This is a genomic window from Pseudomonas sp. PDM09 (assembly GCF_014852305.1).
Taxonomy (GTDB): Bacteria; Pseudomonadota; Gammaproteobacteria; order Pseudomonadales; family Pseudomonadaceae; genus Aquipseudomonas.
On sequence record NZ_JACVBI010000013.1, the window covers coordinates 115,343 to 202,186 of the forward strand.

The 86,844-nt window shown below is 58.5% G+C and carries 85 protein-coding genes and 1 pseudogene (1 of these 86 running past the window's edge); 48 read left to right on the top strand and 38 right to left on the bottom strand.

What is annotated here, in order from left to right; genetic code table 11:
- The 3 genes in view from cysT to IB250_RS26600 are tightly spaced (at most 12 nt apart) and all read left to right on the top strand, a layout consistent with a single transcriptional unit that may run on beyond the window.
- Positions 1–598, top strand: the 3' portion of a protein-coding gene (gene cysT, locus IB250_RS26590; RefSeq protein WP_033058556.1) for a sulfate ABC transporter permease subunit CysT. Its footprint begins 221 nt before the window's first position; 598 of the gene's 819 nt are visible here — the last part of the coding sequence; the start codon falls outside the window, past its left edge; the stop codon is at positions 596–598.
- A 12-nt stretch (positions 599–610) separates the two neighbouring features.
- A complete protein-coding gene (cysW, locus tag IB250_RS26595) occupies positions 611–1,480 on the top strand; it encodes a sulfate ABC transporter permease subunit CysW (protein ID WP_008068643.1) in 870 nt (289 codons plus the stop codon).
- 3 nt (positions 1,481–1,483) lie between these two features.
- Positions 1,484–2,473 (top strand): sulfate/molybdate ABC transporter ATP-binding protein, encoded by a 990-nt coding sequence (locus IB250_RS26600; RefSeq protein WP_123357244.1) that lies wholly within the window; start codon positions 1,484–1,486, stop codon positions 2,471–2,473.
- Between the two features lie 107 nt (positions 2,474–2,580).
- Here IB250_RS26600 and IB250_RS26605 read toward each other — a convergent pair whose 3' ends face one another.
- Entirely contained in the window at positions 2,581–3,099 is a 519-nt protein-coding gene (locus IB250_RS26605) for a DUF962 domain-containing protein (protein WP_192346502.1), read from the bottom strand.
- Positions 3,100–3,184: 85 nt separating this feature from the next.
- On the opposite strand from IB250_RS26605, the gene IB250_RS26610 reads away from it, so the two are divergent.
- The 4 genes from IB250_RS26610 to IB250_RS26625 all read left to right on the top strand — a co-directional run bounded on the left by IB250_RS26610 (position 3,185) and on the right by IB250_RS26625 (position 5,931).
- A complete protein-coding gene (locus tag IB250_RS26610) occupies positions 3,185–3,871 on the top strand; it encodes a Crp/Fnr family transcriptional regulator (protein WP_192346504.1) in 687 nt (228 codons plus the stop codon).
- Positions 3,872–3,981: 110 nt separating this feature from the next.
- Entirely contained in the window at positions 3,982–4,347 is a 366-nt protein-coding gene (locus IB250_RS26615) for a response regulator (protein WP_030131593.1), read from the top strand.
- Between the two features lie 110 nt (positions 4,348–4,457).
- Entirely contained in the window at positions 4,458–4,706 is a 249-nt protein-coding gene (locus IB250_RS26620; RefSeq protein ID WP_192346506.1) for a helix-turn-helix domain-containing protein, read from the top strand.
- Positions 4,699–5,931 carry a type II toxin-antitoxin system HipA family toxin gene (locus IB250_RS26625; RefSeq protein ID WP_192346507.1) on the top strand — a complete coding sequence of 411 codons (1,233 nt, stop codon included), beginning with the start codon at positions 4,699–4,701 and terminating at the stop codon, positions 5,929–5,931. The genes IB250_RS26620 and IB250_RS26625 overlap by 8 nt, the downstream gene beginning before the upstream one ends.
- Positions 5,932–6,050: 119 nt before the next feature.
- Here the strand turns inward: IB250_RS26625 and IB250_RS26630 are convergent, their stop codons facing one another.
- The gene (locus IB250_RS26630; protein WP_192346509.1) at positions 6,051–7,055 is read right to left on the bottom strand and encodes an AraC family transcriptional regulator; all 1,005 of its coding nucleotides are present in this window, start codon (positions 7,053–7,055) and stop codon (positions 6,051–6,053) included.
- A 100-nt stretch (positions 7,056–7,155) separates the two neighbouring features.
- On the opposite strand from IB250_RS26630, the gene IB250_RS26635 reads away from it, so the two are divergent.
- The 9 genes from IB250_RS26635 to IB250_RS26675 all read left to right on the top strand — a co-directional run bounded on the left by IB250_RS26635 (position 7,156) and on the right by IB250_RS26675 (position 15,696).
- Positions 7,156–8,229, top strand: a complete 1,074-nt coding sequence (locus IB250_RS26635) for a fatty acid desaturase (protein WP_192346511.1) — start codon at positions 7,156–7,158, stop codon at positions 8,227–8,229.
- Positions 8,230–8,476: 247 nt separating this feature from the next.
- Entirely contained in the window at positions 8,477–8,803 is a 327-nt protein-coding gene (locus tag IB250_RS26640) for a hypothetical protein (protein ID WP_038978461.1), read from the top strand.
- A 734-nt stretch (positions 8,804–9,537) separates the two neighbouring features.
- Positions 9,538–10,119, top strand: a complete 582-nt coding sequence (locus IB250_RS26645; protein ID WP_192346513.1) for an alpha/beta hydrolase — start codon at positions 9,538–9,540, stop codon at positions 10,117–10,119.
- Between the two features lie 61 nt (positions 10,120–10,180).
- Positions 10,181–11,113 (top strand): sigma 54-interacting transcriptional regulator, encoded by a 933-nt coding sequence (locus tag IB250_RS26650; protein WP_192346515.1) that lies wholly within the window; start codon positions 10,181–10,183, stop codon positions 11,111–11,113.
- A 276-nt stretch (positions 11,114–11,389) separates the two neighbouring features.
- Positions 11,390–12,172 carry a MetQ/NlpA family ABC transporter substrate-binding protein gene (locus tag IB250_RS26655; protein WP_008009603.1) on the top strand — a complete coding sequence of 261 codons (783 nt, stop codon included), beginning with the start codon at positions 11,390–11,392 and terminating at the stop codon, positions 12,170–12,172.
- 561 nt (positions 12,173–12,733) lie between these two features.
- On the top strand, positions 12,734–13,399 hold the full coding sequence (locus IB250_RS26660; RefSeq protein WP_192346516.1) for an amino acid ABC transporter permease: 666 nt from the start codon (positions 12,734–12,736) through the stop codon (positions 13,397–13,399).
- Entirely contained in the window at positions 13,380–14,039 is a 660-nt protein-coding gene (locus tag IB250_RS26665; protein ID WP_192346518.1) for an amino acid ABC transporter permease, read from the top strand. Before IB250_RS26660 ends, IB250_RS26665 begins: the two co-directional genes overlap by 20 nt.
- Positions 14,036–14,818, top strand: a complete 783-nt coding sequence (locus IB250_RS26670) for an amino acid ABC transporter ATP-binding protein (RefSeq protein WP_192346520.1) — start codon at positions 14,036–14,038, stop codon at positions 14,816–14,818. The genes IB250_RS26665 and IB250_RS26670 overlap by 4 nt, the downstream gene beginning before the upstream one ends.
- Positions 14,815–15,696: a transporter substrate-binding domain-containing protein gene (locus tag IB250_RS26675; protein WP_192346522.1), complete on the top strand. Its 882-nt coding sequence runs from the start codon at positions 14,815–14,817 to the stop codon at positions 15,694–15,696. The genes IB250_RS26670 and IB250_RS26675 overlap by 4 nt, the downstream gene beginning before the upstream one ends.
- A 129-nt stretch (positions 15,697–15,825) precedes the next feature.
- Here IB250_RS26675 and IB250_RS26680 read toward each other — a convergent pair whose 3' ends face one another.
- Complete coding sequence (locus tag IB250_RS26680) at positions 15,826–16,986, bottom strand: AAA family ATPase (RefSeq protein ID WP_192346524.1); 1,161 nt, start codon at positions 16,984–16,986, stop codon at positions 15,826–15,828.
- 213 nt (positions 16,987–17,199) lie between these two features.
- Here IB250_RS26680 and IB250_RS26685 point away from each other — a divergent pair, with 213 nt between their 5' ends.
- Genes IB250_RS26685 through IB250_RS26695 form a run of 3 tightly spaced genes read left to right on the top strand, consistent with a single transcriptional unit; the run spans position 17,200 to position 22,414 of the window.
- The gene (locus IB250_RS26685; protein WP_192346526.1) at positions 17,200–18,303 is read left to right on the top strand and encodes an efflux RND transporter periplasmic adaptor subunit; all 1,104 of its coding nucleotides are present in this window, start codon (positions 17,200–17,202) and stop codon (positions 18,301–18,303) included.
- Positions 18,300–19,367, top strand: coding sequence for an efflux RND transporter periplasmic adaptor subunit (locus tag IB250_RS26690; RefSeq protein WP_192346528.1), 1,068 nt, complete (start codon positions 18,300–18,302; stop codon positions 19,365–19,367). The genes IB250_RS26685 and IB250_RS26690 overlap by 4 nt, the downstream gene beginning before the upstream one ends.
- Positions 19,364–22,414 carry an efflux RND transporter permease subunit gene (locus IB250_RS26695; RefSeq protein WP_192346530.1) on the top strand — a complete coding sequence of 1,017 codons (3,051 nt, stop codon included), beginning with the start codon at positions 19,364–19,366 and terminating at the stop codon, positions 22,412–22,414. Before IB250_RS26690 ends, IB250_RS26695 begins: the two co-directional genes overlap by 4 nt.
- A gap of 135 nt (positions 22,415–22,549) precedes the next feature.
- On the opposite strand, the gene IB250_RS26700 is transcribed toward IB250_RS26695, so the two are convergent.
- The 13 genes from IB250_RS26700 to IB250_RS26760 all read right to left on the bottom strand — a co-directional run bounded on the left by IB250_RS26700 (position 22,550) and on the right by IB250_RS26760 (position 35,988).
- Entirely contained in the window at positions 22,550–23,176 is a 627-nt protein-coding gene (locus IB250_RS26700; RefSeq protein ID WP_192346531.1) for a class I SAM-dependent methyltransferase, read from the bottom strand.
- Between the two features lie 196 nt (positions 23,177–23,372).
- The gene (locus IB250_RS26705; protein ID WP_007903130.1) at positions 23,373–23,729 is read right to left on the bottom strand and encodes a DUF6124 family protein; all 357 of its coding nucleotides are present in this window, start codon (positions 23,727–23,729) and stop codon (positions 23,373–23,375) included.
- 559 nt (positions 23,730–24,288) lie between these two features.
- Positions 24,289–24,933, bottom strand: coding sequence for a methionine ABC transporter permease (locus IB250_RS26710; protein ID WP_019581723.1), 645 nt, complete (start codon positions 24,931–24,933; stop codon positions 24,289–24,291).
- Entirely contained in the window at positions 24,923–26,044 is a 1,122-nt protein-coding gene (locus IB250_RS26715; protein WP_192346533.1) for a methionine ABC transporter ATP-binding protein, read from the bottom strand. Before IB250_RS26715 ends, IB250_RS26710 begins: the two co-directional genes overlap by 11 nt.
- 2 nt (positions 26,045–26,046) lie before the next feature.
- On the bottom strand, positions 26,047–26,856 hold the full coding sequence (locus IB250_RS26720) for a MetQ/NlpA family ABC transporter substrate-binding protein (protein WP_192346535.1): 810 nt from the start codon (positions 26,854–26,856) through the stop codon (positions 26,047–26,049).
- A 146-nt stretch (positions 26,857–27,002) separates the two neighbouring features.
- Positions 27,003–28,361 carry an LLM class flavin-dependent oxidoreductase gene (locus IB250_RS26725; protein WP_192346537.1) on the bottom strand — a complete coding sequence of 453 codons (1,359 nt, stop codon included), beginning with the start codon at positions 28,359–28,361 and terminating at the stop codon, positions 27,003–27,005.
- A complete protein-coding gene (locus IB250_RS26730) occupies positions 28,361–29,554 on the bottom strand; it encodes an SfnB family sulfur acquisition oxidoreductase (RefSeq protein ID WP_192346539.1) in 1,194 nt (397 codons plus the stop codon). Before IB250_RS26730 ends, IB250_RS26725 begins: the two co-directional genes overlap by 1 nt.
- A 38-nt stretch (positions 29,555–29,592) precedes the next feature.
- The gene (locus tag IB250_RS26735; RefSeq protein ID WP_192346541.1) at positions 29,593–30,834 is read right to left on the bottom strand and encodes an SfnB family sulfur acquisition oxidoreductase; all 1,242 of its coding nucleotides are present in this window, start codon (positions 30,832–30,834) and stop codon (positions 29,593–29,595) included.
- Positions 30,835–31,213: 379 nt separating this feature from the next.
- Positions 31,214–31,975, bottom strand: a complete 762-nt coding sequence (locus IB250_RS26740) for a hypothetical protein (protein WP_192346543.1) — start codon at positions 31,973–31,975, stop codon at positions 31,214–31,216.
- Positions 31,976–32,479: 504 nt separating this feature from the next.
- Positions 32,480–33,229, bottom strand: a complete 750-nt coding sequence (gene tcyN, locus IB250_RS26745; RefSeq protein WP_008068688.1) for an L-cystine ABC transporter ATP-binding protein TcyN — start codon at positions 33,227–33,229, stop codon at positions 32,480–32,482.
- A 4-nt stretch (positions 33,230–33,233) separates the two neighbouring features.
- Positions 33,234–33,899, bottom strand: coding sequence for a cystine ABC transporter permease (gene tcyL / locus IB250_RS26750; RefSeq protein WP_007903115.1), 666 nt, complete (start codon positions 33,897–33,899; stop codon positions 33,234–33,236).
- On the bottom strand, positions 33,899–34,693 hold the full coding sequence (gene tcyJ / locus IB250_RS26755) for a cystine ABC transporter substrate-binding protein (RefSeq protein WP_008005157.1): 795 nt from the start codon (positions 34,691–34,693) through the stop codon (positions 33,899–33,901). Before tcyJ ends, tcyL begins: the two co-directional genes overlap by 1 nt.
- Before the next feature lie 302 nt (positions 34,694–34,995).
- On the bottom strand, positions 34,996–35,988 hold the full coding sequence (locus tag IB250_RS26760) for a D-cysteine desulfhydrase (RefSeq protein WP_192346545.1): 993 nt from the start codon (positions 35,986–35,988) through the stop codon (positions 34,996–34,998).
- Between the two features lie 190 nt (positions 35,989–36,178).
- Here IB250_RS26760 and epsC point away from each other — a divergent pair, with 190 nt between their 5' ends.
- Both epsC and betT read left to right on the top strand, forming a co-directional pair.
- Positions 36,179–37,105, top strand: a complete 927-nt coding sequence (gene epsC / locus IB250_RS26765; protein WP_192346547.1) for a serine O-acetyltransferase EpsC — start codon at positions 36,179–36,181, stop codon at positions 37,103–37,105.
- A gap of 385 nt (positions 37,106–37,490) precedes the next feature.
- The gene (gene betT / locus IB250_RS26770; protein ID WP_192346622.1) at positions 37,491–39,446 is read left to right on the top strand and encodes a choline transporter BetT; all 1,956 of its coding nucleotides are present in this window, start codon (positions 37,491–37,493) and stop codon (positions 39,444–39,446) included.
- A 26-nt stretch (positions 39,447–39,472) separates the two neighbouring features.
- On the opposite strand, the gene IB250_RS26775 is transcribed toward betT, so the two are convergent.
- Positions 39,473–39,733 (bottom strand): hypothetical protein, encoded by a 261-nt coding sequence (locus IB250_RS26775; RefSeq protein ID WP_192346549.1) that lies wholly within the window; start codon positions 39,731–39,733, stop codon positions 39,473–39,475.
- Between the two features lie 152 nt (positions 39,734–39,885).
- Positions 39,886–40,626 (bottom strand): SDR family oxidoreductase, encoded by a 741-nt coding sequence (locus tag IB250_RS26780; protein ID WP_192346551.1) that lies wholly within the window; start codon positions 40,624–40,626, stop codon positions 39,886–39,888.
- A 124-nt stretch (positions 40,627–40,750) separates the two neighbouring features.
- Here IB250_RS26780 and IB250_RS26785 point away from each other — a divergent pair, with 124 nt between their 5' ends.
- From IB250_RS26785 to mgrA, 4 genes are all read left to right on the top strand, one after another.
- On the top strand, positions 40,751–41,641 hold the full coding sequence (locus IB250_RS26785; protein WP_192346552.1) for a LysR family transcriptional regulator: 891 nt from the start codon (positions 40,751–40,753) through the stop codon (positions 41,639–41,641).
- A 127-nt stretch (positions 41,642–41,768) separates the two neighbouring features.
- Positions 41,769–41,951: a type II toxin-antitoxin system HicA family toxin gene (locus IB250_RS26790; RefSeq protein ID WP_008005171.1), complete on the top strand. Its 183-nt coding sequence runs from the start codon at positions 41,769–41,771 to the stop codon at positions 41,949–41,951.
- Positions 41,948–42,412 (top strand): type II toxin-antitoxin system HicB family antitoxin, encoded by a 465-nt coding sequence (locus tag IB250_RS26795; protein ID WP_192346554.1) that lies wholly within the window; start codon positions 41,948–41,950, stop codon positions 42,410–42,412. Before IB250_RS26790 ends, IB250_RS26795 begins: the two co-directional genes overlap by 4 nt.
- Before the next feature lie 165 nt (positions 42,413–42,577).
- Entirely contained in the window at positions 42,578–43,615 is a 1,038-nt protein-coding gene (gene mgrA / locus IB250_RS26800) for an L-glyceraldehyde 3-phosphate reductase (RefSeq protein ID WP_192346556.1), read from the top strand.
- 154 nt (positions 43,616–43,769) lie between these two features.
- Here the strand turns inward: mgrA and tauD are convergent, their stop codons facing one another.
- The 5 genes from tauD to IB250_RS26825 form a co-directional block, all read right to left on the bottom strand.
- The gene (gene tauD / locus IB250_RS26805; RefSeq protein ID WP_192346558.1) at positions 43,770–44,612 is read right to left on the bottom strand and encodes a taurine dioxygenase; all 843 of its coding nucleotides are present in this window, start codon (positions 44,610–44,612) and stop codon (positions 43,770–43,772) included.
- A gap of 73 nt (positions 44,613–44,685) precedes the next feature.
- The gene (locus IB250_RS26810; RefSeq protein WP_192346560.1) at positions 44,686–45,183 is read right to left on the bottom strand and encodes a GNAT family N-acetyltransferase; all 498 of its coding nucleotides are present in this window, start codon (positions 45,181–45,183) and stop codon (positions 44,686–44,688) included.
- A gap of 12 nt (positions 45,184–45,195) precedes the next feature.
- On the bottom strand, positions 45,196–47,292 hold the full coding sequence (locus IB250_RS26815; RefSeq protein WP_192346563.1) for a biotin/lipoyl-binding protein: 2,097 nt from the start codon (positions 47,290–47,292) through the stop codon (positions 45,196–45,198).
- Positions 47,293–48,612 carry an efflux RND transporter periplasmic adaptor subunit gene (locus IB250_RS26820; RefSeq protein WP_007906386.1) on the bottom strand — a complete coding sequence of 440 codons (1,320 nt, stop codon included), beginning with the start codon at positions 48,610–48,612 and terminating at the stop codon, positions 47,293–47,295.
- Positions 48,609–49,391 carry an efflux RND transporter periplasmic adaptor subunit gene (locus tag IB250_RS26825; RefSeq protein ID WP_192346565.1) on the bottom strand — a complete coding sequence of 261 codons (783 nt, stop codon included), beginning with the start codon at positions 49,389–49,391 and terminating at the stop codon, positions 48,609–48,611. The genes IB250_RS26820 and IB250_RS26825 overlap by 4 nt, the downstream gene beginning before the upstream one ends.
- Positions 49,392–49,886: 495 nt before the next feature.
- On the opposite strand from IB250_RS26825, the gene IB250_RS26830 reads away from it, so the two are divergent.
- Positions 49,887–50,576 (top strand): NYN domain-containing protein, encoded by a 690-nt coding sequence (locus IB250_RS26830; protein ID WP_192346567.1) that lies wholly within the window; start codon positions 49,887–49,889, stop codon positions 50,574–50,576.
- Here the strand turns inward: IB250_RS26830 and IB250_RS26835 are convergent.
- The 7 genes from IB250_RS26835 to IB250_RS26865 form a co-directional block, all read right to left on the bottom strand.
- Entirely contained in the window at positions 50,557–52,134 is a 1,578-nt protein-coding gene (locus tag IB250_RS26835) for an efflux transporter outer membrane subunit (protein ID WP_192346569.1), read from the bottom strand. The two genes, IB250_RS26830 and IB250_RS26835, sit on opposite strands and share 20 nt — an antisense overlap.
- A complete protein-coding gene (locus IB250_RS26840) occupies positions 52,131–53,195 on the bottom strand; it encodes an HlyD family secretion protein (protein ID WP_192346571.1) in 1,065 nt (354 codons plus the stop codon). The genes IB250_RS26835 and IB250_RS26840 overlap by 4 nt, the downstream gene beginning before the upstream one ends.
- A gap of 26 nt (positions 53,196–53,221) precedes the next feature.
- Positions 53,222–54,760, bottom strand: coding sequence for an MFS transporter (locus IB250_RS26845; RefSeq protein WP_192346573.1), 1,539 nt, complete (start codon positions 54,758–54,760; stop codon positions 53,222–53,224).
- 125 nt (positions 54,761–54,885) lie between these two features.
- Positions 54,886–55,806 (bottom strand): LysR family transcriptional regulator, encoded by a 921-nt coding sequence (locus tag IB250_RS26850; protein WP_192346575.1) that lies wholly within the window; start codon positions 55,804–55,806, stop codon positions 54,886–54,888.
- A 124-nt stretch (positions 55,807–55,930) separates the two neighbouring features.
- Positions 55,931–58,279 carry an FdhF/YdeP family oxidoreductase gene (locus tag IB250_RS26855; RefSeq protein WP_192346577.1) on the bottom strand — a complete coding sequence of 783 codons (2,349 nt, stop codon included), beginning with the start codon at positions 58,277–58,279 and terminating at the stop codon, positions 55,931–55,933.
- A complete protein-coding gene (gene fdhD, locus IB250_RS26860; protein ID WP_192346579.1) occupies positions 58,276–59,115 on the bottom strand; it encodes a formate dehydrogenase accessory sulfurtransferase FdhD in 840 nt (279 codons plus the stop codon). The genes IB250_RS26855 and fdhD overlap by 4 nt, the downstream gene beginning before the upstream one ends.
- Positions 59,116–59,209: 94 nt before the next feature.
- Entirely contained in the window at positions 59,210–60,097 is an 888-nt protein-coding gene (locus IB250_RS26865; protein WP_123498354.1) for a LysR family transcriptional regulator, read from the bottom strand.
- A 137-nt stretch (positions 60,098–60,234) separates the two neighbouring features.
- Here IB250_RS26865 and lysM point away from each other — a divergent pair, with 137 nt between their 5' ends.
- Positions 60,235–60,675 carry a peptidoglycan-binding protein LysM gene (gene lysM / locus IB250_RS26870; protein WP_192346581.1) on the top strand — a complete coding sequence of 147 codons (441 nt, stop codon included), beginning with the start codon at positions 60,235–60,237 and terminating at the stop codon, positions 60,673–60,675.
- A gap of 128 nt (positions 60,676–60,803) precedes the next feature.
- Here the strand turns inward: lysM and yrfG are convergent, their stop codons facing one another.
- On the bottom strand, positions 60,804–61,466 hold the full coding sequence (yrfG, locus tag IB250_RS26875; RefSeq protein ID WP_192346583.1) for a GMP/IMP nucleotidase: 663 nt from the start codon (positions 61,464–61,466) through the stop codon (positions 60,804–60,806).
- An 88-nt stretch (positions 61,467–61,554) separates the two neighbouring features.
- Between yrfG and nudE the strand changes: the two genes are divergently transcribed.
- A complete protein-coding gene (gene nudE / locus IB250_RS26880) occupies positions 61,555–62,121 on the top strand; it encodes an ADP compounds hydrolase NudE (protein WP_123498360.1) in 567 nt (188 codons plus the stop codon).
- Entirely contained in the window at positions 62,118–62,951 is an 834-nt protein-coding gene (gene cysQ / locus IB250_RS26885; protein ID WP_192346585.1) for a 3'(2'),5'-bisphosphate nucleotidase CysQ, read from the top strand. Before nudE ends, cysQ begins: the two co-directional genes overlap by 4 nt.
- 104 nt (positions 62,952–63,055) lie before the next feature.
- On the opposite strand, the gene IB250_RS26890 is transcribed toward cysQ, so the two are convergent.
- The 4 genes from IB250_RS26890 to rfbC all read right to left on the bottom strand — a co-directional run bounded on the left by IB250_RS26890 (position 63,056) and on the right by rfbC (position 67,406).
- A complete protein-coding gene (locus tag IB250_RS26890) occupies positions 63,056–63,514 on the bottom strand; it encodes a thioesterase domain-containing protein (protein ID WP_192346587.1) in 459 nt (152 codons plus the stop codon).
- 40 nt (positions 63,515–63,554) lie between these two features.
- Entirely contained in the window at positions 63,555–64,949 is a 1,395-nt protein-coding gene (locus IB250_RS26895) for a sigma-54-dependent transcriptional regulator (RefSeq protein WP_192346589.1), read from the bottom strand.
- Positions 64,946–66,754 carry a sensor histidine kinase gene (locus tag IB250_RS26900; protein ID WP_192346590.1) on the bottom strand — a complete coding sequence of 603 codons (1,809 nt, stop codon included), beginning with the start codon at positions 66,752–66,754 and terminating at the stop codon, positions 64,946–64,948. The genes IB250_RS26895 and IB250_RS26900 overlap by 4 nt, the downstream gene beginning before the upstream one ends.
- Before the next feature lie 106 nt (positions 66,755–66,860).
- A complete protein-coding gene (gene rfbC, locus IB250_RS26905; protein ID WP_192346592.1) occupies positions 66,861–67,406 on the bottom strand; it encodes a dTDP-4-dehydrorhamnose 3,5-epimerase in 546 nt (181 codons plus the stop codon).
- Positions 67,407–67,586: 180 nt separating this feature from the next.
- Here rfbC and IB250_RS26910 point away from each other — a divergent pair, with 180 nt between their 5' ends.
- The 11 genes from IB250_RS26910 to IB250_RS26960 all read left to right on the top strand — a co-directional run bounded on the left by IB250_RS26910 (position 67,587) and on the right by IB250_RS26960 (position 78,668).
- A complete protein-coding gene (locus tag IB250_RS26910) occupies positions 67,587–70,499 on the top strand; it encodes an aminotransferase (protein ID WP_192346594.1) in 2,913 nt (970 codons plus the stop codon).
- 312 nt (positions 70,500–70,811) lie between these two features.
- On the top strand, positions 70,812–71,690 hold the full coding sequence (gene aguB, locus IB250_RS26915) for an N-carbamoylputrescine amidase (RefSeq protein WP_008068730.1): 879 nt from the start codon (positions 70,812–70,814) through the stop codon (positions 71,688–71,690).
- Between the two features lie 3 nt (positions 71,691–71,693).
- Positions 71,694–72,800, top strand: coding sequence for an agmatine deiminase (aguA, locus tag IB250_RS26920; protein ID WP_192346596.1), 1,107 nt, complete (start codon positions 71,694–71,696; stop codon positions 72,798–72,800).
- Between the two features lie 245 nt (positions 72,801–73,045).
- Positions 73,046–73,258, top strand: a complete 213-nt coding sequence (locus IB250_RS26925; protein WP_192346598.1) for a hypothetical protein — start codon at positions 73,046–73,048, stop codon at positions 73,256–73,258.
- Positions 73,259–73,614: 356 nt separating this feature from the next.
- A complete protein-coding gene (locus tag IB250_RS26930) occupies positions 73,615–74,286 on the top strand; it encodes a DsbA family protein (RefSeq protein WP_192346600.1) in 672 nt (223 codons plus the stop codon).
- A gap of 17 nt (positions 74,287–74,303) precedes the next feature.
- Complete coding sequence (locus IB250_RS26935) at positions 74,304–74,699, top strand: nuclear transport factor 2 family protein (RefSeq protein WP_063341875.1); 396 nt, start codon at positions 74,304–74,306, stop codon at positions 74,697–74,699.
- Between the two features lie 236 nt (positions 74,700–74,935).
- Positions 74,936–76,222, top strand: coding sequence for an OprD family porin (locus tag IB250_RS26940; RefSeq protein ID WP_192346602.1), 1,287 nt, complete (start codon positions 74,936–74,938; stop codon positions 76,220–76,222).
- 230 nt (positions 76,223–76,452) lie between these two features.
- Positions 76,453–77,199 carry a 2OG-Fe dioxygenase family protein gene (locus IB250_RS26945; RefSeq protein WP_192346604.1) on the top strand — a complete coding sequence of 249 codons (747 nt, stop codon included), beginning with the start codon at positions 76,453–76,455 and terminating at the stop codon, positions 77,197–77,199.
- Between the two features lie 46 nt (positions 77,200–77,245).
- Entirely contained in the window at positions 77,246–77,659 is a 414-nt protein-coding gene (locus tag IB250_RS26950) for a GNAT family N-acetyltransferase (protein WP_192346624.1), read from the top strand.
- A complete protein-coding gene (locus IB250_RS26955) occupies positions 77,656–78,372 on the top strand; it encodes an AzlC family ABC transporter permease (RefSeq protein ID WP_123498386.1) in 717 nt (238 codons plus the stop codon). The genes IB250_RS26950 and IB250_RS26955 overlap by 4 nt, the downstream gene beginning before the upstream one ends.
- On the top strand, positions 78,351–78,668 hold the full coding sequence (locus IB250_RS26960; protein ID WP_008068739.1) for an AzlD domain-containing protein: 318 nt from the start codon (positions 78,351–78,353) through the stop codon (positions 78,666–78,668). The genes IB250_RS26955 and IB250_RS26960 overlap by 22 nt, the downstream gene beginning before the upstream one ends.
- Here the strand turns inward: IB250_RS26960 and IB250_RS26965 are convergent.
- Complete coding sequence (locus IB250_RS26965; RefSeq protein ID WP_192346606.1) at positions 78,585–79,511, bottom strand: LysR family transcriptional regulator; 927 nt, start codon at positions 79,509–79,511, stop codon at positions 78,585–78,587. The two genes, IB250_RS26960 and IB250_RS26965, sit on opposite strands and share 84 nt — an antisense overlap.
- 664 nt (positions 79,512–80,175) lie before the next feature.
- On the opposite strand from IB250_RS26965, the gene IB250_RS26970 reads away from it, so the two are divergent.
- From IB250_RS26970 to IB250_RS28765, 6 genes and pseudogenes are all read left to right on the top strand, one after another.
- Positions 80,176–80,397: a tautomerase family protein gene (locus IB250_RS26970; protein ID WP_007897514.1), complete on the top strand. Its 222-nt coding sequence runs from the start codon at positions 80,176–80,178 to the stop codon at positions 80,395–80,397.
- Positions 80,398–80,439: 42 nt separating this feature from the next.
- The gene (locus IB250_RS26975) at positions 80,440–81,150 is read left to right on the top strand and encodes an SDR family NAD(P)-dependent oxidoreductase (RefSeq protein ID WP_192346608.1); all 711 of its coding nucleotides are present in this window, start codon (positions 80,440–80,442) and stop codon (positions 81,148–81,150) included.
- A gap of 133 nt (positions 81,151–81,283) precedes the next feature.
- Positions 81,284–82,033 carry a hydroxypyruvate isomerase family protein gene (locus IB250_RS26980; protein WP_192346610.1) on the top strand — a complete coding sequence of 250 codons (750 nt, stop codon included), beginning with the start codon at positions 81,284–81,286 and terminating at the stop codon, positions 82,031–82,033.
- A gap of 249 nt (positions 82,034–82,282) precedes the next feature.
- The gene (locus tag IB250_RS26985) at positions 82,283–82,681 is read left to right on the top strand and encodes a carboxymuconolactone decarboxylase family protein (protein ID WP_007939479.1); all 399 of its coding nucleotides are present in this window, start codon (positions 82,283–82,285) and stop codon (positions 82,679–82,681) included.
- 43 nt (positions 82,682–82,724) lie between these two features.
- Positions 82,725–83,003 carry a hypothetical protein gene (locus tag IB250_RS26990; protein WP_225603860.1) on the top strand — a complete coding sequence of 93 codons (279 nt, stop codon included), beginning with the start codon at positions 82,725–82,727 and terminating at the stop codon, positions 83,001–83,003.
- A 546-nt stretch (positions 83,004–83,549) separates the two neighbouring features.
- A pseudogene (locus IB250_RS28765) lies at positions 83,550–83,804 on the top strand (Presumed portal vertex protein); the annotation flags it as partial.
- Between the two features lie 4 nt (positions 83,805–83,808).
- On the opposite strand, the gene IB250_RS26995 reads toward IB250_RS28765, so the two are convergent.
- Positions 83,809–84,360, bottom strand: a complete 552-nt coding sequence (locus IB250_RS26995; protein WP_192346612.1) for an ATP-binding protein — start codon at positions 84,358–84,360, stop codon at positions 83,809–83,811.
- A complete protein-coding gene (locus IB250_RS27000) occupies positions 84,361–84,774 on the bottom strand; it encodes an ASCH domain-containing protein (RefSeq protein WP_192346614.1) in 414 nt (137 codons plus the stop codon). It abuts the gene before it with no gap.
- 23 nt (positions 84,775–84,797) lie between these two features.
- Between IB250_RS27000 and IB250_RS27005 the strand changes: the two genes are divergently transcribed.
- Both IB250_RS27005 and IB250_RS27010 read left to right on the top strand, forming a co-directional pair.
- On the top strand, positions 84,798–85,889 hold the full coding sequence (locus tag IB250_RS27005; RefSeq protein WP_192346616.1) for a hypothetical protein: 1,092 nt from the start codon (positions 84,798–84,800) through the stop codon (positions 85,887–85,889).
- 78 nt (positions 85,890–85,967) lie between these two features.
- Positions 85,968–86,438, top strand: a complete 471-nt coding sequence (locus tag IB250_RS27010; protein ID WP_192346618.1) for a GNAT family N-acetyltransferase — start codon at positions 85,968–85,970, stop codon at positions 86,436–86,438.
- Positions 86,439–86,844: the final 406 nt, after the last annotated feature.

Sequence of the window (86,844 nt, forward strand, 5' to 3'; positions counted from 1 at the left end):
CATCATTGGCACGCTGCTGGCCTGGGTGCTGGTGCGCTACACGTTCCCGGGACGCAAAGTCATCGACGCGATGATCGACTTGCCCTTTGCTTTGCCCACCGCGGTGGCCGGTATCGCGCTGACCGCGCTGTACACCCCCACCGGCCTGGTGGGTCAGTTCGCGGCGGATCTGGGTTTCAAGATCGCGTATACCCCCCTCGGCATCACGCTGGCGCTGACTTTTGTAACACTTCCATTCGTAGTACGTACGGTACAGCCTGTACTGGCCGATATCCCTCGTGAAGTGGAGGAGGCGGCGGCTTGCCTGGGGGCGAAACCGTTACAGGTTTTCCGCCATATTCTGGTGCCCGCGCTGTTGCCAGCCTGGCTGACCGGTTTTGCTTTGGCCTTTGCCCGCGGGGTCGGCGAGTACGGTTCGGTGATTTTCATCGCCGGCAACATGCCGATGAAAACCGAAATTCTGCCGCTGCTGATCATGGTCAAACTCGACCAGTACGATTACACCGGCGCCACCTCCATTGGTGTACTGATGCTGGTGGTTTCCTTTGTCCTGTTGCTGCTGATCAACTTGCTGCAGCGGCGCATCGAAACCCCATAAGGAGGCGCGAACATGTCCCAATCGTCTATTGCAGCAGCCTCCTCGAACGCCGCCCGCCGTGGCAGTGCCACGTCGCGGCGAGTCTTGATCGGCCTCGGCTGGCTGATCTTTGCACTGTTTCTGTTGTTGCCATTGTTCATCGTGGTGTCCCAGGGCCTGAAACTGGGCCTGGGTGCATTCTTCACCGCGATCTTCGAGCCGGACGCCTTGTCGGCGTTGAAACTCACCGTGATTGCGGTGCTGATCTCGGTGCCGCTGAACCTGGTGTTCGGTGTCAGTGCGGCGTGGTGCGTGAGCAAATACTCGTTCCGTGGCAAGAGCATGCTGGTGACGCTGATCGACTTGCCGTTCTCGGTGTCGCCGGTGATCGCCGGTCTGGTCTATGTATTGATGTTCGGTGCTCAGGGCCTGTTCGGCCCGTGGTTGCAGGATCACGACATCCAGATCGTCTTCGCCTTGCCGGGCATTGTGTTAGCGACGATTTTCGTCACCGTGCCGTTCGTGGCCCGTGAGCTGATCCCGCTGATGCAGGAACAAGGCACTCAGGAGGAAGAGGCCGCGCGCCTGCTTGGCGCCAATGGCTGGCAGATGTTCTGGCACGTCACCGTTCCCAATATCAAATGGGGCCTGATCTATGGCGTGGTGCTCTGCACTGCGCGAGCGATGGGGGAGTTCGGTGCGGTGTCGGTGGTTTCCGGGCACATTCGCGGGGTGACCAACACCCTGCCGCTGCACGTCGAGATTCTCTACAACGAATACAACCACGTGGCCGCGTTCGCCGTGGCGAGCCTGTTGCTGATCCTGGCGCTCTTCATCCTGCTGCTCAAGCAGTGGAGCGAAAACCGTATTAACCGCCTGCGCGCCAGCGCCGCGGAGGAATAAGTCATGTCGATCGAAGTGCGTAACGTCAGCAAAAACTTCCACGCGTTCAAGGCGCTGGACAACATCAGCCTGGACATTCAAAGCGGCGAGCTGGTGGCGTTGCTGGGGCCGTCCGGCTGCGGCAAGACCACGCTGTTGCGAATCATCGCCGGCCTGGAAACACCGGACCAGGGCAACATCGTGTTCCATGGTGAAGACGTCTCCGGCCACGACGTGCGTGATCGCAACGTCGGTTTCGTGTTCCAGCACTACGCCTTGTTCCGCCACATGACGGTGTTCGACAACGTCGCGTTCGGCCTGCGCATGAAGCCGAAAAACCAACGCCCGAACGAAAGCCAGATCGCGGTGAAAGTCCACGAACTGCTGAACATGGTGCAACTGGACTGGTTGGCCGATCGCTACCCGGAACAACTCTCCGGCGGCCAGCGTCAACGCATCGCATTGGCCCGTGCCTTGGCGGTGGAGCCGAAAGTTTTGCTGCTCGACGAACCCTTCGGTGCGCTGGATGCCAAGGTCCGTAAAGAGCTGCGCCGCTGGCTCGCACGGCTGCACGAAGACATCAACCTGACCTCGGTGTTCGTGACCCACGACCAGGAAGAGGCGATGGAAGTCGCCGATCGTATCGTGGTGATGAACAAGGGTGTGATCGAGCAGATCGGTTCACCGGGCGACGTCTACGAAAACCCGGCCAGCGATTTCGTCTATCACTTCCTTGGCGACTCGAATCGGCTGCATTTGGGCGAAGACCGGCACGTGCTGTTCCGTCCCCACGAAGTGTCGCTGTCGCGGCATGAACTGGAAGATCACCACGCCGCTGAAGTGCGCGATATTCGTCCATTGGGCGCTACCACGCGGGTGACGCTGAAGGTCGAAGGCCAAAGCGAGCTGATCGAGGCTGAAGTGGTGAAAGACCACGACAGCCTGGTCGGATTGGCCAAGGGTGAGACGTTATTCTTCAAGCCCAAGGTCTGGCAGAAAGTCGCCAACCTTTAAAAGCAAAAGCTTCGCGAGCAAGCCCGCTCCCACAGTGAATCTGCGTTGAACACACATCTGTGGCCAACCCAAAACCCTGTGGGAGCGGGCTTGCTCGCGAAAGCGATCTACGCCGCAGCACCTTTCTGACGCAAACGCACACCACCCACTCGCGCCTCGATCTGCTCTTTAAGCTCACGCCGCATCCCGAGCAAAAACGCCAACTCAACCACCACGAACAGCGGCCCGACAATCAATCCCGTCACGTCATCGACAAACGCCGGTTTGCGCCCTTCGTAATGATGTCCGACAAACTGAATCGCCCACCCCACCACAAACATCCCGATGCCGCTTGCCAGCCAGACCAGCGTACTTTGCTGCGCGAGAACCTGACCCGCCCAAATGCACAGACCGAGCAACACGGTCATCAACACCCCAAGACGCACCTCCAGGCGCAGGTAAAACCACGCCGATGCCATCGCGACCAGCACCGCCGGCGAAATCCAGCCTGCGCCCCATTGCGGCCGCGACAGCAACACCGCAACCGCCACTACAATCAGCGGGATACCGATAAAGTGGCTGGCAATATTGCGCGGGTCACGGTGGTAGGCGGCGTATTGACTGAGATGATCAACGAGGCTTTTCATTGTTATTCCTCCTGTAGGGTGATGGATGATGCCCCAGGCTTCATCTCTCGCTCTGTCAGCCAGGCGACAATCTCCAGGAGTTTTCATGGACATGCAGGTTTGGCGTTCGCGCCTGGATACGGGGCAGTGGTTCAGTCATTTACCTGTTCCTTTACAGGATAGTCTGCTGGCTGCCGCCCGGGTTCGGCGCCTGCCGTCGGGGCAACTGCTATTCAAACGCGGTGATCCGCCGTGCGGGCTGTATGCGGTGCTTGAAGGGGCGGTGCGCATTGGCGCGGTGAGCGAACAGGGCAAGGAGGCGCTACTGAGCTTGGTGGAAGCACCGCACTGGTTCGGCGAAATCTGCCTGTTCGATGGCCAGCCGCGAACCCACGATGCCTACGCCGTCGGCCAGTGCACCCTGTTGCACATCCCGCACGCGACGCTGCTGAAGGTGCTCGACCAACAACCGGTTTACTGGCGGCAACTGGCGTTGCTGATGAGCCACAAACTGCGCCTGACCTTCATCAACCTCGAACAGCTGAGCCTGATGCCTGCCCCGGCACGCTTGGCTCATCGCTTGCTGATGATCGCCGAGGGTTACGGTGAAATCGACCCGCCGCGCCGTGTTCTACAACTGCCTCAGGAGCAACTGGCGTCGATGCTGTCGCTATCGCGCCAGACCACCAATCAGCTTCTCAAGGATTTGCAGGGGCAAGGAATATTGAATCTCAAGTATGGTGAGATCGAGATTCTGGATGCCGAGCGGCTGCGAGCGTTGGCGGTGATTTGACGTGCACCTGTAGGCGCTGCGAAGGCTGCGATCTTTTGAAATCACCACGGTATTGATGGGCTTTATCCGCGAACGCGCCTAGCCTGTGACGACGACAATCGAGGTGTGCCATGCGTGTGTTGCTAGTGGAAGACGAACCCGAGACCGCCAGCCTCCTGGCCAAAGGCTTGAGCGAAGCGAGTTACGCGGTGGATGTGGCGCTCAATGGCATGGACGGCCGGCGCTTTATCGAGTCCGGTGAGTACGAACTGATCATCCTCGACGTGATGCTGCCGGGACTCAATGGCTGGCAGTTGCTGCAACAGATCCGCAAGCTCGGCGACACGCCGGTGCTGCTCCTCACCACCAAGGACGGCATCGAAGATCGCCTGCGCGGGCTGGAATTGCATGAAGATGATTACCTGCTCAAGCCGTTTGCCGTCAGTGAACTGGTGAAGCGGGTGCGCAAGCTGTTGCGGCGGGATCGCGGGCGTTGAAGGCGAGACTGCCAGGAAATGAGCTAGACTTTGGCTTGGTGGTGCATTAAATACGATGCATATACGCACTGGTTGCCAATTTTGCACTGTATATGATGCGGGTGGTTCGAATGGAAAGCCTTGGAGAACTGATCAAAATACTGCGCAAAGAGCGAAAGATGTCTCAACAAGATCTGGCAAAGCAATATGGAATGAGCCGCGCCACGATTTCTGGTATCGAGAACAACACCGTCTCTGAAATCGGTATCCGCAAGATTGAAGCGATCTTGAACGGCTTCGGTTACGAACTCACGGCCGTACCCAGACAGTCGAAGCGTCCGACGCTGGATACCCTGAAAAAGGTTAACTTCCATGGCTGAGGGGCGTGTTGTGGACAGGCTGCACGTCAGTGTTTCCGGCACCATGGTAGGGGCCTTGGGGCGCGGGCAGTCTGGTGTCGATTCAGTGTTTACCTATGCGCAGGAAGCACTGGAAGAAAATGCCATCTCGCTGACCATGCCCGCTCGCCTTGAGAGCTACACCTGGGAGCGAGGAGTACCGCCGATTTTTGAAATGAATCTGCCAGAAGGTGCTCTGCGCGATGAATTGGTTCGGCGCTTCAGCAAAGCGGTGCGAGGATTCGACGACTTCGCAATGCTGGCGATCGTTGGTCCGCATCAGCTGGGACGCGTGGGAATCGCAAATACGCTAAGTGTTAACGAGCCGCCCCCCGAAACCAGCCTTGCGGATCTTCTGGCTCATGACGGTGCTCAAGGGCTGTTCGATGACCTGTTGCACACCTATGGTCAGTACTCAGGCGTTTCGGGGGTTCAGCCAAAGGTGCTTGTGCGCGACAGTGCGACAAGCATTGACCGCCTGACCCATCGAGGGGCAACGCATCTGGTCAAGTCCTTCCGTGCAGAGGAATACCCGGAGCTGGCCGCCAACGAGTACTTCTGCATGCGAGCCGCACTCCATTCGGGGCTTGAGGTACCGAAGTTCAAACTCAGCGAACGGGGTAAATTTCTGATCGTCGAGCGCTTCGATCTGAATGACAAAGGCTATCTGGGTTTTGAGGATTTCTGCGTACTCAATGCCTGGCCTTCGAAGGCCAAATACGACGGTTCGTACGAAGGTGCTGCCAGGCAAATCAAGGAATTTGTCTCCCCTTCATTACTCAACCAGGCGCTTGAGTCTTTTTTCAAAATCGTTGCTCTTTCGTCCGGTTTGAAGAACGGCGATGCTCATCTCAAGAACTTCGGTGTGCTGTATGAACATTGTGGCGCTGATGCGCAATTCGGTTTGGCTCCGGCCTATGACATTGTTACGACTTCGGTCTACATCAAGGCCGATAGCATGGCGTTGCTGTTAGGCGGATCGAAGGCGTGGCCCAAGTACAAAATGCTGATGCGTTTTGGCCGGTCGGCCTGCAACCTGACAGAAGGGCGCTGCAATGAGCTGCTGCAACAGGTTGCTCACGGGATGGAAGTGGCGATGGGGGAGATGGCTCACTACATCAGGGCCAATAGCAGTTTTGCCGAGGTTGGCGATGCGATGATGGATCAGTGGAAATCAGGCCAAGCGCGCAGTCTGGTTAAAGGTTGAAATATGTGTGGCATTGCGACGGATGCCTTCGCGGGCTGACCGTCAGAACGACATGAATCCCGTAGGAGCGAGGCTTGCCCGCGAAGAGGCCGGAACATCCAAAACACCACTCGGATCTGTCACTGCAACCCATCCCGAAACTGCCCCGGCGTCATTCCGGTCCAGCGTTTAAACGCGCGGCTGAAGCTGCTGGTGTCGGCGAACCCCAGCAGATAACTGATTTCGCCTAATGAGCACAGTGGGTCGCGCAGATGCAGCAGCGCCAGGTTCTCCCGGCTTTCATTGAGCAGCGTATCGAACCGACAACCTTCATCCGCCAAGTGCCGTTGCAGGCTGCGCAGACTCAAGTGCAGCGCCTGGGCGATGCGATCGGCCGACGGTTCGCCTTCGGGTAATTGCTCTTCAATGGCGTCACGCACCTTGCGCTCCCAGGTCAGGGGTTTGAGTTGCGCCAGGGTGCGTTTGAGCACGGTTTCGTTGTGTTCGGCCAGTTCCGGGTTGGCATCGTCCAGGTGACTGTCGAAATCCAGCAGAGCGAACTCCAGTCGGTCTTCATCGGCGTTGAAATACACCGGCGAGCGGAACACTTTGTGCCATTGGTGCGGGTCGGCCGGTTCCGGACGACGCAGGTAGACCGCCAGCGGGGCGTAGTCACGGCCCAGGCGATTGCGGCAGGTGCGCACGTAAATCGCCGCGAAGGCGTCGATGGCCTCGAAGGCTGGCGCGGGGTTGCCTGGGGGGATTTTCAGGCGGAAGTAGTAGCGATCCTCGGCGCGGGTCAGTTCCAGATCCAGCGCGTCGCTGACCACCTGGTGATAACGCACGATGCGCTCGAAGACTTCCCGCAGGCTGCCACTGGCCACCAACGCATAACCCAACGCATGAAACGTGGTGGGGCTGACGAAACGCGACACCCGCAAGCCAATCGCCGGGTCACCGCTGACCTGCACCGCGATGTGCCACAGGCGCGTGGTGCCGGACAACGGGTAACGGGCGTTCGGGTCGTCCATCAACTGCGGGTCGAGCCCCGCCTGTTGGCACAGGGTAGTGCTGTCGAGCCCCAGCGCTTCGAGCTGCTTGCGCAGTGCGCGGGTCCAGCTGGCGAGGGAGGTCGGTTCAGTCATGTTGAATGGCGCGTCCGGTCAACAGGTTGGCGTTCACGGCTACCGCTCCGTACAGCATCGCAAGGCAGGATGCGAACATCAATAACCAGAGGATGGAAGCATGGACGGTACTTGTGCAAGTCCCCAGCGACTGAATGCAGCACAGCGATCAGCGCATATTCGCCAGGTGGTATTGGCTAAAGGCGTTGAACTGCGCCAGCGCTACCCGATTCTCAACCATCAGGACGCCCTGGGCGCGGGCATTCTGGCCTTCGCGTTGGCCGGGATGATCGGTTCCGCAGCGCTGTACATCACCGGGTATATGGCCTGGTGGGTATGCCTGTTGCTCAACGGGTTTTTCGCCTCGCTGACCCATGAGCTGGAGCATGACCTGATCCACAGCATGTACTTCCGCAAACAGCGCGTGCCGCACAACCTGATGATGGGCCTGGTATGGCTGGCGCGACCGAGCACCATCAATCCCTGGATCCGCCGTCATTTGCACCTCAATCACCATAAGGTGTCCGGCACCGAAGCCGACATGGAAGAGCGGGCGATCACCAACGGTGAGCGGTGGGGAATCGCGCGGCTATTGATGGTCGGCGACAACGTGATGTCAGCGTTCATCCGCATGCTGCGGGCCAAGACCCGGGCGCACAAGTTCAGCATCATCAAGCGTTTTCTGAAGGTTTACGCACCGCTGGCGCTGGTGCATTGGGGGGCGTGGTACGGGTTTCTCGGTTTTCACGCCGCCAACGGCATTGCGCATCTGCTGGGTGCGCCTATCGAATGGTCAGCGACTACTTTGGCGGTGATGCAGGTGATCGACATCGCGGCCGTGGTGATCATCGGTCCGAATGTGTTGCGCACGTTCTGCCTGCACTTTGTCAGCTCGAACATGCACTACTTCGGTGACGTGGAGCCCGGCAATGTGATCCAGCAGACTCAGGTGTTGAACCCTTGGTGGATGTGGCCGTTGCAGGCGTTCTGCTTCAACTTCGGCAGCAGCCACGGGATCCATCACTTTGTGGTGAAGGAGCCGTTCTACATCCGGCAGATGACCGTGCCGGTGGCGCATAAAGTGATGCGCGAGATGGGCGTGCGGTTCAATGATTTCGGGACATTCGGGCGGGCGAACCGGTTTGTTCGCAAGAATGGAGTGGTGGGGGATGAGTTGCGCACTGTTCGGACTTGATGATGGGTACTTGAGGTATGCGACCGATCGTTATGACTGTTGACTTAGTACCAAGAGAAATAACGGGTACTTGGATTGGAATAAGTTATGAAGTGTATGCATAGTGCTTATTGCATTTTTGTAGGTAAATAACATCTTTTTGCGTGGACAAAGTCCAAGGGGCGAACCATGCTCAGTGTCGTGAGTTTCCAGGAGGAAACTTGCTCTCATCGGAAGATACTTATTAAACGATAAAGGAATTCGAACCATGTCGAGCATTAATGGTACTTATGTGAACTCTAACTCTGGCGCCCAATTGGTTATTACCGATGGTAATGATTCGAATGGCACCTTCAGTGGAAAACTGAGCCAGGGCGGTGTGAATTACGATGTCAGTTATGGGCACTACCACTTCCAGAATAGTACCGGGCAACCGACCATCATCACCTTGGCCGCTTTGAATGATGGCACCGGCTACCAGGCCTGGACATTGTTCTCGCCGGACCACAACTATTCCCGACTCCGGGCTGTGGGTTCGCGCAATAACTTTGATGGGGACGTAGTGGGATTGGCTGGTGAATTCGTCAAACAGTAAGCCTTGAGGTAGTTATCGACAGGCTGATGAATTAAAAGATGCATCAGCCTGTCGTTATGAACATAATTCAACTAGCTTTCGCCAAATTTTAGTTGCTTTTGATTGTGTGCGGCCTCGGTTCTCTCGTAAATCTCACGCCATTCACGAACAATTTCAATACTTGAAAAAACATAGCCTTTCGCCTGTTTGGCTACAAGCCTTGTAGGACGTGGCTTTGGTGTGTTTTTTTATATTCTATATTGATATATTTATAGATTTAAATATTCCTTTAGGAAATAAGCATTTGACCTAATGATTCACCCCAAGCCAAAAAACCGGTTCCCAAAGTGGCCGAGTAGCCACCGGCGGCGCTCGGACGATGTGCCCATCGATCTCAAGGTTCATTGAACCGAAACCTTTTCGCGCTAAAACATTTTGCACGAGGGCATCAGTGCGGCAGGCTCCGCGGCGCGTTAACAGATTTTTGATTTCCGGGGCCGTCTCCTTGGCAGGGTACGGCCCCTTTTTTTATTCCGGGCAAACACCAAACCCTGTGGGAGCGAGCTTGCTCGCGATGGCGTCGTCACATTCAACATTGATGGTGACTGATCTACCGCTATCGCGAGCAAGCTCGCTCCCACAGGTGATTTGTATATTCGATACTGATCTTAACAAATAGCTTCTTATTCCTTAGCGAATATAACTCTCCTCCCTATACTCGGTCCCGAACAGACACGCAGCAGGAGAGCTCCCCCATGCGCAACGAATCAATTCGCTACCTGATTGTGCCGGGCTGGCAAGGATCGCCAGAAGATCATTGGCAAACCCATTGGCAGAACAGCCTGCCAAACAGTGCGCGGGTGGAGCAGGCCGACTGGCTGACGCCTCGTCGTGAGGACTGGGTCGCGGCACTTGCCGAGGCGATTGCCGCCGACAGCACGCCAGTGATTCTGATCGCCCACAGCCTGGGCTGCATCACCGTCGCCCATTGGGCGGCCACGGCGCCACTGAATTTTCTGCGTCAGGTGCGTGGTGCTTTGCTGGTCGCGCCAGCGGACGTCGAGCGCCCGGCCTGTGCACCGGCCTTGCGTAACTTTGCACCGATCCCGACTCATTTGCTGCCATTCCCGAGCCAGGTCGTCTGCTCCGACAACGACAGTGCAGTGAGTGCGCCACGAGCGCTTGAGCTGGCACGTAACTGGGGCGCCGAGGCGGGGATTTTATCGGGGGCCGGGCACATCAACGTGAAGTCCGGTCACCAGCGCTGGGAGCAAGGTTTTGCGTACCTCTATCGTCTGCAAAATCGCATGGAACAACACGCCCTGCGTCGCGCTTGAACCCTTTGTTTTTTTAAGAAAACGCCCCCGCCTCCCGGCGGTTCTGGGGCGGGAGTCTGCCATGAGCTTGCATGAAACCTTCGGTCAGCCGCTGCTGACCTTTCCTGACGCGGAAAAAAGCCCGCTGAGCATTCGCGCCAAGGCGCTGGTGTTCGTCGATCCGCGTTCCCGGCAGTTGCGCCAGGAGCTGGAACAACTGGCGCCACGTTCGATCTCGGTATTGATCCGCGGTGAAACCGGCAGCGGTAAAGAACTGCTGGCGCGGCACATCCATCGCGCCAGCGACCGTGGTGGATTGTTCGTGTCAGTCAATTGCGGGGCGATCAGCCCGACCTACGCCGACGCTGAACTGTTCGGCTATGCCGCCGGCAGTTACAGCGGTTCGGCCAGCAGTCGCGCTGGCTGGTTCGGTTCGGCCAATGGCGGCACGCTCTATCTGGACGAAATCGGCGACTTGCCGTTGCCAATCCAGATCAAGCTGCTCGCAGCCCTGGAAAACCACGAGGTCACTCGCGTCGGTGCTCAGCAGCCAAGCCCGGTGGACGTACGTCTGGTGGCCGCCACCAGCATCGATCTGGCTCAGGCCGTGGCTGCCGGAAAATTCCATGAGCGGCTCTATCACTACCTCAGCGAAGGCCAGCTCGAACTGCCGGCCTTGCGCGAACGGGTGGGCGATATTTTGTCGCTGGCCGAATACTTCCTCGGCATCTACAGCCAACGCCTCAACCTGCCGGTGCCATTGATCAGCGAAGCCGCACAGCATCTGCTGGAGCAGCACAGTTGGCCGGGCAACACCCGGGAGCTGGAGAACGTCATCCACTTTGCGTTGTTGGTGAGTACGGGCGATGAGATTTTGCCGGAGCATTTGAATTTGCCCGAGGCGGCTGTGTCGCTGGTGACGATCGAGCAGCAACTCAAACAGATTCTTGGCAACGGTTCCGTCGCCGAAAAAGACGCCTTGAAAAAACTGCTCACAGACACCGGGCTTGTGTAGGAGCTGGCGCAGCCTGCGATCTTTTGATCTTGATTTTCGGTGCCTTTTAAATCGCCAAAATCAAAAGATCGCAGCCTTCGGCAGCTCCTACATCGGGCGTGGCGGTTGTATGAACAAAATGGAATATGAAAGTGAATAAAAGATATTGTTAGGGAATAAAAAATCCCGGTATTGTCCGCGTCACGCCAGCGATAGCACATCACTGGCACTTAACAAAAACCACCTGACTGTTTAGCCGTCGTCGATGATGGCCGCGAATTTCGATAAGGACACTGCATGAAAAAGGTTCTGTTGTTTACCGCATTGGCGGCTGCCCTGACCGCGGGCCTGGCCCAGGCTGGCGAGAAACTGGTGGTGGCGGCGACCCCGATTCCACATGCCGAGATCCTTGAACTGATCAAGCCGACCCTCGCCAAAGAAGGCGTGGACCTGGAGATCAAAGTCTTCACCGACTACGTTCAGCCGAACGTGCAGGTCGACCAGAAGCGTCTGGACGCCAACTACTTCCAAACCCTGCCGTACCTGAAAAACTTCAACGAAGGCAAAGGCACTAACCTGGTGACCGTGATCGGCGTGCATGTCGAACCCTTCGGCGGCTACTCGAAGAAAGTCAAAAGCCTGGCGGAGCTGAAAGACGGCGCAACCATCGCCATCCCGAACGAAGGCAGCAACAGTGGCCGTGCCCTGATCCTGCTGCAGAAGGCTGGCCTGATCGAGTTGAAAGACCCGAAGAACGCCGTGGCCACACCGAAAGACATCGCCAAGAACCCGCACAACTTCAAGTTCAAGGAACTGGAATCGGCCATGCTGCCGCGTGTTCTGGACCAGGTCGACCTGGACATGATCAACACCAACTACGCGCTGGACGCGGGTCTGAACCCGGCTAAAGATGCACTGGTGATCGAAGGTGCCGATTCGCCTTACGTGAACTTCCTGGTGGCGCGTCCAGACAACAAGGACAGCGTTGCCATCCAGAAACTGGCCAAGGCCCTGACCAGCCCGGAAGTGAAGGCATTCATCGCCAAGAAGTACAGCGGCGCGGTACTGCCGGCGTTCTGATCGGCCGCAGTCTCAAACCCCTTCAAGGTTTCAACGCCGACGGCTGATACAGCGTCGGCGTTTTTTATGTGCGCCAAGATCAAAAGATCGCAGCCTCGTTTCACTCGACAGCTCCTACATTGAAATGCGTATCCCTGTAGGAGCTGTCGAGTGAAACGAGGCTGCGATCTTTTGCTTTAAAGTTTCAGGCCGCCCGCGCCTTCAACGCCTTGCGCAACGCCACCAGCAATTTCACGATGTCTTGCGGATCCAGCCGCTGCGGAAATTTTACGTCAGCCATTTTCTCTTCCTTGGATGGTTCGGCCGGGGGGAGTCTGGCCAAAAGCTGCACGTCCTTGGAGGGGCTTTTCGAAAAAAAGATCCGTCCTACAGCTGAAAGAAAAATAGTCGTCTTCCCCAGTCTCGGCAAATTCGCAGGATAGTCTTTTGCGTGATATCAATATGCTTTAAAGGTATTTAAATTCTACTTTTTATACCTTTAAAGTCGGTGCCTGCCGGGTGGTTATCCACTGCCCATGGACTGCGCCATCGTCGCTTACCGAGCGGCGTACAGGATGTTCAATGACTTTCGATTACGCGTTTATCCTCAGCACCCTGCCGGCGTTTCTCAAAGCGGTGGGCGTGACACTGCAGGTCGGTTTTATCGCCATCGGCACTTCGTTGCTGGTGGCGCTGATCAACGCGACGATTCTGGTGTTTCGCACACCCTGCCTGCAACGCCTGGTCGGGCTGTACGTGGAGCTGGCACGCAATACGCCACTGCTGATTCAGTTGTTCTTCGTCTACTTCGCCTTGCCGGCGCTGGGCATCAAAGTCTCGGGCTTCGCGGCGGCGATCATCACCATGACTTTCCTTGGCGGCGCCTACCTCACCGAAGTCCTGCGTGCCGGCGTGGATGCGGTGCCCCAGGCGCAACTTGAGTCCGGCCGCTCCATTGGCCTGTCCCACGGGCAATTGCTGCGCTACGTGATTCTGCCGCAGGCCTGCATCCTCAGCCTGCCGTCGCTGTTCGCCAATTTCATTTTCCTGCTCAAGGAAACCACCGTGGTCTCGGCGGTGGCGGTGCCGGAGATTCTCTACACCACCAAGAGCTACATCGCGCTTTACTACAAAACCTACGAAATGCTCGCCGTGCTGACACTGATCTGCGTGCTGCTGTTTTTGCCGTTATCGCTGCTGCTCAGCCGTCTGGAAAGGAGGCTCCAGCATGGCCAGTTCGGGTCTTGAGTTGCTCTGGGTGTCGTTGCCGCAACTGGGCAAAGGTGCTGCGCAAACCCTGTCGATCTCTTTTCTGAGCATCGCCTTCAGCACCGTCGGCGGCGTACTTTACGGTGTGTTGCGCACGCTGAATTCGAAATGGCTCAACGGGTTTCTGCGGGTCTATCTGGAGCTGTTCCGGGCAATCCCGGTGCTGGTCTGGTTGTATTTGCTGTTCTTTGGCTTGCCGATCTTTTTTGGGCTGAGCATTCCCAGCTTCTGGTGCGCGGTGCTGGTGTTGTCGCTATGGGGTGCCAGCGAAGTCGGTGAAGTGGTGCGCGGCGCCTTGCATTCGTTGCCGCGCGGCCAGCGTGAGGCGGGGTTGTCGATTGGCCTGGATGGCCCGCAACTCTACGGCTACGTGCTGCTGCCTCAAGCCTTGAAGCGCATGACGCCGCCGACCATCAACGTCTACACGCGCATCATCAAGACCAGCTCGCTGGCGGTGCTGATCGGCGTGGTGGATGTGATCAAGGTCGGACAGCAGATCATCGAACGCACCTACGAATCAGTGCTGATCTACGGCGCGCTGTTTCTGTTTTTCTTTTTCATCTGCTACCCGCTGTCGGCCGCCTCGCGCGTGCTGGAGCGGCGCTGGACGCAAGCATGAGTGCATTGATCGAGTTCAAGGGTTTCAACAAGTTTTTCGGCGAGCAGCAGGTGCTCAACGGCATCGACCTGCAAGTGAAACCGGGCGAGGTGATCGTCATCCTCGGCCCCAGCGGCTGTGGTAAAAGCACCTTGCTGCGCTGCCTCAACGGCCTGGAAGCCGCTCACAGCGGCAGCTTGAATTTTGCTGGGCGCGAGTTGCTGGACAAGGGCACCGACTGGCGCGAAGTGCGTCAGCAGATCGGCATGGTGTTCCAGAGCTACCACCTGTTCCCACACATGAGTGTGCTCGACAACCTGTTGCTCGGCCCACTCAAGGTGCAGAAACGCGAACGTCGTGAAGCCCGCGCACAGGCCGAGGCTTTGCTGGAGCGCGTGGGTCTATTGGACAAGCGCGACGCCTTCCCGCGCCAGCTCTCCGGCGGCCAGCAGCAACGCATCGCTATCGTCCGTTCGCTGTGCATGAACCCCAAGGTCATGCTCTTCGACGAAGTCACCGCCGCCCTCGATCCGGAAATGGTCAAGGAAGTGCTCGAAGTGATTCAGGGCCTGGCCCGCGAGGGCATGACCCTGCTGATCGTCACCCACGAAATGGCCTTCGCCCGTGCGGTGGCCGACCGCATCGTGTTCATGGATGCCGGGCGCATCCTTGAGCAACACCCTCCCGAGATTTTCTTTACGAACCCGCAAACCGCACGAGCGCAGCAGTTCCTGGAGAAGTTCTCCTACGTCGCCGCACTACCCAAAACGACTCAAACAAAGGAACTGGAACTGTCATGAAAACTGCCAAGTCTTCTCTGCTGCTACTCCCCCTGTTCGGTCTGGCGCTGCTGGCCGGCTGCAACAAAACCGAAGAACCGACAAAGCCGAAAGCCGCCAGCGTCAGCACCGCACCGGCTGGTTATCTGGAAAAAATCAAAGCCCGGGACAAGCTGATCGTCGGCGTCTTCACTGATAAACCGCCGTTCGGTTTTGTCGATGAGGCCGGACGCTATGTGGGGTTCGATACTGATATCGGTCGTCAATTCGCCAAGGATCTGTTGGGTGATGAGAACAAGGTCGAATTCGTTGCGGTGGAGCCGGCGAGTCGGATTCCGTTCCTGCAAAGCGACAAGGTCGACCTGATCCTGGCCAACATGACCGTCACCCCGGAGCGCAAGGACGCGGTGGACTTCACCAATCCGAACCTCAAGGTCGCGGTGCAGGCGTTGGTGCCACAGGCGAGTTCGGTGAAGAACCTTGATGACCTGGCGACCCGCACCACCATCGTGACCACGGGCACCACGGCGGATATCTGGCTGACCAAGAATCATCCGGACTGGAAACTGCTGAAGTTCGAGAAAAACTCCGAGTCTTTGCAAGCCCTGGCCAATGGTCGCGGCGACGCTTATGCGCAGGACAATCTGGTGCTGTTCAGCTGGGCCAAGCAGAACCCCGGTTACCGTGTGCTGGAGGAAAAACTGGGTGCCGAAGCGCCGATCGCACCGGCGGTGAAGAAGGGCAATATTGAACTGCGCGATTGGGTGAATGTGGAGTTGGCGAAGTTGGGTGAGGAGAAGTTTTTGCTCAAACTGTATGACCAGTATGTGCGCAAGGAATTGAGCGATGACACCAAGCCTGAGAGCGTGATTGTCGAGGGTGGGAAGTGGCAGGGGTGATTTGCTTCAGATGATCGTTCCCACGCTCTGCGTGGGAATGCCTCTCGGGACGCTCCGCGTCCCTGCGGCTGTGACGCAGAGCGTCACTGGCTGCATTCCCACGCAGAGCGTGGGAACGATCAATGTGTCTCAATCCGGCCAATACCACGCCGGCTCATCCAGCATCCGCTGCCCGACTATCCCGGTCTGGCCGAAATCCTTCTCCAGCACAATGCAATTGCATTCCGGGTCTTGCTGCAACGCCGAGATCAACCGTCGCGCATGGGACACCACCCATACCTGACACTGCTCGGACGCTCGAATGATCAACCGCGCCAACGCCGGCAGCAGGTCTGGATGCAGACTGGTTTCCGGCTCGTTCAACACCATCAACGTCGGCGGCCGAGGGGTCAGCAATGCCGCAACCAGCAACAAATAGCGCAACGTCCCATCCGATAACTCGGCGGCGGACAACGGCCGCAACAACCCTTCCTGATAAAACTCGATTGCAAACCGTCCGCCCTGCAGCGGCGCAATGTTCAACGTTGCGCCGGGGAATGCATCGCTGATCGCTGCCTGCAAAGCTTCGGGATCGCCGATTTCGCGGATGGTCTGTAACGCTGCAGCGAGGTCGCGACCGTCGTGGTGCAACACTGGCGTGCGGGTGCCCAGTTGCGGTTGGCGCACTGGCGCGTCGGCGTCGCTGCGAAAGTGGTCGTAGAAGCGCCAGCGGCGGATGAACTCACGCAGCTGCAAGACTTCCGGCGAGGTGCGCAAGCTACCGACCTGATCGAACAGGCTGTCGAAGTTCGGCGTGTGCTGGGCCAGTACTTCCCAGTCGCGACCGACCCGAGCGCGGATCAGCGGGCCATCGCGATCCACCAACAGGCTGGCCGGTCGATAGAACGGCCCGGACCAGATGCATTCCTTTTTGATTTCCGGGTCCAGAGAAAACTCGGAGTGACTTGGCTCTGGCAAGCCCAGCGCGATCGAGTAGCTGAAATCTTCACCGGCAAACCCCAGACGCAGGCGTTTGGCGCCGTGTCTCACGGTCGCCTGGATCCGGACTTCACCATTGCGCATGCGTCGGGTGATGTTTTCCGGACCTGCCCAGAACGTCGAATCCAGCCCACCCTCGCGGGCCAACGCATTGACCACCCCGCCCTGAGCGGTTTCCGCCAGCAGGCGCAAGGCGCGGTATAGGTTGGACTTGCCGCTGCCGTTGGGACCGGTGATCAGGTTCAACCGGCCAAGCGGAATCACCAATTTATTGATCGAGCGGTAATTGGCCACCGCGAGGGTTTTGAGCATGAGTTCCTCATTGATCGTTCCCACGCTCCGCGTGGGAATGCATCCCGTGACGCTCCGCGTCACAGTGGACGCAGAGCGTCCATGGCGGCGTTCCCACGCAGAGCATGGGAACGATCAGTGGAGTATAAGGATCGCTCGTGCAGACGTGGAACGCTGTTCTAAGCTCACAGTCGTATCGTCACTGGCAGGTTTGTACAACGCAAAGGAGTTTGCATGGCAGGTCCCGGATTGAAATTCATGGTTGGCCTGAGCCTCATCGCCCTGCTGACCGCCTGTGGCGATAAAAAGCCCGTCGAGAAGGACCGCCCACGAGTCTTCGTGCAAGAGGTCAAGCCAACCGATTACGCCGCTGCAGTGACACTCACCGGCGACGTCCAGGCGCGAGTACAAACCGAACTGTCGTTTCGCGTGGGCGGCAAGATCATCCAGCGCATGGTCGACGTCGGTGACCGGGTTTCGGCCAAACAAGTGCTGGCCAAGCTCGATCCCAAAGACCTGCAAACCAGCGTCGACTCGGCCCAGGCCCAGGTCGTTGCCGAACAGGCGCGGGTCAAACAAACCGCCGCCGCCTTCGTTCGCCAACAAAAACTCCTGCCCAAGGGCTACACCAGCCAGAGCGAATACGACTCCGCCCAAGCCGCCTTGCGCAGCAGTCAGAGTGCATTGACCGCTGCTCAAGCGCAGTTGGCCAACGCCCGTGATCAACTGAGCTACACCGCGTTGATTGCCGATGCGCCGGGGGTGATTACCGCGCGCCAGGCTGAAGTCGGCCAAGTGGTACAAGCCACAGTGCCGATTTTCAGCCTGGCCCGGGACGGCGAGCGTGACGCGGTGTTCAACGTGTACGAATCACTGCTGACTGAGCCACCGTCGGATAGATCGATTGTGGTCAGCCTGCTCGACAACCCGAAAATCAAGACCACGGGCACCGTTCGGGAAGTCACGCCAGCCGTGTCCGCGCAGACCGGCACGGTGCAAGTCAAAGTCACCCTGGACAGTCTTCCCGAGGGCATGCAACTCGGCTCGGTGGTGAGCGCCACCGCCAAGCCAGTCGGTAAAACCGCGGTAGAACTACCTTGGTCGGCCCTGACCAAAAACGTCAGTGAACCGGCCGTGTGGCTGGTGGACGCCGAGGGCAAGGCGCAATTGCACACCGTCACCGTCGGTCGTTACCTGACTGGCAAAGTCATTGTCAGCGCTGGCCTCAACGGGGGCGAAAAAGTCGTCACTGCGGGCGGCCAGTTACTGCATCCGGGCGTGCGCGTGGAGATTGTCGAAAACACCTACCAGCCCCCAGCGACAGGAGCCCAGCCATGAAGCGCCTGTTGCTGTTGTCCGCCGGTTTGTTGCTGGTCGCCTGTTCCAAGGAGGAAGCGCCGCCAGAACCGGTTCGGCCGGTGTTGTCGGTGGAAGTGAGGGCGCTCAATCAAGAAGACCTCGGCCGGTTTGCCGGCAGCATTCAGGCCCGTTACGAAAGCAACGTCGGTTTCCGGGTGCCGGGGCGTATCGCCAGCCGTAACGTCGATGTCGGCGCTGAAGTGCAGAAGGGCGCGTTGCTCGCGACCCTCGACCCCACCGATCAGCAGAACCAGTTGCGCTCCGCCCAGGGTGATCTGGCGCGGGTTCAGGCGCAGCTCATCAACGCTCAGGCCAACGCCCGGCGTCAGCAGGAACTGTTCAATCGCGGGGTTGGCGCGCAGGCGCAGCTGGACATCGCCCAGACCGACCTGAAAACCACCCAGGCGTCCCTCGATCAAGCCAGGGCCGCCGTCGATCAGGCGAAGGACCAACTCAACTACGTTGAGCTGCGCACTGATCACAAAGCCATCGTCACCGCGTGGAACGCCGAAGCCGGACAAGTGGTCACGGCCGGCCAGCAAGTGGTGACCCTGGCGCAGCCGGACATCAAGGAAGCGGTGATCGACCTGCCCGATACCCTGGTTGATCAGTTGCCAGCCGACGTGGTGTTCCAGGTGGCTTCACAACTGGACCCGAGCATCACCAGCACTGCCATCGTGCGCGAGATCGAACCCCAGGCGCAAAGCGCGACCCGCACCCGTCGCGCCCGCCTGAGCCTGGCCGATACGCCACCGGGCTTTCGCCTCGGCACGGCGATCAGCGTGACTCTCAGCTCCGCGATCAAACCGCGCCTCGAACTGCCGGTGAGCGCGCTGCAGGAGGTCGATGGAAAACTGCGGATCTGGGTCGTTGATCCACAGACGCAAACCGTTTCGCCAAGGGAGGTCAGCCTGATCAGCCGGACCGATGCCACGGTGGTCCTGGCCAACGGTGTGAAAACCGGCGAGCGGGTGGTCAGCGCGGGTGTGAACAGCCTCAAACCGGGGCAGAAAGTGAAAATCGACGAGGACAGCCCGCAATGAAAGGGAGTTTCAACTTATCCGAGTGGGCCCTCAAACATCAGTCGTTCGTCTGGTATTTGATGTTCGTCGCGCTGCTGATGGGCGTGTTCTCGTACCTGAACCTGGGTCGTGAAGAAGACCCCTCGTTCACCATCAAAACCATGGTGATCCAGACTCGCTGGCCCGGCGCGACCCAGGAACAGACCCTCAAGCAGGTCACCGACCGGATCGAGAAAAAACTCGAAGAACTCGACTCGCTCGACTACGTGAAAAGCTACACCCGCCCCGGCGAATCAACGGTCTTCGTTAACCTGCTCGACACCACCAGTGCCAAGGACATCCCGCAAATCTGGTACCAGGTGCGCAAGAAGATCAACGACATTCGCGGTGACTTCCCGAAGGGCCTGCAAGGGCCGGGTTTCAACGACGAGTTCGGCGATGTGTTCGGTTCGGTGTATGCCTTTACCGCCGATGGCCTGTCGATGCGCCAGTTGCGCGATTACGTGGAACAGGTGCGTGCCGAAATCCGTGAAGTCCCGGGGTTGGGCAAGGTCGAGATGGTCGGCGAGCAGGATGAAGTGCTGTACCTGAATTTTTCCACCCGCAAACTCGCCGCCCTCGGCATCGATCAGCGCCAAGTGGTGCAGAGCCTGCAATCACAGAATGCGGTAACGCCGGCGGGGGTGATCGAGGCCGGTCCGGAGCGGATTTCGGTGCGGACCTCGGGCCAGTTTGCCTCTGAAAAAGACTTGGCCAATGTCAACCTGAAGCTCAACGATCGCTTCTACCGGCTGGCCGACATCGCCAACATCAGCCGTGGCTACGTCGACCCGGCCACCCCGGAGTTTCGTTTCAACGGCCAGCCAGCCATCGGCCTGGCGATCGCCATGAAAAAGGGCGGCAACATTCAGGACTTCGGCAAGGCGCTGCACCTGCGCATGGATGAGCTGACGGCGGACCTGCCGGTGGGCGTCGGTGTACACACCGTTTCCGACCAGGCTGTAGTGGTGGAAGAAGCCGTCGGCGGTTTCACCAGTGCGCTGTTCGAAGCCGTGGTGATCGTGCTGATCGTCAGCTTCGTCAGTCTTGGCGTGCGTGCCGGGCTGGTGGTGGCGTGTTCGATTCCATTGGTGCTGGCGATGGTCTTCCTCTTCATGGAATACAGCGGCATCACCATGCAGCGGATCTCCCTCGGTGCGCTGATCATCGCCCTCGGCCTGCTGGTGGACGACGCGATGATCACCGTGGAAATGATGGTCACGCGCCTGGAAATGGGCGAAACCAAAGAGCAGGCGGCGACCTTCGCCTACACCTCGACCGCATTCCCGATGCTCACCGGCACCTTGGTCACCGTCGCCGGTTTTGTGCCGATCGGCTTGAACGCAAGCTCGGCCGGTGAGTACACCTTCACGCTGTTCGCGGTGATCGCAGTGGCGATGCTGGTGTCGTGGATCGTCGCCGTGCTGTTCGCCCCGGTACTCGGTGTGCATATTCTGAGCGCCAATGTGAAACCTCACGACGCAGAGCCTGGGCGCATCGGTCGGGCGTTCAATGGCGGCCTGCTCTGGGCCATGCGCAATCGCTGGTGGGCCATCGGCATCACCGTGGCGCTGTTTGTGCTCTCGGTGTTTTCCATGCAGTTCGTGCAGAACCAGTTCTTCCCGTCCTCCGACCGCCCGGAAATTCTCGTCGACCTGAACCTGCCGCAAAACGCCTCGATCGACGAAACCCGCAAGGTAGTGGACAAGCTCGAAGCGACGTTCAAGGACGACCCGGACATCGTGCGCTGGAGCACTTACATTGGCAAGGGGGCGATCCGTTTCTACCTGCCCCTCGACCAGCAATTGCAGAACCCGTACTACGCGCAACTGGTGATCGTCAGCAAAGGCCTGGAATCGCGCACGGCCCTGACCGAGCGTTTGCAAAAGCGCCTGCGCGAAGAATTCGTCGGTGTCGGCAGTTACGTCCAGGCGCTGGAAATGGGCCCGCCGGTGGGGCGACCGATTCAGTACCGGGTCAGCGGCAAAGACATCGATCAGGTGCGCAAACATGCGATTGCCCTGGCCACCGAGCTGGATAAGAACTCTCACATCGGCGAAATCATTTACGACTGGAACGAGCCGGGCAAAGTCTTGCGCATCGACATCGCCCAAGACCGGGCACGGCAACTGGGGCTGTCATCGGAGGATGTGGCGAACCTGATGAACAGCATCGTCGTCGGCTTACCGGTCACGCAGGTCGATGATGATATCTACCTGATCAACGTGGTGGGCCGTGCCGAGGATGCCGAACGCGGCAGTCCGAAAACCTTGGAGAACTTGCAGATCGTCACCCCGAGCGGCACGTCGATTCCGCTGCTGGCGTTTGCCACGGTGCGTTATGAGCTCGAGCAGCCGCTGGTGTGGCGTCGTGATCGCAAACCGACCATCACCATTAAGGCCGCGGTGCGCGACGAGATTCAGCCGACCGACCTGGTGCAACAGCTAAAGCCGGACATCGACAAGTTCGCCGCCAGTTTGCCGGTGGGCTACAAAGTCGCCACTGGCGGTACGGTGGAGGAAAGCGGCAAGGCCCAGGGGCCGATTGCCAAGGTGGTGCCGTTGATGCTGTTTTTGATGGCGACCTTCCTGATGATCCAGTTGCACAGCGTGCAGAAGCTGTTCCTGGTGGCCAGCGTCGCGCCGCTCGGGTTGATCGGCGTGGTGCTGGCGCTGATCCCGACCGGCACGCCAATGGGCTTCGTGGCCATCCTGGGGATTCTGGCGCTGATCGGCATCATCATCCGCAACTCGGTGATTCTGGTGACCCAGATCGACTCTTTCGAGAAGAGCGGCTACACGCCGTGGGACGCGGTGGTGCAAGCCACGGAACACCGGCGTCGGCCGATTTTGTTGACGGCGGCGGCAGCGAGCCTGGGGATGATCCCGATTGCGCGGGAAGTGTTCTGGGGGCCGATGGCCTACGCGATGATTGGCGGGATCATCATCGCGACTTTGCTGACGCTGCTGTTTTTGCCGGCGCTGTACGTGGCCTGGTACAAGGTTCGCGAACCGAAGAAAGAGGCATAGAGGCGAGCGCTGCGCGCTCTATTCGCGAGCAAGCCCGCTCCCACATTCGACCGAGTTGTCCAGACGGACGCGATCGAATGTGGGAGCGGGCTTGCTCGCGAAAGCGTCAGTACCGACACCTCAGACTTGAGCTGCTTACACCTTACGCCAAACACTCGCCAACCAAGGCTGCTGCTCCCGCGGCAGCCCCGTTGGCCGGTAGTAATGCTCAAGCTCCACAAACCCCGCTTCAGTCAGCATTTGCTGCCACACCTGAAGATCGTAATAAGCCCCATAACGCGGCCCGTTCCAGCCTTCCTGATTCTCGCCACGAGGATTGGAACTGAACAACACACCGCCCGGTTTCAACGCTCCGCGCAGTTCCTTCAGCACCCGAGGCAACTCCTGACTCGGAATGTGAAACAGCACCGCATTGGCAAAAATCCCGTCGAAGCGTTCGGCCGGCAGATCGAGTTTCAGAAAGTCCTGCTGCCAGACCTCGCAACCACTGTCCTCCCGGGCCATCTGTGCAAGCTTTTCAGAACCGTCGAGCCCGATGGCGCTGTGGCCCAGGCGGGTGAAGGTTTTCAGATCACGGCCAGGGCCACAGCCAAAATCGAGAATGCTGAATGGCGCCTCACCCTGAATATGCCGCAACAGGGCGTCGATATTCTGGCTGACATCGTGATCGCGAGTGCCCTCACGGAAGTCCTCGGCCACCGCGTTGTAATGGCCCAGGGTGGTGGAGGTGATTTGCTCCAGGTCGTCGGGAGTCTGTTTCATGGTTGGCTGCGCAGGTAATTGGGATTAGCCGAATATACGCCATGACGCCGGGGGCTGCTGCGCAGCCATTCGCGAGCAAGCCCGCTCCCACAATGGATCGCGTCGAACACAAATTCCATGTTCACCGAAGATCGAATGTGGGAGCGGGCTTGCTCGCGAAAGCGGTATCACTGGCGACCAATGACTTCAGCCAGACTCAACTCTGTTTCATCCCCAGACATTCAATGGACCGATCAACCATAGCCTTGGCAATCTCCAGCAAATGCCAGACGGAGAACACCAATGCCCGATCGGCACCCTTGAGTTGATCGCCGCACTGATACGCCGTGACCGAGGCGCAGCGCAGCAGATCAGCCACATAAAGCTGGGCGTCTTCGAAGCTCACGTCTTTGCTGACGTTGTAGAAGCGTAATTCATCGGGCGCCGTCGGCTGCTTGCCGGTGAGGTGGAAATCGATCGCACGGTAGAGCGCGGAACGGTCCTTGAGCAGGTCGTCGGTGAAGGCTTTGTTGGAGGATGTATCGGGAGGTGGATCGGGAATGCTTCTTTCCATAGGTAAAACTCCTAGAGCTAATTGGAGCCAACCGATATCGCGACTAAACGAACAGGGGTGGCGGCTGCACGCAGGTTAGTCGACCGGTCTCTAGGCAACCCGGCGCACCCGAGGGTGCCCTGCGCACAGCCACCATAACTTTCAGGCAATGAAAACACCTGAAATGAGGTGGCGCTGTGCGCCTAGAAAGATCCGGGCGACTAAACCCGATCACTGATTTGCAGTGACGAACCGAGACTAGCCACCAGATTCTGTCGGCGCAAGCGAGCGGAATGATCTAGGAAACGTCCTGCAAATGAAAGGGATCGGGCCTGCTGGCACTCTGATTTTCTTGTGAGAAAACTTACGCTTCGGCGAGGGGATTGTCTTAATGCCAGTCAGTTAAGACGTAACGCGGTCTGTAGCAGCTGGCGAAGCCTGCGTTCGGCTGCGAAGCAGTCGTGAAATCTGAGTTCACGGTGTTTCAGGAAGACTGTGAAAGCAGTATTTACGACTGCTGCGCAGCCGAACGCAGGCTTCGCCAGCTGCTACAAGGTGAGCATCGCGGCTGCTATCTCGATCAGCGCTTGTTGAGTCCACGCGCCAACCGATCCCCACCCAACTGAATCACCGCCACCAACACCACTAGCAACACAATCACCGTCAGCATGATCTGGCTATCAAAGCGCTGATACCCATACCGATAAGCAATGTCCCCCAACCCACCGGCCCCAATCGCCCCGGCCATGGCTGACGAGTTGATCATCGTCACCAACGTAATGGTGAAACCACCGACAATCCCCGGCAGCGCCTCGGGCAACAGCACATGCCAGACGATATGCCAGCGTCGGCAGCCCATCGCCTGCGCCGCTTCAATCAACCCATGGTCGACCTCGCGCAAACTGACCTCGGCGATGCGTGCAAAGAACGGCGTGGCCGCAATGGTCAGCGGCACCACGGCTGCCCAAACGCCATACGTGGTGCCGACGATCAGGCGGGTAAACGGAATCAGCGCCACCATCAAAATCAGAAACGGAATCGAGCGGAACAGGTTCACGAACGCGCCCAACGCACGATTCAGCGCCGGTGCTTCGTAGATCCCGCCTTTGGTGCTGGTGACCAGAATCACCGCCAACGGAATGCCCGCCAGCAGCGCGATCAGCGACGACACACCCACCATCAAAAACGTGTCGATAAAACCCTGAAGCAACCGATCAAACCACATAACCCAGTACCTCCACCTGTTGCGCCCAGTGGCTGGCGCGCTGACGTAATTCCTCGACGCCGAGGGACGAGCCGGTCACCGCCAGCAGCAATTGCCCGAGCGCATGCCCCTGAATCCGCTCCACGCCCCCTTGCAGCAAGCGCACGCGGCCACCGAGGGCGTTGAACAGCGCCGCCAGGTCTGGCTCCTCGCTCGCGCTGCCGGTGAATTGCAAACGCAGCACCACAGCGGCATCCGAAGACTGCGGCTGCGCCCGCAAATGGCTTTGCAGTTCTTCCGGCAGAGCGTGTTGCAATGGCGCGAGCAAGGTCTTGCTGACCTCATGTTGCGGGTTGCCAAAGACTTCCCAGACCGGGCCTTGCTCGACGATTCGCCCGTGCTCCAGCACCACGACCCGATCACAGATATCGCGGATCACCGCCATCTCGTGGGTGATCAGCACGATGGTCAGGTCCAGGCGCTGATTGATCTCGCGCAGCAGGCCGAGGATCGATTGCGTGGTCTCCGGATCCAGCGCCGACGTCGCCTCGTCACACAGCAAAATTTCCGGGTCGTGCACCAGCGCGCGGGCGATGCCGACGCGCTGTTTCTGCCCGCCGGACAGCTGCGCCGGGTAGGCTTTGTGTTTCTCTTGCAGGCCGACCAATTCCAGCAGTTCGCGGACTTTCTGCTGGCGCGTTTCCTTGGGTACGCCGGCGACTTTCAGCGGCAATTCGACGTTCTGCCAAACCGTCTTGGCCGACATCAAATTGAAGTGCTGGAAGATCATGCCGATCCGTCGCCTTAGCGCCACCAGGCGGTCTTCGTCGAACTCGCCGATGTCCACCTGATCGATCAGCACCCGCCCGCTGCTCGGTTGTTCGAGGCGGTTGATGGTGCGGATCAGCGATGACTTGCCGGCGCCGCTGCGACCGATGATGCCGAACACTTCGCCGCGCTGGATCGCCAGGTCGATGCCGTGCAGGGCCGCCACCGGCCCTTGCTGGCCGTTGTAGGTTTTGCCCAGGCCGATGAAACGCACATGGGCGCGATTGAGGTCTGGGTGCAGTTCGGTTTGTGTGGCGCTGTGTGGCTCCGGAAGTTCCAGTCGCCGTTGGATCGCGGCCGTCATGCTCAGCTTTCCCAACCGGCTTGATAGAGCTTGCCGTGGGCTTTATCCAGCGCTGCACGAACGGCGGGCGAATGCTGGTAGATGTCGACGAACTTGATCAGCCGCGGGTCGGTTTTGCTTTTCGGCTGGATCACGAACTGGATCACGTATTCCTTGTGATCGAGACCATCGAACAGCAGGGCGGAACTGGCATCGAAGGTCTTCGACAGGCGAATGTAGGCCGGGTAGCCCTGAACCAGATCGGCATCGTCGTAGGCGCGCACCAGTTGCACGGCCTCGACCTGAAGGATTTTGATTTTCTTCGGGTTGGCGGTGATGTCTTCTTCGGTGGCCTTGTAGCCGACGCCCGGTTTGAGGGTGATCAGCCCGGCCTTGGCCAGCAGTTGCAGGCCGCGACCACTGTTGATCGGGTCGTTGGCGATGGCCACGCTGGCGCCTTCGGGCAACTCGTCGAAGCTTCTGTATTTCTTCGAGTAGAGGCCGACGTTGTTGATGATGCCTGGGGCGAACGGCACCAGGTCAAAACCGGCGGCGGCCTTGGCGTTTTCCAGGAACGGGATGTGCTGGAAATAATTCACGTCGATGTCGCCCGAGGCGAGGCTGACGTTGGGGGCGATCCAGTCGCTGAACTCCACCAGTTCGACTTTCAGGCCTTGTTTAGAGGCTTCTTCTACGGCGGCTTCCAGGGGAATGGCGAAGGCGGCGGTAGTGCCGACTTTCAGCGGTGCGTCGGCGGCGAAGGTGATGGAGCTGAAGAGGCCGAGGGCCAGGGCCAGTGCTTTGACTGGGTGGGAGAGGCGTTTCTTGGTCATGATGAGTTTTCCAGTCAAGTTAAGGCGATCGTTCCCACGCTCCGCGTGGGAATGCCTCCCGGGACGCTCCGCGTCCCTGCGGCGGTGACGCAGAGCGTCACTGGCTGCATTCCCACGCAGAGCGTGGGAACGATCAGGGTCGGGGGTTAGTGTCGGTAATGGGAACCGGTGTGTTGCTCAGGCAAATGCGCCCCTTCGTGAAACAGCTTTTCCCGCAGGCTGCCGTCGTCGTAAGCGGTCTTGTACGACCCACGGCGCTGCAACTCCGGAATCACCAGGTCAATGAAAGCTACATAGCTTTCCGGGGTGACGATCCGTGTCAGGTTGAAGCCGTCCAGGCCGGTTTCGGCGATCCACGATTCCAGCTCATCCGCCACCTGCTCAGGCGAGCCGACCACGGTGATGTAGCGGCCACCGAGGGCGTGTTGTTCCAGCAGTTTGCGGCGGGTCCAGTCGTTGTTTTGCAGGTTCTTGGTGGCGGACTGGATGGCGTTGCTCTTCACGTACTGGATCGGTTCGTCGAGTTCGTACTCGGAAAAGTCGATCCCGGTGGACGCCGAAAAATGCGCCACACCTGCCTCGGCACTGGCGTAGCTCAGGTACTCGGCGTGCTTGGCCCAGGCCAGCTCTTCTGTCTCGCCAACGATCACGTTCAAGCCCATGAACACCTTGATGTCCCAGGGATTGCGCCCGGCCTCGACGGCGCTGGCGCGCACCTTGTCCACTTGAACCCGGGTCGCCGGTTTGTTCTGACCGCTGATGAACACGCACTCGGCATGCCGACCGGCGAACAGCAAACCGCGATCGGAGCTGCCGGCCTGGAACAGCACCGGCGTGCGTTGCGGCGACGGTTCGCAAAGGTGATAACCCTCGACCTGATAGAACTCGCCCTTGTGCTCGACCTTGTGCACTTTCGCAGGTAAGGCGTAGATCCGTTGCTCGCGGTCGTTGAGCACCGCGCCGTTTTCCCAACTGCCTTCCCAGAGTTTGTAGAGCACTTGCAGGTACTCGTCGGCCTGATCGTAGCGGCGGTCGTGTTCCACCTGCTCGCTCAGGCCCATGGCCTTGGCGGCGCTGTCGAGGTAGCCGGTGACGATGTTCCAGCCGACCCGTCCACGGCTCAAATGATCAAGCGTCGACATACGCCGGGCGAACAGATATGGCGGCTCGTAGGTCAGGTTGGCGGTCAGGCCGAAGCCGAGGTTTTTGGTGACGGCGGCCATGGCCGAGACCAGCAGCAGCGGGTCGTTGACCGGCAACTGGATCGACTCTTTCAGCGGCACGTCTACCGAGTTCTGGTAGACGTCGTACACGCCGACGATGTCGGCGATGAACAAACCGTCGAACAGTCCGCGCTCCAGCAACTGAGCCAGTTCAGTCCAGTATTCGATGGTTTTGTATTGGGTCGAGGTGTCCCGTGGATGGGTCCACAGGCCATGGTTGATGTGCCCGATGCAGTTCATGTTGAACGCGTTGAGCAGGATTTTCTTTTTGGCATCAGCCATCAAATGGTCCCTCGCAATGGAGGGTTTTCATCGTTGAGGTAGTAGTTGCCGATGGCGTGATATTTCCAGCGCACCGGGTCGTGCAGGGTATGCACCCGGGCATTGCGCCAGTGGCGGTCCAGGCCGTGTTCGGCCAGGGTTGCCTGGCTGCCGGCCAGTTCGAACAGTGTGCTGCCGGCGGCGAGGGAGATTTCGGTGCTGATGGCCCGGGCTTCGGCAACGGCAATCGATGCGGCGGCGACGGTCTCGGCATTGGTGTCGGCCTGGGCCTGATCGAGGAATTCGCCGGAGCGTTCCAGCAGGGCTTCGGTGGCGTGCAGACGGATACTCAAGTGGCCGAAGCTCTTGATGGTCAGCGGGTCTTCGGTGGCTTTTTCATGAGTGGCGTCGATCCACGGCCGGGTCTTGGTGCGCACAAAATGCAGCGCATCTTCATACGCGGCGCGGGCGATGCCAGTGTCGATGGCGGCATGGAGAATCTGCGCCAGCGGGCCGACAGTGGTCGGGCGTTCGAAAGCGCTTTGAAACGGGATCACGTCCTCGGCGGCGACGTAGACATCCTCGAACACCACCGAACCGCTGCCGGTGGTGCGCTGGCCGAAACCGCTCCAGTCGTCGATCACCGTCAGGCCTTTGCTGTTGCTCGGGACAAAGGCCAATTGCTGCACGCCGTTTTCGTCCACCACTGACGTGGGGATGCGCTGGGCGTAAATCGCGCCGGTGGCGTAGAACTTGCGGCCGTTGATGCGGTAGCCGTTGCCATCGCGAGTCAGACTGGTGACGCGATCATGGGCGGTTTTGGTGCCCAGTTCCGCGAGTGCATTGCCGAAGCGCTGGCCGGCCAACACTTCTGCATACAGGCGTTTTTTCTGCTCATCGGTGCCGTTTACGCGCAGCACTTCAAGGGCATAAAAATGGTTCTGCGGGATTTGTCCGAGAGAGCCGTCGGCCTGGGCGATCAACGCGATGACCTTGGCCAGGGTGACGTTGGAAACCCCGGCGCCACCGTATTCCTTTGGCACGCTGATGCCCCAAAGACCCGAACGGGAAAATACTTCCAGCTCCGGGTACGGCAAACGACGCTCGCGGTCGCGCAGGACGCTGTCGCGTTTGAAATCGTCGGCCAAGTCACTGGCGACAATCAGGGCTTGCTCATCGCTGGTGATGACCGCGACGTGGTGAGAAAGAGTCATGTGTTTCTCCAGGGATCTGGTCAAAAAGGTTCTGGTCGTCAGATCCAGGAATGCCGCGCAGGCAAGGTTCCATTGAGGTGGTAAGCGCCGACCCCGTGATACTTCCAGCGCACCGGGTCGTGCAGCGTGTGCACCCGGGCATTGCGCCAGTGGCGGTCGAGGTTGAATTCGGCGAGGGTGGCGCGGCTGCCGGCCAGTTCGAAGAGCTTTTCGCTGGCCAGCAGCGAGATCTCGGTGGTCAGCACTTTGGCTTCCGCCACGGCAATCGAGGCGCGTGCAGCGGACTCGACGGTGAGCGGCGCGGCGTTGACCTGATCGAGTACTTGCCCGGCCTTGCGCAACAACGCTTCGGCGGCGTGCAGTTCGATTTTCAGCTTGCCGATGTCGGCGATCACATAGAGGTCGTCGCTGGCCCGGTCGACCTTGGCGTCGATCCAGGGGCGTGCGCGCTTTTGCACGAATTCGATGGCGTCATCGATGGCGCCCCGGGCAATGCCGGCGTCGATGGCTGCTTGAATCAACTGCGACACGGCGCCTTGAGTATTCGGGCTGTCGTTGATCTTCCAGTTATCCACCACCAGCTCGGCGTCGACCCGCACGTTGTTGAGCAAAAGGGTGCCGCTGGCAGTGGTGCGCTGGCCGAACCCCGACCAGTCATCAACGATGCGCAGCCCTGGTGTGCCGCGACGGACGAAGGCCAGCACTTGCTTGCCGTCGTCATTCAGCGCCTTGACGGCCACCCAGTGGGCGAACAACGCGCCGGTGGAATAGAACTTCTGCCCGTTGATGACGAAGCCATCGCCATCGGCGGTGATCCGTGCCTTGAGCTCCAGGGTGTTTTTGGTCCCGCGCTCCGGTCCCGCGTTACCGATCCGCCAGCCTTCGAGCACGCTTTTGAACAGCTGCTTTTTCTGCGACTCGGTGGCGGCGCCGAGTATCAGGTTGAGAATCCCGAACTGGTTCTGCGGGATTTGTCCCAGCGCCGGATCGGCCGCGGAAATGATCGCGAACACCGAGGCCAGGGTGACGAATGAAACCTGCGGGCCACCGTATTCTCGCGGGATGGAAATACTGCCCAGACCGCTGCGGGTGAACTGCTCGATTTCCGACCACGGCAACTTGCGTTGCTGGTCACGTTTGGCTGCTTGCAGGCGGGCGACTTGCGCCAGCTCATGGGCAGCCTTGATGGCTTGTGCGTCGTTGCGCAAGACCTGCGCGGGCAACAACAATGGGGCGATGTCCAGATCACTCTGGATTACTGCGTCTGCCAGACTGGACATCAGTGCCGCTCCTTGGCTGCACGCAATGCCCTGGCGATTTGCACTGGGGTGATTGTGTTCCGGACCATACCTACCTCACATCTCATGAAAGCGCCGCATGGGTTGCGGCGAACGAAAAACACGAATGTCCGGTGGTCCGGTGTATATACCCTAAACGTGTATAAATAATTAATGAACTAACTTTTAGGAATATGCATAGAAGGTACGTTACTCACCCCATAGATGAGTTGGCACGCCCCTTGTAGCAGCTGGCGAAGCCTGCGTTCGGCTGCGTAGCAGTCGTCAAACCTGAGCTCGCGGTTCAACTGAATGACCGCAGTGTCTGATTTCACGACTGCTGCGCAGCCGAACGCAGGCTTCGCCAGCTGCTACATGGATCTCAGTGTTTGCGGGGTTCGGCGGCCATGAGTAACTCCTTTGGTCGGGCCTTCAAATAGGGATTGGCACAGCCGATCTTCAGTGTGCGGGCCGGTGCCCACCGCGAGTTGTTACCTACGCGATCGAGGATGCAATAGGTCACTTCCAGTCGAAGGTCTTCGCCGGCTTCGACAATGATCGCCGGGGGCACCCACACCTGAATCGGCTGACCCACATCGCAAGCCTTGAGCTTGGGCAGGTCCATGCGCACGTCGCCCCAGCGCAAGGTGATTTCGTCTTCGGCGGCCATGTTCAGGTACGGTTCGATGGTCAACGGGACACCGCGCTTGACCTGGTTCGGATTGACCCCCTGACGGCGAATGGTCTCGGGGATAAACACCGGTGCCAGGCTCTGGTTTTCCTCATCACAAAGGGGCGAGGGGCCGCCCGGGCAATCGAGTTTGATCTGGACGTGCGCCGCCGGTGATACCGCTGGCCCTTGCCCGACCTGCATGACCTTGTAATGGACGCGGGCAGAACCATTGGCAATGAAGCTTTCCGGCACCCGCAGGCTCACGGCTTTACTGTCATGGTCGGCCCCCAACACGCTGGAGGCGACATAGCAGTTGTCCCAAAACAGCTCGATCAGATCGCCTTCATCCATGCCGGGGTAGGGTGGCACGTCGATCATAAGATGAGCGGCCGAGGTGATGTTGATACCGGCCTTGTGGCTTTGCGCCAGGGTCGGGGCTGCAAGTTCAGGTTTGTTGGAAGTGCTGGTCATGGGTTTCTCTCCTTGAGGCTTTGCCACGAAGTCCATTTCTGAAAGATCGAAAGGCGTGAATTACCAAGCAACAAAACGATTCGCTATTGGCGCGATTAAATAATAATGAGTGTGATGGCTGTTGCCTGTTGGGAACTAGATAAAAGTGCGTTTGAATAGGTGTCAATAGCGTGGGTTGGTTAAAGGTTAGTTCTTGCGTGATTCAGAAAGCTCCTACGCAGTATGGTTAATAAACCGCATCACTCTGTCGAATAAAGTGTGGTATTTGGTGGGTTTTATGCCTCTGAGGCAGCAACCCTCTGAGCGTGGGTAGCAGAGTATTTTATAAATTTTAGGCGATATGAATCTGTTGCAGGACATATATATGTACCGCATGGGAGGCCGGGAAGTTATTTAGGGTGGGGGCGAATGGTGTGAATCGTTGAAAGATGCTATTTGCTTTTATAAAGCGGAGTTAATGCCACTTCCATCCATGGAAGTTGACAATTTTGGAGTGGGGCAGCACTAAGCGTTATTAAGAAACTTGCTGAGAAACTGCTTCGTCCGTTCCTCTTTCGGGTTGGCAAACAGAGCCTTGGCTTCGCCTTGTTCGACGATCACACCCTTGTCGAAAAACACCACGCGGTTGGCCACGTCCCGGGCAAAGCCCATTTCGTGGGTAACGATCACCATGGTGCGTTTCTCCTCGGCCAGGCCGCGGATGGTCGCCAGCACTTCACCCACCAGTTCCGGGTCCAGCGCCGAGGTCGGTTCATCGAACAGGATCACTTCCGGTTCCATCGCCAACGCCCGGGCAATCGCCACACGCTGTTGCTGACCGCCGGAGAGGCGTCGCGGGTAAGCGTCTTCCTTGCCCGCCAGGCCGACCTTGGCCAACAGCTTTTTACCCAGGGCAACGGCTTCGGCGCGCGGGATCTTTTTCACCACCAACGGGCCTTCGATCACGTTTTCCAGGGCGGTGCGATGGGGGAACAGGTTGAAGTTCTGGAACACAAAGCCCACGTGCTGGCGCAAGCGCCGTACCAGGCTCTGCTGCTGGTTCAGGGGGCGGCTGCCATCGATCTCGATGTCGCCGACCTTGATCCGGCCGCTGCTAGGCTCCTCGAGAAAGTTCAGGCAACGCAGGAAGGTGGTCTTGCCCGAGCCGCTGGGGCCGATGATCGCCACCACCTCGCCTTCCTTCACCTGCAGATCGATGCCGTTGAGCACCACCTGACCCTTGAACTGCTTTGTCAGTTTTTCCACGACAATCATTGGGTCAGGACTCCTGGTCGTGCCGATTGACCCGCGCTTCCAACTGGTTCTGCAGGTGCGACAGTACAGTCGCCAGAACCCAGTAGATCAGCGCAGCGGCAAGATACATGGTGAAAATTTCGAAGGTGCGAGCGGTAATCAGCTGTGCCTGACGGAACAGCTCCGGCACCTGAATGGTGGCTGCCAGCGCCGTGTCCTTGACCAGCGAGATAAAGCTGTTGCCCAACGGTGGCAAGGCCGTGCGCGCCGCTTGCGGCAGGATGGCCCGGCGCAGGGTTTGCGCGCGGGTCATGCCGATACTGGCGGCGGCTTCCCACTGGCCGCGCTCGATGGAGCTGATGGCGGCACGCAGGATTTCGCAGGCGTAGGCGGCCATGTTCAGCGAGAAGCCGATCAGGGCAGCCGGCAATGGATCAAGTTCGATGCCCAGTTGCGGCAAGCCGTAATAGATCACGAACAGTTGCACCAGCAACGGCGTGCCGCGAAAGAACGACACATAGATGCGGGCAATCCAGCTCACCAGTTTGAAGCGCGACAGCCGCATCAATGCCAGGCCGAAGCCCATCAGCAGGCCGAAGAACATTCCGCCCAGGCTCAGGATGACCGTGTAGTACGCGCCCTTGAGCAGAAAGGGCGCGGAGTCCAGCGCAAGTTGAAAAGCTTCTCCCATTATTGAGTGACGTCAGCGCTGAAGTATTTTTCCGACAGCTTTTTCAGCGTACCGTCGGCACGCAGCTTGTCGATGGCTTTGTTCACCGCGGCCAGCAGCTCAGGCTCGCCTTTGCGCAGGGCAATACCGGCTTCCTGGCGGGAGAACGCTTCGCCGGCGGCGGCAGTGTCCTTGGCCTTCCTGGCATATTCCAGCGCGGCCAGACGGTCGATCAGAATGGCGTCGATGCGGCCGACGCGCAGATCCTGGAACTTGCTCGGATCATCTTCGTAGGTGCGGACGTCAGCCTTAGGCACATTCTCTTTCACCCACTGCTCGTAGTTGGTACCCAGACCTACGCCGACTTTCTTGCCGGCCAGATCGGCGGCGGTCTTGATGGTGTCTTTGTTTTTGGTCAGGGTCAGCGCCTGAATCCCGGAAACGGTGTAAGGCGTGGAGAAGTCGTACTTCTTCTTGCGCTCTTCGGTGATGGTCACCTGGTTGATCACCGCGTCCAGACGCTTGGATTCCAACGCAGCGAGGATGCCTTCCCATTTGGTCGGCTGCAGTTTGACCTTCACGCCCAGCTCTTTGGCCAAGGCTTCGGAGAACTCGACTTCGAAGCCGCTCAGTTTGCCGGCCTCGTCGACGAAGCTGAACGGTGGATAAGTGCCTTCCAGACCGACGTTGATCACGCCTGCGTCCTTGATTTTTTGCAGCTGCTCACCGGCCACTGCCTGCCCGAGCAGGCCGGCGCTCAGCGCCAGGCCCAGCGAACCCACCAGCAGATTTCGACGTAATGCGGAAAAATTCATGACAAGCCCCTGTGTTTTCTTATGGAAGACGCTTAAGGAAAGTTGGCAAATTCGGGATTTGAACGACTGCGATATCCTGCCCTAAAGCAGCTTATGCGTCTTGCTGCAAATTCGCCTGCGGCGCGACTATATGATGTTGCCTTTAGATAGGAAAATACTAAATATCAAGTTTGTTATTCTTTAAATGAATATTAAGTGATCGTTCCCACGCTCCTGCGTGGGAATGCCTCTAGGGACGCTCCGCGTCCAGTGACGCGGAGCGTCACGGGCTGCATTCCCACGCAGAGCATGGGAACGATCATTTACAGAAAGTCTTTGTAGGCAAACAACGCCGGCGCCCCACCGGTGTGCAGGAAGATGATCGGGCCGTCATTGAAGCGCTGGCGCCCGATGCCGTCGAGCAAACCGGCCATGGCCTTGCCGGTGTACACCGGATCCAGCAACAACCCTTCCTGGCTCGCCAGCAGCTTCAGCGCCGACAGTGTCCCGGCATTCGGCTCGCCATAACGCGGGCCGAAATACTCGTCCCACAGTTCGATTTTGAAATTCGCCGGCAGGCCCACGCCCAGCATCTCGGCCGTGCGCTCGGCGAGGCCCTGGACTTTCGGTCGTTGATCTTCATCGCTACGGGAAACAGTCACGCCGATCACTGGCAAATCCGGCAGTGCTTCGCTCAAGGCCAGCGCCAGGCCGCTGTGGGTGCCGGCACTGCCGGACGCCAGCACCACGGCGGCGAAATTCAGCCCGGTGTCCTTGATCTGTTCGGCCAGCTCCAGGCCTGCACGGACATAACCCAAAGCGCCCAATGCATTCGAGCCACCAATCGGCACCAGATACGGCTTTTTACCGTTGCTGCGCAGACGCCCGGCCAGCGCTTCCAATTGCTCGTCGGCGTTGTCGAGGTTTTCCACCAGCTCGACCTTGGCATCGAACAGGTCCAGCAATAACCGATTGCCGTTGCCGACATAGTTGCTGTCGTCAGTGCCCAGCGGATTTTCCAGCAGGGCCACGCAGCCCAGGCCAAGCTTGGCTGCAATGGCAGCGGTCTGGCGCACGTGGTTGGACTGGATCGCGCCTGCAGTGATCAACGTATCAGCGCCCTGGGCCAAGGCATCGGCGGCCAGGTATTCGAGTTTGCGTAGCTTGTTGCCGCCCAGCGCCAATGGCGTCAGGTCATCGCGTTTGACGTACACATCGCGGCCCAGCCAGGTCGACAGGCGTTCGAGTTTTTCCAGGGGCGTAGGATGACCGAGCAGGTCGAGGCGGTTAAAGCGGGCAAGCTGTTGTTTGATCATGGGTCCGTACTGGCGGAGGAAGATGTCAGGACTATAGGCACGGGTATTTGGTGGGGCAACTGCCAATCGCTTATAGCCAAAAGTATTGAGCACAGCACTATTGGTTCTTAATTCGGCTGCAAGCCGTTGCCGTAAAGTAATCGCGGTTAACGCGGCCAGACTGTCCGGCCGCCCGTGAGGAGTTTTTACCGTGAGCGAGCGTTCCAGCCATTGGCAATTGCAGACCATCGTCAGCCAACTGCGTACGGCGCGCGAGCAGTGGCGCGCACAAAACGGCCGTGCCAGCGGCGAGCAGGGCGGTCGCGAGTTGCCGTCCCGAGCGGCCATGGCGGATATTCTCGAAGCCTTGTGCGGTGCGTTGTTCCCGATGCGTCTGGGCCCGGTGGATTTGCGCGAGGAGAGTGAAGACTTCTACGTCGGTCACACGCTGGACGTAGCATTGAACGCGTTGCTGGCTCAGGCGCGGCTCGAACTGCGTTACGCCGCGCGCCACAGTGCCCAGGCCGACACTGAAGTCGAGGCCAAAACCATCCAGATCATTCAGGATTTCGCACTGGCTTTGCCGGGGTTGCGCACTCTGCTGGACACCGACGTGCTGGCGGCCTATCACGGCGACCCGGCGGCTCGCAGCGTCGATGAAGTGTTGCTCTGCTATCCGGGGATTCTGGCGGTGATTCACCATCGTCTGGCTCATCATCTGTATCGCGCCGGCTTGCCGCTGCTGGCGCGGATCAGCGCGGAAATCGCCCACTCGGCCACCGGCATCGACATCCATCCGGGGGCGCAGATCGGTCGAAGTTTCTTCATCGATCACGGGACAGGCGTGGTGATCGGCGAGACCGCGATCATTGGCGAGCGCGTGCGGATTTATCAAGCGGTGACCCTGGGCGCCAAGCGCTTCCCGGCGGACGAAGACGGCCAGTTGCAGAAGGGCCATCCGCGCCATCCGATCGTCGAGGACGATGTGGTGATCTATGCCGGCGCGACGATTCTGGGGCGCATCACCATCGGCAAGGGCTCGACCATCGGCGGCAACGTCTGGCTGACCCGCAGTGTGCCGGCGGGGTGCAACCTCAGCCAGGCGAATTTGCAGCATGATGATGGGACACAAAAGTAAGCCCCCGGCTTTTTGGTGACAGATAAACAGTCTTCACTGGCTGTAGGAGCCGTAGGAGCTGTCGAGTGAAACGAGGCTGCGATCTTTTGACTTTGAAAAGATCGCAGCCTCGTTTCACTCGACAGCTCCTACAAAATCCCCCAAACCCCGCGTCATACCCATCCTTGAGCTAGCGTACGGAAAGTACCGCCGAGCCCTGCGATTAGTCCTTAGCCCCCTATCCATGTTTAACTTGAACGCTCATTCAAGTTAAACCGTCGGTTTGCTGCCCGCTCACAACAGGAGGCTTGCCTTTGCCGAGTCCGTTATTGATTGCCCTGTTTCGCCCTCTCGAGGTGCACTTTTCATGAGTGCATCGTCTACCCCCGCAAGCGGCCAGGTCCGCATGAATCCGCCGGTGTTTTATTTCGCGGCGACCTTTATTTTGTTGTTCGCCGTTGTGGTCATGGCGATACCCGAACAGGCCGGTGCCTGGCTTCTGCAAGCGCAAAACTGGGCGGCCAATACGGTCGGTTGGTACTACATGCTCGCGATGACGCTGTATCTGGTCTTCGTGGTGGTCACCGCCTTGTCTGGCTACGGCAAGATCAAGCTCGGTGCCGACCACGACGAGCCCGAATTCAGCTACCTGTCCTGGGCCGGCATGCTGTTTGCCGCCGGGATCAGCATCACGCTGTTTTTCTTTTGCGTGTCCGAACCGCTGACGCACCTGGCACAACCGCCGCAAGGTGAGGCTGGTACGGCGGATGCGGCGCGTCAGGCGATGCAGATTCTGTTTCTGCACTGGGGCCTGCACGGTTGGGGCGTGTTCGCCTTCGTCGGCATGGCGCTGGCTTATTTCGCCTATCGACATAACCTGCCGCTGGCTCTGCGTTCGGCGCTGTATCCGTTGATCGGCAAGCGCATCAACGGCCCCATCGGTTACGCGGTGGATGGCTTCGGCATCATCGCCACGGTGTTCGGCCTCGGCGCCGATATGGGCTTTGGTGTTTTGCACCTCAACTCAGGGCTCGATTACCTGTTCGGCATCGCCCACACCCAGTGGATTCAGGTTGGGTTGATCACGCTGATGATGGGCGCGGCGATCATCGTTGCGGTGTCCGGCGTCGATAAAGGCGTGCGGGTGATGTCCGACATCAACATGCTGCTGGCCTGTGCGCTGCTGCTGTTCGTGTTGTTCGCCGGCCCCACCCAGCACTTGCTCAACACACTAATCCAGAACATCGGCGACTACCTCGGCGCCTTGCCGATGAAGAGTTTCGACCTCTACGCCTACGATAAGCCGAGCGACTGGCTGGGCGGCTGGACGGTGTTCTACTGGGCCTGGTGGATTGCATGGTCGCCGTTCGTGGGCCTGTTTATCGCGCGGATTTCCCGTGGCCGGACCATCCGTGAATTCGTCTTCGGCGTGCTGCTGATTCCGCTTGGTTTCACCCTGGCCTGGATGTCGATCTTCGGCAACAGCGCCATCGATCAGGTCCTCAACCACGGCATGAGCGCGCTCGGGATGTCGGCCATCGACAACCCGTCGATGACCCTGTACCTGCTGCTGGAAACCTACCCGTGGAGCAAAACCGTGATTGCGGTCACGGTGTTCATCAGCTTCGTGTTCTTCGTGACCTCCGCCGACTCCGGCACTGTGGTGTTGTCGACCTTGTCCGCCAAGGGCGGTAACCCGGATGAAGACGGGCCGAAATGGCTGCGAGTGTTCTGGGGCGCGATGACGGCGTTGGTGACCAGCGCGCTGTTGTTCTCCGGCAGCATCGACGCCTTGAAGTCAGCGGTGGTGCTGACCTCGTTGCCGTTCTCGTTGATTTTGCTGCTGATGATGTGGGGGCTGCACAAGGCGTTTTATCTGGAATCGCAGAAGCAGATCGCGCAACTGCATTCCCTTGCGCCGGTGTCCGGCTCGCGTCGCGGAGGTTGGCGTCAGCGCTTGAGTCAGGCGGTGCATTTCCCGTCGCGCGATGAGGTCTATCGCTTCCTCGATACGACGGTGCGCCCGGCGATTGAAGAAGTGACGGCAGTGTTCGTCGAGAAGGGCTTGCACGTGGTCACTCAGCCCGATCCGGCCAATGACAACGTCAGCCTGGAGATCGGTCACGGCGAACTGCATCCGTTCATCTATCAGGTGCAGATGCGCGGGTACTTCACGCCATCGTTCGCCCGTGGCGGCATGGGCTCCAAGCAACTCAACAACCGTCGTTACCACCGGGCCGAAGTGCATTTGCGCGAGGGCAGTCAGGATTACGATCTGGTGGGCTACACCAAGGAGCAGGTCATCAACGACATCCTCGACCAGTACGAGCGGCACATGCAGTTCCTGCACCTGGTGCGTTGATCTACGCGGGTGGCGCTGATGTCTTGTCAGGCGTCAGTGCTCATCGTCATGAACAACACCAGCGCCGCCACCGGCACGCCGAATACTGCGCTACCCACCACCAGTTCCGTGCTCAACGGCTGGCCGGCGTTGACCATGCCGACCGCGCCGTTGATCAAGGTCAACGCCAGCCACAGCACGACAAAGCTGTAGGCCAGGGTCTGGCGGGAGAAACCGATTTTCTCGCCGATGAACAGCATCAGCGCCAGCAGGACCAGGCCGAAGAAGATGATGATTGCTGTGTGCATGGTGAGTTTCTCCCTTCAGATGTGCTGCCCTTGAGGCCGCCTTCGCGGGCAAACCCGCTCCCACAGTGGTCGCGGGTGTTCACAGACGTTGTGTTCACTGCCGATCCCTGTGGGAGCGGGCTTGCTGATTCACCCCAATACATCGAGCATAGTTAAACCAACCCGCCATTCACCCGCAAAATCTGCCCATTGACCCAAGCCGAATCCGGCCCCGCCAGAAACGACACAACGCGAGCAATATCCTCCGGCTGACCCAAACGCTCCAGTGGAGGCATCTTGGCGAAAGTCTGGATTTGCTCTTCGCTCTTGCCGTGCAAAAACAGCTCAGTCGCCACCGGGCCAGGCGCCACCGCGTTGACGGTGATGTTGCGCCCGCGCATTTCCTTGGCGAACACCTGGGTCAGGGATTCCACCGCCGCTTTGCTGGCGATGTACACCGCATAGCCCGGCAAGTTAAGGCCAACGGTGCTGCTGGAGAAGTTGATGATCCGGCCGCCGCTGTTCAGGCGGGTTGCCGCTTCACGCAAGGTGTTGAAGGTGCCGCGGGCGTGGATGTTGAAAGTCTGGTCGAACAGTTCGTCGGTGTGCTGCGCCAGCGGCATCACTTTGAGGGTGCCGGCGTTGTTGATCAGCGCATCGACCTTGCCCAATTGCGTTTCGGTTTGGTCGAACAACCGGCGCACGTCATCGGCATTGGCCACGTCAGCCTTGACCGCTATGGCCTGATGCCCGGCCTGACGCAACTCCACCACCAGTTTTGAGGCTTCAGTGGCGCTGCTGGCGTAGTTGATGGCGACGGCGAAACCTTCGCTGGCCAGTTGCCTGGCGATCACAGCGCCGATGCCGCGGGAGGCGCCGGTCACGATGGCAACTTTCGATGTTTGAGCAGTCATGGCGTTGATTCCTTGGAGTGGTTTGAAGTGGAGCCAGACTCACATGTTTACTCAGGCCGATAAATGCATGAGAGTTGCCTTGACTGTTCAATAATCGCCAACAATCGAGCGCCAGGAGTGACCCGTGGACCAAGTCAAAGCGATGAAGGTGTTCGTGCGGATCTACGAGCGCAGCAGCTTCACCCTGGCGGCCGATGACCTGAATCTGCCGCGGGCGACGCTGACCCACACGCTGAATCAGTTCGAAGCCTGGCTCGGTACTCGTTTATTGGAGCGCAGTACCCGCAAGGTCCGTCCGACGCTGGACGGAGAGGCGTATTACCTGCGTTGCGTGCAGTTGCTGGCGGAACTGGAAGAGGCCGAACTGGCATTCCGCAGCGTAGCGCCGAAAGGGCGGTTGCGTGTGGATCTGCACGGCACCTTGGCCAAGCACTTCGTGATCCCGGCGTTGCCGCAATTCATGGCGCGCTACCCGGACATCGAACTGTCCATCAGCGAAGCCGACCGCTTCGTCGACCTGATCGCCGAAGGCGTTGATTGCGTGTTGCGCGCCGGCACCTTGGGCGACTCGGCACTGATCGGTAAACGTGTCGCCAACCTGCGACAGATTACCTGCGCCAGTCCTGCCTACCTGCGCAGATATGGCGAACCGAAAAACCTCGAGGACCTGAGCCGCCATCGTGCGGTGAACTACGTTTCACGTACCACCGCCAAGCTGTTCCCGTTTGAATTCGTGGTCGATGGCGAACTCAAGGAAGTGGCCATCGAAGGTGCGCTGTCTGTGTTCGGTGCAGAGATTTACGCGGCCTCGGCGATTGCCGGATTGGGCCTGATCCAGTGCCCGCATTACCGAATGGAAGCCCTGATTTCCCAAGGGCTTGTGCAGGAAATCCTGGTCGACACACCACCGCCGCCGATGCCGGTTTCCGTGTTGTATCCCCATAACAAACACATGTCGCCACGGGTTCGGGTGTTTGTGGATTGGTTGGGGGAGGTGTTTGCGCAGGCCCGATAACCGATGGTCCGCGGGCAATCTGGCTTGCTTGAGTTCGGCTAATATTTATCAGAGTGTGTATCGTGTGTATTGAGGTGTGATCATCGCGTAATGTGCTCAGCAGATGCTGCCCACAAGGACGAAGGTGATGCGAAGTCGGGAAATGATCAGGATGATCGAGGAGGATGGCTGGTATCTGGTGGCCGTGAAAGGTAGCCATCATCAGTACAAGCATTCGTGCAAGTCAGGCAGGGTGACGATAAAACACCCTGATTCGGATCTTCCAAAAGGAACGATCAACAGCATATTGAAACAGGCGGGTCTGAAATGAGGCCCGACATCGGAAACGAGAGCCTCGAAGGGGCCACATCACAGGAAGGACTCATCGAAATGAAATTTCCGGTCGTTCTGCACAAGGATGCCGACTCAGAATACGGAGTGATTATCCCGGACGTGCCGGGTTGCTTCTCCGCGGGCGCTACTGTGGCGCAGGCATTTGAAAACGTGAAAGAAGCGTTGGCTTTGCACTATGAAGGCTTGGTCGCCGATGGTGATCCACTGCCGCAGGTGCGTGAGATTGACGATCATCTTGATAACCCTGATTACGCTGGCGGTGTGTGGGGGGTTGTCGACTTCGATATCACGCCTTACTTCGGCAAGTCGGTGCGCTTCAATGCCACGCTCCCTGAGCAATTGCTTGAGCGTATCGACCAGACGGTCAGACGAGATCAGCGATACAGCTCAAGATCTGGTTTTTTGGCGGCTGCCGCGTTGCGTGAGTTGTCGGCGTAAACGTTGGGAGTGGATATCGGCGCTATGCGGTGGGTCAGATTTAATAATTTGTGAAACGTTTCAGCATTTTCTCGAGTCCGAGGTTTATCGGCGTTTGTCCAAGCGTATGCTGGGCAACTTGCAAAGCAGTCGATACCCCATTCAAGACCGACAAGAGAGGATTCGATGACCTACACCGCTGCCGAAAACCGCTACGATTCCATCCCTTACCGCCGCGTGGGTCGCAGCGGGTTGGTGCTGCCGGCGTTGTCCCTGGGCTTGTGGCACAACTTCGGCGACAGCACGCCAATCGATACCCAGCGTTCGTTGCTGCGCACGGCATTCGATCTGGGCATCAACCATTTCGACCTGGCCAACAACTACGGCCCGCCGTATGGCAGCGCCGAGATCAACTTCGGTCGTTTGCTGCGTGAAGACTTCAAGCAGTATCGCGACGAGTTGATCATCTCCAGCAAGGCCGGTTGGGACATGTGGCCCGGCCCTTACGGTCAGGGCGGTGGTTCACGTAAATACGTGCTGGCCAGCCTCGACCAGAGCCTGCAACGTCTGGGCCTCGATTACGTAGACATCTTCTATTCCCACCGCTTTGACCTGGACACGCCGCTTGAAGAAACCGCCAGCGCACTGGCCACTGCCGTGCAGCAGGGCAAGGCGCTGTACATCGGCATCTCGTCTTATTCCGGGGTGAAAACCCGTGAAATCGCCGGGTTGCTGAAGGAGTGGAAAGTACCGTTGCTGATCCATCAACCGGCCTACAACCTGCTCAACCGCTGGGTGGAAAAGGACCTGCTGGACACCACCGATGAACTCGGCACCGGCGTGATCGCCTTCACGCCATTGGCTCAGGGGCTGTTGACTGACAAATACCTCAATGGCGTGCCAGCGGATGCGCGGGTCAATCGCCCGGGGGGTGGTTCGCTGCAGGCGGCTCACCTGTCCGAAGCCAACATCGCCCATGTGCGGGCACTCAATGAAATCGCCAAGCGCCGTGGTCAGAGCCTGGCGCAGTTGGCGCTGGCCTGGACCCTGCGCGATCCACGGGTGACCTCGGCGCTGATCGGCGCGAGCCGGCCGGAGCAGATTATCGAGAACGTCGGGGCGTTGAAGAATCTGAGTTTCAGCGTGGAAGAACTGGCGGAGATTGATCGGTTTGCCCAGGAGGGTGGGGTCAATCTTTGGGAGAAGCCTTCGACGGCTGAATAAGTGTTCGGCGCCGGGTCTTCTGGCGCCTGTCACATAGCTTTCGCGAGCAAGCCCGCTCCCCCATTAGACCGAGTCCTTAGATAAGAATGCGATCACCGGTGGGAGCGGGCTTGCTCGCGAAGAGGCCCTCATAGCCACTGAAGAAGCTGAGTGCTCACCGAAAGAAAGGCACATCCCCCAACACCGTCGCCCGCTGCATCACCCGCCGTGCCGGGCGGTAATCATCCACCGCGTGATGTTGGGTCACACGATTGTCCCAGAACGCGATGTCGTCTTTCTGCCAGCGCCAGCGGATGGTGAATTCCGGTCGTGTGGTGTGGGCGAACAAGAATTCCAGAATCACCTCGCTTTCCGTTTCCGACAGCTCATTGATCTTCGACGTGAACCCCTCATTGACGAATAGCGACCGGCGCCCGCTCACCGGGTGCGTGCGAATCACCGGGTGCGATAGCGGCGGGTTCTTGCGCCGGGCTTCTTCCCACTGGGCCAACGCGTCCGGTGTATTGCCATAACGTTCCAGCGGGAACGAGCGGGTGAAATCGTGAGTGGCGGTCAGCCCTTCTAGCAGGGTTTTCATCGGTGCGGACAGTGCTTCATACGCCGCAATACCACTGGCCCACAGCGTGTCGCCGCCAAATTCGGGCAGCAGTTTGGCGCTGAGCACCGCGCCCATCGCCGGAGTCGGCAGGAAGGTTACGTCGGTGTGCCAGATCGCGTTGTCCCGCACGTCAGTGACGGCGGTGTCGAGGATCAGCACTTCTGGCTGCTCAGGCACGTTCGGGTAGATCGGATGAATATGCAGCTCACCGAAATAGGCGGCGAATCGCGCTTGCTGCTGCGGCTCGATCGGCTGGTCGCGGAAGAACAGCACTTGATGCTTGAGCAGCGCCTGCTCGATGGCATCGCGTTGCTCAACGTTCAGCGGCTGGCTGATATCGATGCCGCTGATTTGCGCGCCGAGGGCGGAGCTGAGAGGGATAATTGTCAGGTTACTCATGGTGGTTCTCTTCGAATTTCTGTATCGAGCTTATGTGGGAGCGAGCCTGTGGCGAGGGGGCCTTGCCCCGGGCTCAACCCTGTGGGTACCACACCAACCGCTCTGCCGCCGGGTTGCGTTCTTCAACCTGAAACCCCAGCGCCAGGTAATGCTGGCGAGCATGGAGGTTATTGGCCCAGACCACCGTCGCCACGGGGCAGCGAATTTGTTGCGCAGCTTTTTGCACGCCTTGCAGCACCGTCCGACCGTAACCCTTGCCGCGGGCCAGGGGGATAAACGCCAGGTACAGCACGCGGATTTCATTGGGGCCGAAGTCGGTGGTCAGTGCGCCGATGGCCGTGTCGAGTTTCTCGATCACATAATGCATGGCGTTGGGGAAGTTCTCCCCCAGCCCTTGTTCCTGCACCTTGAATTGCTGGGCAACCACCTGCTCAACCACTTCCTGCTCACCGTCGATCCATTGCAGATCCGGCCGCGCCGCCTGGTAAAGGCTGTGCAGAAAAGGTCCATCACTGGTCCGCGAAGGCCTGACTACCAAGCCGTCCGCTGCCACTGTATCGATCTTCGCCATCGCTGTTCCTCCTCAGAAACCGCTTTCCCTGACCCCCAGCGCCGCCATGCGTCGCCAGGCAACGCCCAATAACGACTCACCACTGCCCTGTAACACCACAATGCCGCGCAATGGCTGCACCGGCGTCGGGGTATTTTCGAGGATGCTTAACCGCGCGCCGTACTGCGCCTGTACCGGCTCGGCGCGTTGATGCTGATCGCGGCGCACGGCGATCGGCCCGTGGTGATCGGAAGTCAGCGCTTCCTGATCGACATAAGCCACGCCGTTGGTGTCAATTTCGCTCAATTGCACGGCGATCGCCGGGTGCATCGGATCGTCGGCGATGAACCGTCCGCTGGCTCCCGGGGCGACACGCCAGAGTTCGGCTTCGGCCAGATAACCGCGCAACCGCGCACCGTCTTCGACCACCCGTGCCAAAGGATCTTTGGTCGAAAGCCAGCGGCCGACCGTTAACTGCGACAGCAGATCGCGCACCTTGCCACCGTGTGGGGCGCGCAGCAGCAGACGTTCACGCTGAGCGGCCAGGCCGCGGTATTCGGCCACGGCTTCGGCCAGGCGCTGCTCGACGATTCCGGCGTCGGCCGCGGTTTCGCTACGGCCGGCCTGACGACGCATCTGCAACTGCTGGATCTGGATTTCGCGACGGACGATGGCCTGGCGTGAATCCAGATCCGGGGATTCCAGTTCGATCAGCACCTCACCTTGAGCGACGACCTGGCCATCATGCACATTCACCGTTTTGATCCGCGCCGCCACCGGCGCGTGCAGGGCGCTGGCGCGTCCGGCCTCAAGCATCGTCGGCAACTCCACCGCGCTACGCCAAGGCAGCGCCAGCAGCAACAACAACCCAAGCAACACCAGACCGCTGAGCAGTACCCGAGGCGCATGCGCCTGTTCGCGACGGCTCCACCATTGCCGCCACTCGCTCAGGATCGGCAGGAAGATGAACCACACCAACTCCACCAGCATCAGGAAAATCCCCAACACCTTGAAGAACAGGTGATAGACCGCCAGCGCAATCCCGAAAAACAGCACCGCGCGCCACAACCACGCGCCATACCCCCAGATCAGCAAACGCCGCTGCATCTTCGGCGACCAAGGCTCCGGTGCCGGGGCTGCGTAGCCGAACAAAAACTCGCGCAGCCGCCAGCGGCACAAGGCAAAGGCCCGCCCTTGAAGGTTGTCCACTTCCCAGAAATCACTGAGCAAGAAGTAGCCGTCGAAACGCATGAACGGGTTAAGGTTGATGACCAGTGTGGTGATCCAGGTCGCACTGGCGAGCATGAACGCCGCCGTGCGCCCGGGGCCGTCAGGCAGCAGTGACCAGGCGAGCAGCGCGATACACGCCAGCACCAGTTCCGCCAGCACCCCGCCGGCGCCAATCAGCAACCGCGCCCGACGATCATTGACTCGCCAGGCGTCGCTGACATCCGTGTAAAACATCGGCAGCAGCACCATGAATGCCACGCCCATGCTCTGCACCCGACAACCGGCGCGCTTGGCCATGAAGGCGTGGCCGAACTCGTGGCACAGCTTGGCGAAAAACAGCGCCACAGCAAACGCCAGCGCACCGCCGAGGCTGAACAGGTGAGGAAAGGTCGCGATAAACCGCTGCCAGTCCCGCGACACCAGAAACACCCCAAGCCCCAGCGTCGCGGGCAATCCGTAGCGCAATGCACGCGGGCCGAAACGCTCCAGCCACGGCCAGGCGCGATTGAGAAAGGCGTCCGGGCGCCACAGCGGAATCCGGAAAAACAGGTATTGATGCAGCAGGATTTGCCACAGGCTTTGGCGCTGAGCCGCGGCCTTCAGGCTGTAACTGGCGCGCTGCGACGGGTCGAGGGCGCTGATCAGATCGTGGCCGCGCAAAAACTCCAGCAATTGCTCAAGCGCCGCGCCATCCAGCGGCAGCCCCGGTTCGCGGTTGGCGGCACGCAGCACGTGCTCCGGATCTCCCAGGGACCAATGGCGCAGCAAGCGCATCGCCGCCGCACCGAGTTTGAAATAGCGCCCGCGCACCGGGTCGGCCAGGGTCCAGCGCGGCGACCCGTCGAGGGCCGGGGCCGCCGCCGACAATTGCAGGTCTGCCCGCAGGCTCGGCAGGCTCATCTAAAGGCCCACGCTCTGGCGCAAACCGGCCAGCGGTCGACGCAACAGATACAACGCCAGCGGCGCACGGTCGCCGAAGACTTTCGCGGTGCCACGCAGGCCGATGCGCGGTGGCGCGGCGTCGAACGTTGCATCCAGTCGATAAGCCAGTTGCCCGGCAGCAGTGGGCTGCGCTTCGTAGGCCGAACGTTCGAGTTTGGCCAAGTGCCGCTGCAGCGGATCGCTGTCGAGAAACAGCGCGACTTGTGCGCCCGGTTCCAGGGCAATCGCATCGCCCACGGCCAACTCGATGCGCAATTCGGCCTGGTTCGGGTCGGCGATTTCCATCAGCCGCTCGCCGGTTTGCACCGGTTTGCCGGTCCAGCGTTCGGCGTCGGCGAACACCGCGATACCGTCCCGCTCCGCTCGTACTTCGCTGCGTTTGAGCAGTTCACGGGCGTAATCCCGTTCGGCGCGCTTCTGCTCCACTCGCGCCGCCAGCAGATCGATTTTCGAACTGGACTCGGCATCGGCGAAGGAACGTTGGGAGTTGGCCTTGAGTTCCGCTTCGGCAACGCCCAGGGCGCGCTCGGCCACATCGGCTTGAGCCTTGAGCGTGGTGCTTTCGAAGCGCAGCAGCAGGTCGCCGGTTTTCACCGCCTGATTGGGTTTGACCAGAAACTCGGCGATCACCCCGTCCAGCGGCGCGGCGACCACCCGACCGCCCAATGGGACGACTTCGGCCGGGGCCAGCACCGATTGGCGCACCGGGATCAGCAACCCGAGCAACAACACGGCAACCAGTGCCACCTGACGCTTGCGCGTCCAGCGCAATCGCCAGGGTTTGCGTGGTTGCTGCGCCAGCCAGGCATGGCTGTAGGTGTCGCCCAGTTGCGACAGCAGCACTTGTTCGGAAGGGTTCCACGGCACATCCCGCGCCAGCCACAGACCGCCGAACACCTCGCCCTGATGATCGATCAGCGGCAGCCAAAACACCTGAGCGGCTGACAGACTTTGCCAGTCGGCCAGAATCGATTCGCTAAGGAGATCAGGCGCAATCACCCGCGCCTGTTTCAGCACCTCAAGCTTGAACAGCTGTGCGACTGCTTGCTCGACAAACGCCACGAACGGCGCATTCGGTTCCACGGCACTGACACCGGTAACCGCCTGCACCTTGCCGGCGATCAACAGCGCGGCATGGCGGAAACCGAACAGCGCCTGACCGTCATTGACCAGGCTGTAAGCCAGTTGCGAAGGCGTGCGCGCGGCGCGGGTCTGGCGTTCGAGGTCGAGAAACCTGGCGAACACCTGCTCGGCGCCGCCGGTCACCGGGGCGTTCATTTGAGCTCCGCGAAATGCGCCGTTCCGCTCATGCCGGCCAACAGACCGTTGGCGCTGGGCAACGCCGCCACCAGCAGCAAAGTCTGGCTGCCTTCATCAATTCGCGCACCGAGGCGTTTGACCGTGGCATCCAGCGGCTGACCGGTTTCATCGGGGACAAAACTGAATGTCTGGCCGGGCTTGAGCTTGCCCATCCAGCGCGATGGCACCAACAGGTGAATTTCCAGGGTGCGGTTATCGACCACGTCCAGTAACGGCGCGCCGGCGGCAACGCTTTCGTAGCGCTTGACCTTACGTTCGACGACCTGGCCATCAAACGGCGCAACCACGCTGCAGCGTTTGACCTGAACCTGATAGACCTGAGACTGAGCCTGAATCTCGCTGACCTTGGCCTCGGCTCGCGCCACTTCAAAGCGTCCGACCGAATTCAATGCCGCCAGTTGTTTGTTGTGCGCCAGTTCTTCACCAGCACCACGGCTGGCGGCCTGAGCCGCATTGAGCTGAGCCTGATAAGCCGAACAGTCAAACCGCGCCAGGGTGTCGCCCTTTTTGAACGACTCGCCCTCACTGAACGGCAACTCGACAATCCGCCCCGACAACTCGCTGGCAAGCACCGCCTGATCCCGGGCCCGCAGCACACCACGGGCTTCACTGCTGGCCGACGCATTCCCGCCAACCGCGCTGCTTTCCAGCAACGGATCGTCTGGCGCAGGCGTTTGCGCCTGTACTACGCACGTTACAAAGGTCAATCCCGCAACCCAAACACGAAAACGCCGCATAACCGTAACTCCCTGACGGATGAGCGGAGTCTATGACAGCGGGGGTGAGCGTCAAGCGGATGGGCATCATTGGTTGGAAATGTAATGTTTCAAAAAGGATAAAACTTTCAAGGCGGTCGTTTGATTCCTGGGTCAATGAGCATCGGTATTAAATCCCACACGAAATCAGGAACAACCATTCGATCAAAAACGAAATTGGCAATAGACACTTCGGCGCGTACAAACTCAACGGCACCTCTGCCCTTTCGCCGTAACAATCATTAATAGATGAGTCCAGGAATGGCTTGACGATCAACCAGGCAAATCTACAAAACTGGCTTGCCGGCGCTGGAGATGTCCATCCGAATGACGCCTTGGTTCAGCCAACGGTTGACGTCATCGCTAACTCGATTTAGGATCGCCCCACTGAACCCCGTACGCAGAGATTAAATTCACTGGCAGTTGGGGTGAAGAAACCGGCCTAGGCCGGTTTTTTCGTTTCTGAGGATTGAGTTTGTGCGTACCGCTTTCTTTGTTGATGGCTACAACGTGTTCTATGGATTGCTTGCGGGTACTCCATACAAATGGCTCAATCTCAAAGGCTTGCTGGGTCATGTCGCCCACATCGAGAACCCACAAAGCTCACTCATCTCGGTTGATTACTTCACCTCATCCGTCAAACCAGAACTTGCCACTCGCGGCAGAGTCTCCAAAGAAGCCCAAGACACTTATGTACGTGCTTTAAAAACGACCAATGTTGCCGTTCACTATGGTCGTCATAAACTTGAGCCCGCTAAAGCACCTCGCTTCATTGACAGAAAAACGGTTGCCTCTCGCCAAGACAAAATCGACATCTGGAAGCTTGAAGAAAAAGAAACGGATGTCCACATCGCAATCAGCATGTATCGCACCGCAGCAAGACAGGCCCAGCTCCATTCCGATGAGCAAATCGAACAGCTAGTCCTGGTATCCAGTGACACAGACATGACTCCAGCCCTGAGAGCCATTCAAGAAGATTTCCCTGGCATGAGAGTTGGAGTCATTCTTCCTCATCGAGCAGAGTTAAACCGTCCATCGCCTGGCTCCTTAAAGGAGCACTCACATTGGATGCGACGTGTCGTAACCTCAGAAGAGCTGCAATTGCACCAGTTTCCAGTTCGCGTGGCGACTCATAAGGCGCCCGCGATCAAACCGGATTATTGGTAACGGCGCCTCCCACCGGATACACCGACTCCCATCCCCCACCCAACGCTTTGTACAAACTAACCATCGCCAACGACACCCCAGTCGAGCTCTCGACCCACTGCTGTTGGGTCGCCAGCAATTCGCCTTGCACGGTGAGGACGTTGACGAAATCCACCACCCCTTCGACGTATTGCTGTTGCGCGGTGCGCAGGGCGATCTGGTTCTGTCGCACGGCTTCGGCGAGGCTGTCGCGGCGCAGTTGGCTGGCGTTGTAGGCGGTGAGTTGATCGTCGATTTCATGCCAGGCCCGCAGCACGGTTTGCTGGTAGGCCAGCGCCGCTTCCTGTTGCTGGGCTTCGCGCAGGTGCAACACGCCGCGCAGGCGACCGCCGTCGAACAGCGGCAGGCTGAACTGCGGGCCGATGCCGAACGAGCGCGAGCCCCAGGAGCCGAAATCGCTCAATTGCATGGCTTGCGAGCCGATGTTGCCCGACAGGGTGATCCGCGGATAAAAGTCGCCCTTGGCCACGCCGATGCTGGCGGTCGCGGCATGCAGGCGGGCTTCGGCCTGACGTATGTCCGGGCGGCGCTCGGCCAATTGCGACGGTAAGCCGATGGCGACCTGACGCGGGGTTTGCGGCACCGGGGCGTCTGTGGATAACTCGGCGGACAGCGCTTGCGGCGGTTCGCCCATCAACAGGCTCAAGGCGTTGATCAGTTGCGACTGACGCTGCTCCAGCGCCGGCAAACGTGATTCGATGGCCGCGACTTGCGCAGCGGCTTCGGCGACGTCCAGATCTGTGGCAACACCGTCGGCCAGGCGCAGTTGCGAGAGTTTCAAACTGTGCCGGGCGACGTCGAGGTTTTGCTCGGTGACGGCCCGCGTGCTTTGCACACCGCGCAGCTGAATGTAGCCCTGAGCGGTTTCGGCGAGCACTGACAGCAGCACACCACGGAGATCGTTTTCCGCCACTTCCAGAGTGGCATCGGCGGCTTCGGTTTCGCGGCGCACACGGCCCCAGAAATCCAGCTCCCAGGAGGCGGAAAAGCCGGCGTCCCACAGGTTGAACGCCGAGTCGCCGTCGTTGCCCGACGGATCGTTCAGGCCTTCACTGCTGTTGCGTTTACGCCCGTAGCTGCCGTTGGCGGCGGTAGTGGGATAGCGGTCGGCGGTGATCACCTGACGCGCGGCTCTGCTTTGCTGCAAGCGGCTGCTGGCGAGTTTCAGGTCGAGGTTGTCGGTCAGGGCGCGTTGGGTCAGGGCCGAGAGTTTCGGGTCGTGGAATACTTCCCACCAGCGTTCGTCCATTTCGCTGGGAATGATCTGACTGGCGGCGGCTTTAGTTGATTTGGACCATTCGGCCACTTGTTGCGGCTGAGGCTTTTGGAAGTCCGGGCCGACGGTGCAGGCACTCAATGAAAGCAGACTCAACACAAAAACCACTGAATGAATGCTGACCCTGTGGCGAGGGAGCTTGCTCCCGTTGGGCCGCGCAGCGGACCCAAAATTTGCGAGCGCTGCGCATTCGAACGGGAGCAAGCTCCCTCGCCACAGGGATGTGCGATTAACAAAGTTCATCGTTGCGCAACCTCATGCTCGCTGGCGCTTGCAGTATCAATACTCGCCTCCACCGACATCCCCACCCGCAACCGCTCGGCCAATGGCTGGCCCGGATCGAGGAGGATTTTCACCGCAATCCGTTGCACAACCTTGGTGAAGTTGCCGGTGGCGTTGTCCGGTTTGACCGAGGCAAAGGTCACGCCGGTGGCCGGTGCGATGCTCTCCACGCGGCCGCGCAGGGCTTCGCCGCCGAGGCTGTCGACCTGCACTTGCACGCTCTGCCCCGGCTGTACGTCAGTCAGTTGGGTTTCCTGAAAATTGGCGACTACATAGGCCCGCTCCAACGGCACCACGGCCAGAATCTTGCTGCCCGGTGTGACATAGGCGCCGACCCGCACCGCGCGCTCGCCGACCATGCCGTCCTGAGGCGCAACGATGCGCGTATAGGACAGCTCATAGCTGGCCATTTCCAGCGCCGCTTGCGCTCGCTTCAGCCCACCTTCGGCCGCATCACGCTGGGCGGTCAGGATCTCCACCTGCTTGCGTTCCGCCGCCAGCACCGCTGTGGCATTGGCCAAGCGAGCGGAGGCCTGATCGATGCGTGTACGTGCTTGCTGAGCATTTTGCACCGTGCCGGCGCCTACCCCGGCCAGATGGTTGTAGCGATTCAGTTCATGCTCGGCGAAGGCCATTTCAGCCTTCGCCGAAACCACCGTGGCCTGGGCCTGAGCGATCACCGATGTCTGGCGCTCCAGGGTGGCCCGAGCGTTCTGCAACTGCGCCCTGGCCACCAGGGTTTCAGCGTCGGCGGCCTCAGCGGCAGCGCGTAGATCGCGGTCGTCGATCAACGCCAGCAACTGCCCGGCCTTGACCAACTGGTTGTCTTCCACGAGCACGTCCTTGATGAACCCCGCCACGCGCGGCGCCACCCGGGTGAAGTCCGCCGAGATGAAAGCATCGTTGGTGCTCTGCTGCGTACGCTTGCCGAACAAGCCTGGCGCCAGCAGGTAAATCAACACGCCGAGCGCCATCGCTGCGGCAATGCCGACAGCGACTTTTTGCTTTGATTGAGTCGTCATAAAAACCTTCTGTTTCAGTGAAGCATTCAAGTCGGCGCGCGCGGTGGATAGATCCGCGTCGGCAGCCAGAAAATCAGCAGGATCAGCGCCACGGCGACACTGGCCATGCACAGATAAAGATCGGAGGAAGTCAGCACCTGGGCTTGTTGATGCAGTCGGTGAGCCAGGCTTGCGTTGTCGCTTTGGATCAGGGGCGAGTTACCAAGGTTGTCCACCAGCATGGTCGAGTGGAAATGCAGCCTTGCGGTGGTCAGTGCCTCGATCACACCCGTAGCAATCACCGCCGCCAGGCCTTTCACGGTATTGAACCAGGCCGAGGCGAACGGCCCTTCCATCGGAGTGATGCTGCCGGTGGAGAGCATCAACAGCGGCAGCACGGCCATGGGCTGACCGAAAATCTGCAGCCATTGCAGGGCATAGAAATCGTCGCGAATCCACGCCGACGTCAGCTGCGAACCACCGAGGCAAGACAGCGTCAGCATGCTCAGGCCGATCCCCAGCACCCAGCGGCAATCGACCCAACGCAGGTTGCACAGCGCCGCCACCAACGGCAGCGCGATCAACTGGGGCAGCGCCGCCAGCAGCATGATCGGCGCGGTCTGCACCGGCCGATAACCCTGGACCTGAGCCAGGTAACTGGAGGGAATGATGACCACCGCGAGCAACACCACAAGCACGCCGGCCAGCGTCAACAGCGCGAACGACAGGTTGCGGATACCCAACATCTGCAACTTGAAGAACGGAATCGGTTGCGACCACTCATTGATCAGGAACAACATCAGCAACAGCAACCCGCCGCCGAGCAGCCCGCAGATCAGGCTCGACTCGAACCAGTCCAGCCGATTGCCTTGCAGAATTCCGATCACCAGCATGCAGATCGCCGGGAACCCCAGCAGCAAGCCACGCCAGTTGAATGACTTGAAGCGTTCCAGCCGCAGCGGATCCTGGGGCAAACCGTAGGCCACCGCCGCCATGGCAAACAGGCACGGCACGACGATTTGCCAGAAGGTCCATTGCCAGCCGACGTACTCGGTCCACAACCCGGCCAGCGGTGTACCGAGACCGGGACCGAAGGTTGCCGTCAGGGCATAACCGGCCAGGCCATAGAGTTTCACGTTGGCCGGCAGGAATCGCAGTGCAACGGTCATCAGCATCGGCGGCAGCGCGCCGCCGGCAAGACCTTGCAAGGTGCGCATGACCAGCAGGCTTTCGTAATTCGGGGCGAACGGGCACAACACACCCAGCAGGGTGAACGCACTGATCGCGCACAGAGTGAAGCGCCGCAACGAGAACGTCACCGAACACCAAGGGGCAAACGCCATGGCGGCCACCGAGGTCGCGGTGTAACTGGCGACCAGCCAGGTGCCTTCGTCGTAACCGATGGCCAACGCGCCGCGGATATCGGCCAGCGCGACTTTGGTCACCATCTCGTTCAGGCCCGACACCAGCACCGCCAGTAACACGCCCACCAGGCCGATGATGATTCGCGGGCCGAAGACCGGTGGCGCGACGGCGGCCGTTGGTTTGGCCGCAGCGAGAGGCGCCGTGACCGTGAGGGAAGTCATGTACTGCAAGCTCCGGAAGGGGAATACCGAAGCATTTTAGGGAGCGTGGAAGGTTACGAAAATTGACTTATTGGCAGCTTGTAAGTGTGTTTCATGCAGCAATACAAAACCCTGTGGGATCAACTTTAGGTTGGTTGTGCCGCCAGCCACGTCTCATCGCAACAGGTCTTGAGGGTTTCACGCATCCAGCGGTGGGCCGGGTCCTTGTCGAAACGCGGATGCCAGGCCTGGGTCAGCATCAGGGTCGGTAACGGAATTGGCAGGGTGAACGAGCGCAGTTTCAAGCCCAGGCGTCGCACGCTCAGCAGCGCCTCCTTGGGCACCGGCAGAATCAGATCGGAATCCGGCAAGGCGAACATCGCCGCATGGAAACTCGGCGCAATCACCGCCACCCGCCGCTCCAGCCCCAAGGCGTTAAGCGCCGTGTCGATCGGCCCGCGGGCGATCCCGCGACGGGACATGCTGATATGAGAAAATCCGGCGTAACGTTCGGCGGTGATTTCTTCGTCGAACAACGGGTGATCTTCACGCACCAGCCCGACAAAGTGCGTGGAAAACAGGTTCTGCACCTTCACTTCCGGCATTAGCGGCCGGTTGTTGCTGACGCTTAAATCGATACGACCTTCACGCAAGGCTTCGTCGTCGCCATCGCCCTCAGGAACGAAGCGCAATTCGCAATGCGGGGCCTGGCGTTCCATCGTGTCAAATAGCTTGCCGCCGTAAACGCCAACAAAGAAATCATTGGCGCGAATGCTGAACCGCCGGCGCAAACTGCCCAGATCCACCTCATCGGCGGAGCGGAACAGCAAAGCGGCCTGCTCCACCAGATCCCGCACTTGCTCACGCAACGCCAGTGCCTTGGGCGTCGGCACCAAGCCTCGACCGGCGCGCACCAGAATCGGATCGCCAATGGCCTCGCGAATCCGCGTCAGCGTCCGGCTCATCGCCGCCGGGCTGAGGTTCATCCGCCGTGCAGCGCCTACCACACTGCCTTCATCGAGCAAGGCGTCGAGGGCGACCAACAGGTTCATGTCCGGGAGTTGCATGCTGAGCACTCGTGTCTGATCTGGATTGATTCAGACGCAATGCTAGCAAACATCTTCCTGACGGATGTATTGGCAGGTCTGTGGGAGCGAGCCTGCTCGCGATGGCGTCAGCTCAGACGCCGCGTTAAGCCGACTTGGCCAAAATCAACCCAGTCTCACTCGCCGTTTCCAAGCGAATCGCCACAAACTTCGATGTCGGCGTATGGCTGCCATCTCCAGTGCTTTCCAGCGGCACCAGCGGGTTCACTTCCGGATAGTAAGCGGCCGCTTGCCCGGCAGGAATGTCAAACGCCAGCAGCGTGAAACCCTTCACCCGACGCTCACGGCCATCATCCCAAATCGAAACAATGTCAGCCTTCTGCCCGGGTTTGAACCCGAGGCGAATGATGTCGGCTTCATTGACGAACAGCACATCGCGCTGACCTTTCACCCCGCGATAACGGTCATCAAGACCATAAATCGTGGTGTTGTACTGATCGTGGGAGCGCATCGACTGCATGATCAGGTCCGGCAGCACACCGGTGGCGCGGGTGCGCTCGTGCACCAGATGTTTGGGCAGACTGTTCGCACGGAAGTTGGCCCGGCCCGATGGGGTATTCCAGCGACGTGCGCCGGCGCTGTTACCCAGGTAGAAGCCTCCCGGGTTCTGGATCTTCTCGTTGAAGTCCCGGAAGCCCGGGATGGTGTCGGCGATCAGGTCGCGGATGCGGCTGTAATCGGCCACCAGCCAGTTCCAGTCCACCGGTTTGCTGCCCAGGGTTGCGGCGGCGATGCCGGCGATGATTGCAGGCTCCGAGCGCATCTGGCTCGACAGTGGCTGCAGCTGACCGTTGGAGGCGTGGACCATGCTGAACGAGTCTTCCACGGTCACCGCTTGGGCGCCTTCGGCCTGGATATCGATGTCGGTACGGCCCATGCACGGCAGGATCAGCGCGTCTTTGCCGTGGGCCAAATGGCTGCGGTTGAGCTTGGTGCTGATCTGCACGGTCAGGTCGCAGTTGGCCAGAGCCTGGAAGGTACGCGTGCTGTCCGGGGTGGCTTGGGCGAAATTGCCGCCCAGGCCGATGAAGACTTTCGAGCGACCGTCGGCCATGGCGTGAATCGCCTCGACCACGTTGTGGCCGTTTTCACGGGGAACCTTGAACTGGAAGCGCCGCTCCAGAGCGTCGAGGAACGCCACCGGCGGACGTTCGTTGATGCCCATTGTCCGGTCGCCCTGCACATTGCTGTGGCCGCGCACCGGGCACAGACCGGCACCCGGCCGGCCGATGTTGCCGCGCAACAGCATCAGGTTGGCGATTTCCTGGATGGTCGCCACCGAATGACGATGCTGGGTGATGCCCATCGCCCAGCACATGATCACGTTCTTGCCCTTGGCGTACATGCGCGCCGCTTGCTCGATTTCCACCAGGGGCAGGCCGGACTGCTCGACGATCTGCTCCCACGGGGTGTCGTCGACGATGCCGAGGTATTCCAGAACGTTGACGCTGTGTTCATTGAGGAAGTCGTGGTCGAACACCGCAGGCTCACCAGCCTTCTGCGCATCGCGCTCCCATTGCAGCAGGAACTTGGCCATGCCGCGCATGATCGCCATGTCGCCGCCCAGTGCCGGGCGGAAGTACGCGGTGTTGGTCGGCTTGTCGCCGTTGGTGAGCATTTCCAGTGGGTGCTGTGGATGCTGAAAACGTTCCAGACCGCGTTCTTTCAGCGGGTTGATGCACACCACCTGAGCGCCGCGTTTCACCGCTTCGCGTAGGGGTTCGAGCATCCGCGGGTGGTTGGTGCCGGGGTTCTGGCCCCAGACGAAAATCGCATCGGCGTGTTCGAAATCATCGAAGGTCACGGTGCCTTTGCCGACGCCAACGCTCTGCGCCAACGCAACACCACTGGCTTCGTGACACATGTTTGAGCAATCGGGGAAATTGTTGGTGCCATAGGCGCGCACGAACAATTGATAGAGGAACGCCGCTTCGTTGCTGGCGCGGCCCGAGGTGTAGAACTCGGCCTGATTCGGGCTCGACAGGCCGCGCAGATGTTTGGCGATCAGGGTGAAGGCATCATCCCAGCTGATGGGTTGGTAGCGATCGGTTTCGGTGTTGTAGCTCATCGGCTCGGTCAGGCGGCCCTGATATTCAAGCCAGTAGTCGCTCTGTTCCAGCAGCGAGGTGACGCTATGTTTGGCAAAGAATGCAGCGTCGACACGGCGTTTGGTCGCTTCCCAGTTCACCGCTTTAGCGCCGTTCTCGCAGAACATCACCATGCCCTTTTCCGGAGAATCGCCCCACGCGCAACCGGGGCAGTCGAAGCCGCCGTTCTGGTTGGTCTTGAGCATTATGCGCAGGTTTTTCAGCGCGTTATCGCTGGTCAACCAGGCCTGGGCGACGCTGATCAGCGCACCCCAGCCACCGGCTGGGCCTTTGTAGGGCTTGTAGCGGGGGACGGGTTTCTGGTCGGCTTGACGATGTTGACTCACGCTTGATTCTCCGTCGCGGGGCTGTAGACCCGCGGCGCACTTTTCTGCGGCAGGTGGATAAGGTTGAGGTTGTGTCGACGGGCCCATTGCACGGCAAGGCCCGTGGGCGACGATAAACTGACCAGGGTCTGAATGCCGGCGCGTAAAACTTTCTGGATCAATTCGAGGCTGCAACGGCTGGTGACAATCGCCAGGCCGCCAGTGATCGGGATCTTCTGGCGGATCAACCCACCGATCAGCTTGTCGAGGGCGTTGTGTCGACCGATGTCTTCACGGCCCAGCAACAATTCGCCGTTGCCGTTCATGAACACCGCCGCATGTACCGCGCCGCAATGTTGGCCCAGCGGCTGGAATTCGCCGATGCGCTGGCGCAGGCCGTCCAGCCATTCGGTCGGGGGCAGTGGGGCGCCGGGCAAGACTTTGAGATCGGGCAGTGCTTGCTCAACCGCTTCCACGCCACAGAGCCCGCAACCACTGGTGCCGGCCAGTTGCCGACGCTGCTGCTTGAGGTTCCAGAAGGCGCGATTGGCGATGGTCACTTGCGCGTATTGCGCCGAGCCCGTGCCGCTGAGTTGCAAGTCGTAGATATCGCAGGCGTCTTCGATGATTCCGCTGCCGAGGCTGAAGCCGACGATGAAGTCTTCAAGATCCGTTGGTGTGACCAACATGACGGCCTGGCTGATGCCGTTATAGGCAATCGCCAACGCGACTTCCTCGGCCAGCGCGGTGCTGGCCGATTCGGTGTATTCAAGGTTGCAGTAACTGTATGTCTGACTGGCGACGGTCGCGGGCGTTTCAACAGCAGGCGCCGCGCGGGCAGGGCGCTTGGCGTTCATCAGGTATCACCGATGGGTTGGTCAGTTTTAAGCCTAGGCGGGTCAGCGGGTCGTGTCTAATTGCTATTACTGATCTGCTGATAGATGACGTCGATCAAGAACCGGCCACTGATTGCTGATAGATCGCGAAACAGGCTTCTGCAAGCGCCGAACGCGGAGCGCTCCGACGCATGATCAGCCCCAGCCGGGCGAGGGTCTGGGCACTTTCTATAGGCTGCAGGCGCAAGTGATCGGTGAGGTTTTCCAGTCCACCTTCCAATGGCATCACGGCGCAGCACAGACCGCCGTGTACCGCTTGTAACAACTGGTGGACCGCATCGGTTTGCAGCAACGGTTGGGGGGCCAAGCCACGGCTGTGGAAGTTATGGTCGATGGACTGGCGAAAATGCATGCCGCTGGTGAGCATGCCCAACGGCAGTTCAATCAACGATTTCCAACTCAAGGGCGCGTCGCCGAAACTGAAGAAACGCTGATCGTAGAGCAAGCCCATGCGGGTTTCGCTGAAGGCCAGGGAATCGAAACGCTCACCGTCCAGACGCTCCAGGTACGACACGCCGAGATCGAGACGGTTGTTCGCCAGCTGCTCGAGGATCTGCTCGGAACTCAGGGCTGAGAGTTCGAAGCGCAGGTTCGGGTGCTCGGCGTGCAGGCGCTGCATCAGCGGTACCGGGTCGAAACTCGACAGCGGCACCACGCCCAGACGCAACGTACCCACGAGGTTGCCGCGACAGGCTGCCGCTTCGGCCTGTAAGCCGTCGTAGGCCGCCAGCACCGTACGCGCCCACGCCAGCACGCGCTCGCCCGGCGCGGTGAAACCTTCGAAGCGCTGGCCGCGGTTGACCAGTGGCAGTTCGAGTTCTTCTTCGAGGCTGCGCAGGCGCATGGACAGGGTCGGTTGGGTGATGTGGCAACGCGCGGCGGCCTGGCCAAAATGCCGGGTTTCGTCGAGGGCGATGAGGAATTTGAGCTGCTTGATGTCCATCTTCGCTCCAGGGCGCGGGCAAGGTTTGCGATTCTACCGCCTGCGCGGGGTTGGGTCATTGGTCGGCTGGGAACCGGGCTTTGCAAGGCTGGTCTAGTCTTTGGCGTCTGGAACCTAAACCCCAAGGAGAATGCACCATGAGTATTTTTAGCTTTGTGAAAGAAGCAGGCGAAAAACTTATTGATCTGCTGACACCTGGCAATGCGAATGCCAGCGAGCAGTTGAAGGAACACATCAGCAAGGTCGGCCTGGGTAATCCGAATGTTCAGGCGACCATCGAGGGCGACAAAGTCATCATCACCGGTGACGTGGCGAGCCAGGAAGAGAAGGAAAAGATTCTGCTGGCCGTGGGCAATATTGCCGGTGTCGGCAGTGTTGATGACCAGATTACTGTGACCGGACCGGTGGCTAAGGCCGCTCGTTTCGTTACGGTGAAAAAGGGCGACACCCTCAGCGCGATTTCCAAGGCCGAATACGGCGACGCGAACAAGTACAACAAAATCTTCGAGGCCAACAAACCTATGCTGTCGCACCCGGACAAGATCTATCCGGGGCAGGTGTTGCGGATTCCTGAGTAAGACTTGAGACCGTGTGATGGCCATCGCGGGCAAGCCACGCTCCCAACAGGTTTTGTGTCGTTCGCGTAGAGTGCACACGACACAAAACCTGTGGGAGCGTGGCTTGCCCGCGATGCAGGCGACTCGGTCTAAAGTCCTGTAATGAGCTCCCGATAATCCCCCACCGCCGCAAACTCGGCCGTGTCCTTCGGCCCTTTGCGGCTGTCTGGCTCGCTGACGGCCAACAGATGCGCCACGCCAAAATTGCGCGCGCTGCGCAGAATCGGCAACGTATCGTCGATAAACAGACTGCGCGCCGGATCGAAGCCGATGTCGGCTTGCAAGGCATCCCAGAACTGCGGGTTTTCCTTGGGGAAACCGTAATCGTGAGAGCTGATCAAGCGCTCGAAATACGGCGCCAGTTCAATTCGTTCCAGCTTCAATGACAGCGAGTCGCGGTGGGCGTTGGTGATCAGGACCACGCGTTTGCCGGCCCGTTTGATCGCCGCCAGAAAAGTGTCCGCATCCGCACGCAGGGCGATCAAGTGCGCGGTTTCCAGTTTCAGTTCGCGCACCGACAGCTTCAGCTCGGCGCTCCAGAAATCCAGGCAGTACCACTGCAATTGTCCGGCATTGCGTTCGAACAGCGGCTGCAATTCCAGCTCCGCCATGGCCCGGCTCACCCCGTGCAACTCGGCATAACGCTGGGGCAGGTGCTCCATCCAGAAATGGTTGTCGTAGTGAAGGTCCAGCAGCGTGCCGTCCATATCCAGTAGAACGGTATCGATGTCGCGCCAGGGCAGCAGGGACATAAAACTTCTCCAGCGGTAAAAAAGATATCCGAGATAAACAATCAGGATAGGCCGGGTATAGTAACCCGCTTACGCCAAGGAGCCTCTCATGCGCCAGAAACCCACCGTACTCGCCCGCGACATTGTCGCCACCAGCCGTTTGTTCTGTGTCGAAGAGCTGAAGTTGCGCTTTTCCAATGGCGTGGAGCGTACTTACGAGCGTCTGGTCAGCAAAGGCACCGGCCATGGCGCAGTGATGATTGTGGCGATGCTCGACGCGGAGCACGCGGTGTTGGTGGAGGAATACTGCGGCGGCACCGATGCATACGAATTGTCCCTGCCCAAAGGTTTGATCGAGCCGGGCGAAGACGTGTTGGCGGCGGCTGAGCGGGAGCTCATGGAAGAGGCCGGGTATGGCGCGCGACAGCTTGAGCATTTGACCGAGTTGTCATTGTCACCGGGCTACATGAGCCAGAGGATCCAGGTGGTGCTGGCCACTGAGCTGTACGAAGAACGCCTGGAGGGTGACGAGCCGGAGCCGATGGGGGTGGAAAAGATCAACCTGCGTGAATTGTCGTCTTTGGCGCAGAATCCACGATTCACCGAGGGCCGTGCCTTGGCGGCGCTGTATCTGGCCCGAGATCTGCTGACTCAGCGTGGGGTGTTTTTGCCGTGAACTTGAATTTTCCCCATCCGTTGATGGCGCCAGTCGTTGAACTGGCTTTGAAGGCTGGCGAGGCGATCCTGCCGTTCTGGCGCGTCAACGTTGCCGTGACTGCAAAGGCCGATGATTCCCCGGTCACCGCCGCCGACATCGCCGCTCATCACGTGATACTGGCCGGGCTGACAGCGCTGGATCCGAGCATTCCGGTGCTGTCCGAAGAGGACGCCAATATTCCCCAGAGCGTGCGCGCCGGCTGGCAGCGCTGGTGGCTGGTCGACCCGTTGGACGGGACCAAGGAGTTTATTTCCGGCAGCGAAGAGTTCACTGTCAACATTGCGTTGATTGAGCAGGGGCGTGTGGTGTTTGGTGTGGTGTCGATGCCGACCAATGGGCGCTTTTATGTCGGCGGTGCAGGGTTGGGTGCGTGGCGTGGTGATAAAGGCGCCGAGCCGTTGCCGATTCAGGTTCGCGAGGTCCCGGCTGCGGGTGAGCTTTTCACGGTGGTCGCCAGTCGTCGGCATTCGAGCCCTGAGCAGGAACGGTTACTCGCGGGATTGAGCGATAGCCTGGGTGAGTTGCAACTGGCGAACATCGGCAGCTCGCTGAAATTTTGCCTGCTGGCGGAAGGCGCGGCGGATTGTTATCCGCGGTTGGCGCCGACTTCGCAATGGGACACGGCCGCGGCTCAGGGTGTGCTGGAAGGTGCGGGCGGTGAGGTGCTGGATTTGAGCGGTAAGCCGTTCTGTTATCCGGCGCGGGAGTCGTTGCTGAATGAGTTTTTCCTGGCGCTGCCGGCTAAGGCTGCGTGGCGGGAGAAGTTGCTGGCTTTGGCTCGCAACTAAGATCGTTCCCATGCTCCGCGTGGGAATGCCTCCAGGGACGCTCCGCGTCCAGTGACGCGGAGCGTCCCGGGCTGCATTCCCACGCAGAGCGTGGGAACGATCAGTCATCGGTGAAGGACATACTGCCCGGTAAACCGCACCGCATCCTCTTCACTCCCGGTATTGACGATCCGCGAATGCAGCGTCAACCGTGCCCGCCCATACCGCTCATACATCGCCAGAAACTTCTTCCAGACTGCCGCACTCGGTGCCTGGCAAATCGCCGTCGCGTCCATGGTGACCGGCAGCGGGTAGCTGATCTGCCCTTCCTGAATCACGATGTGACCGTCTTCGATGATGCCTTCTTCACGCAAACGCAAATGCAGCCAGCCCCAGCCGGCCAGCACTGCGCCGCAATACAGACTGCCACCGAACATGGTGCTCTTGTGATTGACATTGGCCGCAAGCGGCAGGTGCAGGCGCAGTTGTTGGTCGTGCCAGTCGAGCACTTTGAGGCCCATGTCCCGCGTGAGGGGGATGTCAGAATGGAGGATCGATTCCAGGTGACGACTGTCGCGGTTCATTCACGGGCCTTTTGTGTGAAGGGGATGATTTTACGGTAGCTCAATCAAGGTCGTCAGTGTGGCTGCCTGCGCCGGCATCGGCGAAGTTCAGACCATGCTTGCGCAGTTTGTCATGCAAGGTTTTGCGCGGAATGCCGAGCGCTTCGGCGAGACTGCGCACGGAGCTGTGCGAGCGCGCCAGTTCGGCGGCAATCAGGCTCTTCTCGAAGTTCTCCACTTGCTCGCTCAGGCCGCCGCTGACCACTTCAATCGTGGTGCCGACACCGCCATCCGGCGCACTGTTGTCCAGCGCCAGTTCCAGCCCCAGGGCAAAGCGTTCGGCGGCGTTCTGCAGTTCACGTACATTGCCTGGCCAGGTGTGGCGCAATAGCAGCGCCCGGTGTCCCGGCTGCAATTCGTGGGGTGGCAAACCGTGGCGGGCGCTGGCTTCATCGGCGAAATGCTGGAACAGCATCAGCACATCTTCGCCTCGCTCACGCAGCGGCGGAATGCGCAGCGGCGCGACGTTCAGGCGGTAATACAAGTCGGCACGAAAGCGGCCCTGGTCAGCGGATTGCCGCAGGTCTTCCTTGGTCGCAGCGATAATGCGGATGTCCAGCGGGATCAGCTGGTTGCCGCCCAAGCGCTCGACGACCCGTTCTTGCAGCAAGCGCAGCAGTTTCACCTGTACATCCAGGCTCATGCTTTCGATTTCATCTAGGAACAACGTGCCGCCATTGGCAAATTCGAACTTGCCGATGCGACGCTTCTGCGCGCCGGTAAACGCACCGGGCTCGTGACCGAACAGCTCGCTTTCCACCACCGACTCGGCCAGGGCCCCGGCGTTGATTGCCACGAATGGGCCGTTACGCCGACTCGACAGATCGTGCAGCGCACGCGCCACCACTTCCTTGCCCGCACCGGTTTCGCCGAGGATCAGCACGTCGGCCTTGGTCGCCGCCAGTGCACCGATCTGCTCACGCAGGCGCAGCATCGGCGCTGATTGCCCGACGAGCCGAGCGCTCAGTTCGTTGCGATCGCTCAGGGCCAGACGCAGGCTGCGGTTGTCCAGCACCAGCCGGCGCAGATCCAGGGCACGACGCACGCTGTCGAGCAGCGCGTCGCTGGCGAAAGGTTTTTCCAGAAAGTCATAGGCCCCGGCGCGCATGGCTTGAACGGCCAGCGGCACATCGCCGTGGCCGGTGATCAGCAGCACCGGAAGCTCCGGATCCTGGGCGTGGAGTTCGGTCAGCAGTTCGAGGCCGTCCATGCCTGGCATGCGGATGTCACTGACCACCACGCCCGGCCAGTCACGCTCCAGTTGCCCGGCCAGGCCTTTGGCTTCAGCCAGCGGCAGGATTTTCAGGCCGGCCAGGTCCAGGGTCTGGCTCAGGGCCTGGCGCAGGTGGGGATCGTCGTCGATCAACACGACCTGGATGCGGTTGTCGATGGTCATGCACTTCGGTCCTCGGACGGTTGCAGGCTCACGCCCGGTGCGCCTGCGCGTAACTTCAGGGTAATCAGGGCGCCACCTTCCTTGTGGTTGGAGAACGACAATTCACCACCGAAGGCGCGCATCAGGGTGTCGCAAATCGCCAGCCCCAAGCCAAGCCCCTGAGTGCGGGTCTTGGTGGTGTAGAAGGGCTCGCCGGCACGACCCAGCGCTTCCAGGCAGAACCCGGGGCCGTTGTCGCGAATGTACAGATTGACACCGTCGGCGGTGGACTCGGCACTCAACCAGAGTTTACGCGGCGGGCCTTTTTCCGTCAGGGCGTCGAGGGCATTGGCCAGCAGATTGCCGAGTACCTGACGCAGACGGGTTTCCCCGGCCTCGACCCATAGGGTGGCAGCCGGCAGGTCACGGATCAGCTCGACTTCCATGCTGCGCCGACGCTTGGCCAGTAACGCCAGCGCGTCGTCCAGTGCCGGTTGCAGGGCCACGCTTTCCGGGGCGTGACGATCACGCCGGGCGAAGGCGCGCAGGTGAGCGATGATCGAGGCCATGCGCCCGGTCAATTCGCTGATCAGCTTGAGGTTGCCGCGAGCATCCTCGGTGCGCTGATGATCGAGCAGCACTTCGGCGTTTTCCGCGTAGCTGCGGATCGCCGCCAGCGGTTGGTTGAGCTCATGGCTGATGCTCGCCGACATCGTCCCCAGCGCCGAGAGCTTGCCGGCCTGCACTAGGTCATCCTGGGCGCGCACCAGTTCCTGCTGGGCATGTTCGCGCTCCAGCACTTCCTGCTTGAGTCGACGGTTGAGGCCTTCGAGGTCGCTGGTCCGTTCGGCGACACGGCCTTCCAGTTCATGGCGGGCCTTGGCTTCGAAGGCGATCCGGTCCAGATAATGGCGTCGGCGTTGCATCATCAGGCCGAGCAGCAGCATTAATACCAGCAGCGTTGCGCCGCCAATGGCCACGACGGTGCGTACCGGACGATCGATCAGGGTGCGCGGCGCAAGGATACTGACGCTCCAACCGGTTTCTTCGATCTGCCGGGTTTGGGGCAGCCAGGCGTTGGCGTCTAGATTCAACGGCTTGGGATCGCGGGTCGGGTAGGGTTGAATCGCGGTAATGGCCTCGCGTTCTGCGTCGCTCAATGGACGGGTCGAGCGGAAACGCCACTCGGGCCGTGACGTGAGGATGACCACGCCATTGTGGTCGGTCACCAACAGTTGTTCCGGGGTTTTGCCCCAGAGGCTTTCGGTGTGGTCGAGGTCGACCTTGACCACCAGCACGCCGATGATTTTTTCGCGATCACGTATCGCCGCCGCGAAGAAGTAACCGCGCTTGGCCGAGGTGGTGCCCAGGCCGAAAAAGCGCCCCAGACGCCCGGCCATGGCTTCACTGAAATAAGGACGAAAAGCGAAATTGCGGCCAACGAAGCTGTCGTGTTTGTCCCAATTGGAGGCCGCCAGCGTCTTGCCGGTGGTGTCCATCAGGTACATGACTTCGGCGCCGGTCTGGGCACTGATGTTTTTCAGCAGGCGATTGGCGTTGCCCTGAATCACGCCCTCGTCGGGTGCGGCCAATGTCGCACGCAGGGCGGGCAACTCGCCGAGAATCTGCGGTAACACTTCATACCGATGCAGAGTGCCCAGCAGGTTGGCGACGTAGAGGTCGAGGGTTTGACGGTTCTGCCCGGCCAGTTCGCTGCGGTAATAACGCTCGGCCAGATGCTCCAGAGGCCACAGCAAGGGCGCCAGGCACAACGCGAGTAGCGCCAGGCTGCGCCAGCGGGGTCTGCGGGGGAGAGTTGGTGTCATGAGCATCAAGCGCCTATGGGTATAGACGCATTATGCCTAGGCTTGCGGGCGCAGTCTGCGCACCTGGGATCAAGTGCGCGCTGGCGGTGAAAATTCACACAGGAATTCAGGAAAAGACTTCAGCGTCCTTGAGGAACGCGGCGGACTGATCCTTGGCGGACAGTTTCGGTGCTTCGTCCAGCTGCCAGTCGATGCCCAGGTCAGGATCGTCCCAGCGAATGCTGCGCTCGGCCGACGGAGTGTAGTAGTCGGTGGTCTTGTAGAGGAACTCGGCAAAATCGCTCAGTACCACGAAACCATGGGCAAAACCTTCAGGTACCCAAAGTTGGCGATGGTTGTCGGCGGACAGACGCACAGCGACCCATTTGCCGAAATACGGCGAGCTGCGGCGAATATCCACCGCCACGTCCAGCACTTCACCGGCGGTGACACGGACCAGCTTGCCCTGAGTGTTCTCCAACTGGTAATGCAAACCGCGCAGTACACCTTTTTGCGAGCGGGAATGGTTGTCCTGAACGAATTGGGTGTTCAGGCCAGTCGCTTCTTCGAAAGCCTTGGCGTTGAAGCTCTCATAGAAGAAACCGCGCTCGTCACCAAATACCTTGGGTTCGATGATCAGAACACCGGGCAGGTCGGTGGTGACTACATTCATGGTGTTTCTCCAGCATTAGGTCGTTGATGGCCGACATTCTTACGCAAAGTGGCGGCGGGTGCGAGTGGGGCGATGAAGAGAGTTGCGCGGGCATTTGATTTGCGCCAACCAGGAAGGGGGTTGCGTATCGCCCCAAGCAGTGGCGATATAAGCGCCTAATAAAATTTCAGGGGTCGTTGTATGCCGCTCGCCACGTTGATTCACCGCGCCAGTCTGCCCAGCCCGCAGGTGTCTGCGGCGCAAGTGATAGAGCTGCTGAAAGAGCATTACGGGCTGAGCGGGCGGTTGCAGGCTCTTGGGAGCCAGCAGGATCTCAATTTCCGCGTCGACAGCGACCTGGGGCGTTTCGTCCTGAAAATCTGCCGTGGTGATTACTCGGCGCTGGAGCTGCAAGCCCAACACGCGGGGCTCAAGCATCTGGCGGAACATTCCGGCGTGCCGGTGCCCGGAGTGATTACTGCCAAAAATGGCGCAGACTTGCTCTCACTTGAGGTCGGTGGCCAAGCGGTGCACGTGCGCCTGCTTGATTACATCGACGGCCAGTCCCTGACGCACCTCGATCACCTGAGCCGTTCAGTGGTCGCCGGTTTTGGTCGGCTCTGCGGCGAAATGGACCTGGCGCTGGCCGGTTTCAATCACCCAGGCCTTGAGCGCACCCTGCAATGGGACGCTCGCCATGCCAACGCGTTAATCGCGCATTTGCTGCCGGTGATCAAGGATGAGCGGCAACGAGCGTTGATTGCTGAAGCCGCCGAACAGGCAGAGCGCCACTTGCAGCCCTTGGTGGACAAGCTGCCGGTGCAGGCGATTCACATGGACATCACCGACGACAACGTAGTCTGGCAGCGGGATTCGCAGCGTCAATGGCAGTTGCAGGGCGTGATCGATTTCGGCGACCTGGTCCGAACCTGGCGGATCACTGACCTGTCGGTGACCTGCGCCGCGCTGCTGCACCATGCCGATGGCGATCCGTTCTACATTTTGCCGGCGGTTCGGGCTTATCACGCGGTCAATCCGTTGCAGCATGAAGAGTTGCTGGCACTCTGGCCGTTGATCGTCGCCCGCTCGGCAGTGTTGGTGCTGAGTGGCGAGCAGCAGGTCAGCATTGATCCGGGCAATGAGTACAGTCGCGACAACCTGACCCATGAGTGGGAAATTTTCCGTGTTGCCACGTCGGTGCCATTGGAGTTGATGGAGGCGGCGATTCTTACCGAAGTCGGTCAAAGCCTGCCGAGCATCGGCAGTGAAAGCTTCGCGCCATTGCTGCCGAGTCTGGTGGGGCGTGAATTTGCGTTGATCGATCTGGGCGTGCTCAGTGCGCATTTCGAGGCGGGTAACTGGGAGCAGCAAGGGATCGATCTGCGTTTGTTGACGCAAGCCGCCGAGGCTCACGGTCTGGCGGCCAGTCGATATGGCCAGTATCGTCTGTCCCGCACTCGCCCGGACTGCGCCAGCGAACCGGATACTTTCCCGCTACACGTTGCGTTGCGAGTGCCCGATGGCACGGCGGTCGAAGCGCCGTTTGCCGGCGTTATCCATATCGAAGGGGAGAATCTGCTGCAACTGGACGGCCCAGAGCTCAGCGTCCGATTGTGGGGTGTGACCCCGTCGGTGCGCAGTAGCGCGGCGCTGGTCAAAGGCCAGGTGCTGGGCTCAGTCAGGGGGCCGTTGATCGTGCAGTTGTGCCGAAGTGCTCAGATCGACGCGCCGTTGTTTTGCACGCCATCGCGCGCCGCAGCCTGGCAGGCGTTATGTCCTTCACCTGCCGTGTTGCTGGGCCTGGCCTGTGATGCGCAAGAAGAGCTCGACCCGCAGACATTGCTCGCCCGCCGTGATGCGAGTTTCGCTCGCTCCCAGAAGCACTATTACGTCGACCCGCCGCGCATCGAGCGCGGCTGGCGCAATCACCTGATCGACATGCAGGGCCGTTCTTACCTCGACATGCTCAACAACGTCGCGGTCCTGGGTCATGGCCATCCGCGCATGGCTGCTGTCGCCAGCCGGCAGTGGTCGTTGCTCAACACCAACTCGCGTTTTCACTACGCGGCGATTGCCGAGTTTTCCGAGCGTTTGCTGAAGCTGGCACCGGATAACATGGATCGCGTATTTCTGGTCAACAGCGGCACCGAGGCCAATGACCTGGCGATCCGCCTGGCCTGGGCCTACAGCGGCGGACGCGACATGCTCAGCGTGCTGGAGGCGTATCACGGTTGGTCAGTCGCGGCGGACGCGGTTTCGACCTCGATTGCCGACAACCCCAAGGCCTTGAGCAGCCGTCCGGACTGGGTGCATCCGGTGACTGCGCCGAACACCTATCGCGGTGAGTTTCGTGGCATCGAAAGCGCACCGGATTACGTGCGTAGCGTCGAACATAACCTGGCGAAAATTGCCGAACAGAAACGCCAACTGGCCGGTTTCATCTGCGAGCCGGTGTACGGCAATGCCGGCGGTATCTCGCTGCCGCCGGGCTATTTGAAGCAGGTCTATGCGCTGGTCCGCGCTCAGGGCGGGGTGTGCATCGCCGATGAAGTGCAAGTCGGTTATGGCCGCATGGGCAAATTCTTCTGGGGGTTCGAAGAGCAGGGCGTGGTGCCGGACATCATCACCATGGCCAAAGGCATGGGTAACGGCCAGCCGTTGGGCGCAGTCATTACCCGACGGGAAATTGCCGAAGCGCTGGAGGCCGAGGGTTACTTCTTCTCGTCAGCCGGTGGCAGCCCGGTCAGTTGCCAGATTGGCATGGCAGTGCTGGATGTGATGGAAGAAGAAAAACTCTGGGAGAACGCGCAGGTTGTGGGCGGGTATTTCAAAGAACGCCTTGAAGCGTTGATTGACCAGCATCCGTTGGTGGGAGCGGTGCATGGTTCCGGCTTCTATCTGGGCGTGGAGTTGATCCGCAATCGAGAAACCCTGGAGCCCGCGACCGAAGAAACCACGGCGTTGTGCGATCGCCTTCGTGAGCTGGGGATTTTCATGCAGCCGACGGGTGATTACCTGAACATTCTCAAGATCAAGCCGCCGATGGTTACGTCGCGTCAGAGCGTGGATTTCTTTGTCGACATGCTGTCCAAAGCCTTGGATGAGGACCTGTAAGCAGCACCGCTGATCCCCTGTAGGAGCTGCCGAAGGCTGCGATCTTTTGATCTTTAGCGCTATCACCGATGCCAAAAATCAAAAGATCGCAGCCTTCGGCAGCTCCTACATTGGAATCGCGAAATACCGATTGTTATCGGGTTTAAGTGAGAAATTTTTGACGGGGAGAATATTTATCGCTTTAAAAGCCGATTTTTATCGGCTATAAAGTCGCCACTGCCCACGGTGTGGATGAACCACGCCCGGTGCTGCCTCTTTCTGTCATCGGTCGATGCCACCCTCGACCCTCAACACTTGCCCAGGAGATGATTCATGAGCCGTATCGTTACCGTCGCCGCTACCCAGATGGCCTGTTCCTGGGACCTTGAAGCCAACATCGAGACCGCTGAAAAGCTGGTCCGTGAGGCTGCGGCGAAAGGCGCGCAAATCATCCTGATCCAGGAGCTGTTCGAGGCGCCGTACTTCTGCCAGAAACCGAACCCTGACTACCTGCAGCTGGCCACGACGGTCGAAGACAACGTCGCCATCAAGCATTTCCAGAAGGTCGCCAAAGAATTGCAGGTTGTTCTGCCAATCAGCTTCTACGAGCTGGCCGGCCGCGCACGTTTCAATAGCATCGCGATCATCGATGCCGACGGCAGCAACCTCGGGATTTATCGTAAAAGCCATATCCCGGATGGTCCTGGCTACCACGAAAAGTACTACTTCAACCCGGGCGATACCGGCTTCAAAGTCTGGAATACCCGTTACGCGAAAATCGGCGTGGGCATCTGCTGGGATCAGTGGTTCCCTGAGTGCGCCCGCAGCATGGCGCTGCAAGGCGCGGAAATCCTGTTCTACCCGACCGCCATCGGCAGCGAGCCACACGACAAGACCATTTCGTCCCGCGACCATTGGCAGCGCGTGCAACAAGGCCATGCCGGCGCCAACCTGATGCCGCTGATTGCCAGCAACCGCATCGGCAACGAAGAGCAGGACGGCTACGACATTACCTTCTACGGCTCGTCGTTCATCGCCAACCAGTTTGGCGAGAAAGTCCAAGAGCTGAATGAAACAGAAGAAGGCATTCTGGTTCACAGTTTCGACCTCGATGAGCTGGAACACATCCGCAGCGCATGGGGCTCATTCCGTGACCGTCGCCCGAACCTGTACGGCGCGATCAAAACCCTCGACGGTTCCCTGGAGTCCTGAACCATGACCACTTTGAACAGCACCCCTCGCACCGACGGCTTTTACATGCCAGCCGAATGGGCACCACAGACCCAGACCTGGATGGTCTGGCCCGAGCGCCCGGACAACTGGCGCCTGGGCGGCAAACCGGCGCAAGCCGCGCACGTGGCGGTGGCCAAGGCCATCGCGCGTTTCGAACCGGTGACCGTGGCGGTTTCCGCCGGCCAGTACGAAAATGCTCGGGCCCGTCTCGACGTGCCGAATATTCGTTTGGTGGAGATGTCCAGCGATGACGCCTGGGTTCGGGATACTGGCCCGACGTTCGTCATCAACAATCGCGGCGAAGTCCGTGGTGTGGATTGGGACTTCAATGCCTGGGGCGGTTTTGACGGTGGTCTGTATTCGCCATGGAACCGTGACTCGCAGGTGGCGGGCAAGATCCTCGAAATCGAGCGCAGCCCGCGCTATCGCACCGAAGGTTTTGTGCTCGAAGGCGGCTCGATCCATGTCGATGGTGAAGGCACCCTGATTACCACCGAAGAGTGCCTGCTCAACCGCAATCGCAACCCGCACATGGACCGTGCGCAAATCGAAGCGGTGCTCAGTGCAAATCTGGCTGTGGATAAGATCATTTGGTTGCCGGACGGTTTGTTCAACGACGAAACCGACGGCCATGTGGATAACTTCTGCTGCTACGTACGTCCGGGCGAAGTACTGCTGGCCTGGACCGATGACCCGCAGGACCCGAACTACCCGCGCTGCCAAGCGGCAATGAACGTGCTGCAAAACAGCACCGATGCCAAGGGGCGCCCGTTCACGGTGCACAAGATGCCGATTCCGGGGCCGTTGTACGCGACCGAAGAAGAGTGCGCAGGTGTCGATCCGGTGGATGGCACTCAGGAACGCAATCCGACCGTTCGTCTGGCCGGCTCTTATGTGAACTTCCTGATCGTTAATGGCGGCATTATCGCGCCGAGCTTCGACGACCCATTGGACGGTCCGGCCAAAGAGATTTTGCAGGCTTTGTTCCCGCAGCACGAAGTGGTCATGGTGCCGGGTCGCGAACTGTTACTGGGGGGCGGTAACATCCACTGCCTTACCCAACAACAGCCCGCGCCGCACAAGGAGTGAGTGAGGTTGTAACAGCCTGAGTTGATTGAAGAATCGATTGAGCAACGTTTTAGCCTCGTTATTTCACAGAAAGCCCGCAGCCCATCAGGACTGCGGGCTTTTTTGTATCCACTTGTCGACACTTGGAAAACATTGGCACAGCTCTTGTATCTTCGATGGCGCAACATGGGGAGGGAGAGAACTTCGATGTTCTGTCATAAACCTTGGATAAGTTAGCCGCTCACAAACCAGGAGAGAGCGCTGAGATGAACGCCGAAATGAACGTCGTGAGCGAGCGGGCAATGCATCCCCTGGCAGTTAACAGCGAATCGCTCCAGGTCTTGGCGCAATGGTTGAAGTCCAATGGAACGCGTCAGATCAGAGAACCTGATCCGCGCCGGATGATGATCGAGCGCTACCCCGCTGGTTTATTCAGCGAGGCGGAACTGGACGCACTGTGGGATGTGATGGAAGGATAAGAAGAAAAACAACGGATTGATAAAAGCGCTGCCGGGAAGGCGGCGCTTTTTTATGGGCGAAGATTTTTATGAACACTGGAGATCAAATGTGGGAGCGGGCTTGCTCGCGAAAGCGATATGTCAGTCAATGAAGAGGTTGAACATGATGGCCCCTTCGCGAGCAAGTCCGCTCCCACAAGGTTTTGCATTGTTTAGAAGATATAGGTTCCGGTCATAACGGCCATAACCTGGCGGAAACAGAAAGTATTCGACCGATTCATGAAACAGACTGAAAGCCATTCCAGCGTTTTTCCGAAACTGTCTGGGGATTAACCTGCCGGCATTGAGTTTTCCTACTTTGTTGCCGAAGTCTTCCCATGATCCTTCACTACATTTACGACCCATTGTGCGGCTGGTGTTACGGCGCCAAGCCACTGGTGCAGGCTGCCCAAAGCGTGCTGCCGGTGATCGCCCACGGTGGCGGCATGATGACCGGCGCCAACCGCCAGACCGTTTCGCCACAACTACGTAACTACGTGATGCCTCACGATCGACGCATCGCTGAATACACCGGCCAGCCGTTTGGTGAGGCGTATTTTGAAGGTTTGCTGCGCGATGAGACGGCAGTGTTCGATTCCGCGCCGCCGATTGCCGCTGTGCTGGCAGCCGAGCAGATCGCTGGCCGCGGACTAGCATTGCTGGGGCGTTTGCAGACGGCTCATTACGTGGAAGGTCGACGCATCGCTGATAACGCCGTGCTGCTGGAACTCGCCACACAGACCGGCCTTGAACCCGAGGCGTTCCAACAGGCATTTAATGAAGCTGACACCGAGCGCCATATCAAGGACAGCCGCGCACTCCTGGCCAAGGTCGGTGGACAGGGTTTTCCGACTTTCGCATTGGAACAGGATGGCCAATTCACCTTGGTCGACATCGGCCCTTGGCTCGGCAAGCCGCAAGCCTTCGCCCAATGGCTGGGTCAGTCGTTTGCGGCGAAAGAGTCTTCATCCGCGTTTCAAACCTGTGGCCTCGACGGCTGCACACATTGAATTCACCTGGAGTCACCATGGATAACCTGAGCCTGATTAAAAGCACCTACGAAGGCGCCAACTCCCAGGAGAACGCTCGCAATACCGCCGCGGCGCTGGCCGATGACGCTCGCTGGACTGAGGCCGCAGGTTTCCCGTACGCCGGAACCTATGTCGGTTTCGACGCTATCGTCGAAAATGTGTTCAAGCGCCTGGCCACCGAGTGGGAGGATTTTCAGTTCAAGGTCGAGCACTACGTTGCACAGGGCGACAAGGTGTTTGCCTACGGCAATTACAGCGGAATCTACAAAGCCACCGGCCGCCCGATGAATGCTCGGGTCGCTCACTTGTGGACCCTGGCCGACGGCAAAGTCACGCATTTCGAACAATTCGTCGATAGCCACACCGTGCAATTGGCTATCGCTGACAAGTGATTTCTTAGACGATTTTCGCCTATTCACAGACGATTCCTGAAATTGACACCTTATTAAGGGCGCGGATAGGATGCGCCCCACGCCTGTGGCTAACCGCCATGACTCACAAAACAATAAAAGGCCCGCCGCGAATTTTCGTGGGCGGGCCTTTTTGTTTTTTGGGTGAAAAAAGAGCGCGATAGCGCCATTTCAGTGGTTCGACACAGCGCGTATCAACCCGTAATAAGGAAAATAACATGTTGAACAAGCGAATCAGCCTGATCGCATTGGGGATGTTGAGCGCCACTCAGGCCATGGCTAACGACCAAGCCGAGTCCAAGGGTTTTGTTGAAGACAGCAGCCTCAAAGTGCTGCTGCGTAACGCCTACATCAATCGCGACTATAAAGACGGCAACCCGGACAAAGCCGAATGGGGCCAAGCGGCCATCGGTACTTTCTCGTCCGGCTTCACCCAAGGCACTGTGGGTGTCGGTGTGGATGCTTTCGGTCTGTACGCGCTGCGTCTGGATGGCGGCAAAGGCCGCAGCGGCGCCGGTGGTATCGACTTCTTCAAACAGGGTGATAGCGGCAACGCAGCTGACGACTTGTCGAAGGGGGGCGCGGCAGTCAAGTTCCGTCTCTCCAGCACCACGCTGACCCATGGCGACCAGATGCCGGCCTTGCCGGTGCTGAACTATGACAACTCGCGCCTGCTACCGGAAAGCTACACCGGCACCTTGATCACCTCCAAGGAGATCAAAGGCCTGGAGCTGAACGCAGGTCGCTTCACCGCCGAATCGCGCAAAAGTGCTGAAGGCCGTGACAGCGGTGGCTTGAAGTCGATCAACGTGTTGGGCGGTAGTTACCAGTTCACCGAACAGTTCAAGGCCGCGCTGTACGCGTCCGACGTCGAAGACGTGCTGAAGAAACAGTACGTGAACGCCAACTACGTGTTCCCGATCGACAAGGATCAGTCCCTGACGCTGGACTTCAACGGCTACCGCACCAAGCTGGACGATTCCTACGTCCGCGAAAGCGGTGCTACCGGCGACGACAACAAGATCTGGAGCCTGGCAGCGACCTTCGCCACCGGTCCGCATTCGTTCACTCTCGCTCACCAACGCAGCACCGGCGACAGCAACCTGGGCTACGCCTACGGCGGCTATCAGAAGGATCAAGGTCGCGTCGGCGACGGCGGCAATACAATCTACCTGGCGAATTCCTACTGGTCCGACTTCAATGCCGAAGACGAACGCAGTTGGCAGTTGGGCTATGGCCTGGACTTCAGCACTTTTGGCGTTCCTGGCCTGAGCTACAACGTTGCCTACGTGCGCGGTGACAATATCACCACCTCCACCAGCGAAGGTGGCACCGAGCGCGAGATCTTCAACCAGTTCAAGTACGTCGTGCAAAGTGGCCCGGCCAAAGACCTGAGCGTGAAGGTGCGCAGCTCGATCCTGCGCGTGTCGCACAAATCCAGCGAGTACAACGTCAGCGGCAACGAACTGCGGGTGTTCGTGGATTACCCGATCAACATCTTCTGATGATCGGTTGAGTTGTTCAGACTCTATAAAACCCCGACTGGATCGGGGTTTTTTTCGCCTCATGACCGTAGGAAAATACAAAAAATGGCTGTTTTCGATCGCAGAAAGTCGAATTAAAGCAACTTCACACCGCGTTTCAATCAACGCTTGATATGCCTGAAATTCTTTCTCATGGGCCGCAAATCCTGCACCTACTAGATTAAGCCGCTAAATGCAGCGGAGACCTAGCAATGATCGTTTTAAACAGAGAAGTTGGCGAATCGCTACGGCGCGACAAATATGTCAACGTCCAGGGAGCTGACTTTAATCTGTTCGGTCATTTTTCCGACTTCGTCAGATTGACCAAAAGTTGGGAAAGCATGGAGCCGGACAGTTATTACGGCCAAGCCGATGCGGGCATGCGTTTCCGTCGTTACAGCGATTTCGAATACAACCCGGTCACCCGTGACTTGACGCAGCTGGAACACCGCGCCTACGTGCAATCGAAGGCCAACAACAGCTACGTCGGCGGACTGGAGCGGCACTTCCAGGACTTCTCCAACGAAGTCATCAATTCGCCGGTGATGCGCAGCCTCATCGATGCGGATTTCGAGGTGTACAAGAACGTATTGCCGCCGGAGTTGCACGACGAAATCTGGCAATGCCAGATCCATCAGATCCGCATTGAGATCAAGCCAGGCAAGCAACTGGAAATCACCCCTGAAGGCATTCATTGCGACGGTTATCCGTTCAGCGGTGTGCATTTCTGGGGCCGTAACAACGTGGACGGGGCGGAGAGCCGTTTGTATTCGCCCCAAGAGGAACAGCTGGCGGCGACGACTTATCTGGAAATCCTCGACACCACCTACTTCCTCGATCGCGACATGCGTCACTACGTGACACCGGCACGCAACACCCACGCTCACGAAATGGCCTATCGGCAGATTCTGGCCATTTCCTTCTCGCGGCCCGGGACCGCTTTCGACATTGTTCGCTGAACAGCTAGACCCCATGTTGCACATCGCTGAGTGCCCTGCACCGGTGATGCTGCAGCGCGCGACGGCCAAGGATGCCCAGCGCCTGGAGTGCTTCTTTCGGCAATTCGAAGAAGTGTCGTTCTGTGAATGGCAGGACGCCAAATGCCTGCGCGGTGTGTTGGTGCAAAAAACCACCGCTGCGTTCCTCGCGCTCGATATCCGTGGCGAAGTAGTCGGCGCGGTGTTGGGCGGCATGCTCGGTAGCCGTGGCACCATCAATCACTTGGCGGTAAGCCCGGTGTATCGCAGCCAGGGCGTCGGTCAGCGTCTGGTGGAAGCGGCGTCGGCAGACATGAAACGGGTCGGTGTGCTGCGGATGTTCCTGTTCGTCGACGATGCTAACCTTGCCGGCAAACGTTTTTGGAGTGCCCAGGGCTTTTGCGAGCCGCGTGGCGAAACGACCTTTGAGAGGGACCTATGAATGAGACGTCCAGCAGCCAGCCGCTGATGGTCGAGCCCCAGCCCTCGCGCACGTTTGCTGAAGCCAGCCCGGTTGTTGCGGGCTACTTCACGGTGTCGTTTGTGTTCGGTTTGATGGCCGTCAATGCCGGATTGCCCGTGTGGCTGCCGGTCGCGATGTGTCTGTTCGTCTATGCCGGTGCCTCGCAGTTCGCCGCCCTGGCGCTGATCTCCAGCGGCGCGTCGCTGACCACCATCATCCTCACCACGTTTCTGATCAATGCACGGCACATGCTGATGTCGGTCTACATGGCCAAGGCCTTGCAGGCGATGGGGCTCAGTCGTCTCGAGCGCTGGTGTTATGCCGGCGGGCTGACCGATGAATCGTTCGCCTTCCACAGCGTCAAACTGGGCAAGGGCACGCCGGTCAATGTGCGTTATCTGATTGGCTTCAATCTGTATTGCCACACGTCGTGGGTACTGGGTGGTTTGCTGGGAGCAATTTGCGCGCAGTACGCGGCGCACCTGATCAAATATCAGCTCGACTATGCGCTGACCGCGATGATGCTCTACGTGCTGGTATCGCTGTGCAACACCCGCAATAAACTGATCGCCGCACTGGCCGCGGTCGCCTGCATGGGTGTCCTGAGCCTGATCGGCAGCTCACCCTTCAACGTATTCATCGCCACATTCGTGGGCTGCGGGGTGGGTGTATGCCTGACCAAACGTTCCTGATCCTGGTCGTCGTGCTAATGATGGCCGTGACGTTCCTGCCGCGTGCGTTGCCGCTGCAAGTGAACACCGACCATTGGCCGCCCTTCGTCGCCAGGGCGCTGGAATACTTGCCGGTGGCGATCGTCGCTGCAATCAGCCTTACGCCGCTGTTGATCAAGGATCAGCAGGTGCAGCTCGATCGCCCGGAATTCTATGCAGCGATTCCGACGTTGTTATGTGCGTATTTCAGCAAAAACCTCTTTCTCAGTGTGGCGGTTGGGACGGCTGCGTACATTGCGCTCGGGTCGTTCATGTAGTGACAGAGCGACCACGTCGTTCAAAGCCTGGCCCGATAACTCGGGATTATTGACCGCCAACCGCACTTCAAGGGAATCCTCGAAACCCGGGAAAATGGTCAGGCCGTTACGCAGCGCCGCTTCACGGGAAACCATGCCAAGGCCGTCCATTTGTGTGATCAACGACAGGGTCAGGGTCTCGCTGCAGGAATAGATCATCCGCTTGCCTGACTCGTAATTACCAAGGCCGGCGTCGAGAAAACGCAAGAAGCTGTGGGAATACGGACAATCGTCGGCAGGACGAACCTGAAACTTATTGCCGAGCAGCATCAGCGGATCGTTTTCCTGACCGCAATGGGCACCGACCACCTGCACCTGTACATGGGGCAGTGCAATGCTGGGTAACCCCGGTTGTTGCGGGCCGATCAGCACGGCCAGGTCGAAATCCTCATTCTTCAACTTGCTGAGGTTTTCCATCGACTCGGCGTAGCTGAATTCCAGTTGATAATCAGAAAACACCTCAATGAGGCGTCCGATCATTCGCCGGTTGAAGTCAGCCGAGAGCGTGGTGTTAAGCGCAATCTTGAGCGTGCGCTGTCCAGGCACTTTGAGCGCGGCGACTTTTTCTTCCAGTTGCCGCGTGGCGACCAACACTTTGTCCATGTAGGGCGTGAGCTCCGTGCCCTGTGTTGTCAGGGTCAGCCCCTTGTTGGAGCGACGAAACAACCGAAAACCGAACTGCTCTTCAACCTTGTTCAACTGCGCGGCCAATGCCTGCACGGTCAAACAGGAATGCTCTGCCGCCGCCGACAATGAGCCGGTCTGCACAATGCGCATGAGGTTACGTAAGGTTCTACTATCCATTTGGGTAATGCCCTCTGAAGTGGGCTGGCTATTGTTGTGTACCTGGCCGCCGGGTGGGCGTAGGTCGCGTGCTGGCTATGATCCTGCACCTGAGCAAGCTTGTCCCGAGTTTAGTAGCGAAATGATTCTGCGTCCGATGGTTTGAGGCTTACACAGGATCGGGGTTTTTGGTGGAGGGTAGGTGATCAGGGGGCAAAAAAGGCCCGGATGGGGGGAGGTGTGAGCTTTTTTTGGAATCAGCTAAACCTTTTTCCAAGGTAAAAAAAAGCAGCCTGATCAGGCTGCTTTCATGAATAGGTGCTTGATATTGTGCTCCCTCAAGCAGGGGAGGAGAGGTTTACCCGAGCGCTGATTTTCAGGTCATCAACGGGGCTCCTACATCGACTATCGCCACCTGAAGGCAGTCGGTTTCGCGCTCTCGATTAAATTTTCTTCCCGTGTGACACGGGTGTCAACGGGTGTATTTGACCGTGTGTCGGCGTCTTTTTGGGGGGCGGAAAAATCTCTTTTCAATAGTCTGCGCATGATGATGTTCCCGGCAACTCATTACATCACGTCACTAATGATGTTCCCGTCCCCACCTTTATCCCCCTGACCCAACCTCATACATTCCTCTCCAACGCCTCCCCATCATTCCGATGAGAGGGGCACCTGGAGATTCCTCATGCCTTTCGTAAGCGTACGCATCACCCGCGATGGCGTTACCTCCGAGCAGAAAGCTCAGGTGATCGCCGAAATCACTGAAACCCTGGAACGCGTCCTCAATAAACGCCCGGACCTGACCCACATCGTGATCGAAGAAGTCGACACCGATAACTGGGGCTATGCCGGGATCACTACTACCCAGTACCGCAAGCAACTGGCTGAAGCGCAAGGGCAGTCATGACCGCGTCCGTCAAAACCATCATTCAGTAGTAGAGGGTTCATCATGAGCAATTCGAAAAAAGTCATCGTCATTACAGGCGCATCCCAAGGTCTCGGCGCAGGCATGGTCAAGGCTTTCCGTGAGCTTGATTACAAAATTGTCGCCACCTCGCGTTCGATCCAGCCGTCCACCGACCCGGACATTCATTCCGTGGCAGGCGACATCGGCGACCCGGCAATCGCCCAGCGCGTCATCCGTGAAGCGATCGAACGTTTCGGCCGTATCGATACCCTGGTCAACAACGCCGGGATCTTCGTCGCCAAGCCGTTCACCGCCTACACCCCCGAAGACTACGCCGCAGTCTTGTCGGTGAACCTGAATGGTTTCTTCTACATCACCCAACTCGCGATCACCGAGATGGAAAAACAGGGCAGCGGCCACATCGTCAACATCACCACCAGCCTGGTGGACCACGCGATTGACGGTGTGCCGTCGGTGTTGGCCTCATTGACCAAAGGTGGGTTGAACGCGGCGACCAAATCCTTGGCCATTGAGTACGCCAAGCGTGGCATTCGGGTGAATGCGGTTTCCCCGGGCATCATCAAGACGCCGATGCATGGTGAGGAAACTCACGAAGCACTGGGAAGTTTGCATCCGGTTGGGCGCATGGGGGAGATCAGCGACATTGCTCAGGCTGTGGTGTATCTGGACAGCGCCAACTTTGTCACCGGGGAGATTCTGCATGTTGATGGCGGGCAGAGTGCGGGTCACTGAGACCTGATTTACACCCCAGAAGCAACAAAGCACTCGCATTGCTGCGAGGGCTTTGTTTTGATGCAGTGCTGGAGCAGCGAAGGATGCTCCAGGCTGATGATTTCATTTCTTCCCAAGGATGGATATTTACCTAATGCTCAAGTTCAACGCTCATCTCGGTTTCCAATTCAATGAATTGCCTTTTCTGCAACGCATCGAAGCCGCCGCCGCAGCGGGTTTTCGGGCAGTGGAGTTCCCGTCGCCCTATGAATTCGACGCGAGCCTCCTGGCAGACCACCTGGCGCAATACAGTCTGCCGTTGATTCAGTTCGCCGCACCGGCGGGCGTTACCAAAGGCATCGCTGCCTTGCAGGGCAAGGAAGAAGAGTTTCGACACGGTTTGCTCCAGGCCGCCCGCTATGCAAAGGCGCTGGCATGTTCGGATGTCCACATCATGTCTGGCGTTACGACGCAGGATGACGCAGGACCTATCTTCGGAGGCAACCTGGAGTATGCCGTCAAGTACTTCGAGGATCAGGGATTGCGGCCGCTTATCGAAGTCATTTGTACGCAAGAGATGCCGGGCTATTACATGTCTGACTTCAGCAAGGCGCAACAGGTGCTGGAGACCTTCCCGAGTGTCGGGCTGATTCTCGATCTTTACCATGCTCAGCTTTTGACCGGAGATGCGGCAGATGTTCTGGCTCGGTTTTATGACAGAACAGTCCATGTGCAAATTGCCGACTGCCCGGGGCGTCACGAACCGGGAACAGGGAACATCGACTTCGCAGCTTTGTTCGCCGCGCTGGAGCAGCGTGGGTATCCAGGATGGATCGGGTGTGAATACCGTCCTTCCGGTTCCACTGTTGCGAGCCTTGACTGGATTAAACAGCTAAGTGCTTAGCGCTTGCGATGCGGACGGGATTCGCATTTCACATACGAGCGTTCAGAGCTAATCCACCAAGTTCTATAACTTCAGGTACTTAGTGGTACGTCATTGCGCCCAAAAAAACTAAATCCATCCTATTGTTTCTACGATGTTTAAGAATTGATTGCTGGAGTCGTGCTGCTGCCGGCTCTGGCATGGCCGCCAGCGAACTAAACTAGTTGTATCTCTGTAGCAGATGTCTCTGCAGAGGTAAGGAGGTGTCAAATGGCCATTCGTGATACCTATCAGGAAATTGAGCAGACCCTGGGTCTGGTACCGGAGTGGATCAAGCAGATGCCGGAAGGCGGAGCGATCGGATTCTGGGGCGTGGCCCGGGACTTCTGGCTGGCGGATACCAAGATTCCTAATAAGTACAAGGAGTTGATAGGTCTGGCGGTTTCCGGGGCGACCCGTTGTAAGTATTGCGCCCTGTTCCATACCGAAGCCGCGCGCTTGTTTGGCGCGAGTGATGAGGAAATTTCCGAAGCCAGCTTTATGGGCTCGCTGACCATGATGGGCAGCACCTTTATTAACGCCCAGCAGATCGATTACGAGCAGTTCCGGCAGGAAACGCTGAGTATCGTCCGGTATGTCAAAGATCACTCGCAACCCAAAGCCGCTTAAGCCGTTGCGCGAACCTGCCCTTCGCCAGCTGACGAAGGATAAGTTGATTGCAATCACCAGCGGTGGTCCCAGGACCACCGCTCGGTGGCAAGCGGCTGTGCTGCGAGCCATCAGCGAACTAATGCAATACAACGATACCGCCCGCGAAGAAAACCAAGACCTGCGCATCCCCTTCGCCAAAGCACTCCATGACCTCTATGCCGGACAGAAGTCCGACGCCGAGTTGACGGAAATGGTGCTGCTGATGCTGGAAGTGGAAACCGCCCCCTTGCTCGGCAAAGGGCCCCAGGCAGGAGCGGCATCCGGGAACAACAACCCCTGAGAAGTGGAAAAGGGACAACTTTATTTTCCCAGATGGAAATCGTCGTATCCCTGGTTCGAGCAAAGAAGACCCGCACGATTTGAGCATCTGACAATGTCAACCTAGGCTTGGGTATCAAGGTCGGGTGGAAGCAGATTCTCCAACCCCAGAAACAACAAAGCCCTCGCATTTCTGCGAGGGCTTTGTTTTGTATGGTGCGGCACCAGACGAACGGTAGTCTTAGGCGAGGCCAGGTTTTCTGCAGGTCTGGAATTCGGTGGAAAATTTGGCGTACCCCTACTAGTAACTATTAATAAATCAGCTAGTTATGGCTTTCGGTGGAATCGAAGTGGGGACGTAAAAGGGCTGTGCCGCTGGCCGGAATACCGGCAATGTGGTGAAGGTCAGCGGGGCGGCATTTCTCACGCAGAGGTTTGAAATCCACATCGTGCATTCGAATAACCCGATGATCAACAGCCTCTATTTGCTCTTGTGATGCATGCTCTGGTAATCCGCGCTGGATGTTGACGAGTTGCTTGAACTGCTCATTCGGTTGCTCTGGTTACGGCTCAGATCGAAACCGACGTTGCTGCCTCGCGGTCGGCGCTCAAGTCAGCGAAGGGACCGGGCAATTTCCGTAACATGTTCATGTACGCACTAGGTGGAAAGAAAGACGGTCTTCAGCTGATACCTGTCAATGAGGTAGCGGCGAAGGATTAGTTCGGTTCGATCAAGAACATCAGCCGCGACGACATGCTGGCCGGCTTGCAGATACCGCCGCAGATGATGGTCATCGTGCTGCAAAACGCGGGTAGGTTCGGATAGATCAAGGAAGCGGCCCAGATCTGGGCGATGCGCCATCAGCTAGACAGAAATCATGAATAGTGTGTAAAGCATATCTCTCCTCAACTATCTGTATACGTTGCTCGCCATAAATTTGTTTCAAATAAATAATTGTATCTTCTTGTAGGCGAAAAAGTTGAGCGCCGGATCGATGTACCCGTTCCTTGTCTTTATCTTGTTCTCGGCGTTTAGATATTTCATTCGGGTCGGTTTTTAGGAAAAATATTCTGTCTAGCTCGAGGTTTTTCAGAGTGCTGGCAGGTACCCAATAAAGTGAATCAGAAGTTTCAATAACTGCATGTAGCTCTATTATTGTGTTCTTTGTTATTTCCCTAAGCCGACGGTATTCTTCAACGAGTACATCTTGATTGGCTGGTAGATGTTTTGCTGCTAGCTCCCTAAAAGTGGTAGTCCGACCACGCATACGTAGCAGGTGTGATGCTGATGTGCTAGTATAGTCGGTGTGCATTGCAGCTAGGCGCCTAGTAAGCGTGGTTTTACCCGAGCCCGAGAGGCCAAAAATTCCGATATGCATTTAATACCCCCACATGAGTGAAGCGTGTTCTTCATTAAGATAGCTGAAAGACTGAGGAGGGGTTATGCCTTTGGCGCGAAGCACTGGTAGAGGGATTTTTTTTTCGTACTCTCTAACATTTTTTAGAAAAATCGCATATCCTTTCGGGCTGCCCTTGAAATATTCATCGAATGCCGCGTGTGTTATGCCAGCAACAGCGAAAAGCTGTTTTTTTATTTGTTCTGGAGATGCGCAAAAAATTTCTCCGATCTCAGCTTCACCGGTCAACATTTTTACTGGAGATGAAGAGTAGATGTATAATTTACAGCCTCTCTGGAAATCTTTTCCTATCCGTTTTCGTAGCTCCACCGTTTTTTCACCGTCATAAATTTTAGACGCGTATTCCGGTTTTATGCTGATAAGAATTTTCTTCACAAAATCTATCCTGTGAGGTTGTAGTGGCCAAGAGTTTAGCATTTTGGATCGATGGTAACACGTCGGGAAAAGTCCCTGAAATCGATTTGCATATTAATTATTGGTTGTTAAATCAAAATACTAATCATGAGTTCAATTACCTCGATATAGGGGTAAGGTTCGTAAGTGTAAGTTTTGATGCCGTCATTAACATATACTTCCCATTCAAAATTACATCAGATCAGTATATTCCTGGATTGGGGGAGCTTATATGTTCTCGCACCGATTTGATTCAAACCATTTTTAATGCTAGGCAACTGTCTACGAAGAATAGCTCCAATACTTCTGTCGATATTGAGTTTGAAGGTGATGGGGTTCTTCGTATTCATAAGCAAATTGCTTTGGGTCCCCAAAGCGGGAATGTATCTATCATTGATATCGCTGAGGGATCCATTCTTTCATTTCCTCTCGCATCGATGCATCATAGCGCCCCCCAAGACGCAGATGAACTGCCCGGATATTTTCGCTTTAGAATAAACATGGACCGAGTTGAAGCTAGAAAGGAAATTTCTCAGAGTTATAAGCATAGCGATAGTTTTATTCTTAGTAGACTAGAATCTACGGAGATTGTCGACTTTCGAATCAACGAGGTCAGAGATCTTCCGGGGATTATACAATCCAAAAATCTTCTAGGGACCGAGAACAATCTAGGGGCTGGTATAAAGAATATTCATTTTTTCTTAATCAGAGAAGTAGATTCGGAATTCAAGCAAGCGCATGCCAATTTCCATCGCTGTCGTTTACTTGAAAAGGAGCTATGGAGTGACTACCTTACCTCCTTTGATGAAAAGAAAGTCATCTTGCCTAAGCAGATGCTCATCTATCATTGGCGCGAGTCGGTAGATAAGGAGAAGCTTAAGATTAATGCCAATCTAAGAATTGAGAAGTTCAACGCTTTTGCCAAGTTTGGTAAGATTACCGTTACGACTTATACATTCATTTGGTTTATCTTGTTCGCGCTACTTCTCGGTGCCTTTGGAGGAATCTTGGGTGATTTCTTAGTCGACTGGTTAGGGCCAAAGTTTAATGCATTCAGCCTGTCTATGCACAATCTTATAATTTTACATATCCAATAGAATAAATCTGTTCAACTTGCTTTAGTTAAATGGTTTAGCTATAATGCTCGATAATATAGACCATGGCTGGGGAAAACCATGATTGCGCTAAAAATCCAACCACAAGTAAGCTTTGCTTACTTACATGCTTCTGGTGGTGATTTTAGAAAAGTCGCTTACCTTCTAAGTGATGTGGCGCCGTTTTATCCAAATTTTAAGGAATGGTTGTTTTTTAAGTTTCAACCAGAAGCTAGACTCGGAATGCGTGATGTTTTGCTAGCATGCGTCGACGACCAGATTGTGGGTTTGTCATTGCTCAAGAAAACAGCCGCTGAGCGTAAAATTTGCACCTTCTATGTTGTTCCTAGTTTCCGTGGTAGGGGGCTAGCTTATGATTTAATGGATCGTAGTATCTCTGCCATTGGCGGATCAGATACAGTGATTACCGTTTCTGAAGAGCGCGATGCCGAGTTGTTTCCCACGCTGAATAAATTTGGCTTCGAACTTTCAGATTCCGTTCAGGATATGTACCGCCCTGGTAAAAAAGAGAATATTTATAGAGTTGGCTAAATTCTCCTGCTGCGTATGGATCTCTTCGTGCGCAGCAGTTTCACTGCTCAAATTTTGTCGTGATGTGATTTTTAAACTCCACTCTCCACTCTCCACTCTAAAGCCTATCCTCCATTCTCATTTTTCTGCTACAGATCCTCAATATATTATTCGTCGCATAATCATTTGCCGTCTTAATATTGTATGTCCAATAAAAAACTATCACCAAGTGCATCTAGGCGGACTACATTGCTTTGCGTTATGGCAACTGAAATTTTATTAAAGTAATGAAGGGAAAAGGGGACACCCATTAGCCGGTCTCAAGTCAAGGTTAAAAGCCTCCGCACCCTGCGGTTTTTAACTGCAGGGATTACTCTTTAACTCAACCTGATCGGTTGAACCCGTCGAACCCGTTTCCTCTTCATTG

Coding starts and splice junctions, on each gene's coding strand:
- cysW (WP_008068643.1), top strand. CDS start 611: ATGTCCCAATCGTCTATTGCAGCAGCCTCCTCGAACGCCGCCCGCCGT.
- IB250_RS26600 (WP_123357244.1), top strand. CDS start 1,484: ATGTCGATCGAAGTGCGTAACGTCAGCAAAAACTTCCACGCGTTCAAG.
- IB250_RS26605 (WP_192346502.1), bottom strand. CDS start 3,099: ATGAAAAGCCTCGTTGATCATCTCAGTCAATACGCCGCCTACCACCGT.
- IB250_RS26610 (WP_192346504.1), top strand. CDS start 3,185: ATGGACATGCAGGTTTGGCGTTCGCGCCTGGATACGGGGCAGTGGTTC.
- IB250_RS26615 (WP_030131593.1), top strand. CDS start 3,982: ATGCGTGTGTTGCTAGTGGAAGACGAACCCGAGACCGCCAGCCTCCTG.
- IB250_RS26620 (WP_192346506.1), top strand. CDS start 4,458: ATGGAAAGCCTTGGAGAACTGATCAAAATACTGCGCAAAGAGCGAAAG.
- IB250_RS26625 (WP_192346507.1), top strand. CDS start 4,699: ATGGCTGAGGGGCGTGTTGTGGACAGGCTGCACGTCAGTGTTTCCGGC.
- IB250_RS26630 (WP_192346509.1), bottom strand. CDS start 7,055: ATGACTGAACCGACCTCCCTCGCCAGCTGGACCCGCGCACTGCGCAAG.
- IB250_RS26635 (WP_192346511.1), top strand. CDS start 7,156: ATGGACGGTACTTGTGCAAGTCCCCAGCGACTGAATGCAGCACAGCGA.
- IB250_RS26640 (WP_038978461.1), top strand. CDS start 8,477: ATGTCGAGCATTAATGGTACTTATGTGAACTCTAACTCTGGCGCCCAA.
- IB250_RS26645 (WP_192346513.1), top strand. CDS start 9,538: ATGCGCAACGAATCAATTCGCTACCTGATTGTGCCGGGCTGGCAAGGA.
- IB250_RS26650 (WP_192346515.1), top strand. CDS start 10,181: ATGAGCTTGCATGAAACCTTCGGTCAGCCGCTGCTGACCTTTCCTGAC.
- IB250_RS26655 (WP_008009603.1), top strand. CDS start 11,390: ATGAAAAAGGTTCTGTTGTTTACCGCATTGGCGGCTGCCCTGACCGCG.
- IB250_RS26660 (WP_192346516.1), top strand. CDS start 12,734: ATGACTTTCGATTACGCGTTTATCCTCAGCACCCTGCCGGCGTTTCTC.
- IB250_RS26665 (WP_192346518.1), top strand. CDS start 13,380: ATGGCCAGTTCGGGTCTTGAGTTGCTCTGGGTGTCGTTGCCGCAACTG.
- IB250_RS26670 (WP_192346520.1), top strand. CDS start 14,036: ATGAGTGCATTGATCGAGTTCAAGGGTTTCAACAAGTTTTTCGGCGAG.
- IB250_RS26675 (WP_192346522.1), top strand. CDS start 14,815: ATGAAAACTGCCAAGTCTTCTCTGCTGCTACTCCCCCTGTTCGGTCTG.
- IB250_RS26680 (WP_192346524.1), bottom strand. CDS start 16,986: ATGCTCAAAACCCTCGCGGTGGCCAATTACCGCTCGATCAATAAATTG.
- IB250_RS26685 (WP_192346526.1), top strand. CDS start 17,200: ATGGCAGGTCCCGGATTGAAATTCATGGTTGGCCTGAGCCTCATCGCC.
- IB250_RS26690 (WP_192346528.1), top strand. CDS start 18,300: ATGAAGCGCCTGTTGCTGTTGTCCGCCGGTTTGTTGCTGGTCGCCTGT.
- IB250_RS26695 (WP_192346530.1), top strand. CDS start 19,364: ATGAAAGGGAGTTTCAACTTATCCGAGTGGGCCCTCAAACATCAGTCG.
- IB250_RS26700 (WP_192346531.1), bottom strand. CDS start 23,176: ATGAAACAGACTCCCGACGACCTGGAGCAAATCACCTCCACCACCCTG.
- IB250_RS26705 (WP_007903130.1), bottom strand. CDS start 23,729: ATGGAAAGAAGCATTCCCGATCCACCTCCCGATACATCCTCCAACAAA.
- IB250_RS26710 (WP_019581723.1), bottom strand. CDS start 24,933: ATGTGGTTTGATCGGTTGCTTCAGGGTTTTATCGACACGTTTTTGATG.
- IB250_RS26715 (WP_192346533.1), bottom strand. CDS start 26,044: ATGACGGCCGCGATCCAACGGCGACTGGAACTTCCGGAGCCACACAGC.
- IB250_RS26720 (WP_192346535.1), bottom strand. CDS start 26,856: ATGACCAAGAAACGCCTCTCCCACCCAGTCAAAGCACTGGCCCTGGCC.
- IB250_RS26725 (WP_192346537.1), bottom strand. CDS start 28,361: ATGGCTGATGCCAAAAAGAAAATCCTGCTCAACGCGTTCAACATGAAC.
- IB250_RS26730 (WP_192346539.1), bottom strand. CDS start 29,554: ATGACTCTTTCTCACCACGTCGCGGTCATCACCAGCGATGAGCAAGCC.
- IB250_RS26735 (WP_192346541.1), bottom strand. CDS start 30,834: ATGTCCAGTCTGGCAGACGCAGTAATCCAGAGTGATCTGGACATCGCC.
- IB250_RS26740 (WP_192346543.1), bottom strand. CDS start 31,975: ATGACCAGCACTTCCAACAAACCTGAACTTGCAGCCCCGACCCTGGCG.
- tcyN (WP_008068688.1), bottom strand. CDS start 33,229: ATGATTGTCGTGGAAAAACTGACAAAGCAGTTCAAGGGTCAGGTGGTG.
- tcyL (WP_007903115.1), bottom strand. CDS start 33,899: ATGGGAGAAGCTTTTCAACTTGCGCTGGACTCCGCGCCCTTTCTGCTC.
- tcyJ (WP_008005157.1), bottom strand. CDS start 34,693: ATGAATTTTTCCGCATTACGTCGAAATCTGCTGGTGGGTTCGCTGGGC.
- IB250_RS26760 (WP_192346545.1), bottom strand. CDS start 35,988: ATGATCAAACAACAGCTTGCCCGCTTTAACCGCCTCGACCTGCTCGGT.
- betT (WP_192346622.1), top strand. CDS start 37,491: ATGAATCCGCCGGTGTTTTATTTCGCGGCGACCTTTATTTTGTTGTTC.
- IB250_RS26775 (WP_192346549.1), bottom strand. CDS start 39,733: ATGCACACAGCAATCATCATCTTCTTCGGCCTGGTCCTGCTGGCGCTG.
- IB250_RS26780 (WP_192346551.1), bottom strand. CDS start 40,626: ATGACTGCTCAAACATCGAAAGTTGCCATCGTGACCGGCGCCTCCCGC.
- IB250_RS26790 (WP_008005171.1), top strand. CDS start 41,769: ATGCGAAGTCGGGAAATGATCAGGATGATCGAGGAGGATGGCTGGTAT.
- IB250_RS26795 (WP_192346554.1), top strand. CDS start 41,948: ATGAGGCCCGACATCGGAAACGAGAGCCTCGAAGGGGCCACATCACAG.
- mgrA (WP_192346556.1), top strand. CDS start 42,578: ATGACCTACACCGCTGCCGAAAACCGCTACGATTCCATCCCTTACCGC.
- tauD (WP_192346558.1), bottom strand. CDS start 44,612: ATGAGTAACCTGACAATTATCCCTCTCAGCTCCGCCCTCGGCGCGCAA.
- IB250_RS26810 (WP_192346560.1), bottom strand. CDS start 45,183: ATGGCGAAGATCGATACAGTGGCAGCGGACGGCTTGGTAGTCAGGCCT.
- IB250_RS26815 (WP_192346563.1), bottom strand. CDS start 47,292: ATGAGCCTGCCGAGCCTGCGGGCAGACCTGCAATTGTCGGCGGCGGCC.
- IB250_RS26820 (WP_007906386.1), bottom strand. CDS start 48,612: ATGAACGCCCCGGTGACCGGCGGCGCCGAGCAGGTGTTCGCCAGGTTT.
- IB250_RS26825 (WP_192346565.1), bottom strand. CDS start 49,391: ATGCGGCGTTTTCGTGTTTGGGTTGCGGGATTGACCTTTGTAACGTGC.
- IB250_RS26835 (WP_192346569.1), bottom strand. CDS start 52,134: ATGAACTTTGTTAATCGCACATCCCTGTGGCGAGGGAGCTTGCTCCCG.
- IB250_RS26840 (WP_192346571.1), bottom strand. CDS start 53,195: ATGACGACTCAATCAAAGCAAAAAGTCGCTGTCGGCATTGCCGCAGCG.
- IB250_RS26845 (WP_192346573.1), bottom strand. CDS start 54,760: ATGACTTCCCTCACGGTCACGGCGCCTCTCGCTGCGGCCAAACCAACG.
- IB250_RS26850 (WP_192346575.1), bottom strand. CDS start 55,806: ATGCAACTCCCGGACATGAACCTGTTGGTCGCCCTCGACGCCTTGCTC.
- fdhD (WP_192346579.1), bottom strand. CDS start 59,115: ATGAACGCCAAGCGCCCTGCCCGCGCGGCGCCTGCTGTTGAAACGCCC.
- IB250_RS26865 (WP_123498354.1), bottom strand. CDS start 60,097: ATGGACATCAAGCAGCTCAAATTCCTCATCGCCCTCGACGAAACCCGG.
- lysM (WP_192346581.1), top strand. CDS start 60,235: ATGAGTATTTTTAGCTTTGTGAAAGAAGCAGGCGAAAAACTTATTGAT.
- yrfG (WP_192346583.1), bottom strand. CDS start 61,466: ATGTCCCTGCTGCCCTGGCGCGACATCGATACCGTTCTACTGGATATG.
- nudE (WP_123498360.1), top strand. CDS start 61,555: ATGCGCCAGAAACCCACCGTACTCGCCCGCGACATTGTCGCCACCAGC.
- IB250_RS26890 (WP_192346587.1), bottom strand. CDS start 63,514: ATGAACCGCGACAGTCGTCACCTGGAATCGATCCTCCATTCTGACATC.
- IB250_RS26895 (WP_192346589.1), bottom strand. CDS start 64,949: ATGACCATCGACAACCGCATCCAGGTCGTGTTGATCGACGACGATCCC.
- IB250_RS26900 (WP_192346590.1), bottom strand. CDS start 66,754: ATGACACCAACTCTCCCCCGCAGACCCCGCTGGCGCAGCCTGGCGCTA.
- rfbC (WP_192346592.1), bottom strand. CDS start 67,406: ATGAATGTAGTCACCACCGACCTGCCCGGTGTTCTGATCATCGAACCC.
- IB250_RS26910 (WP_192346594.1), top strand. CDS start 67,587: ATGCCGCTCGCCACGTTGATTCACCGCGCCAGTCTGCCCAGCCCGCAG.
- aguB (WP_008068730.1), top strand. CDS start 70,812: ATGAGCCGTATCGTTACCGTCGCCGCTACCCAGATGGCCTGTTCCTGG.
- aguA (WP_192346596.1), top strand. CDS start 71,694: ATGACCACTTTGAACAGCACCCCTCGCACCGACGGCTTTTACATGCCA.
- IB250_RS26925 (WP_192346598.1), top strand. CDS start 73,046: ATGAACGCCGAAATGAACGTCGTGAGCGAGCGGGCAATGCATCCCCTG.
- IB250_RS26930 (WP_192346600.1), top strand. CDS start 73,615: ATGATCCTTCACTACATTTACGACCCATTGTGCGGCTGGTGTTACGGC.
- IB250_RS26935 (WP_063341875.1), top strand. CDS start 74,304: ATGGATAACCTGAGCCTGATTAAAAGCACCTACGAAGGCGCCAACTCC.
- IB250_RS26940 (WP_192346602.1), top strand. CDS start 74,936: ATGTTGAACAAGCGAATCAGCCTGATCGCATTGGGGATGTTGAGCGCC.
- IB250_RS26945 (WP_192346604.1), top strand. CDS start 76,453: ATGATCGTTTTAAACAGAGAAGTTGGCGAATCGCTACGGCGCGACAAA.
- IB250_RS26950 (WP_192346624.1), top strand. CDS start 77,246: ATGCTGCAGCGCGCGACGGCCAAGGATGCCCAGCGCCTGGAGTGCTTC.
- IB250_RS26955 (WP_123498386.1), top strand. CDS start 77,656: ATGAATGAGACGTCCAGCAGCCAGCCGCTGATGGTCGAGCCCCAGCCC.
- IB250_RS26960 (WP_008068739.1), top strand. CDS start 78,351: ATGCCTGACCAAACGTTCCTGATCCTGGTCGTCGTGCTAATGATGGCC.
- IB250_RS26965 (WP_192346606.1), bottom strand. CDS start 79,511: ATGGATAGTAGAACCTTACGTAACCTCATGCGCATTGTGCAGACCGGC.
- IB250_RS26970 (WP_007897514.1), top strand. CDS start 80,176: ATGCCTTTCGTAAGCGTACGCATCACCCGCGATGGCGTTACCTCCGAG.
- IB250_RS26975 (WP_192346608.1), top strand. CDS start 80,440: ATGAGCAATTCGAAAAAAGTCATCGTCATTACAGGCGCATCCCAAGGT.
- IB250_RS26980 (WP_192346610.1), top strand. CDS start 81,284: ATGCTCAAGTTCAACGCTCATCTCGGTTTCCAATTCAATGAATTGCCT.
- IB250_RS26985 (WP_007939479.1), top strand. CDS start 82,283: ATGGCCATTCGTGATACCTATCAGGAAATTGAGCAGACCCTGGGTCTG.
- IB250_RS26995 (WP_192346612.1), bottom strand. CDS start 84,360: ATGCATATCGGAATTTTTGGCCTCTCGGGCTCGGGTAAAACCACGCTT.
- IB250_RS27010 (WP_192346618.1), top strand. CDS start 85,968: ATGATTGCGCTAAAAATCCAACCACAAGTAAGCTTTGCTTACTTACAT.